Source organism: Litorilituus lipolyticus (assembly GCF_006439335.1).
In the GTDB taxonomy this organism is placed as follows: domain Bacteria; phylum Pseudomonadota; class Gammaproteobacteria; order Enterobacterales; family Alteromonadaceae; genus Colwellia; species Colwellia lipolytica.
The window spans coordinates 231040-330165 of the sequence record NZ_SAWY01000036.1 but is presented as its reverse complement, the minus strand read 5'-3'; the positions used below and the strand labels follow the sequence as shown (position 1 = coordinate 330165).

The following is a 99126-nucleotide window of genomic DNA, read 5'->3' as shown; positions in this document are numbered from 1 at the left end:
AAGGCTTTGGTTGCAGCCAAAGCTTGGGCCTCACTTTACCTAAACTGGTTTAAAAAAGAATAAAAAAGGTGGGTGTATTATCCATACAAGCGCTATTAACTTAGTAGCGCTTGTCCTGTCTTAATTATTTCTTGAGAAAGGGACTTATTCACCCCTTTTACCAGTACCCAACTATGCCAATACATAGTTCTGATCAATTGCTTATCTGGACATAAATCAATCAATGCACCTGATGCCAGCTCTTCTTCAATTTGTAGCTTTGGTAATAAACAATAAGCCACCCCAGCTTTCGCTAATCCAACAAATGCTTCTGAGGATTTTACCGTATGACAATAATACTCAGTTGCTGCTAATTTAAAGTGTTTAGCGATATAGGCGGTGTGCATATCATCTTTATGATCATAACTAATGGCAGGTGCCATTTTTAACGTTTGCTTTGTGACTCCTTTAGCAAAATATTTTCTTTTAAAGCTATTTGAAGACACTAAGCAATATTCCATTTTTCCCAACAAAAAAGAGCGATACCCTTTAAGCGGGCTTTCCACTGTGCTAACTGCACCTATTGCCTCACCGGAACGTAGCTTATCAATCGTTGTATTTTCATGCTCAATGATAATATTCAATTCAATTAATTCACGTGCAACAACAGGAGTAATCGCTTTAATAAACCAAGTTGCCAAGCTATCAGCATTAACAGCTATCGCTATATTTAAAGGCTTTAGTGGTTTTTCAGGTAATAAATTGGGTAAGAGCTCGCTTTCTAACTGCTGCACTTTTTTATAGTGACTTAATAATTTTTCGCCTGCTAAAGTAGGCATTATTGGTTGGCTTCGAATAACTATAGGCTGACCAACCGCTTCTTCTAAAGTCTTTATGCGTTGTGAAATGGCTGACTGACTAATAAACAACTTTTTCGCAGCAAGCTCAAAACTTTGGTTTTCAATAATCGCATTGAGCGCAGAAAGTAATTTGTAATCAAACATAGCAGCAACCCAGTATAAGTTTTACTTATGATGGTTAAGATTTATTAATTATATTTATATCACAAAAAGGTGCAAACTTCGCTCATCTTAAAAACAAATTCGGTGGAGAATTATGATGAGTTTACTTGTAATGACTAAAGGTTTTACCCTAGCTTTAAGCATGATAATACCCATTGGAAGTCAAAATTCTTTGCTGTTAAATCAAGGGATTAACCGTAATCATCATTTAATGACAGCAAGCCTTTTTGTACTTTACGATGTGCTATTAATGTCGCTTGGCATTTTCGGCGGTAGTTTGATCTTATCAAGTAGTGATTTGCTATTTACATTACTAACATGGGGAGGCATTGCCTTTTTGCTTTCGTATGGCTGGATGTCATTTAAATCTGCATATCTTAGCTCTACATCAAATGCAGTTTTCAGTTCAAAGCATAAGTCAGTTAAGGTCATTATCATGACCAGTTTGGTCGTCACTTTTTTAAACCCCCATGCCTATATTGATACGGTAATGGTTATCGGCAGTGTTGGAGGACAATACCAAGGAGATGCAAAGTTAGCTTTTTTAATGGGTACTATTTTGGCTTCAATGGTTTGGTTTAGCTGCCTAGCTATTGGCGCAGCCAAGTTTTCACATCAGTTAAGTCAACCAAAAGTCAAACGTGTAATAGACACGTTAATCGGCATTGTAATGTGGTCTATTGCCTGGTCACTATTAATGACATGGCTAGCAAGATAAACCCTGTCTAGGCTAAATGGTTTGGCAGTACTTAACATAAAGTACTGCCTAATACCGTTTTAGTTAAATATCATTTGGCCTGCCAGCATCTTCTTTGCGGTAATCACACACCCCTGATGCAAAAATAGTTTTTAATTCATCAAGGTGATCAGTAACGTTAATACTGCCATAAAAACCTTGTGCGATAGCTTGTGCCACCGAGATCAATTGACACTTAAAAATACTACCCTGCCAAGGGCCTTCAGCTTGAATTCGACTATTTGAAAAAATTGCATACGCTTTTGCGCATTCACCTTCTGCTCGTTGATTCCAATGACCATCCCACACGCTTTTTCCTTGGGCAATAATATTTCCCTGCTCATCAAAGCAAATATCCTGTAATTGCGCTGGCTTAGCTTGTGAAACAGAAAGTGTTGGCTCCTCTTTTAAGGTGAGCAACCAACTATCCATCATAGAGAAAGCAAGCTCACTCGGATCGTAATCTCGTTTAGCTACCCAAATCACTTGGTTATTGGCATGTCCATTGGCTTGTTGAAGCCTTAACCTAGCACTAAATGAAGCTGACATATGATGCATATCGAGTTTCTCTTCTAAATAGTGCCGAACATCAATAATGGGTAAGTCTAAGCGACCAATGAAAACTTGTCCCCCTCGATAGGCTGCCTTTATCGCTTCAAGCGCAGCACTACGCCTTGGAGCTACTTGGGTATCATGACTCACCTGTGTAATATTATCGCTACCCCATAACGATATCCATAAAGGCATTTTTCGACCAAAAGGCGTAATAATACTCTCTGCTTTCATTTCATGTTGAGGCTTCCAACTTCCTATATGTTTATTTATATGAATAAATTCACTTACAGTGATCTGCTTTTGTTTTAGCGCTCTTAAACCGTATTGAACACCTTCATTATCCCAAGTACTTTGCACTAGGCCATGTTCATCACGCTCAAATAGCCACGCCATATCTTCCCAGTAGTTCCAATTTGTTTGCTTCACTACAGCTTTACTAAAAAAGCTGCGTAAAAAACCTTGCCTTGGATTATGAATAAACGTAGATAAACCGAAATAACCATTTATGCATTCACTGTTACCTTCAGGAAAACTGGGCACCATACCCGCCATTAATTGCGCAACAGGCTGTAAAAAAGCGATCTTCTGAGGGAAATCATTCAGGGTATTCATTCCTTCGAGTAACTGCCTTTGATCCCATTGCTGCCATCGACTATTTTTTCTATCTCTGAAGGTAAAATAATTATTGAGCAAATCACAGTCTAAGGTATAAATTGTTTGGCTAAGCATATCTGGGTATGAGTATTGTGGAATTAGGCCATCTAAAATGCCTTGGCTATTTTGCCCGATAAGGTATTGCGCTAATCCACCGCCTGAACCTCCAATACCTACGGTATAAAGGGGTTCACCGAATAAACTCTTAAAGTGTAATTTAACTCGCCTTGCCGTATCTTCAGCAATAAGCATGTTATACGTGTAGCTTGTGCGATTACCACTAGAGCTAATTACTGCGTAACCTTGCTGGATTTGCGGCAATCGACGGCTAATTATTTTTGTCGCTTTTTGCCTACCTTGTCTAAAGCCAATACCAGAGCCACCATTGAATTGATAAATAAGCTTTTTATTCCAAACGCTGCTCTTTACTCTTTCGCCTAGTTCTTCAGGAGTTATTGCCATGGCGATGGTATATATAAAGCGGTTAATACTGCCTTGTTCTGCTCTAAAAAGGGCTAAAGGCTGCTTTGCATTCGGTAAGTTATGAACATAAGCAAACTGGTTTTTAGATAATTTAATAAGGTGGTTATCTTTACTTAGATAATAAAATTTTAAATGTGAAGGCACTAAGCAGTCTTTTGAGTACCCGATGATTTCATTTCTTTTACTCAAATCATCATATACAGGCACACCTAAACCTTGCTGATTATCGACTAAGGGCTGACCTATTTTAGAGTCTATAGTCATGCAATAAAAAGGGTATTGCTTAGGCCCAGAATATAGAGAATGACTCGGGCCAACTTCTCCTAATTTGATTGGGAATTGGAACGTTTCTTCAGGCCTGCTTGATAAACGAACATGAGGAATTATAGGTAAAAGATAATTGTCTTCAGCGCTTGCTACACCTACAACTTGCCTGTGTTCGTAAGGGTCTTCATATGGCAGCGATAGATACAGTAGTGCTATGATTGCTATACAGAAAGGAATGACTAAAGTTATTTTTTTCATAAGCTCACCACTTTATTAAGCTAACGAAATTAAAAATAAGTCCCTTTACGAGATAACTTGAGTATAGTAAATAGTACATTTTTCAATCAGATTGTTTTTTTATAAAAAGCCCTCTTTTTGTAAATGACTGCTGTGAGTTTGTAGTTATTGACTATTGTATGCCATTATTATGTTTATAAATCTGCCTATATAAACATAAATCACTATGTATATACTGCTGTTTAGTTGATATGTTTTAATTACAACTTCTTCATTAACAAGGAATCTAAATGAATCGAATACATCCACTTAAAAGTTTTGCAATAATACTTTGCGCATCATTAGCTATTGGTTGCTCATCCACTAATCCTAGTAATGCACCACAGGTTTCTGAAGATGGCTTAAACCTTAAGTTATCAACGCGATCAACTATTGCTTATAAAAAATCCGGGGTTGATTTTAGTACTTATAATCAAGTGCAAATTATGCCGAGCACTGTTGCTTTTAAACAGAACTGGATGCGTAACTATAACCGTAGCACCGCTTCAATCTCAACGCGTGTAAAAGACAGTGATGTTATTAGAATAAAACAATCGATGGCGACTATGCTTGATGAAATATTTATTGAAGAATTCAATAAAGGAACTGGATATTCCGTTGTGTCAGAGCCATCTGCCAACACCTTGCTGATCAAACCATCTATAATTGATTTAGACGTTAACGCCCCCGACCTTTCAACTGCATCAAGAACAAGAACCTATACCCAAGATTCAGGTGAGGCAACATTATTTTTAGAAATATATGACAGTGTCAGTGGTGAGATTCTAGCGCGAGTAATCGATGCCCAAGGTGGTAGAGACAATGGCTTTTACCAATGGTCGACACGCGTGTCTAATCGGGCTGATGCTAGACGTATTATCAGAGGTTGGGCCCAAAAGCTAAGAACAAAATTTGATGAAGCTCACACCAAGTAAACTATTGTCATGTGACGTTTTCTTAAGGTAAGAAACGTCACACATCATTCCATCAGATAGATATCTGTTATTTTAATTTACTAACAAAAGTTTGCCTAAATTTGGCAAGCTTTGGTGAAACAACAGCCTGACAATACTGATTTTCAGGGTTATTGTTAAAGTACTCTTGATGGTAATCTTCACCACGAAAAAATACACTCACTGGTGATACTTGAGTAACAATAACATCATCAAAACTCTGAGCAGCTGTTAGTTCATCAATAATATTGCTCGCAATTCTTTTCTGCTGTTCATCATAGGCAAAGATTTCTGAACGATACTGTGAACCAATATCATTCCCTTGGCGATTGAGTTGTGTGGGATTATGTAAGGTAAAAAAGATCTCTAAAATTTCCTGATAAGAAATAATATTCGCATCAAACTCCAGTTTTACCACCTCTGCATGGCCTGTATCCCCTTTACATACAGCTTCATAGCTTGGTACACCTTCTCCGCCCATATAACCAGAAGTAGCACTGATAATACCTTTTAAACTGTTATAGGCTGCTTCAATACACCAAAAACAACCGCCAGCTAGAACGGCTTGTTCAATATTTTTATTAGTCGCTTGTTCTGTCATATATTTATCTTCATTTCTTACGTATTTTCACCTTGATGGAAGAATACATTACGGACGTTTAGACGTCTATAGCTATTTTCCTGATCCTTATCAAATTAATGTTTTATCAATTACTTTGTTAGCAATCATTCAGGTAGTATGTGTTTATATTTGACCTAACTAAACAAAAATACTTTCATATATGCCGAAATTTATTAGTCGAGCCAATCAAATTCAAGCGATTATTGCCTTGCGCTCTATCGCTATTGCCATCCAACTTTTGCTTATCTTTTTCGTCAATCTAATACTGCAATATGAATTACCGTGGACACCACTTTTTAGTGTGATAGGCCTTGAGGTACTTTTTACTCTAGTTAGTAGTGTTTACTATAAAAAGCATCATTTAAGCGATGATAATGCTAGGCAAAAAGCAGTATTAATTCAAATTTGTGCTGATATTTTATTTCTATCCTTTTTACTCTTTTTTAGTGGCGGTGCGACTAATGCGTTTGTCTCACTGCTCCTTATACCCATTGCCATTGCTGCTGTAACCTTAACCCCGGTATTACTTACCATTGTGGCCTCGTTGGCCATCGCTTCATACAGCGCTTTGCTCTGGTTTTTACCCATGAGTGTAATGCACGGTAATATGGAAGGACACTTTATTGGCATGGGGATTAACTTTTTATTCTCCGCGTTAGTTGTTGCCCTAGTGGTGGGCAAAATGGCACGAAGTATCAATCAACAAGAACTCGCTATTGCAGCTTATCGAGAAGACTTGCTCAAACAAGAGCAAGTCACATCCCTTGGGGTTGCTTCTGCTCAAGTCACCCATCAACTGGCAACGCCCATTGCAACCGTTCAGTTACTTTCTGATGAACTATCAGAAGATTTTCCTGATAATCCTGTTATTCAAGATATGCAAATACAACTTGCTCGATGTAGAGATAGTCTTTCTGACTTTAGAGACATGGTCTTCTCCATTAAAGAACAAACCATTGCGCCACTTTACACGCAAGAATTACTGAAACAAATTAAAGAAAATATCGATGTTAACTACCCAGAAGTTAGCCTTGAATTGAACTGCCTTGAACAAGATAATGTACAAGTTAAAGCTGATGCGGCTTTATTACCGGCGATATTGAATTTAATTAACAATGCTATACGCGCTAGTAAGGCCAATAATAGCTTGGCCTTAACGATTAGTAGCCAACTTATTGATAACAATTGGCAGCTCATTATTAGAGATTATGGCAAAGGATTTACCTTAGAAAAGTTAACCGAATTAGGTGTCAAGCCCGTTGATAGTGAGCAAGGGCTTGGCATGGCAGTATTTCTTAGTCATGCAAGTTTAGAACGTCTCGGTGGTAAGTTGTCGTTAACTAACCACCAAAAGGGCGGCGCATTGGTCACTTTAAGTTTGCCAAATATACAACCACTATCGCTGTAATTTATTTGTGTTCAATAGGCCATTGAGGGAGAAATGAATTGAAATTACTAATTGTTGAAGATGACGAAATTTTTGCCAACACCTTGAAAAGGCGCCTTGAAAAGCATGGCTATGATTGTCTTCATGTTGATAATAATAATGATGCTTTACTTGCCTGTCATCGACACATGCCTGACTTTATCTTACTTGATATGAAATTAGCGCAAGAAACTACGCTTAATATCATTACCCCTTTAAGAAAATTAAGACCTAATAGCCGAATCATATTGCTAACAGGCTTCGCTAGTATCGCTACCGCAGTAGAGGCCATTAAACTTGGTGCAGACGACTACTTAGCAAAACCTGTAGATACGCAAACGTTATTAGCTACCCTCAGTGACAGTAAGGCCGGAGCTATAGAATTAGCGGATGACAATGAGCAAACCTTATCTGCAGAGCAGGTTGAATGGCAACATATTCAACAAGTGTTAAAAGCAAATCAGGGCAATATATCGGCCACGGCGAGACAGCTTTCTATGCACAGAAGAACCTTGCAACGTAAACTTCAGAAAAAACCGCCAAATAGTTAATTCACTAAATGGCGGAGTAAGTTAGAAGTTATAAGCAATGTGTTGATGAAACCTCACTAAGACTTCATCTTTACTTGCTGATATATGTAGCGCCTCTGACACTTCTTTCATGGCTTGTTCAATTTGATTAAGAAAACGACCAAATCCGTGCTCTGTACTGTTTTCCTTTGTTGCAACAAAAATTAAATGTACTGTGTCTGTTAACTCGTTTGCATCCCATTTACTGACTATGCCACAAGGCAATTGCTCAGGATTATAACCTAGCATTTGCAGCTCTCCCACGCGTGATACTATTTCATGGATGCTATAGCGAACAATGGGCACCAAGCCATTAGCAATTAAGGCCGCATTATTGAGGTTATAGTGCTGAGCCGCTTGAGTAAAAATGTTCGTGATGTGTGCATATAAAGGATTGTAGGGATCCCTAGCACTCTGATCTATCTCTACTAACTGCATTAGTTCATTACTCACATTTAAACTAACTACTGCGTAATTCATTGCACTATGATGTATAGGTATACTGACTTCTTGGCTTTGATAACGCTTTTCAATATGTCGCAATTTATGAGTTTGTGTATTATGACATCCTTTGTTTTTAGCAAATAAATCATAAGTTAAGTGCTGGTGATCTCTTAATCGAACCTCAGCAATATCAAGATTAATTTGTTTACATAACTTAGCTACAACTTGTGCTACTTTTTGATGGAAATAAGCTGCATTTAAGCGAATATCACTACCTGTCGCTAAAAACAATAAACTAATTTTTTTAGCTCGCTTAGTTGCATCAAAAAAAGCTTTGTTTAATTGGTGATGCTCTGGGTTGTAATAAAACAAAATTTGTTGATTGGTTTGCCATTGATGCATTTCTTGACTGAACCTTACTCTTGCTAATTTATCATTGGCGATAAATTGGCAGTTTTTTAATTCAAGCTCTTCTGTTATATCAAAGAATAATTTAGATAGTTTTTGGTAAGTTGCATAATAAGGCTGAGGTGATGACTCCGATATCACTGGTGATAGCGCCAACAACAACTCATCAGACAATTTAAACTCCGCCAAAATATACTGATTGTCCCTAAGGTTATTGGGCAAATAAGCTTTATGAGCTGCACTACGTTTTCTAATGATCGACATAATAATTCCATTACGTTTTAGTCTAATTAATGTGCGCCATTTTAATGGGGCTTAATGACGCTTTTGTGACTTATTAATGTCAGTAAAATGACAAGATTAGCTTACTGGTTTATGTTAAATTTATGATGTTATTTTTATAAAATTTTGGAGATTAAAGCTTGCAAGAAGAGCAAAAAACATTAGTGGAAGCAATTAACCAAACCATGCCTTTTGGTAAGTATGCTGGACGTAAACTATTGCAATTACCTGAGCCTTACTTAGTATGGTTTCATTCAAATGGCTTTCCTGAAGGTAAATTAGGAAGTCAACTTGCCTTGATTTACGAAATAAAATTAAATGGTTTAGAGAGCATGTTAAAACCATTACTACGAGGTGATTAAATCTGTATTTTATTACGCCCAAAACACTCTATCTTATAAATCAATTTTTTCTATAAATAAGATTTTTTATTGAAAATCAATATATATAGTTTTACTAAAAACCTGTTTTAACAACGTAATTTTTTTTCGCTTTTTTCCCCCTCAATTTGAAGCTTAAAATTTCATTTTTTCAAGTAAGAAATGAAAACTTTTTTGCTTGCATCGACTGGCAAAATCTTCTTAAATGAATCGTCTATTTTCTAAGCATTTCACATTTTGAAATATGGATTTTTCTTAGAAACACTCAGAAAATAAGAGGACTATTTTCTTTTTAAAATGAAGGAATATTTTGTCCACACACTACGTAGTCATTTATTAATAAATAAAATTTTCAAAGAGTTACGGGGTATTTTTATGAGGAGTAAAGAATGAAAAGGCAAAAAAGGGATAAATTAGGAAGAGCGCATTCTAACGGATATCAAGCAGGGCTTTGTGGCAAAGCAAAGGAGCAATGTCCGTATCAAAATATTGAAGCAAAATCGCAATGGTTAGGTGGTTGGCGAGAAGCGGTGGCTGATAGAAATATGGGCTTATTTAGGTAATCTAACTTAACATTTTTCCAGTTTCAAAACTTTGGCGAACCACATTGAATTAAATTGATGCCTACCATCATTACTTGCATACTGAAGCACAGAGGTAACCAATTTACATTCAAGGTGTTTCGCCTTATTACTTTACCTGAAATGAAATTAACTAGATAACGCGTGAAAAACGTTGTTGGTTAACGTGCTTCTTCATATATGCATCAAAGCTCATACAAATAATACGAATTAATAAACGTGCTTTTTGGTCAACCGCAATGGCTTTTTCGCTATTATCAACTAGACCATCATCAATGAAGGTATCCAACAAAGGTAAGTCTTCAGCAAAATATTCATCAAAAACAATATTGTACTTTTTGTTAATCTTTTCTTTATCTAAGTAAAGATTACACATTAGTTCTCGAATAACTTCACCGCGAATAATGTCATCTTCCGTTAGGCTCACTCCAACCACCTGTGCATGTTGCTGCTCTGTAATGGCTTTGTAGTATTCTTTTAAATCTTTCAAGTTTTGGCTAAAACTATTACCAATAGCACTGATAGATGAAACACCTAAGCCCAACAAGTCACACTCACCACGCGTGGTATACCCTTGGAAATTACGATGTAAAGAACCATCACTTTGTGCAACAGATAACTCATCATTTGGCTTAGCAAAGTGATCCATACCAATAAAGTCGTAGCCATATTCACATAACGTTTCAATGGCCAGTTTCATTAGCGCAAATTTTTCTTGGGTATTTGGTAACCATTCATCACGTAATTTGCGTTGTGCAGCGAAACGACTTGGTAAATGAGCATAACTGAACAGAGAAATTCTATCTACGTCCCATTCATGGGCTTTATCTAAGGTTTTACGGAAGTTTTCTGGGGTTTGATGAGGCAAACCATAAATTAAATCAATATTTATTGATTGGAACCCAACCGTTTTTGCGTGCTGAATAAAGTTACCAATAAACTCTGTTGATTGAACACGGTTAATGGCTTCTTGTACTTTTAAATCTAAATCTTGGACGCCTAAGCTTAATCGGTTAAAACCTAACGAAAATAGATGCTCAGCTAAGTCCATTTCGATTTCACGTGGATCAATTTCGATACTCATTTCTAAGTCATCAGAAAAGTTAAATTTTTCTTTTAGCAGCGAAACTAAAGTAGTAATTTGCTCATGGGTTAAAAAGCTTGGTGTACCACCACCCCAATGCAGCTGCTTAACACTATATTCTTTAAATAATGGTGCTTGCAGGGCTATTTCTTTTGCCAAATACTCTAAATAGGTATCGGCTTTATCGCGGTGACGAGTGATTACTTTATTACAGCCACAGTAATAACAAAGCGTGTGACAAAAAGGAATATGCACATATAGCGACAAGTCGCGATTGTTAGAGTTTTCAATTGCCTTGATAAAATCATCATGCTTAAAGTCATCATGAAACTCTAATGCCGTAGGGTATGAGGTATACCTTGGCCCACTCGTGTTGTATTTACTGAGTAACTGATTATCGAAAAATTGACTTACTTGCATGTTATGTACCGATGATTTAAAAACGTTGCTAATTATACACAATAGTTTCTTTAGGGTCTTGATCAAGCGCAAAAGAGAGAGGAGCAAATCATAGCTCGGTAAGTTTCACTAGCTGCAAAAGTTAATTCATTCTTTATTGCGCACATTGAATACAGGTTAGCGCTGCAGGTTGTACCGCAAGTCGCTGCTCGGCTATTTCATCTCCGCATTGCTGACAAATGCCATAATGGCCGTTGTCTATGCGCATTATGGCATTAGATAACTGTTGAATTTCTACTTTGGCTTCTGACTCTAAAGCATTTAAGACCTCATCGTTCTCACGCTCGCCTGCTTGCTCTGCCCAATCGGCATCGCGCCCACCTGCGAAGTCTTTATGTATAGAATCAATGCGTTGCTGTAGTTCAATAATACGTTGGGTGAATTGACGCTTTAGTTGCTCAGACATAGATACCACCTTTCGCTGTAAGTGACAGAGAGTAGTCAAAAACCATGAAAGCCATTTTCCTGCCTGTTTAATACATCCTTATAAAGAAAACGAGGTAATCTGCTCAGAAGCGAATTGATGAACCGACTTTATCTCAACAGCAATTTGATCACGTAACTTAGCCTCTGCCGTTATGCGTTGATAATCTTCTTTCATACGCTGCTTTTTAGCTAATTGCTTTCGATCTTCGAGAATAGATAACTCTTTTATCTCGTTGTATAACTCAAATATAGCAGGAAACTTTTGATTTAGCTCAGAGCTCAGCTTTAGTGAATCTAACAACACTGATAACCGCCAGCACCCCTCACTAAAGTCGCATTGTTCTTCTTCCATTGCTCGGGCAATAATAATCACACTATCAAATATTTTTTTATCGTGAGTTTGATGAGCTTGAAGCTTGGCCGCAATTGCTTCTTGTTCAAGTGCATTTTGTCGTGCCAGTTGTTTAAGTAAACTGCCAGCATAAAAAGCTAAGGGCACAATAACGACTAACGCTAAAACAAGCGCAATGATCCAATTGTTATCCATGACACTTACTCTTTATCAAAATCCGAAAAATCATGACTATCGAGTTTATCCCAAAGTGATTCTTCATCGATAGATTTTGACGACTGCTCAAGCGCTTCTTCATCTACACCTAACTCATCAGTTAAGGCTTGATGGCGTTCCATCATGTCATTGTAATAATCCACTTCAGCTTCAGTTAGCTCGAGATCATCTTCTTGTTTAGTGATAATAAGTTGCAGTTTTTCATCTTGCTCAATGGCAAGCAGCATTTGCTGAGCAGTTTGCTCTTGCGAAATAGAGACTGGACGAACTGCTGCTAGCGGCACAGGCTTTTTAACTGGTTTCTGGGCTTTTTCAGCTTTTGTGGCAAGTTTTCCAAGCTCAATAGGCTTTTTACTACCTAAACGAGGGTCTTTTTGACTCTGTTGGTTAGTAGTATTTTTACTATCAACTTTCGCTTCTTGCTGGCGATTACCCGCTTGCTTACCCGTTTTCTTTCGAACGCGCTTTTCAACATTGGCTAATTCAGCTTTACTTAATTTAGGCTTAGCAATGGGAGCTGATGCTGGTTTTCTGGATTTTTTCTTACGCGACATGTGAATATACTAATTAATTAACTATGCCTCCATTTTACGCGAATAACGGACAACTGCATAATAAATTAATAGATTTGCCCATAATTATCGTTAAAGTTAGCATCATTCTTGTCTATTTATCAAAATACGCATAATGAGTTGAAATAAAGCAGTGCCTTCAAAGGTCTTTTCAATACCTTTATCTATATGAATTAAGCTCAAATGAAACAGTATTTCAGTCATCTCATTCTAATTATTATTGCCCTATCAACTTCTAGTTTAGCTGTATCAATGGTGTTAATGGGCCATCATAGTCATATTGCTCTCATTACCGACTTTTACGGTATTAGTCAGCACATTCCACAATATGTCAGTAACTTAATAGCCGTTATAGCATTTGCTCTTGCAGCATGTTTGGCTTTTATGGCGCTAAAACAGCATAAACATAGAGAAAAATTAGGCTATTTACTCATTATTATGGCTGTTATCCCTCTCATGTCATTACTAGGTCATTCAATGTGGATAGCATCATTAGGTGGCTTTCCTGCAATCGGCTCAGGCCAAGGTATTATTAAATATGCCGCACTACTCACTATAGGTATTTTATTCACTTACCCGAGGCTTTCTTTACATACTAAAAAGTGGTTAAGTTTAATGCCTGTTATGCTTGTTTTGCTATGGATAGGTGGCATGAAGTTTACTTTACTAGAAGCGAAAGGTATTGAAGATTTAGTCGCAAGTTCTCCATTTATGTCATGGATGTATACGTTTTGGGATGTACAAACCACATCAAATATTATCGGTGTTTACGATTTATTCGTGGTAGCTTTACTGATTGCAGCTATTTATAACAAGCGCTTAGTAAACATAGCTATTGCTATGTCTGGTATTGTCTTTGTTATGACACAAAGCTTTTTCTTTTCTTGGGATGCGGCCACCTCAGCTGAAACCCTATTAACAACAGGTGGGCACTTTTTAATTAAAGATCTCTGGTTTATTGTTAACTTAATTATGTTTTGGCAGCTATCGCAACATGCGCCTAATACTGCTCAGCAACACTAGATATCTTTTATTTTATGCCATAAAAAAAGCTGCTTCACTTAGGAAGCAGCTTTTCAAGGTACATCTATTTACGTATTAATATTATTAGTAAACCAAGAGTACTTATTCTTCACACCTTAGCTTGATATTTGGTGCGGTATTTATTTCTCCAGATTTACTAATAGTAGCAACGTTTTCATTACAAACTAATACTGCAAGATTTTGATTATTCACATCTCTTACAAAGGCGAGCTTATAACCAAACTGAGTTAAGCTACTGGCAGCAAATTTCTGAGCTAAGGTTAACTCATCCCATAAACTGTCATCACCTGCAATCGTTTGTGACTCACGCCTCTCTTGTGCTACTTCTGCTGCTTGCATGTGTTATCCCTTAAAGATTTCATTCAAGTCCCTTAAATAAAAATCATACACCTAAGTTTAGATTAACTTACAATTAACATTTCAGGCTAAAATTTAACCCATTTTGCTTTGGACATCAATAGCGATTAGAATTCACTGTAAACTGGTCATACCTAACGTATAACATATTATTCAGATCATTAATTTATAGGTACTAGAAATGAGCGCTGTGTTAGATGAATTACTCGCCTTACTTAAGTTAGAAGTAATTGAGCAAGGAATTTACCGAGGTCAAAGCCAAGATCTTGGTTTTAAAGCACTATTTGGCGGACAAGTTATGGGACAAGCATTATCAGCCGCACAAGAAACCGTGACAGACGATAGGTTTGTTCATTCACTGCATAGTTATTTTTTACGTCCTGGCGATGCCAGTAAACCTGTTGTCTATGATGTAGAATGTATTCGCGATGGTGCGAGTTTTAGTACGCGTCGTGTGCAAGCCATTCAAAATGGTAAGGCCATTTTTTACATGACAGCTTCTTTTCAGCACATTGAAAGTGGCTTTGAACACCAAGATACTATGCCCGTTGTCCCCCCACCTGCGCAGGTAAGTTCTTATAGTGATTACATTCATGAAATTCAGCATATTTTACCTGAGCCGATGAAGCAAAAATTCCTAGCTGAAAAGCCTATTGATTTGCGCCCTGTACAGAAGTATGACTGGCTCAAACCAGAAAAAGCAGATTCTGCATGTCAAATGTGGATTAAAGCTAATGGTGATTTACCTGATGATTTACGCATTCATACATATATGCTGGCTTATACCTCAGATTTCCATTTTTTACCAACAGCACTTTATCCTCATGGCGTAAGTCATTGGCAGCCAAACTTTCAAATCGCCACAATTGATCATGCTATGTGGTTTCATAAACCTTTTAGGTTCGATGACTGGTTACTTTACTGTATGGACAGCCCATCAGCGAGCAACGGCAGAGGATTAGTTAAAGGGCAAGTGTATAATCGTCAAGGCGAGTTAGTTGCCTCAACCATGCAAGAAGGGGTTATTCGCCAACGATAACCACATCTAAGTTAACTGGGTTTTGGTTGGCTAGCGTTGCCAATCAAAACCACTTGGGTGTTGAAATACGCGTAAATCAAATTGCGGCGCGATAGCAAAGAGATGGTCGAAAATATCCGCTTGAATACCTTCATACTTTGCCCAATCAGAGGTATTGGCAAAGCAATATACCTCTAACGGCAAACCGCTCGCAGTTGCAGGCAGTTGCCGAACCATGCAGGTTAGGTCATCACGAATATTACTATTTTGTTTTAAATACAATTCAACATAGGCGCGAAAAGTACCAATATTTGTTAATTGTCGTCTATTAATTTTATCTAATGCTTCAGAGGTTTTTACTTCCCCTTCGATCAAGTTGATTTGCGCCTTTTTCTCAGTTAGGTAAGTTTTTAATAATGAAGCATTCGTTAAGAAATCAATTTTATCTAAGCTATAAAAATCTATGCTCGCAATATCAATGATCAGGGTACGTTTTATTCTTCTAGCTCCAGTATGATACATATTGCGCCAGTTTTTGAATGAATCACTGATCAAGGCATAAGTTGGAATGGTGGTAATGGTTTTATCAAAATTTTCAACTTTAACAGTACTTAAACCAATTTCAATAACATCACCATCCGCGCCATATTTGGGCAATTCAATCCAATCTCCCGCAACAACCATTTTATTGGCAGATATTTGAATACTCGCAACAAGTCCTTTGATAGTATCTTGAAATATTAACAAAAGCACTGCCGTTAATGCGCCTAAACCACTTAACAAATATACCGGCGAACGGTTGATAATTAATGCAACAATAACAATAGTCGCAACTAGATACAGCGCTAGTTTTATTACTTGAATAATCGCATTAAGTGGCACATATTTTTGTTTAGCCGTTTCATGGTAAATGCTACGACTCACATTTAATAAAGCACTTAGGCTACGTGCAACTTGAAAGGTCAACATGACTTTAGCAAAGAGTACCAACATAGTACTGGCTTTGCTTTCAGCATCGAGGATTAGTGGCGTAAGAAACAGAATAATAACTAAAGGGATTAATGAGGTCATTCTGTTTAACACTTGGTGCTCAATTAGCGCATCATCCCAAGTGTTTCGACTTTTCTTAATAAGGTGTTTAACAACATTCAATAATTGGTATTTGGAAAAATAAAAGCTAATACTTGCTAAAACAACAATAATAGCTAAACCTGTGCCAAGTGTTGTGACCTCAAGATGGCGTTCACTGACTCCTTGGCTTGATAACCAAATACTAATTATTTCATTCATTCACTATCCTTGCTCTGGTTATGGGTTAATATCATCCGCTCAAGTCTTTCATCTTTCTCATGCCAGAATTGAGTCAACCACTTTTGAAATGATATTTTATAAGCACGGTCATTAAAATAATCACCATTTAACTCTTGCGCTATTTCCCGAGTATGTATTTCAATATGAACAGTTTTTACCCGACCAAACAAAAAGTCAACAAAGTTCGGTACGCCATCAGGGTAATATATTGTCGCATCAATAATCGTGGTTAAATGCTCATTCATAGCATCAAGCACAAAGGCAATACCACCTGCTTTTGGTTTTAACAAATGTTTGAATGGTGACTTTTGTTTTTGGTATTTTTCTTGGGTAAAGCGGGTGCCTTCAATAAAGCTCATGATACTTACAGGTTTATGTTTAAACTTACTGCACGCTTTTCGAGTAGTTTCTAAATCTTTGCCACGCAAATGTGGATTCTTCTTCAAAAATGCTTGGCTATATCTCTTCATAAAAGGAAAATCGAGAGCCCACCACGCTAACCCCAAAATAGGCACATATATCAGCTCTTTTTTAAGGAAAAATTTTAAAAAAGGAATATTGCCATGTAATGCTCGTTGTAAAGCAATAATATCAACCCAAGACTGATGATTGGCTAACACTAAATACCAATCTTTTTTATTCAGCTCTTCTAAGCCAGTCACTTGAATGTCGAATTGCGTAAATATCTTTTGATTTACACTATTACACGCCACCCAACTGCTCGCCGACAAATCAAGTAAATAACTAAATATTTTTTGAGTAAAAGCAAAAGGAAACAAGGCCTTAAGCAATGCAAAAAGTAAAATTGGTAACAACCAAAATACAGTATTTAATAGATATAGAGATAATGACAAAAAGGCGATAATTGGCCCAGGTAAAAAATTTAGCATGTTTTGTTATAAAGCGTGTTATTAAAGCATTAAAGTCTTGGTTGGCATATTTAACCATGAATTGGCAATAAATTGTATTGTTTATTGGTGACTTATATCACCAAACACTGAGAACCTAACCTCTCAAGGTAACTTTTCTACTTGTTGCATAAATCATCACCTGAAAATTTTGCACGAGTAATTCACTACAAAATCCCTTTTAAAATCATTAAAAAGTAGCTTTGAGCCATCACTAGCTAGATAAGCTATTAAAAAGTCTATTTTCATCTATTGAATTAGTCGCTTTAGCCCTTTGTTGTATTGAATGAATACTCGCTTTCTTGCATACTGAATTTAGCGACATTATAGGAGAAACAATGAATTTTAAAAGAGCAGTGATAAAAGTAGGTAGCGCACTAATTGCACCTACCAGTGATGGCTGTAGCGGTAAGTACGCACTTGCTATCGCACAATTTATCACTAATTGCCAACATCAAGGTAAAGAAATTATCTTAGTCTCGTCAGGTGGTGTAGCCGCCGGACGTAGTTTAATCCATCATGGCTCCCCTAAATTATCGGTTGCCACTAAAAAAGCAATGGCTTCTGTTGGGCAAATGCAAATGATGGCTAACTGGCAACGCTTTTTTGATAACCCCTGTAGTCAAATCTTAATAACACAGAGTGATTTAGCCGACCGAGAACGTTTTATTAGCATTAAGCAAACGATTAATATTCAGTTAGCGAATGGCGTTTTACCTATTGTGAATGAAAATGACACTGTGACTACGGACGATTTAACCGTAGGTGATAATGACAATTTAGCAGCACTGGTCGCACAGGTATGTGAAGCAGATAGTCTATTTATTCTAAGCGATATTGATGGTGTATTTACCAAAGATCCAAAAGTAAATGACGATGCACAACTTATCCCAGAAATTAATGAAATTACTGATGAAATATACGCCATGGCAGGAACGAGTCGTAATCATCTTGCTACCGGAGGCATGAAAACAAAAATCCAAGCGGCTGAAAAGGCTGTTGAGCACGGTATTAATACTTACATCGTCAACGGTACCAAAAGCCAAGTATTCGCTTCATTATTAAATAAAGTCAATCCTGGTACCCGCTTTGCTGCTGACAAAGACATTATCACAGCGAAAAAGCATTGGTTAAAGCATACATTAAAGAGTCGTGGTCAAATTATTCTGGATGCTGGCGCGGTTAATGCGCTGATCAATAAAGGTGCATCATTACTGCCTTCTGGCATCCAAGAAGTGGCGAATAACTTTAAAGCCGGCGACACCATTGAATTAATCGATGGGCAAAGTAAGCGTATTATTGCCAAAGGTATTAGCTTGTACAGTTACCATGATCTTAAACGTATCATGGGCAAGCACAGCGATGAAATCGATGGCATTTTAGGCCATGACTTAGGTGATGTTGTAGTACATCGTGACGATATGGTGTTAATAAGCAATGAACGCAACAACACAAAGACTTAAATAAAAGCTCAAGAGACAAATAAATGACTTCATTTTCTATGGATAACATGGCCAAAGGCAGCAAAATTGCCAGCCGAGTTGCCGCACAATTAACAACAATAGAGAAAAATGCGCTGTTAAATGCGATGGCTGATGCCATTGAAGCACAAGCAGATATAATCATTAATGAGAACAGCAAAGATATTGCGGCAGGTGAAGCTAAAGGTTTATCAGCAGCCATGCTAGATAGATTATTATTAACGCCCGAGCGCGTGAGTGATATCAGCAATGCCATCAGGGAAATAACGAGCCTTAGCGACCCTGTTGGCGATATCGCTAACTTATCGCTTCGCCCTAATGGTATGCAAGTTGGAAAAATGCGTATTCCACTAGGTGTTATTGCCATGATTTATGAAGCAAGACCGAATGTTACTGCAGAGGCTGCGGCTTTATGTATCAAATCAGGCAATGCCGTCATTCTACGTGGCGGTTCAGAAGCTATTCATAGTAATTTAGCCCTTGCTCAATGTTTACATGATGTGCTCGATAGCCAAGACATTGATAAGAATATTGTCTCTGTAATCCCTGATACTAGCCGTGAAGTTATTGAGTTATTACTTAAGCAGCGCGACTCTATTGATCTGGTTATTCCACGTGGTGGCGAAGGACTTATCCGCTATGTTACAGAAAATAGTCAAATACCAGTAATTCAGCATTTCAAAGGGGTATGTCACTTATTTATCGATAAATATGCTGCATTAAACAAAGCTATCGATATTCTTATTAATGGCAAAACCCAAAGACCAAGTGCCTGTAATGCGATTGAAACCTTATTAGTACATCAAGATATTGCAAATGAGTTTTTGCCACTTGCGGCAAAAGCACTAGCTGATGCTGCGCAGGTTAAAATACACGCTTGCGACAACAGCATTAAGTTTTTCAAAAATGCAGAACAAGCGAGCATAGAAGATTACCATGCAGAGTACCTAGCCCAAGAAATTGCTATTAAAGTCGTTAGTTCATTTGATGATGCGATTAAACACATTAATGAATATACTTCTGATCATACTGAAGTAATTGTCAGTCAAGATACTTCCAGAGCGCAGAAGTTTATCCGCCAAATCAATTCATCAGTAGTTATGGTTAATGCCTCTTCAAGGTTTTCTGATGGCGGTCAATTAGGTTTAGGTTCAGAAATTGGTATATCTACCAGCAAGTTACATGCATATGGACCTATGGGACTTGCTTCTTTAACCACTGAAAAATTCGTGGTACTTGGTGACGGACAAGTAAGGCCGTAAACACTATAAGTTATATTTTACTTTTTCTGAGAAGGTCTAACGTTAGGTTAGGCCTTTTTTCTTTTTATACCAGTAATCAGCAAATACCCCATTTATAAGCCACTTCACGGCGCCAAATAAAAAATACACCCACCAAAAACAGTATACAATATACCTAATTTCTAATATTCTCTCGACAACGGCCCTTGTATAAACATAATGAGATTTTCCATGAAGTTAGCCAGAACCATAATACTATTTACCACAGTTACTTTACTTGCTTGCTTAACTAGCCCCATTATACAAGCGGCTAAAGCAGAAATACCTAGCGTAGCCAAGCTCATTACTACTGAAAGTGGTTTGCAGTATGGCGTAATCAAGTCAGGACAAGGTGCTGCTGTTGAATTAAACAAAGAAGTCGCCTTTCATTGGACTGGCTTTTTACAATCAACGGGTGAATCATTTGGAAGCTCACGAGACACAGAGCCTTTTTATTTCATCACAGGGAAACGACAAGTCATTGCTGGAGCTGAAGAAGCACTGTTAAAAATGCGCGTTGGTGATCGTTATAAACTCATCGTACCGCCCAATTTAGCCTATGGCGACAAAGGTATTGAAAACTCTATACCACCCAATGCAACACTCATCTTTGATTATGAAGTCATGTCAGTTGGTGAGCCTAAACAAGATATCACCATTGTTTTGGACGAAGCCATAAAAACAAAAGGCTTAGCCGCAGCTAAAAATCAATACCATCACTTAAAAGCAACAGCTTTTGAGCAATACAGTTTTCGCGAAAATGTTTTGAACGGTTATGGTTACACCCTATTAAAAAGAGGCTTATTAAACGAGGCGGTTGCCGTATTTGAAATAAATAGCTTAGCCTATCCCAACTCATGGAACGTATGGGATTCATTAGCTGATGGTTATTATCAAAACAATCAAAAAGAACAATCTTTAAAAGCTTTTCAACAATCTGTTAAATTAAATCCACAAAGTGAATTCGGCCTTTCAATGATTGAAAAAATCAAAAAAGAAATAGCCAGCAATAAACATTAACTTGAAACTAGCCCCAAAAAAAAGCCTATTAATTTACTAATAGGCTTTTTAATATTTATCTCATATTGATTTACACAGGTTTTACCAACATGGTATTGCCCGATACTGCCACTATTTGACATTGCTGCGCTGAGGGAATGACATCAACACTCGCATCATCAGCTAATCGGGCGTTCCAATTAATACCTGAATAGCGAATGTTGCCTGAGGTTGCAGTAATATCTGTTGTTATCGGTACCTTTAAACCAATCATATCGCTTGAAGTATCAGTCTTACTTCGTGAATTTTGCAGGTTCTTTAAAGGCTTCCATAAAACTAACGCGGTCAGTGCAGAAACTATACCCACCGAAAGGATTTCCATTTGCCAACTAGTTAACACGCCTGCTGTTACTAAAATACCGGTAATAACACTGGCGATAGCAAAGAACAGTAGTGGGCCGCTTAACCCCATAATACTTAGCTCTATAATGAAACTAATGCCCGCAATTAAAAACCATAAATGATGATGATTTTCTAAAAAATATTCCATAGATGCTCCGAAACCTCCAAATAGCGAGGACTAATTAGGTAACTTTAAGCTACTAGACACGGCAATGGCTTGAGCAACCGTATTAGCAACATTTTCACCGGTTTTCCCATCAGTGAGTACCACAGTACTTTCATTGGCAATGGCTTGATGTGCGGTAATAGCGTCTTGCGCAAGTGTCAGGGTTACCGCAGATTTGCCTTCAGAAGTGCTGGCTGATTTACCAATAACATCAAGTGCAGATGCATCAGCTTCGGCAACTAAGCGAATAGCCTCTGCCTTACCTGTCGCCTCAAGTATTTGAGATTCTTTGGTCGCCTCAGCTGCTAAGACTTGTTCAGCTTTAGCAGCTTCCGCATCAAGTACTCGCGCTCTCTTTTGACCTTCGGCCTCAGTAATTGCAGCCGTTTTAACACCCTCTGCCGTTAAGATAACAGAACGTTTTTCACGCTCTGCGGTCATTTGCTTTTCCATATCTTCGCGAATACTTTGCGGCGGTGTTATATCCTTAATTTCGTAACGCGTCACCATGACACCCCACGGCTCTGTCGCTTCTGTCATCGCTGACAGAATTTGTGCATTTATTCCATCACGGTTTTGAAAACACTCATCTAATTCCATAGAACCTATAGCATTACGCATTGTTGTCATAGCAAGCTGCGTAACCGAGACTTTGTAATCAGTGATATTGTTTGTTGCAGCCGCTGCATCAGTAACTTTCATAAACAAAATACCATCAATTTCTAAGGTGATATTATCTTTGGTGATAGCAGGCTGTGAAGTAATTTCCAACGATTGCTCTTTTAAGTTTCTATCGGCAGCAATCGACTGCACATAAGGTATGATGAAATTAAGACCTGCTGATAATGTCTTGCTGTATTTACCAAGAGTGTAAACCACATAGCCGCGATTTTGCGGAACAAAATAGATACCTTTTTTTAAGGTATATAAAATGACTATGGTCAACCAAAGTGTTGGGTTTGTAACTAATTCTTCGAGTAAGGGCATTGATACTATTCCTTTATTATTATGTAATCCTCTGCGTTAGCCCATCAATCTACCCTTATCGTCATGCAACTGCAAGTGACACTCTAGCTATAACGTCGTTAATGCCGCCAACTGTGTTGAAAAAGCATCTGTTAAAAAAATCAGCGCAGGAAAGATATAAAAGTAAGCTCGCATCAACTTTTTAATGGTGTCATTGGCATGAGCTAACTCCATAAAGTTATCAATTATACGACGACCTTTATAGGCAATTGAAAAGCAGATAATAGCCGTTATCACTAAATGAGGTTCAGCTGTTTCTGCCACCAAAGCATTAGCCATTGTAATCGTCAGTAAAATAAGCCAAGTAATATCTAATTTATCTAATGTCATCATCGACTCCTAACGTAAAACATACAGCAATGGAAATATAATCACCCACGCTAAATCAACCATGTGCCAATAACAGGCAATAGCCGTTAAGCCGACATGGCGCTGCTGAGTGTAGTTACCAACTTTAATTTGTGAAATTGCCCACAGCAAACTCAAAGTTGCCCACGACACATGAATTAAATGGTTGAAGGTCATGTAGTAATACATACTGAAAAAGCTATTAGTATCAGCATGAATGCCATGGTCGACATTCCAGTGGTATTCCCAAAACTTGATCAGTAAATATAGCGCGCCGCAGCACACCGCATAGCTTAAACAACGTATACTTTTTTGTGGATCATTGACGCGAATAGCTGCTAACGACTTAGCTACAAAGTAACTGCTGGTAATTAAGGCAAAGGTGTTTAACGTTCCCGCTAACGTATTCAAGGCAAGTGGCCCTTGTTCAAACTCAATGGGGTTATGCGCCTTGGCAATAAAATAAGCGATAAAGAAAACAGCAAACTCTGATAGCTCGGCAAAAATACCTACCCAAACAGCCTTATTACCCGGTATTTTCTTTAAGGTTTCAGGCTCGGTAGTGACACTGCCACTACCGTTTAGATAAAAGGTTTCTTCTGCCTGCCCAACAAATTGCTCACTGGCAACATTTGAAACGGTCATGAATTGACTTCCTCAGAAATTTGACTCGTTAATCTCGAAAAAAAACAGTTTCTTTAACAAGCATAGTTTCAGGCTGTTCTACCGCCTGCACCACAAAACGAATATCTGTCATCTTCTTAGTCAAATTATAGCCGTCTGTCGCCAAAGTGACCGGAATTTGTAGCATTTTTCCTGCACCAATGAGAACACTATCAGGTATATTAACGCTAACATCGTCAAGCCCTTGCACATTAATGCTGTAATGGAATGCTTGTTGATTTTTATTCAGGATCTTTAGGGTATAAATATTCTCTACGTGACCTTCATAGTTAACCCGATACAGTACATTTCTATCTCGAAGTACTGAGACTTCTAACGGAATGCGACTATACAGCCAAAAGGCCATAAGTGCCGTTATTAATAAGGTAAAAGAAGCATAGCCAAATAATTTATAACTGAATTTTGGTGAAGTTTTGCCGGTAAGTTGTTGTTCACTGGTGTATGAAATCAGGCCTTGCTCATAACCAAATTTGTCCATGGTTTGGTCACAAGCATCAACACATAGTGCACAATTGATGCATTCATATTGTAAGCCGTTACGAATATCAATACCTACTGGGCAAACTTCAACGCACAAATTACAATCGACACAATCACCTAACCCTAGCTCTTTTGGATCATCCTTACGCTTTCTTCTTCCTCGGTTTTCACCGCGAGTAGGATCATAAGCCACTATAAGAGTATCTTTATCAAACATCGCTGATTGAAAGCGCGCGTACGGACACATATGCGTACACACTTTTTCGCGTAAGAATCCAGCATTACCATAAGTGCATAAGGCAAAGAAAAATACCCAGAATGTCACTAAACCGCTCCATTCAAATGAGAGCATATTGCTATATAACTCGACCACAGGAACAAAGTAAGAAACAAAAGTCGTGGCAGTAACAAAAGACATGAAAAACCAAATAATATGCTTTTGCGCTTTTTTATTAATTTTTTCTAACGTCCAAGGTTTTTTATTTAAGGCAATTCGTTTATTACGATTACCTTCAATACGGTGCTCTACCCAGACATAAGCCAATGTCCATATGGTTTGTGGACAAGTGTACCCACACCAGACGCGGCCAAGCCATGCGGTAACAAAAAACAAAGCAAAAGCTGCCACCATAAATATTCCTGCCAGAAAGATGAAATCTTGCGGCCAAAAGGTAATAGCAAAAATCCTAAATTGCTGTTCGCTTATATCAAGTAATACTGCTTGTTGACCGTTATAAGGTATAAAAGGTACAAGCATAAAAATAATCATCAACAGCCAGCTCAGCTTTCGACGAAGTCCTTGATAACGACCTTTTTGTTCTCTAACTTGGATGGTGCCTTCATTTTCATAAGGCTTAATGATGAGTTGCTCTTCTTTAATATCAAACTTCATATTCTGACTTCAGGACAGTAGGTATTTGTTACCTAACATCAATAATCGAGCCAGTTTTGATACTTTATAAGTTATTGTATTTTATGTTTAAATTATATTTCCCAACCAGCAAAAAACACGATATATCGCGCTGCCACGCTATATCGTGCTTTTTATGGTCTGTCTATCTTTAATTTTTTCATTTTTGAACGTAAGGTACTATCAGGTAACCCTAAAGTTTTTGCTGCGCCTTGAGCACCTCCAATCCGCCATTTACATTCATGCAATGTAGCAATAATATGCTCTTTTTCTGCCTCTGCCAGTGTTTTACGTTCAGATATTACTGGTTGCAAAATATCCTTGAAACTTTGCTTAACATCTAGCACTCTCGAAGTGGTTAAAATTACTTCACGTTCTAAAATGTTTTGCAGTTCTCTGATATTTCCAGGCCAAGAATATTGACTCAGCTTAAGCAAGCTACGCTTATTAATGCCGGTTACATGTTTTTTTAGTTTATTGTTTAGCTGTTTTAAAATGCTATCACACAAAATTGGAATATCTTCGATACGCTGACGCAATGATGGTACTTCTATTGGAAAAACATTCAATCGATAGTATAAATCCATTCTAAATTTTCCCTCGGCGACCATCTCAAGCAAGTTTCTATTGGTCGCTGTAATGATTCGAATGTCGACGCGAATAGTTTTACTGCCACCCACTCTTTCAAATTCACGCTCTTGCAATACTCTTAGCAATTTACTCTGTGCTTCTAAAGACAACTCCCCTATCTCATCAAGAAATAGTGTGCCCTGATGAGCTTGTTCAAAACGACCTTTTCGTCGCTCATTTGCACCAGTGAAAGCTCCCTTTTCATGACCGAACAATTCAGATTCAAGTAAACTCGCGGTAAAGGCTGCGCAATTCACTTTCATCATAGGAGAGTTGCAGCGTTCACTTAACTGATGAAGGTTTCTCGCGACCACTTCTTTACCAGTACCATTTTCACCAAGTATTAATACTGTGCTATCGGTTTGCCCAACTAGCTTAATCTGCTCAAGCATTTGTTTAAATGGCTGACTAACTCCCTCTAAGCCAGATCCTGACCAAGCTGAATTGATCTCATCTTGTAAATAAGTATTTTCAGCTTGCAGCTTTTCTGTTAATTCTTGCACTTGTTGTAGTGCTTTTCGCAAATTATCATCGGCTAAGCGCTGTTGACTCACATCACGAAATACCGCTACAGCACCAATACGCTTATTATCTTTATAAACAGGTGTAGAAGTGTATTCAACAGGAAAGCAACTACCATCTTTTCGCCAAAACACTTCATTAGTGACTCTTCGCTCAATGCCATCATGCATGGTATTGTATATTTTGCACTCCTCAACAGGGTATTCATCACCATTTTCATGACTATGATGGTGATATTGATGAATATTTTTGCCTAATAATTCACTGGACTTCCAGCCTGTCATTTGTTCTGCCGCAGGATTGATAAAAACAGCTTTACCTTCTAAATCAAAACCATAAACACCTTCACCTACGGCATTTAGCAATAATTCAGAATCTGCAAGAAATTGCTTTAATGTGTTTTTCATAATCAACCTTTAAGAGCGCGATATTTCGTGCCCTAGATTTTGACTGACTTTACCTGAAATATAAAGCATTTTTTACATACAAATCCCATCAAAATTAATCACTTATTTCAAACTGTAAAAAAGTAGCTAAGTGGCCTAAAAATATAGACAAATGCTATTTTTAATCTATAGTTTTAAGTTAGCGAAACAATTTAATTTACCTCGCACTAGATAAACAGCAAACAAGAAATTTATCCTTTCAACAGGCTGAGTGTTAGGTGACGCTATAAAATAACGAGATGGGAACTGCAATGGAACACTCTTTCAATACTATAGGAAAAATCGGCCTTGAAGGCTTAATGGATAGGGCGAACATTGCTTTTACCAGCGGCTATCGTTTCCAAGGCAACATAAACGTAATGCTTTTACAGCAAAGTATTGAAACCGTTTGTCAGTGTATAGATAAATTTTCATTTCAAGTTAACTTTATTAGTCAAGACAATTACTCTTGGCAACAAACTGAAACTCCCATTTTTTCATTACATACCCTGCAATCTAACAGCCTTGAAGAGGCTTTTACTCAAGTCTGCCAACATAGCCATAAAACATTCGAGGCACAAAACTATGTACCCATGTTTTTTACGTTAATTTTAGGAACTAACCCTAGTGAAGAGAATGAATTTATCATTGCGCAAACCAGTTGCCATACCCATGTTGATGCTCGAAGCTCTGAGGTAATATTTAACAATATTATCAATTTCTATAATGCTTTATACGAGCAAAATAGCACTGAAAAAGAGAAAATTATTGCCGTAACTCAACAATTGAAAACGGTTGATTCTGATATCATAGTTAAGCAACGATTTGAGATGAATTCATCAGCAAACCATGAAAAAAATATTGAAGGTATCACTGCATACTCTATAGGAGATCTTGGTCATCATGCTATACCAATGGCAGCGCTTGATGAACTATTACCCAAATATAAACAAACCGAACGCTCTCCAATAACACAATACTTTAATGTTCAAGAGTTAATTACAACCATTCGTCATGAATACAGCAATGTCACTAAAAACAGCGTTGCCTGCGCCTGCATAGTAAAAGCCTTATACCACATCAATGTGCAACAAAAAGGCTTAGCAGTTGACCATCAAATCAGTTTTAAAATGTTATCCGATATATTAACGCCTGCAATGCGCCTACAATACACAGGAAATTACATCGCTTTTGTACCTGTTACCGTTAATGCTGGAAATTCTATCGCCGAAATAGCCAATGAAATAAATGATCGTATCATCGAGTTTAAGGCCAATAACATTGATGTTTCTGTATTTGCCTTAACTGAAGATGCAATAGATCAAGGGTTAGTCGGTACTGCTGACGAGCCACTGTCTTTTGTCGTCACTAATTGGAACAATTTTACTTTCAATAACCAGCCAGACTATTTAGCTGACTGTACATCTATTCGGCATCAAAGTGGTGTTAACATTGAACCGAAAGATAACCTCGGAGCTGCCTTAGTAAACCGCCCTGTTTTTGTAGTTAATTTCTCACCTAACGATGAATTATGTATATCACAATTTCCTTCTTTAGATTCTGCGAAAGTTAATCAAAACATAGCAATTCAGCTTGATCATGTTTTTTTAAATGCTGGATAATAGTTTATGTTATTAAATGCTGGTTACGAAGCAAACGAAGAGTTATTCAATAATGATGCGACTGTCATTTATCGTGGTGTTCGAGCTATCGATCAAAAAAATGTCATTATTAAAACTTTAAATAAAAGCTACCCTTCCAGCAAAGAAATTCTGAGAGTTAAACGCGAATATGAGCTTTCCAAATACCTACTTAATATCGACGGAGTTAGGCAAGTTTATGAACTAATTGAAAATAATAATTCGCTGATGCTAGTTTCGGAAGATATTGGTGGAAAAACACTTAAGAAGACTTTTTTACAACCGACAGTCACAGTAAGCGAAATAAATATTGAAGAACGACTAGCCATAGCGATCAAAATAGCGAATGCACTCAGTCATATTCATCATCACGGCATTATTCATAAAGACATTAGCCCAGATAATATTGTTTATAACCCTGCAACTGAACAAGTAAAAATTATAGATTTTGGTATTTCTTCTCTTTCATCTGTTGAGCAACATAGTTTTCAAAACCATAATGAGTTAGAAGGGAAAGCTGAATATATTTCTCCTGAACAGACCGGCCGTATTAATCGAGTTATCGATTATCGCTCAGATCTCTATTCCCTCGGAGTTACTCTATATCAATTATTTACATCGGAACTTCCTTTTAAAGAGCATCATAGAATAGAGCTGATCCATGCGCATATTGCCAAAGTTCCACGTTCACCAGATGAAATTAATGCTCGATTACCTTTGTCTCTTGTAAAAATCATTAATCGATTATTGTGTAAATCTGCAGACGAACGCTACCAAACCGCTAGTGGCTTGAGTCATGACTTATCATTGTGCTTACAACAATTAAAAAGAAAACCGGCTTCTGATTTTGTCTTAGGTGAACTAGACAAATCACCAAAATTGCAATTGAAACAAAAATTATATGGCAGAGAAGTTGAAATTGGCTTATTACTCAAATCGTTTGATCGTGTTAGTCAAGGCGCAGCTGAGATAATTCTAGTATCAGGTTTATCTGGTGTCGGTAAAAGTGCTTTAGTTAATGAAGTACACAAACCCCTTACCGAAAAACAAGGACTGTTCATTTCAGGAAAATTTGAAAAAAACCGTCGTAGCACTCCATTTTATGCATGGCGTCAGGCACTAACCGCATTAGCTGATTACATCTTAAAAGAAGATGAAGCTTCACTAATTGCTTGGCGTAACTTAATAAAAAATGCTGTGGGTGATAATGGCCAAGTTATCATTGATGCTATTCCCACATTTGAACTCATTTTAGGTAAACAACCTACCGCTTCACCTTTAACAGGTATGCAGGCACAACATAGACTCAGTTATGTTTTTAACCAGTTCATCTCTGCAATAGCATTAAAAGAGCATCCTTTAGTCATTTTCATTGATGATTGGCAATGGGCAGATACTGCTTCGATCAAGCTATTAAAGTCATTAGTAAAAGGCAAAGCAAAACATTACTTCCTCTTTATTGCGGCCTATAGAGATAATGAAATAACCACAACTCACCCCTTCTCATTATCTTTATCAACGATAGAGAAGTCACCACTCAATGTGGAGCATTTTCATCTTGAAAATTTAACTGAATCAGCAACCCATGAGCTTATTTCAGATGCGTTACAAACGTCTGAAAATACAAAGGAATTATCACGACTGGTTTATGAAAAGACACTTGGAAACGCCTTCTTTTTAGTGCAATTTTTAGAAATGTTAGAAAAGAAAGAATTATTGTCTTTTGATTTGCAACAGAACCACTGGGTTTGGGAATTAACCGAGCTGAATAAATTAAGCATTACCCGTAATGTCGTTGATTTAATGGTTGATAAAATAAAGCAATTACCCGCACCGTCGCAGAAAGCATTAAAATATGCTGCCTGCCTTGGTAATAAATTCCAATTAACTGAGCTCGCCAATATTCTTGATGAATCTCTAGAGCAAACAGCTAGCCTGATCAACATCCCTGTAAAAGAGGGAATATTAAGATACGCTAAAGAAGTTTATCAATTTGTTCATGATCGTGTTCAACAAGCCGCCTACAGTATTTTTGATGAAAAAACTAAACGAAAAGTTCATTATTCTATAGCAAAAGCTTTACTAAACACCTTGTCTGATGAGGAACAAAGCAAACAATTATTTGATATTGTTAGGCACTTAAATGTAGCGAAACCCGTCATCAAGGAAAATCAAGAAAAGCAGCTTTTATCATCACTTAACTTGCTCGCAGGGCAACGCGCAAAGCAAGTTACTGCTTATGATGCCGCTTTAAAGCACTTTACCAGTGCTATTTCAGCATTAGCAGAAGGTTGTTGGCAAAATGACAATCATAAAAGCACTATTCAGCTATACCTTGATGCTGCTGAAGTAGCTTACTTTCTTAATTTATTCGATCAAATGGAATCATGGTTAGCCTTAGTATTAGAAAAAGCTAAGACTCCCATTGAACGTGCTCAAGTTGCGGTAATTCACTTACAAGCATATACCGCTCAAAACAGATTATCTGAAGCCGTTGATGCCTCTTTGCATGCTTTAGCATTGCTAGAAGTTAACATCCCTAAAAGACCTAACGACTTGCAAGTTATTTTCAACTTATTAAAAACAAAGAAAACCTTAAAAGGACACTCTCCGCAAGAGCTACTCTCTTTAAATCAAATGACTGATCCTCAGCAATTACTCATCATGGATATATTAGGTTTAACCGTTCCTGCTGCCTATTGGACATCTCCCAACTTGGTCGCCATGATCATTTTTAAAATGACGCAAAATTCCGTTACGCAAGGTTACGCGCCAATATCTGGGTATGCTTTTTCATGGTGGGGTATTACGGAATGCGCAATGCTAGGTAATATCGAAACTGGCTATAGTTATGGTGATTTAGGCATAAAGTTAGCCGAAACGCACAATTTATATTTACAGCAACCGGTATTTTTTTCAGGTTGGATGATTAACAATTACAAACATCCGTTAGCAGAGTCGTTAGCAATACTAGATAGAGCCTATTCTCTATCCCTTGAAAAGGGTGACTATGAATATGCCTCTTACGCACTAAACAATAGTATTCAGCATAAATTACATTGTGGTGAGGTACTTACAACACTCTTACCAAGTATGGAAGATGCCCATCAAACTCTTAAAACATTTAACATGGCATCTTCTCAATTTTGGCATGACATCTGTTGGCAACTTGCCCAAAACTTATCATCACTAAACACTGCACCAAAACTATTATCAGGCTCTGCTTACGATGAAGCTGAGTACTTAGCGCAACATCTAAAAGAAAATGATGCCAGTACGTTATTTTTTCTTTATTTTGCAAAATTAATGCAAAGCTACTTGCTCAATGATATTGAGCAAGCACAGGTGAACAGACAAAAGATTAAGCCATATTTAAAAGCAGGTATGGGTACCTACCAACATAGATTGTTCTACTTTTATGATTCACTCACCTTGTTAGCCAATCAAGACATTTCGTTATTCAATAAGTACCTTTACCAAAAGCAGGTTCTGTTAAATCAACGTAAACTGAAGAAATGGGCTAAATTTTCACCAAAGAATCATTTGCATCAATGGCATCTAGTACAAGCTGAATACTTTCGGGTCACAAATAAACCTAATCAAGCATTAAAACACTATAACTTAGCCACTCAACAAGCTAATGAAAGTGGCTTTATTCACGAAGAAGCTCTGTGTTACGAATTGCTTACTAAGTTTCATATAAATAACCAACAAAAACGCTATGCTGTTCACGACTTAATTCAAAGTCATTATCTTTATAGCCAATGGGGAGCTGCAGGCAAAGCAATGCAACTTCAGCAACATTATGCTCATACTTTTCCACAAATATTGAATTATGATGATATTACCAACCAAGAGGAAACGTTATTAGAACCAGATTATAATCAGCGCAGTTTAACGGTATCTACCTCTCATCATCAATCCAATCAACTTGACTTAGAAACAGTCATTAAATCATCACAATTAATTGCGGGTGAAATTGTTTTCGCAGATTTAATTAAAACATTATCTAGCTTTATTCTAGAGAATGCGGGCGCACAACGCTTTTTACTATTAAAAGTTAATAGTGAAGGTAGCTCCATAGAATTTGAGAGTGTGCTCGATAACGATGTTATTACGTCAAAACTACCTGATTGTGAGGGCAGTGAGCATGCTCAATATGCTTTTCCTACCTCCTTAATCTCATATGTTCAACGTACTCTACAAAGTGTTGCTTTAGAAAACGCCTTAACTCATGATGATTTTTGCCAAGATACTTACTTTCAAACACATAAAGTGAAGTCTGCTTTCTGTAGCCCAATGCTGCATCAAGGACAATTAACAGGCATCATTTACCTTGAAAACAGATTGATACCCGGCGTATTTACACCTGAGCGTATTGAATTAATCCAACTATTGTCATCACAAGCGGCTATATCAATTGAAAACTCTAAACTTTATAGTAACTTAGAAAATAAAGTGCTTGAAAGAACACAACAATTAGAAGTAGCAAATGAACAATTACAACTATTAGCCACTACTGACAACCTAACGAACTTATCCAATAGACGTCAGTTTAATGATCAAATTAAGTTAGAGTTAGGACGAGCTAAACGTAATCAACAAGTTATTTCATTGTTGCTGTGCGATGTTGATAATTTTAAAAAATTTAATGATTGTTATGGTCATATTGATGGCGATGAATGTTTACGAAAAATAGGCGTGGTTTTTCAAGCACTATTTAATAGAGCATCTGATTTAGCGGCCAGGTATGGCGGTGAAGAATTTGCTGTGATTTTAACTTCAATAGATAGAGACTCGGCATTAGAGATGGCAAATAAACTCTGCAAGAATGTGCAAGAGTTACATATACCCCACAAGATGAATGGTAAACATGACATGGTAACGATCAGTGTCGGCTGCCATTCCATTATTCCTTCATTAGAGCAAGATATTGATAGCCAAATCGATAACTTACTACGCCAAACGGACAAGGCGCTATATCTAGCTAAAGAAAAGGGACGAAACTGTGCTGCAACGCTACTTCCAAATGAAATGTAGAGAGATATCATTCATTTACTCTCTCTTTGGCGTATTTTTCATCTTGATATCATTATGCGGTACCACTTATGCCAATCCAACAAAACACATTAGATACATTGAATCTGAAAAATACCCGGATCCCAAACAAAGTTATTTCGTTGATTTGTTAACGCTTATCTTAAATGCCAGTAGGGATGAATTTGGAGATTATGTTTTAAAACCTGTTGCCTATGAAATGTCGCAAGCAAGAACATCAGCTTCTTTGAAAAGGAATGAATTTATAGATATTCACTGGCGCATGACTTCTCAAGAGCTCGAACAAGAACTACAGGCTATTTATATCCCAATCTTAAAAGGTTTAATGGGTTATAGAATCTTTATTATCAGAAAAGGTGAACAAAAACAGTTTACCCGTGAAACTTCGTTAGACCAGTTAAAAATGCGGCCGCTTGGACAAGGCTACAATTGGCCTGATACAGATATTCTTGAAAGCAATAATTTCAATGTTATCAAGGGGTATGATATATATTTACTCTCTATGCTTAAAAAGAAGCGTTTTGACTATTTCCCCAGAGCATTACATGAGCCCTGGTTTGAAATCGCAACTGAACCAACTTTGGTTGTTGAAGATAACTTTCTACTTAAATACCCAGCACCAATGTTCTTCTTCATTAATAAAAACAATGAAACACTAAAAAAGCGTTTAAATCTTGGGTTCGAAAAAATTATTAAGTCAGGTGCTTTTGAGCGTTTTTTCCAAACTCACCCAGTAACAGCCAACATCCTTACTAAAGCCGATATTGCTCAAAGAATTAGTTTCACCCTAACCAACCCGTCATTATCACCAAAAACTAAAGCATTAATAAACGACAAACGATTGTGGATCACGACTGAAAATAAAGACGAGTTAATACCTGAATAAAAATTTTAATCATCATATAAAAAAGCAGTTTCTTAGTAGCTCTATATTACTAAGAAACTGCAACACTGCGGGGTAGTGGAGTAAAGTTTATTTAACTTGCTGTTCAAAGTCTTCAATAGCGACTTCCATATTATCTTCTAGCTCATCTTCAAGCTGCACTTGTAGTTCTGCTTCAATATCAAAGTGAAGAGACTCTAATTTATACTCAACAGCTTGCTCTAATCTTTCAGCAAAAACAGGGTTTTCTAGTAAGTTATCTTTTTCATTGGCCAAAACACTAAAAGACAACATGGTAATAACGATTGTTGTAAGACCTATGATAGTTTTCATGGCAACTCTCCTTTGTAGATAATGTGCTTGTTTAATGACTTATTGATTTGATGCTTCATAAGATAACAACTTCAGGATTAAATACTGTAACCTTTGATGAGAAAGATGTTTTGAAGTGTTACTTTAGGTAAATTTATGGATAGTGCATCCATAATAATGAAAATTTTAATTAGTTATGTGCAAATTGATTCGGTAAAGGTTATAACTATTAACTATTTCTTAACATTAGAATCTTTGCTATGAAACACTCTATTCAATTTCTAATCCCCCTAACAATTTTTTCACTTTTACCTATTTATGCTCATGCGCATAAGCCAGCAGATGAACAGCAATTAACTTCTGAAGCTAAAAAAATAGTAAAAAGCTTTGGTGGCACTTTAAAGCCTAAGTTAAAACAAGCAATACAGTCTGGTGGATTAGTACATGCCATCGACGTTTGTGCAATTGAAGCACCCAAAATCGCCAAAAAATTAAGTCAAAAAACGCAATGGGATGTCAGTAGAGTCAGCTTAAAAACTCGCAACGCTAAGAATGCAACGGCTAATAACTATGAGCAAAAAATCTTACAACAATTTGCACAACAAAAAGAGCAAGCTAACACCAAACAAACGGCTAACTCTCTAGAGCATGCTGAAATAGTTAACAACGAATTTCGTTTTATGAAAGCGCAGCTTATTGAAGGCGTTTGCTTAAATTGCCATGGTAATACCATAGCACCTGAAGTCAAACAAGCGTTGCAGAAACATTACCCTAACGATATGGCGACAGGTTATAGTTTAGGCGATGTTCGCGGTGCATTTAGTTTAGTGAAGAAATTATAGCGTGCTATTGAAAAGCGTAAAAAAGAACAATGTTATGCGTACTTATATAATCATTTTTTTACTCTCGATAGCATTCAATGTGGCAGCCGACGAACTAAAGCCGTTTACATCAGACGGCTGTAGCGCATTTCCTGATGGTACTTTTGAGCAATCTCAACTTTGGCTTTCTTGCTGTACAGCTCACGACTTAGCCTATTGGCAAGGTGGCACATCTAATGAGAGGCTAGTCGCTGATGAAGCGCTTCAACAATGCGTTGCAAAAGTGGGAGAGCCTGAAATTGCTCAACTGATGCTTGCCGGTGTTCGTGTAGGTGGTACACCCTACTTACCAACACCTTTTAGGTGGGGCTATGGTTGGTCATATCCTAGAGGCTATAAGGCATTAACCATGGATGAAAAACAACAAGTCACTAAACTGAAAGCGAGTAGCCCTTTACTCAACAAGTCTTTATTGAACGAAAAAGGAACCAGCAAGTAACTTGAGCTAGAAAAAAATCAAATATAACCCATTGTATTTAAATAGTTAATCCATTCTTTAAACTGAGTTCAGCTTCAGCTGTTCCTATGTAAGTAGCGCGGCTACGCTGGCAATAATCGTCATTATTAACACCATAATTTTTAACGTACTTGCTTTGACGTTAACTGCAAACTGAACGGCCACTTTTGCACCAACTATACTGCCAACACCCAATAATAATCCTGGCAGCCAAGCAACTTGATCTCGAAAAACAAAGATGAGTAATGCAATACTAGTAAAAATAACTGTTGCAACCACTTTCATCGCATTAGCTCTTAATAAATCGTAATCTAGCATGCCAACAAAAGCCGCGATTAAAACAAAGCCAACCCCTGCTTGCACAAAGCCACCATAAAAACCCGCGCCAAATATTGCTAATAAGCTACCAATTGAGGCATAACAACTTTTGGGTTCACGCTTTTGCTCAGCATCAGTATCACTTTTTAAAACCACCCATAAAGAAACAGCAATCATGGTGCCTAAAAGTAAGGGCTTGAGTAATGTAACCTCAAGGTACGACGCGGTTAATGCACCACATAATCCGCCAAACAGTAGCGGCCAAAAAGTGTTTTTGATTGAGTTTACTTCTAATTTTTTATGATGGTAGAAACCCTTTGTTGCAGTAATTGATTGTAATAAGACACCTACTCTATTCGTCGCATTAGCCACATCAGCAGGTAAACCACACATCATTAGTGCAGGTAAAGATAAATTAGAACCCCCGCCAGCTAAGGTATTAATAACACCCGCAATTAAGCCTATCGCGATAAGCAAAACAGCTTGCATTATATCAAGAGTATTTAACATCATTGGCTTATCTCATTTATACACTGTTTGGCTAAAATTATGGCAAAAAAAACGGCCTGTCCTTGTTAAGTGACATGCCGCCTTATATTTGTTTACCTTTTACTTAGATAAACATTCAGTATTAGCTATTCGCTTCAACAATCTTTTTCATATCAGTCATGTAGCCACGAAGCTCTTTACCTACAATTTCAACACCGTGGTTGCGAATTTCTTCATTCACTTCGATTAATCGTACGTTATCTACACCGTTTGAACCAGTAATACCGTCACCTAATTCTTCAAGTGTTAAACGAGAAGCATATTCTTCAAGTAATGGTACTGCAGCATGACTAAATAAATAGTTACCGTATTCAGCAGTATCAGAAATAACAACATTCATCTCATATAACTTGTTACGTGCGATACAGTTAGCAATTAATGGCGTTTCATGTAGAGATTCATAGTAAGCAGATTCTTCAATAATGCCTGAATCAACCATCGCTTCAAACGCTAACTCAACACCCGCTTTAACCATAGCTACTACGAAAATACCTTTGTCATAGTACTCTTGCTCAGTAATTTCAGAATCACAATCTGGTGCTTGCTCAAATGAAGTTTCCGCTGTTGCTGCACGCCACTTAAGTAAGTTAGCATCGTCGTTTTTCCAATCTTCCATCATGGTTGCAGAGAAACGTCCTTCGATAATATCATCCATATGCTTTTGGAAAAGCGGACGTAAAATCTCTTTTAACTCTAGCGACATATCAAATGCTTTAATTTTCGCAGGGTTTGATAAGCGATCCATCATATTTGTGATGCCGCCGTGTTTTAAACCTTCAGTTGTTGTTTCGATGCCATATTGTAATAACTTACGTGCATAACCTGCATCCATACCTTGTGCCACTAACTGTTTGTGACCCAATACTGCAGCTGTTTGTAACATACCACAAAGGATTGTTTGTTCACCCATCAAGTCAGACTTCACTTCGGCAATGAATGATGATTCTAGTACGCCGGCTCTGTCACCACCTGTTGCAGATGCATAGGCTTTAGCAATGGCTAAACCATTACCTTGCGGATCATTTTCAGGGTGAACAGCAATTAAGGTTGGTACACCAAAGCCACGCTTATATTCTTCACGAACTTCAGTACCTGGACACTTAGGCGCTACCATCACAACCGTGATATCTGGGCGAATTTGCATGCCTTCTTCAACAATGTTGAAACCGTGAGAATATGAAAGTGTTGCACCTTGCTTCATTAACGGCATTACCGCATTTACAGCAGAAGTATGTTGCTTATCTGGCGTTAAGTTTAACACTAAGTCAGCTTGAGGAATTAATTCCTCGTAATTACCTACCGTAAAGCCATTCTCAGTGGCCCACTGCCATGATTGACGTTTTTCACTAATAGCTGCATCACGCAAAGCATAAGAAATATTTAAACCTGAATCGCGCATATTTAAACCTTGGTTTAAGCCTTGTGCACCACAACCGACAATAACAATGTTCCAATCTTTAATGAAGTTACAGCCATCGCTGAATTCTTCACGCTTCATAAAGCGACATTTGCCTAATTGTTCAAGCTTCTCACGTAAACTTAACGTGTTAAAATAATTACTCATGGCCTTTCCTCGGTATAACAATAACTGATATTGGTACCTGCATTAGACGCTAATGACGTGTACCGAATTTTGATAGTTGCAGCATAGCGCACAAAACATGTTGCGAAAAATGATATATTTGCATCGCAGTGTTGCGTTTTTTGCAATATACTAATAATTAACTGCCACAAATGACAACATAAGTCTGATTATGGATCAAAAAGCACTGGCGATATTTCAACACTTAGCTACCACTTTGCACTTCGGCAAAACTGCACAAGCGCATCACATGAGCCCTTCAACCTTGAGTAGAGCCATACAACGTTTAGAGCAAGAGCTAGCTTGTGAGTTACTACATCGAGATAATCGCACGGTAGTGCTAACCGAAGAAGGTAGGAAGTTTAAACTTTTTGCCGAGCAGCAGTTAGAGCAATGGCAGTCTTTCAAAAACTCTATCGCTCAAGAACAGCAAGCATTAACGGGTAAGCTTCATATTTATTGCTCAGTAACCGCGGCTTATAGCCATTTGCCCCCTTTGTTAGATAGGTTTAGAGCAGCTCATCCTTTGGTAGAAATTATGCTAACCACAGGTGATGCTGCCGATGCCCTTGAGCAACTTCAAAGCCAATCAGTCGACTTTGCCATAGCCGCTAATCCAGAGAACTTACCTCGAAGTGTTTTTTTTCATCATTTGGCTACGGTACCACTTTCAGTTATCGCGCCAACAATGCATTGCAAAGTACAACAACAGCTGCAACAAGCCAGCGCATCCGCTCAAGGAATAACCTGGTCTCAAATGCCGATTATCTTGCCTGAACATGGTCCTGCTAGAAAACGGTTTGAGCATTGGTATCGCAAAAAACAGCAAGGAAAAGCCAATATTTATGCCACGGTTTCAGGCCATGAAGCCTTAGTGAGTATGGTTGCTTTGGGCTGTGGTGTTGGCATAGTTCCTCAGGTTGTAGTGGAAAATAGTCCCGTCAAAGACAGGGTACAATATTTGAGTGATGTCGGTGAAATTGACCCCTTTGAATTAGGTATTTGCTGCTTGAATCAAACGCGCTCTCAGCCACTGATCCAAGCATTTTTCCAATCCATTCAATAGAGAAGCTGATCTTATCATCACACTGCAACGGCACTAGTTAAATGCCGTAATAGCCTATCCATTGCTCGATAAGATAGCGCCTCAACGATATGATCATGTGAGATATGTTCAATTCGTTCCATATCTGCCAACGTTCGCGCGATCTTTAATATTTTATGATGGGCACGTGTCGATAACCCTAATTTCTCAACGGCAAGTTCAAGAAATTCATTATCTTGAGCGGATAATTGGCAATGAAGTTTTAACTCACTGGCTTCAAGGTGAGCATTTGCCTTACTTTGTCTGGCTGTTTGCTTAGCGCGGCAAGCTTCAACACGTTCTCTGACAGTAAAACTAGATTCATTGCCCGTGCTATCTTGTGCCCAAGTGCCTTTAGGCAATCGAGCAACTTCAATTTGGATATCAATACGATCGAGAAATGGCCCTGATAAACGGTTTAAATAGCGCAGAACTTGTTCAGGGGTACTACGATTATCGTTATAAAAGCCTGTTGGACTCGGGTTCATTGCTGCAATCAGCTGAAATCGTGCCGGAAAACATTGTTTTTGCAAAGCTCTCGATATGGTGACTTCACCAGACTCCATTGGCTCACGTAGCACATCAAGCACTTTACGCTCAAATTCAGGTAGCTCATCAAGAAACAACACACCGTTATGGGCTAAGGAAATCTCACCTGGTTTCGGTTGGCTCCCACCCCCCACCAAAGCAGCTGATGATGCTGTGTGATGAGGTGCTCTAAAAGGCCTTCTAAACCATGATTGTTGATCTATCACTTGGTGACTAATTGACTGCACTGCCGCTATTTCAAGGGCTTCTTGCTCTGTCATTTTCGGCAAAATACCTGCCAAGCGACTAGCTAACATAGTTTTTCCTGTACCTGGCGGGCCAATTAATAGCAAATTATGAGCACCACTAGCAGCAATCTCTAGTGCTCGTTTTGCAAACGGCTGACCGATTACATCACTCATATCCAATAAGTTTTGCAATGGCTGCTCTTTTATCTCTCTTTCTGTTACAAAGGGTAAAGTTTTTTGCTTTGAAAAGTGTGGATAAAGTTCCGTTAAATGCCTAAGGCCATGTACTTTAGCTTTTTTAACCCAACTCGCTTGTTCAGTATTTTGCTCAGGTATAATCAAAGTTCTACCACTTTCACAACTAGCTATCGTCATTGGGATTTCACCAATAATTGCTCTAAGTTCACCTGATAGCGCCAATTCACCTGCAAATTCATAGTGAGTAAGATCTATTTCAGGTATCTGTTCTGAAGCTGCTAAAATACCAACAGCAATGGGTAAATCAAATCGACCGCCTTCTTTGGGTAGATCTGCTGGCGCAAGATTTATGGTTATTCGCTTGGCAGGAAATTCATAACCACAATTGATTATAGCGCTGCGCACTCTATCTTTAGATTCTTTAACTGAGGTTTCTGGGAGGCCGACGATATTGAATGCCGGTAGGCCATTGGCTAAGTGAACTTCTACGGTAACCAGCGGAGCAGTTAGCCCCACACGAGCACGACTATAAACACAGGCAAGTGACATATAAAATCCTTTTAATATTATCCTTCAATTTGAGTGTAGCTCAGTTTTTATAAATCAGGGAGCGGTTACCTTTTGATGTCTATGTTTTCTAACTAACCTCAGCTCGAGATAAGAAATTAGCTAGTTATTTGAAATGTATGTAAATCTAGATTTATCATTATTCTAGCTTGGCGATTTTTCTTAATACAAGGCAAATTAGTACGCCAATAGCTAGCCTATTGCAAACTAATATAACGCTGTACTAAGGAAAATAGACTGCTAGAAAGCAAGTTGTTATCCCCAACTATGGTTAACTAGTTATTACGATTGTTCAAGCTTTGCACAAAAAAGCTATAACAAAACTTCTTGCTATCTGCCTTATTGCTATGGTACTAATTTAATAAGGCTGTGAACTGAAAGGTTTTCAGCTTAATTAAATAGCTAATAAAAACAAAAATAAAAAGCTTAGAAAAACTAAGAGAAACTATGAAAAACTTTAACTCAATTATTATTAACATTCTCGTCGTAGTGATTATTAAATCACCTCGAGGGTTTTCGTTGAGCTAAAGAAAAGCAAAATACTGAATAACAAACCCTCGCTTCGAAAGAACCGAGGGTTTTCTTTTTTTTAAACAATATTTTTGGAATCAACATGAGCAGCAGCAAACCTTTAACAGGTGGCGGATTATTATTTGAAGTATTAGAGCAACATGGTGTAGAGCATGTTTTTGGTTACCCTGGTGGTGCAATCATGCCTATTTACGATGCGCTTTACGATAGCAGTGTGAAACACTTTCTTTGCCGTCACGAACAGGGTGCCGCATTCTCAGCTGTTGGCTATGCTCGTGCTGCTGGTAAAGTTGGTGTGTGCATGGCAACCTCAGGACCAGGGGCAACTAACCTGATCACTGGTCTTGCCGATGCCTTAGCTGACTCAATACCTGTTGTCGCCATTACTGGCCAAGTAGCAACGTCTGCTATGGGTAGTGATGCTTTCCAAGAAATTGACATTTTCGGATTATCACTCGCTTGTACAAAGCATTCATTTCAAGTGAGCAATATTGATGATTTAGAAGACGTGCTTCACCAAGCTTTTGAAATTGCGTTAGAAGGTCGACAAGGTCCAGTACTTGTTGATATTCCTAAAGATATTCAACAAGCTGAAGTAACAAGCCGTTTAGAAGAGTTTTCACATTTAACCAATAAAGTGCAATTGCCTTTAGCAGATATCAGCAATGCTATCGATATACTAACCCATGCTAAACAGCCAATTCTTTATGTGGGTGGTGGTGTTGGTATGGCCAATGCTATTGATGAAGTCCGTGATTTCGCCAACCAAACAGGTATGCCAAGTGTTTCAACGTTAAAAGGCTTAGGCGCCATTAATGCTGATAATGAAAATTATCTTGGTATGTTAGGTATGCATGGTACCAAAGCCTCTAATTTAGCGGTTCAAGAATGCGATTTATTGGTCGTGGTTGGTGCTCGTTTTGATGACCGTGTAACAGGAAAACTGAATGAATTTGCACCAAATGCTAAGGTCATTCATTTTGATATTGATACTGCTGAAATTAATAAAAGACGCTTTGCTGATGCTGCGATTTTAGGTGATTTAAAGGCCAATTTACCGCTATTGTCTATGTCATTAAATATCAGTGGTTGGCAAGAAAAAGTTCAACAAATGAAAGCTGATTTTGGCTGGCGATACGACCACCCTGGCAGCAAAATTTTTGCACCCGCAGTGCTCAAAGAAATGAGTGATTTAATGCCAAAAAACACCTGTATTACCACCGATGTTGGACAACATCAAATGTGGTCTGCACAGCATATCAGCGTTGATGATCCATGTAACTTTTTAACCAGTGGTGGCATGGGTACTATGGGCTTTGGTTTACCTGCAGCTATAGGTGCGCAAATTAGCCGACCACACGACACCGTTATTGCTGTTTCAGGTGACGGTTCTATCATGATGAACGTGCAAGAATTAGCAACAATAAAGCGTTATCAAATACCGGTAAAAATCTTACTTATCGACAATGCAAAACTAGGCATGGTTCGTCAATGGCAAGATTTATTCTTTGATGGTCGCTTAAGCGAAACAGATTTAGCAGATAACCCAGATTTTTGTCAGCTAGCCCGCTCATTTGAAATCAAAGCACAAACGATTACTGAAAAGAGCCAAGTCACTGAAGCGCTTGAAGAAATGATAGATCATCAAGGCCCTTATTTATTACATGTGAAAATTGATGCAAAAGACAACGTTTGGCCATTAGTGCCGCCTAATACTGCCAACGATAAAATGATGGAGAGCGTGTAACATGAACAATTACAAATTAATTATCATGACTGATGACAGACAAGTTGTCTTAGAAAGAATACTACAGGTCACACGTTACCGTGGTTTTTTAATCAATGGTATCAATGCGCAAGTTAATACGGGTAATCAAATAGCAACTATTGAGTTATACGTCAGTAGTGAACGACCAATTGAACTTTTAATCGATCAAATCAATAAACTGATCGACATAAAGGGTGTCAAGGTAGACAATAAGGCCGACAATAAAGGCGCGCAACAACATAGCGCCTAACAAATTATTACAGCACCCATAAAAAGACTGTTTTAGCTAAAATTTATCCTTAAAAGTTAATCAGTTAGAAATACATTATTAGGAAAAAGAACATGGCAAAAGTAAACGCAGAATATATTTGGTTTAACGGTGAACTCATGCCTTGGCAAAATGCCACGGTTCACGTAATGAGTCACGCACTTCATTATGGTTCATCAGTTTTTGAAGGTATTCGCGCCTATAACACTCACAAAGGTACGTGTATCTTCCGCTTGCAAGAGCATATTGATCGTTTATTCGATTCAGCAAAAATTTACCGAATGACGATTCCTTACACGAATGCAGAAGTTGTACAAGCGTGTAAAGACTCTGTTGTAAAAAACGATCTTAAAGCAGCATATTTACGTCCGTTAGCCTTTTTAGGCGATGTAGGCATGGGGCTTCGTCCACCTGCAGATGCAGAAGCTGATTTAATGATCGCCGCTTTTAGCTGGGAAGCTTACTTAGGCGCTGATGCCATTGAAAATGGCGTAGAAGTTGGTGTTTCAAGTTGGAACCGCTTAGCACCAAACACTATGCCTACCGCTGCAAAAGCTGGTGGTAATTACCTATCTTCACAGCTAATTTCTATGGAAGCTGGCCGTCATGGTTACACTGAAGGTATTGCAATGGACGTTAACAACCAAATCAGTGAAGGCGCAGGTCAAAACTTATTCTTAGTACGTAAAGGCGTTATTTACACACCTCCAGGTAGTGCTTCAATTTTATCAGGTTTAACGCGTGATGCCGTAATGGTGCTAGCGAAAGACTTAGGTTATGAAGTGCGTGAAGAAACTATCGCGCGTGATGCATTGTACCTTGCTGATGAATTCTTTATGACAGGCACAGCAACAGAAATCGTTCCAGTTAAGTCAGTAGATGGCTTACCTGTTGGTGACGGTTCTCGCGGTCCAGTAACTAAAGCGCTACAAGAAGCTTTCTTTGGTATCTTTGATGGTACTACAGAAGACAAATGGGGCTGGTTAGAACCTGTTGAATAATCATTAGGTCAGCTCGCTAAGCTAAACGTTAATGCCATTAGCGTTTAGCTTTCTTTCCTCAAGTATCATTTTATCAATCGGTTTTTATAGCCCATTGCTCAAATTATATTTCTTTTAAACGTATTCTGAATGATTAACAGGTAGTAAGACCATGGCAAAATTAAGATCAGCAACTTCAACTCAAGGTCGTAATATGGCTGGTGCTCGCGCATTATGGCGAGCAACAGGTATGAAAGATAATGACTTTGGAAAACCTATTATTGCCGTGGTTAATTCTTTCACCCAATTTGTACCCGGCCACGTACATTTAAAAGATATGGGACAATTAGTTGCCGGCGCAATTGAAGAAGCTGGTGGTGTTGCCAAAGAATTTAACACTATTGCCGTTGATGATGGTATTGCCATGGGCCATAGCGGTATGCTTTACAGCTTACCATCAAGAGATCTCATTGCTGATTCTGTCGAGTACATGGTAAATGCACACTGTGCTGATGCCATGGTGTGTATCTCAAACTGCGACAAAATTACTCCAGGTATGTTAATGGCAGCGATGCGTTTAAATATCCCGGTTATTTTCGTTTCAGGCGGCCCAATGGAAGCAGGTAAAACCAAGCTTTCTGATCAAATAATCAAACTTGATTTAGTTGATGCCATGATTCAAGGCGCTGACCCAACAGTATCTGATGAACAAAGTGATGAAGTTGAGCGCTCTGCTTGCCCTACATGTGGTTCTTGTTCAGGCATGTTTACGGCCAACTCAATGAACTGTTTAGCTGAAGCACTAGGTTTAGCATTACCAGGCAATGGTTCCATGCTAGCAACCCACGCTGATCGTAAACAGTTATTCTTAAAAGCAGGTAAAGAAATTGTTGAATTAACTAAACGTTATTATCAAAACGATGATGAAAGTGCCCTGCCGCGTAATATTGCCAATAAAGAGGCGATTCATAACGCAATGTGTTTAGACATTGCCATGGGTGGTTCAACTAATACTATTTTACATTTGCTTGCAACGGCTCAAGAAGCAGAAATAGATTACACCATGGAAGACATGGATAAATTGTCTCGTATTGTTCCACAGCTTTGTAAAGTTGCGCCTTCAACACCTGACTACCATATGGAAGATGTTCATCGTGCTGGCGGTGTGGTTGCTATCTTAGGTGAGTTAGCTCGTGCTAACTTATTAAACACCGATGTCCCTAATGTCTTAGGTACAACCTTAGCTGATGTCATCAAACAATATGATATTAAAGTCACCGATAATGAAGAGGTTAAGGAGTTTTATCGTGCGGGCCCTGCGGGTATTCGTACTACACAAGCCTTTAGCCAAGATTGTCGTTGGGACACCTTAGATGATGACCGAGAAAACGGTTGTATTCGCTCAATTGACAACGCTTTTTCCACTGAAGGTGGCTTAGCAGTACTTTCAGGTAATATCGCCCTTGACGGCTGTGTGGTAAAAACAGCAGGTGTCAGTGATGATAACCTAACCTTTACTGGCCCTGCACATGTTTTTGAAAGCCAAGATGATGCCGTAAATGGCATTTTAAATGGTGATGTCGTTGCCGGTGAAGTCGTGGTTATACGCTACGAAGGACCAAAAGGTGGCCCTGGTATGCAAGAAATGCTTTATCCAACCACCTACTTAAAATCGATGGGCTTAGGTAAAGCGTGTGCCTTATTAACTGATGGTCGTTTCTCTGGTGGTACATCAGGCTTATCCATCGGCCATGTTTCGCCTGAAGCAGCAAGTGGCGGCACCATCGCTTTAGTTGAGCAGGGCGACATTATTCACATCGACATTCCAAATCGTGCAATCACTTTAAATGTCAGTGAAGAAGTATTAGCTCAGCGTAAAGCGAATATGGATGTTAAAGGTAAAAATGCTTGGAAACCAGCAGATCGTATTCGTCCAATCAGCTATGCGTTAAAGAACTATGCGATGTTAGCAACCAGTGCCGATAAAGGCGCGGTACGTAACAGAGACTTACTTGACGGCTTAACTGATAAGTAAGCAATAATTACACTCTAATGTAAGCACCCATTATGACTGAAGAACAAAGCCAAGAGTTGTTAGCTCAGCAAGCACAAGAATTAGATTATTTGCGTCGCATATTGCTCGCACCTATCTATGATGTTGTCGTTGAAACTGATTTAACTCCTTTAACGAAACTTTCTGCTCGATTTGGTAATCAAATCTACTTAAAGCGTGAAGATCAGCAGCCTGTGCATTCATTCAAACTCAGAGGGGCTTATAACAAGCTGTCGAGTTTAACTGAAGCGCAATGTATTCACGGTGTTATCGCTGCATCAGCGGGTAATCATGCTCAAGGCTTAGCCTTAGCGGCGAATAAACTTGGTATCAAAGCTACCATCGTCATGCCAAAAACCACACCAGATATCAAAGTAGACAATGTGCGTCGCTTTGGTGGTGAAGTTCGCTTGGTTGGTAATAGCTTTAACGAAGCACAGGCCGCTTCAATTGAGTTTGCTGAACAAGAGCAGAAAACCCTAATCCACCCTTTTGATGATATAGAAGTTATTGCCGGACAAGGCACCGTCGCCAAAGAGTTATTACAACAGTTACCTCAAGCAGACGTAGTTTTTGTGCCTGTAGGTGGCGGTGGCTTACTGGCAGGTATGGCTGTTTACTTAAAGCAACTCAGTCCAGAAACTAAAATCATAGGGGTGGAAGCGCAAGATTCCGCCTGCTTGAAAGCCGCATTAGATGCAGGCCATCCCGTAGATTTAGAGCAAGTCGGCTTATTTGCTGATGGCGTAGCAGTAAAGCGTATAGGCGAGCATACTTTTGATTTAATCAATCGCTATTGTGATGAAGTGATCACTGTTACCACTGATGAAATTTGTGCTTCAATCAAAGATATTTTTGAGCAAACACGGGTTATCGCAGAACCAGCGGGTGCTCTATCCTTAGCAGGGTTACAAAAATATTGTCAATTACAACAAGCCAATAATGAAACGGGTGGAAAATCCCTAGCGGCTGTTCTTTCAGGCGCTAACATGAATTTTCATAGTTTGCGCTATGTATCAGAGCGTTGTGAGTTAGGAGAGAAAAAAGAGGCCGTACTTGCGGTTACTATTCCTGAAGAAAAAGGCAGCTTCAAGCGCTTTTGTAAAGCCATAGGAAACCGCGCAATTACTGAGTTTAATTACCGTTATTCAGGCAAACCTAGCGCTGAGATTTTTGTTGGCATTCGCTTGGGTGGTAGTGTTCAAGAAAGGCAGGAATTATTACAAAGCTTAACCAATGCTAATTATCTTGTAAGAGACTTTACTGATAATGAGTTAGCTAAACTGCATATCCGTTATATGATTGGTGGCAAAAATAACGACACCAGTAGTCAAAAGGAAGAGCGTTTATTTAGTTTTGAATTTCCAGAACACCCTGGTGCACTAGAGAAGTTTTTAGCCGCTATGGGCGAATTATGGAATATTACCTTGTTCCACTACCGAAACCATGGCGCTGCCTTTGGACAAGTGCTGGCAGGTTTTGAAATCAGCCCTGAAAAAGAAAAAGAGTTTTTTCAACACCTTGACGCCCTTGGTTACCAGTGGCAAGAGGAAACTGACAACCTCGCTTATCAAACTTTTTTAAGTTAACTCCTTAAGTAAAACTCCCCTTTACAGCAAAGCAAATGCAATGACCAACTTGACATAATATGTCAAGTTGGTCATATTATGTCATGGAAACAATAAAACAATTATAAAAATAGCAAAGGAGTCATTATGCTAAACAAAGGACTAACCAAAAACACCGCAAATGTTGATACCGCACAAGCAGGCAAACATCTAGGAAAAGCTGCCATCGCTATAATCAGCGGTATCGTTTTATGGCAAGTATTTTACACTATTGATGAAGGTCATGTTGGCATCGTCAAACGTTTTGGTGAAGCAACAACCCAAGTCAACCCTGGTTTGCATACCAAAGTGCCTTTTGCCGATGGTATTGAAGAACTTGAAATACGTACTCGTAAAAATACTGAAAACCTTAAGGCTTCTACTTTTGAACAAATGCCTGTCCAAGCTGAAGTTTCTGTTAACTGGACAGTTATTCGCGCTGAAGCATTTGAACTTTACAAGGGCTATGGCGGTTTAGATCAATTTGAAAACCGAATATTAGATCCTCGCTTACGTTCAGCAACAAAAGATGCCTTAGCACGCTTTAAAGCCGAGCAAATCATCCAAAACCGTGGACAAGTCATTCAGAAAATTGAAGAAACTTTATTATCAGCCATGGCTGAGTTTCCGGTAAAACTTGATAGTGTACAAATTGAAAATTTAATTCTGCCAAAAAAATACTTACAAAGTATCGAAACAAAACAGACAGAGAAAAACTTAGCCGCTGCTGAAAAGCACCGCTTAGAGCGTCAAAAGCTAGAAGCGCAACGTGAAGTTAACACTGCAGAAGCAAAGCGTGACGCAGAAAAAGCCCGAGCAGATGGTTCAGCATATGCCATTACCATAGAAGCCAAAGCAGAAGCAGAAGCCATCAAAGTAAAAGGTTTAGCCGAAGCAGAAGCAATTAAGAAAAAGGCTGAAGCAATTCAAACCAGCCAAGTCTTGGTTGATTACGTAAAAGCACAGCAATGGGATGGCAAATTACCTACCACGGTAATGGGTAGTGGTCAGGATATTCTGTGGAATATGAAAGAAAAATAATGCATTAATCTAAAATGGATGCTGCTCTTTTATTAACTAAAAGAGCAGTAGGATTATTTTGTATCATACAAAAGTTAGGAATGACGATGAATTACTTCATATTTTCAGCAAAAACCGTAGCACTTTCTATCCTATATCCCTTTTTGTTTATGTTGTTACTACCAATTTTTCATAAGGTTATACCTCCCTTATTACCCAAGGTAGAAGGTAATGATCTCGCCTATCTCATGGTTATTGGTATTCCTCATAATGTCAGCCTTTTTATTAGTGCATTCATATGCGCTTTATTAATAAAAAAGTTTTATAACTCAAACACTGTCATTATTAGTTTAATTATAGCTTTGCCATTATCTTTATTCTCTATGCCTTATAGTATGGAGCCTGTATTAATTGAAGCCGCCCAATATCAGCGCATAATTCACACTAAAGATTGGCTATTAATGATTTTTTTACCACTTATTGCTGAGCGAATGTTTTCACTGCTAACCAAAGCCAATATCGGTCGCAAAACACAAAACTCACAGCATTAAAATTTTTGGATGAACTTAATATGAATTGGAATGAACTTTCAAAAACTCAGCAGTGGCTTTTTATCTTGCTAATGGCCGCTGTAGTACCTTTTGCGCCTGAGTTTATTTTTCTGGCAGACTTAGGTGGAATCGAGCTGGTTTTTGGTTTCCTATTTCTCTACTACAAGCCTTATTTTACTTGGTTTATTAATAAAGTGACTTGGTTAAAAAAACAGTTAAATTTCATCGGTATAACATTTCAGCAAAGTGCATTGATGCAGCCGAAAATTTTTCTAACTCAGGGGGCTTTCTATACTGTGGCATTGCTATTAACTAGTTCAGTGCTATTTGCCAGTATTTTCTGGTTACCTGCAATGCTAATTAATACGACCTTAACCTAAGCGAACTCAGTATTTACCCCGTAGTAAAACTGGTTAAGTGTGCTAATTCATCGCTAGCTAACTCAGTCACAGCAACCTGTTTTACCTCAGATTTTTCTGAACCAATATGTAGCCAATCGATTAAGGTCTGTAATTGTACTTTATCGCCATAAGCCAATACTTCAACATCACCATTAGTTAAATTTATTGCGTGACCGACTACCTTTAGTTCCTGCGCTTTCTTTTGTGTATTGGCACGAAACCAAACCTTTTGTACTTTGCCACTCACGATGGCTTTGATGCTATTGCTAGTCATGATTTTTTTCCACTTTATTTTTATTCATTAAAACAATCACTTGATTAACTTTGTTCAAGATAGCACTTGATCTTAGCAGAAATCAAACTATAATCACGTTCGAATACCATTCGAACAAAGTTACAATACAGAGGTGTATAATGGCTCCAGCCCCCAAGCATAGCCCTGCTGAGCAAGAAAAGTTAATTTTAAATGCTGCTATCGAAGTGATAGAGCAAACCAATTTACTTGATTTTTCAATGTCAGCGATTGCTAAGTTAGCTGGCCTTTCGATGGGATCTGTTTATAAATTCGTGCAATGCAAAGAAGATGTATTAATTGCACTTGCAACGAATATGTACCAGCAGCGTCATAGCACTTATAAACAAGTATTGTCATTACCCTTAAGCACACCTCAGCGTATTATTGCAATGAGTTTACTGAGTTGTGCAAAAGTTCAGATGTATTCATTTGATGATCAACTTGAAAGCATTGTAAATACTAACGCCATGATGAAAAGATGCTCACCGAGGTGGGTTGATCATATGGTTAACTGTGGAAAAGTGTGTGAGAGCACTTTCAAAAGTTTTATAAAACAAGCGGCTGACTCTGGTGAATTAGTCTCTATTGATCATGACATTGACGAGATTGATATTTCGACTTGGTCAATGATGATAGGTTATTTTCAGGTAGTGCGTATTCATGAAAATTGGCAAATAAACCAATTACCTGCAGAAGGTGAAAGTTGTGGTGCATTATCACCTGATCACATACATATACGAAACATGCAACGATTACTTAATACCTTTGATTGGCGAGAAAAGCTTACAAAAGAAAGCATTTTAGTAACCTGCCAATGCCTAGAAGAATCAGGTTTAAGGTAATCAAATAGATTAACTATTCTTAATGAAAGATGCCGCTAATGAAAGCGCTCTTATTATTGAACAAGCAATTCGTTGGTTTTAACTACAGCCAATGAGAACAAGGAAACAACATGAAATTTATCCGCTGGATTATCGTTATCAGCATATTGGCAGGCCTTATTTTTGGCTTACATAGCTACAAAACCTCATTACAAGCTACGGCTAGTGCCCAAGCGGCTAGCATGCCAGAGCCTTCAGCAACGGTAAATGCAATTGAGGCAAAATCTACAAACTTCCAAAAGCAGGTGCAAGTCAGCGGTGAAGTTCAAGCTTTCAAATATTTAGAACTAAACAATGAGTTAGCGGGTGTTATAACCCAATTAAATGCCCATTCAGGTAGTATTGTTGATGAAGGGCAAGTATTACTTGAGTTAGATCACCGTGATGAAAATGCTAGGTTAATTGCTGCAAAAGCAACTCTTGCACTAAATGAGCAAACACATGCTCGCTATATTGAACTGCAGAAAAACAAAGAAATTAGTGAAGAACAAGTCGATAAAGCACAAGCTGCCGTCGATATTGCGAAATCAGATATTGCCGTGTTAACAACTGCCATTTCAAAGAAGCAACTTATCGCACCATTTAAAGGTCGAATAGCAATTCATACTTTAGAAATTGGGCAATATCTCGATAACAATAGTAAGGTGTTTTCTATCGTTGGTATTAATGACTACACTTGGATTGATTTTTATCTACCACAGCTTTATCAAGAGCTCACTGTCGGTTCTAAAATCCAAGTAACACCTATGAATCAAGCACAATCTTACACTGCTGAAATTATTGCCGTTGACCCACAACTATCTAAGCAATCTCGTCATTTAAAATATCGTGCTCAGATTTCATCGAAAGAATTGTTATTAAAACCAAATACGCTAGTGACTGTACATGCACCTATTGCAAAACAGCAAACATTAACATCAGTACCAGACCTTGCGATCAAGCGTGACTCTCTAGGGAATTATGTCTTTTTATTGGCTAAAGATGACAACGGTGACTATCGCGCACAGCAAACCAAGGTTGAACTGGGTGAACGTCAAGGTGATACGGTTATGATTACCAATGGCTTAAAGCCTGGACAATTAATTGCGAGTAAAGGTGCTTTTAAGTTATTTCCGGGCATGAAAGTCTATATCGTCAATGAAAACGCGGCGCAATAGGGAGTATCATGAACGATTCTAAACCTTCAGTAATGGATATCTTTGTCCGTCGCCCTGTCGTCGCCATTGTACTATCCATCATTATCTGTATTGCTGGTATTTGGTCAGCAAGTAAAATTCCTGTGTTGCAATTTCCTAAAATTGAAAGTGCCTCTTTAGTCATTGACACTTATTACATTGGTGCATCTGCTGATGTTGTTCAGGGCTTTATCACTGAGCCCATAGAACGCGTGGCGGCTACCGTGCCTGGTGTTGAGTATGTTGATTCCACCAGCACCTCAGGCAGCAGTAAAGTTACGGCTTGGTTAAAGCTTAACGAAAATAGTACATTAGCCTTAGCTGAGTTAACCGCACGTTTAGGTCAAATTCGCTATGAATTACCCTCTGGATCTCAAGATCCTGTAGTTTCTGTTAGCCGTGCTGACCGACCTTTCGCTGTTTTCTACCTCAATGTCCATGCCAATGGCAATGACTTATCGCGTATTACTGACTACTTAACCCGACAAGTTAACCCGATACTCAACTCAATTGAAGGTGTGCAACGTGTTGGCATAGAAGGCGCGAGAACGCCAGCTATGCGTGTCTGGTTAAACGCTCAAGCGCTCACGACCTTTAATTTAAGTGCTAGCGATGTTTATCAAGCACTGCAATCAAATAACACTATTGCCACTATGGGGTATGTTGAAAACAATCGTCAGAAAATTGATATTGTAGCTAACACCCAACTGCGTAACGTCGCAGAGTTTGAGCAACTCGTTGTAGCAGAAATTGATGGTGCGAACATCTATTTAAAAGATATCGCAACCATTGAGCTTGCGGCAGAAGACAGCAACGTAACAGCTAGACTTAACGAAAATGATGCTGTTTATATTTCTGTATGGCCACTACCTGGCGCCAATGAAATAGCCATAGGTGATCGTTTATATAAAAAAGTAGCTGAGCTAAATAAAACGTTGCCTCAAGGGCTTTCCATAGATTTTGCCTATGATGGCACCTTATACATGCGTGATGCCTTAAAAGAAATTTTTACCACGCTCATTGAAACGGTCATTTTAGTTGGCCTAGTTGTTTTACTATTAATGGGTTCATTTAGAAGTGCCATTGTGCCGTTAATTACTATTCCTATCTCAATACTGGGTGCAATTGCAGCCATGGCGATGATGGGCTTTTCGCTCAACTTACTTACCGTACTAGCCATTGTATTATCGGTGGGCTTAGTGGTTGATGATGCCATTGTTGTTGTTGAAAATGTCGCCAGACTCATGCGTGAAGGCATGTCGAAAGTTGATGCGGCGTTAATCAGCTCAAGACAGCTCTTAGTACCTATTATCTCCATGACCTTAACCCTCGCCGCAGTTTATGCACCTATCGGCTTTTTATCAGGGTTAACGGGTGTATTATTTAAAGAGTTCGCCTTTACTTTGGCTATTGCTGTCATTATTTCAGGCATTGTTGCCATCACATTATCGCCTATCATGAGTGCCTATGTATCACCAAAAGGTGGCCAAGAAGGATGGTTAACTCAAAAAGTGAATCACCTTTTTGATAAGGTTCAAAACGCTTATGGAAAGTTATTAACTCATATCTTTAACTGGAAAGGGCAAGTGTTTCTTATTGCTTTTGTCGTTTCATTATTAGCCGTGCCTTTCTACCTGTTTTCACAAAAAGAGCTCGCACCCGTAGAAGATCAAGCTGGTGTTATGTTTGTTATTCAATCACCACCCGATTCATCATTAACTTACAATGTAGGTCAAATGGGACCTGTGGTTGATAGTTTACAAGAGATTGAAGGCGGTAAACAAATTTGGCAAATTATTTTTGGCTCAGGCGGCTTTGGCGGTTTAGAACTAGTTAATGCTGATGAACGTGACTTTAGTGCTCAATCAATTTTGCCACAGATTTACGGTAAATTAGCCCAAATTCCAGGATTAAACATGCTACCTATCCTACCGGCTTCATTACCGAGTTCAGGACAATTTGAAATAGAAATGGTTGTTAAATCTTCAGCACCTTTTAGTGAAATGAAGCAATATGCCGATCAGCTAGTAGGTGCTGCCTTTGGCAGCGGGCAGTTTATTTACGCCGATACAGATTTAAAGATAGATTTACCGCAAGTTGAGCTGAATATAAACCGACAAAAAGTCGCTGATTTAGGCATAAGCATTGCTGAAGTTAGCCAACAATTAGGTATTTTGCTTTCTAATAATTTCGTCAACCGCTTTGATGATAACGGTAAAGCTTATCGTGTTATTCCTATTGTTAGTGACGATGTTCGTACAAAAACTGAGGCCATTCTTTCTTTAAATATTAAATTACCAACGGGCGAGCTCATGCCTATTTCTGCTGTTGCCGATTTAGAATGGAAAACTGTCCCTAGACAACTAGGCACTTTTGCTCAGCAAAATGCTTTCAGAGTTTATGGTGCTGTCGCGCCAGGCTCGAGTAAAGAAGCGGCATTAAGTACATTAGAGAAAACCGCCAGCGAGATATTACCGTTAGGTTACTCTATTGATTATGCGGGTGAATCTCGACAACTTCGCCAAGAAGGGAATACCCTGATCATGGTATTAGCCATTTCATTGCTCATAGTTTTCCTAGTACTGGCAATTCAATTTAATAGCTTTAGAGATCCGCTAGTAGTGCTATTAGGTTGTGTACCTTTAGCCTTGTCCGGTGCATTACTTATTCCTTATGTTGAGCTGACAACTATCAACATTTACTCGCAAATTGGTTTAATTACCTTGATTGGCCTCATTGCGAAAAACGGGATTTTAATTGTTGAATTTGCAAACCACGCTCAAGAGCAAGGCGCAAACAAACTGGCAGCAGTTACGGAAGCCGCAACAACAAGGTTGCGTCCAATATTAATGACAACGGCCGCCACTATTTTAGGTCACTTCCCATTAGTGTTAGTAACCGGAGCGGGTGCTGAAGCAAGAAATAGTATTGGTATTATATTAGTTGCCGGTATGTTTATTGGCACACTATTTACGCTGTTTATTTTACCAAGCTTTTACTTATTGCTAGCCGAGAAAAGAGCAAAAGTGGCGTAAAAGACTAGCAAGAGTTCTCAAGTTGAAACTAAAGCCTGATAATAATTTATCAGGCTTTTTTTATGCCCTGCTAAAAGTAAATGATCTGTATTTGTTTATAAAAAAATACCCTTAAAAAGCAACATGCGTTAGTCTTATTATTCTTTATCATTAACCATTTTGTGGTCATGATTAACTCAATGTAATGGAATTGTAGGAGTCAACTTTGGATATTGCAGGCTTATTTGTTGCAAGTGTTAGTGCTTTAGGTAGCTTAATTCAAGCATTTTATACGGCACGTGACAGCAACAAAAAAATTGATAATCACAAAGTACGTTTACTGCAAAAAAGGGCAAAGAAACCATTAAAGATTGGCATAAAAACAATTGATGCCATTATTGATGACAAATTACTTGCCGCACTGTCAAATGATATTGAAAAGCACAACCTTATCCTTATTGATGCTTTTTCTAATAGTCAACTAAATGAGGCAGAAAAGGCTGTTAAAGTCGAAGCAGCGCGGCAACAAATTTGCAAAACCCTAACAGAAATTAAAAAATTTAATAATGATCAATTACCGACCAAACGATTAGAAAAACTATGGTTGTCAAACAGATGTTAAATCAAAATCATAACACTCCGCCATGCTAGTTTTTACATTGATAGAACCAATCTAATACGACACATCAATATTTTAACTTATTGATATATAATCAATGTCAGGTTGTGTCGTGAGTTTGTCAGGTTAATTAACTAGTCGTTTTCCTCATGAGATTGTTAAATTTTCCTCGTTGTTGGTAATCCGTTAAGGAGAAAAGTTTGTTTCTTTCAACAAATAAATTAAAAACGTTACGTAACGAAAATGGTTGGTCACAAGAGGTTCTTGCAAAAGTTTCAGGCTTATCTGTGAGAACCATTCAGCGCATCGAGGCTGATGGTAAAGCTTCTGCAGAGTCAACATTGGCAATAGCATCCGTTTTCAATTTATCTCCTAAAGCATTGCAAGCAACGTCAAACGAAATAGAAGTCAGTTGGACGAGGGAAATGATCATGAAAAATTTAATCGCACTCATTATTATATCAAGTGCTATCGCTATGCTAATTTATCTAGGCGCTGGAACACACCTTTATTTAGACGCGGCATCAGCGCTATATATAGTCTTATTTGTTTACGCAGCCACCATTATTACTTACGGCACGGAAGGCTTTTTTAAGTCGATTACCAGTTTAAAATATTTATTTACCGATGAAATAGTGGGTGGCTCACAAGCCAAGTATTTAGCGGCATTATATCAAAGCCAAGTCACTTACCTTTATGGCGGCGCATTTCTTGGATTACTTATTGGTGCCATTGCCATATTAGGTAACATTGACACCTATGAAAATTTTGTCTTTCTACGCGCTTCTGCGGTTAACCTAATCGTATTATTTTATGCGGCACTACTTAGCGAAGCTATAATACGCCCTCTAAGTATTAAATTTAAGACTTGCGATATAAAACAATAACTAAACCTTTTTTATTAATGCTAAAAAGTAGGGGCTAAATCAATATAGTTTTTATGGTTATTTGTTAAATTCGATTTTCTTTTAGTAATATTGAATCCTAAATACTCTATATTTGACCCCTTATGAAATTTGAAGAGCATGGTATATTTGAAGTTAAAGTAGAGGGACGGTTATTGCTTGTTGAGGCAACCGGACCTTTTAATGAAGAATTAATTAACCAGTACCAAAGCGCACTTAAATCTTGCATAAACACACTACAAGGTTCAAGTTGGAATCAAGTCATAACACTACATGATATGAGCTTGTTTACGCCTGAAGCCGAACAAGCACTAACCCATTCACTAATTGAAAGACATAATAAAGGGCTTGAATCATGCGGTGTTGTGATTGGTGATGTAAACTGTAAAGCATTAGTTTCGGCACAAATGAGTCGCTGTTATCAAAAAGCCAACGTTAAACATAAGTACTTTACTACTCTCGAAGAGGCCAAAGCTTGGCTTGGTTAATGAAAAACTTTACTTACTAATATTCATACAATTCATCGTTAGATTATAAAATAGATGTTATTATTAATGATAATGATTTGCTTAAACTCACTTTAGTATTTAATCGTCATTATGTTTTTGATAACTCACCTTAAAAAATCTCTCCAGATACTGCAACAGAGCAGCTCAGCCTTCACTGGAATTTTTTTTAATGTTTACTGCTATATATTCACGCTTATTTTATGCTTTAACTCCGTAGTACAAGCTAAGCAAATCGAGTTAGGTGAATTTAGAAGCGGAACCGTAGGAAAATACATTGAATATTTTCAAGAAACAGACCAAAAGCTCACTTTAGAACAAGCAAAGATTCACTTTGCCAAGCCCAACAAAGTTAAACAAGGTAATAACAACTCAATTTCCTTAGGTATTGGCGTAAAACCTGTCTGGATGAAATTTAGCGTTTCGAATAGTGATGACGTGCAATCACCATATCGACTCGCTATAGAAACACCTTGGCTTGATTACATTGATACCTGGCTAGTAAATGATCATAAGATAAGTAGACATATTATTGGTGGAGATGGCATTGCATTTGAGCAACGGCCCATGCCTTATCGATTCTATGCGTTTGAGCATCAATTTCCAATTGGCGTTACTGATGTCTATATTCGTATAGAAAGCAAAGGTCCACTTGCCGTGCCTATTCACTTTAGCAATAAAGAAGAAGCAATAAAAAGGGATATTTCAGCAGCTTATGAATACGGTATCTTATATGGTATTTTATTTGCCTTAGCACTTTATAATTTGGTGCTTTTTATATTTATAAAACAAAAAGAGTATGGCTTATACAGCTTATATTTATTTGGTTTCGCCTTAAATAGCTTATCTTATACTGGGCAACTTCATACCATATTCACCTACAATATCGGCCCTTTATTTCAAGATTGGTTAGATATATTCTTAATGATTACCTATAGCATAGCCGGCCTACACTTTGCTAGAGCATTACTAAAGACTCAACAAGATGCACCGAAATTAGACAAATTTGTCACTAAAATTACTCTCATAGTTCCACTAGCGATGTTAGCTGGATTATTGTTTCAACAGCTCATCTTTTCAATGGCACTATCTTTCTTGCTAAATACAAGTTTTGTCATTTTATTTATTGCGATGGGGGTTTGTGCCTTAAATGCGAATAGACCATTTGCTAAGATATTTTTATTCTCTTCCGTTACTGCCGCAGTTTGTATCACCATATCTACGTTGGCTGTCGCGGGTATTTTAATCCCGTACAATGACTTTACTTTTAAGGCCATTGAAATAGGCATGACCTTCGAGGCATTTCTATTAGCCGTCATTTTAGCAAAACAGTTTAGAATGGCAAAAATGGATAAACTAGTTGCTGAAAGTTATGCTAGAACTGACGCTTTAACAGGCATCAATAACCGTCGTGGATTTCAAGAAGCAACCTATTCAGCTTGGCATAGCATAGCAAGAACTGGTCGTGATGCATCCATAGTGCTAATAGACTTAGATAGCTTCAAACAAGTTAACGACAAGTTTGGTCATGATGCGGGCGATACAATTTTACGCACCGTAGCAACTTGTATAGCAACAACTATCCGCAAAGCCGATATTACCGCAAGATGGGGAGGCGAAGAGTTTATTATATTCTTACCTGAAACACCTCAAGACCAAGCAGCCGTGCAAGCTGAACGAGTAAGAGTGGCGATAGAAAAGCTGCAGACTTATATAAATAGTACCCCATTAACTGTTACCGCAAGTTTTGGTGTTGCTGGCAGTGAACATAACCGCTTCAACAATACTGAGTTATCTGTAAATGCCTTTGAACAAATGGTAAAAGCTGCCGATGAAGCTCTTTACCTCGCCAAAAATAATGGTAAGAATAGAATTATTATAAGCCAAGCAGATGGCCAACTTACACAGCATCTACCAAAAACTCATTAGCTTAAACGCTGTAAATATTTAAGATGATAAGCAAATTATTTCTCCGTTATTAATCCTACTTTTAGCGTCAAATACAATGATTTGTACTACACTTGAGCTATTCATACTCAATTATTAAGTCAATGAAGCTTAAATATAAAATTCTCATTGTCCTCTTACTATGTGGTTTTTTTCCTTTAGCCATCTCTTTTATTTTCGCTATTTGGCAAAGCTCAAACACAACCAATGAAGTCGTATTAGATAACGTAAAAACCAGTCTCAATGTTTCTTCAGCGCAACTTGACGGTTTTTTTAAATCAAGACTCGCTGAAATTGAATTGTTAGCAATCCAACCAGCAATAACAAGCATGAATTTCACTCAAATGAAACCCGTGCTCATGGATGCACTTGCTATTAAAAAAACATATTATGAAAAGTTTATCGTAGGTCGACCCGACGGTTCTTTTCATAATACCTCTGGTGGAAATCCAGATGTCATGATGTTGAGAACGACCGATGATACTTCACCTACAGCGCAACCGAAAAGCATTAGAAATAGAGATTATTGGCAACACACCGTTTTAAACAACACTGAAAATATTCCGACAATCTATGTTTCAAATCCTATGATTTCATTTACAACAGGTGTGAAACAAGTGGTGGTCGCCTCAAGCATTATTGATGATCAGGGGCAGGTGTCAGGTTTACTTGGTGCAGCCTTACCATGGCAAAATATCAAAACGTTAATGAACAACATGCAAGATAAACTCTCAGCTGAATTTTCAGGTTTAGCAAATCTTGCTTTAATTAGTAAAGACGGCACCTATTGGTATCATTGGCAGGCAGATCACGTTATTCAATTAGCAAAAGATGAAGACAATAATGTCATTAAAAATACCGATGGTGAAAATACGACTAAAAGCACCAATATCGCGCAACTTATGCCAGATCACGCCGATAAAATTGCCGAAGTAACTAATCAATCTGGTATGTATCACTTTACTAATCTACAAGACGGTCAAAAACTCCATCACTTATTTTATTCAATCCCGTCAACAGGATATTTATTGCAGCTAACGGTTAGTGATCAAATACTGGTAGCGAAAACCCATGAGCTTATCTATTTTTTAAGCATTGCTTTCATCCTATCAACTGTGGTTGCCTTCATTTGGCTTATGTATTTCTCCAGTAAAATTTTACTTCCACTGCAACAATTTACTGAAAAAATTCGTCACATCAACAAAAACGAACTCAAAGAAATTCCTCACCACAGTAGCACAGAAGAATTTAGTCAATTATTCGATGAATTCAATAAAATGCTAACAACTGTCGCCGAAAATAAAAAAGTACTATTTAACAGTGAACAACGCTTTGCATTAGCCATGAAAGGGGCCAATGATGGCCTCTGGGATTGGGACATAATAAATAACACTATTTTCTTTTCTGCCCGTTGGCTTGAAATGCTTGGTTATAACGAGCACGAACTCCCTGCAGAGATTGGCACCTGGGAAAGCCTCATCTATGAAGATGACAAAACCAAAGTCCAATCCATTTTAGCGGATTATTTAGCGGGTAAAACACCCTTTTATAAAACCGAATTTCGCATGAAACATAAACAAGGACACTTAGTAAATATTTTAACCCGAGGTTTTGTACTTCGAGATCCTGAGAGTAACGAGCCAATTCGCATGGTGGGCACGCACATTGATATTACTGAGCAAAAGAAACACGAAGAGCAACTTAAAAACATTAATACTACCTTGGAAAAAAGAGTCTTAAGAAGAACCCAAGAATTAGCTAACACCAATAAAAAATTGATCGAAAAAACTGCGGCAGCAGAAGATGCCAACAAAGCAAAAAGTTTATTTTTAGCCAATATGAGTCATGAAATTAGAACACCAATGAATGGCATTATAGGTTTAACTGAACTCATGTTTAAAACACATATTAATGATGAGCAACAAAACTACTTAGAGCAGTTAAAGCAATCATCAGATCATTTAATGCATATTCTCAACGATATTTTAGATATTTCAAAAATCGAAGCCGGAAAGTTAGATATAGAGTCAGCGACCTTTGATCTGAAAAAAACGATATTTTCTGTTATTGATGTCTATCAACATCAAGCAGAAAAAAAGTTACTCGCACTAGATATTCATATGGACGATGACTTGTTTACCTTAGTAAGAGGTGATTCTGTTAGATGCTCCCAAGTATTAGGTAACTTATTATCAAATGCTATAAAATTCACCGACAAAGGCAGTATTACCTTAAGCTTAACCCGTGAAAAAAACTCTGATTATGTTGATTTTACCGTTACAGATACTGGCATTGGCATTTCAGCAACACAACAGCAAAAACTCTTTTCGACGTTTGTGCAAGCCGATGATTCAACCACACGAAACTATGGCGGCTCGGGCTTAGGCTTAGCTATTTGCAAAAACCTAATTGATTTAATGGGCGGTAGCATTCAACTCACGAGTGAAGAAAATAAAGGTAGTCATTTTCACTTTACAATATATCTCCCCATCGTATCTATAGAGTCTACTGAAGAGTCAAGCGACACTGAAATAACACCAGAAAATCAAATAGTCAACTCAGAACAACTCAAAGCAAAGCTGTTCAATAAAAGTGTATTATTGGTAGAAGACAACAGAATAAACCAAGTCATCGCCAGTAAAATGCTAACAGAATTTGGCATGAAAATTACCTTAGCTAAAAATGGATTAGAAGCTGTTGAATTAGCCAAGCAATCGCTTTTTGATATTATTTTGATGGATATACAAATGCCTGTGATGAATGGTTATGAAGCCACTCATGGCATCAGAAAATTACCACAATATGAAACCATTCCAATTATTGCCATTACAGCCAATGCGATGAGTGATGACAAAGAAACCAGTATTCAAGCAGGTATGAACGGACACATTACCAAACCCATTAATTCAGTAAAGCTACTTGTTACGCTAGCCAATTATTTTACTATCTAGCGTGCTGCTCTTCGGCTGGCAAATATAACGAAATCAAGCCAGCAATTGCGATAAAGCATGATGACATTAATAAGCATGCTTCTATGCCGTATTGTTGAAATATCCAACCCGATAACACTGTACCTAGTAATCTACCCATTGCATTGGCCATGTAGTAAAAACCAACATCGAGCGACACACCATCTGCACTGGCCAAACTAACAATTAAATAACTGTGCAAAGATGAATTTATGGCAAAAAGAAAACCAAAAGCTAACAACCCAAAAATTAAAATATGCAATGGATACCAACTGCTATAGATAGCCAGAGCAATTATTATAGGAATAAACACTATGGCAAACGCCCAATATACCGCCATACGAGCGGTTATCTCTTTTTTCTCACTTTTTAGTATCTTAGGTGCGATTGTTTGCACAATACCATAGCCAATTACCCATGATGCAAGAAAGCCGCCCACCCACCAATGATCCCAATTAAAAGCTTGAGATAAAAAGACAGGCAGTGCTACAACAAACCAAACATCTCTGGCAGCAAAAAGAAATAACCGTGCTGCCGATAAGGTATTTATAGCGGCACTCTTTGAAAAAATATCAGTAAACTTAGGCTTATTTTTCGCTCGACCTAACTCTCCTTGTAAAGCATATAAGCTATATAACCAAACCATTAGTAATACACTAGCCATAAGGAGCATTGCCCCTTTAAAACCAACGGTCGTTAGTAAGATGCCTCCTAAGAAAAAGCCAATGCCTTTTAGAGTGTTTTTAGAGCCAGTTAACATAGCGACCCACTTAAACAGCGTGCCCTCTTCTCCTTGCGCCACCAGAGACTTAATCGCACTTTTGGCGCTCATTTTGTTTAAATCTTTTGCTATGCCTGAAAGAGCTTGAGCTAGCATAACGTACATCACAGATAACCATTCACTTGGCATAGCCAACATAATTAAAGCGACTATTTGAATACCTAAACCTATATTCATAGTACGATTTAACCCTAGCCGAGCTCCTAACCAGCCACCGATTAAATTTGTTACTACACCAAAAAATTCATAAAACAAAAATAACATGGCAATACTTAACGGGCTGTATCCAAGTTGATGGAAATATAGCACCACTAGCATGCGTAAGGCACCATCAGTTAAGGTAAAAGCCCAGTAATTACCCGTCACAATTAAGTACTGCTTAATTTCATGAGATAAATGGCTAAATAAAGTCATAGGTCAAAATCACCTAACAAATAGAGCGGGCAACTTTTAAAGTTAGTTCGGCTGTTCTGTTTGCATAGCCCCATTCATTGTCATACCACACATAGAGCTTAACTTGGGTACCATTAACCACCATGGTTGATAATGCATCAACAATACTAGAGCGAGGATCTGTTTTATAGTCTATCGACACTAATGGTTTTTCCTCATAACCTAAAATATCTTTTAACTCACCCTCAGCTGCAGTTTTCATCAACGTATTAATCTCAGCTTCAGTCGTTGCTTTCTCTAATTCAAACACGCAATCTGTGATAGAGGCATTCGCTAAAGGTATACGTATCGCATGGCCATTTAATTTACCTTTTAAATCAGGAAAGATATGAGTAATTGCCGTTGCAGAACCCGTTGTCGTTGGAATAAGGCTCATGCCACATGCTCTAGCGCGTCGAAGGTCTTTATGAGGAGCATCAAGAATAGTTTGCGTATTAGTAATATCATGAATTGTTGTCATTGAACCATGCTTAATACCAATCCCCTCTTGCAGAACTTTTACTACAGGCGCTAAACAGTTAGTAGTACATGACGCAGCTGTAACAATATCATGCTGGTCAACTTGGTATAAATCATCATTAACGCCCATAACAATATTTAGCACACCTTCTTCTTTAACGGGTGCGGTAACCACAACTTTTTTCACGCCTTGATCTAAATACTGTTGAAGAACAGATTTCTTTTTCATTTTACCTGATGCTTCAATGACAACATCACAGCCTGACCAGTCAGTTTCCGCAATACTAGTGTTTTGTGTCACTTTAATGGCGTGATTATTAATGATGATATGGTTTTCATCATGATTAACTTCATTTGCCCATATGCCATGGACAGAATCATATTTAAGCAAATGAGCTAATGTTTCTGCGTTTCCTGCTGGATCATTAATTTGTACAAACTCTATATCTGACCATTCAAAAGCTGCACGTAGTGTTAAACGCCCCATGCGGCCAAAGCCATTAATTCCTACTTTAATTGTCATTTCTTTTACCTTAAATATGTATTAATTATTGTGAATTTCTTGTCATTATTAGTTGTTTAAAGCGACTGGTTTTGCTTGAACCAATGTTGAGTTTTGTTGGCAAACGCAACCAGTGACAACATAACGGGTACCTCAACCAATACACCTACCACAGTTGCCAATGCTGCACCTGAATGTAAACCAAATAAGGAAATTGCTACAGCAACCGCCAATTCAAAAAAGTTAGAGGTGCCAATTAAACAAGCTGGCGCAGCAATATTAAATTTTAGTTTTAGCTTTAATGCAGCAAAGTAACTAATAAAGAAAATACCGTAAGTTTGAATTACCAAAGGGATAGCGATCAAAACAATATCTTTTGGCTCGGCTAATATTGTCTTAGCTTGAAAACCAAATAACAGCACAACCGTTGCTAATAGGCCCATGATTGAAAAAGGCTTCACTTTTGCTAAAAAGTCACTAATTGCTCCTTCATCTTTTGATGATTTATTTAACAGGTTACGCACTATTGCACCAACAACCAGCGGTAATACCACATAAAGTACAACCGATAAAAATAGCGTATTCCAAGGAACATGAATATCAGTCACACCAAGTAAAAAGCCTGCAATCGGTGCAAAGGCAAATATCATGATGACATCATTAACAGAGACCTGAACTAAGGTATAATTCGCATCACCTCGAGTAAGTTGTGACCAAACAAAGACCATTGCAGTACACGGAGCAACACCCAATAAAATCATACCTGCAATGTATTCTTGTGCAGTATCTGCAGAAACATAATCAGCAAATATTCCTTCAAAAAACAGCCAGCCCAGTAAAGCCATAGAAAAAGGCTTAATTAACCAATTAATGATGAGAGTTAACACTAATCCTTTCGGATTATTACCTACTTCTTTGATAGCTGAGAAATCTATCTGCACCATCATTGGAAAAATCATTACCCAAATAAATACCGCCACTACAACATTGACATGAGCAATTTCTAACGAGGCGATTAAAGCAAATGCCTCAGGGAAGATGCTCCCTAATATCACACCAGCAACTATACAAAGCCCAACCCAAACTGATAAGTAACGCTCAAAAATTCCCATACCTAATTCCTTAATATCAATGACACTAATTGCAAAAACTAGCTATGCGGTTCGGACGTTCACCCATCGCATTTAATCGCGCTAATTCTTTCTGAATGAAAATTGGCTCATTTACCACCGTAGAAGTGATAATAGTTTTCATCCATGTGGGTAGAGTTGGATTCAAAAAGTAATAAACCCACTGTTGGTTTTTTCGTACAGCCAGTAACCCTGATTTTCTTAGCTGAGCCAAATGACGTGATACTTTCGGTTGGCTTTCTTCGCCGAGTGCAGCCATGAGTTCACAAACACAAAGTTCTTTTTCAACCACAATAAGTAGCAAGGTTTTCAAACGAATATCATCTGCTAATGCTTTATAGAAGTTCGTTGGTGTTAACGACGCTGAAGAAATATCCTGATATTCATGCATAAAGTTTTTTATACGTTCATTGATTTCTTGTAACGTTTTTTCGAAAGGGTTTATATCTTTTCTTGTGCGTGGTTCAGGAAAACTCCATGCAAGGCAATTAGTTCCGTCAATTCTGTTTTCACATTCTAGTACTGCTTGATCACATAAGGTAATCACATAATCAAAATGTTGGTCTACATACTCATCTACACTCTGTGACTGCAAACCATCAACAGATAAACCAAAGTGTTCAATCGCTTTTAAAGCATTCTCATCAACAGCCGTAGGGCTAGCACCCGCACTAAATACCTGAAACTTATCTTTGCCATGATGCCTTAATAAAGCTTCCGCCATAATTGAGCGAGCCGAATTTTCTGTACATAAAAAAAGAACTTTCATAGTTAATACCTTGTATAGCATGGCCGCCATTGTATATAACAAATTTGTTATATACAAGACGATCAGTAAATTTAACCAATGGCATTAAGCATGAAAGGTAAAAGATCAGGTGAAATCGGAATACCGTGATATTAAAGAAATAGTAACAAAACGTATCAAAACCTAGTCTTTAACTCGCATTAAATAACTTTTGATCTACACTGAGGCTTGTACGATATTTAACCTCAACTCGGGATAAGAAATTAGCTAGCTATTTTAAATGTATGTAAATTTAAATTTTTCATTGCTCTAGCTTGGAGATTTTTTTTATTACAAGGCAAATAAACTACTAGAAAGCAAGTTGTTATCCCGAGTTGAGATTAGTTATACAAACAAAGAAAATTACACTAAAGGAATAAAGAAATGGAATTCAACACACCACAAGCAATTCGAAAAATTAAACTCTCTAAACAAGACAATTTACTGATAAATGGAAAAAAGCAATGTAAGTTGCAAGCAATGACTTTTGCGCTTAACTATCACAGGATAGATGTGACTGATACGCCATATGGATTGAAAATTAGAGGTACCGTGCCTGTTGGCATGTGATGATGTATAAATCTTAAATGGTGATTAGCAAGGTTAAACTGTTGGGCCAATTCATCTCTTTTGAATACATAGTAAAGAGAATAGAGCTTTATCTCCCACTCTCCACTTTCTTTGCTAATCACAAAATATTATTAATATCACGGCTTTAAAAGTGAATATTCAGGTAGTTTTTTGCTAATGCCTTCATCTCTTCGTCAGTATCAAATTGCACGATGGTTTCTGCATTGTTGTCTTTAATTTTTATCTGATTTTGTAATAGTGTAATAACACCATTTTCAGTATGTAATGCCGCAACATAAGCTTGTGTAAAAATAGAACCCTTACTAGTGGAAGTGTAATGGTTGCCGTATTCTATATCCCCTATACAAACATGTTCAAAATCAAAACTATATAAATTAGACCACTCATCATCCAACCACAGCTGTAGCATAGTGCCAAACTGCGAATCGGCAATAAACCGAAATATTTGTTTATCACAATGAATCTCTTCATCATAAATCAATTTTAATGGCGCTCTAGGAGAGTTAGAGCCAAAGCCAACATCAACAAGCCATTGTTCTGACCCTATCATCACTAAAGAAACTTGATGACCACGGCCTGTTGTAACTCCTGCGACATGAACTCTAGCTAATAGCGCTCTAGCATCGAAACCAAACGATTGCATAGCAGATAATAAAAGGCTGTTTAACTCGAAACAATAACCACCTCTAAAATTATTCACTAACTTATTAAAAACAATCTCAGGATTTAAATCGATTAAGCCATTTAACATGACATCGAAATTTTCAAATGGAATAGTGAATAACTGCGCATTATGTAGTTTGTATAAACTGGTAATATCGACATGAATATCGTCTGTTATACCGAGCCGTTGTAGATACTTCTTTTCATTAAAAACACTCAAGAGCGACTCCCTAGTAAAACAAAAACGCAATAAATTAATTCATACCTTTGTTAGTCATGATATTTTCAGATCAATTTTGAATATTTTCTCAGGCTTCATCTTACCGCCAAAATTAGACGTTTCACCGACTTCACTTACTAATAGACCATGTTGTTTGGCAGCTGAATATATGGCAGCTTTCGACGCATTATTTTCTTTGGTTATGGTAGTGAAAATTTTGCGATATTGCTGTGTTTTAGCTGACAAGATAAAAGCGGAAACTAGTTTTTTTCCAATTCCGCTCCCTTGATATGCTTTACTTACCGCAAATTGCCAAAGTAATACGCTGTCATGACTGTTTCTACCAAACAGATAACCCACAACTAGATTATTTTTCAACGCGACAAAAAACAACCCGGGATCAAAATATGCCGCCTGCCAAAGCGTATAGTCAGTGTGATGGTCCACTTCAGGTGTACTATGCATCAACTCAAGTACAGAGTTTGCATACTCTTCTTTAAACAAAACAATTTCAATCTGGCTCATTAAATCAACACTTCCTGCTTGCACATTTACGTCACTCTCAATCAATACAAAATGACGCCTAAATAAGGGGTTTCCACAGATATGAAGAACTAAGGCCTTATGACTCTTCTTTATCAAACAATTCCATTAAGCCCAGCAATGCCGCAAAAAGCACAGCGCCTACTGGCCAAACAATCCACGTAACACCCCAATCCATGGTCCATAAACTCCAACCAAGAAAAACTGCCGTTAATAATGGCCAATAAAACGCTGCCAACTTCTCAGCCCTTTTGGTGCGTTTACTTTTTTCAGAATCACTATGGTCTTTTAGGATATTATTATAAGCATCAAATCTAGCTGAAACAGGTAGCAAAATAAAAATCCCAATTGAGATAATGAGCATAAGTACTATTAGCATCATTAATACAGTGTCCGAGCCGCCCGAAAACACGCTAACAAACATCAAAGGGACAAAGCTGATAATAAATAAGAAAATACTAATAGATAATCTAAGATTATAAGTGGCTCTAAATTTTTCTAATTTTTCAGTAAAAACACTGTGAACACCATAAGCCAATTCAAACTGTTCATTATCTATTAGCGCAATTTCACTATCAAATTGGTTAGTCTTTATAAAAAAGCTTACTGCAATTGAAACTAAGATCAAAACACCTAACACGCCCATTGCCGCAGCAATATCACCCGTTATCCCCATTCGAGTAGTTTCTGCCATTGCCAAAAAGAAAAATAATGGCACAACTGAGCAAAGGCATAAGATCACACCTTTAGTGACTAAGTACGAGATTGCCACTTTGCTTTCTACGTATTTTAAAGATTGCTCCAAAGTAACTTGCATTGCACTAGGGGTATTGTTTTCACCCACACTTTTTGAAACTTCATATTCATCCTTTAATAGAAAGTCTGTTGAAACATCAAATATTTCTGCAAGCTTAATAATTTTATTCAAATCAGGAATGCTATTAGTGCTTTCCCATTTTGAAACTGACTGTCTAGAAATACCCATTTTTTCCGCTAATTCTTCTTGCGACCAACCTAGCTTCTTTCTTAATTGGATAATTTTTTCTGCTAATATCATAGTGTTCTCTTTTTCATTCAATGTTGAGTGTTCAGCATAGAAAAACGGTCAGTTGCAAACCAGCAAGCCAAGTTGTTAATTTGTCAACCAGCGGTTGCGAATTGAATTTTATTAGTAAATTTAAAGGTTTATTTAGGTGCGAGCAAGAAAGTTTTGCTCTTTACAACACGTGATATGCTTATTGAAATGATGAGTAACCAGCTAGCCTTTTGAAGACTAGCTGGTTAAAACTTTACGCATAAAAACAAAATGACAGCATGATATCTAGCCTTGATATTTATAAATCTTCCCCAAGTGCCGCCAATCAGCATTTTTACAATGAATGTTGGAATAGGTAACTACTCTTCATTCATTAAACAAGTTCAGATTCGGCTTGTTTAACCAATTTTTGATACCAAAATGACGCAGCTAGAATAAATACGCCTATGCCCATAAAGAGCATAACTTTCTGCCATAGTAATGCATTAGCCGCATCGACCAATGCAAGTTTAGTGATACCTAACAAAATCAGAGCAAAACTGTATTTAACAGTAAAGACTCGCCTGTCTTTCAAAAAGAGAATGATTGCTCCATGAACCGCTAATGCAGGAGCAACTAATAAATCCAAACGATAATCAACCAATGATGTAAACAGCGTGATATAGGTAATGGCAGCAATAGTATGAAGAAATAAGTCGCCATGTTGTCCAACTAAGCGGCCTAAGCGCGTATCAATAAATAAAGCGTGTTTTTGATAAAGGGCGCCTATTAAAAACATTACCGGTATACATGCGTACATGGCGTTGAAATAAGTTAACCACCAGGCCACAATAACTAACATAATATTGATAATAGCTATGGTGAGCTCGTTTCGTTTAACATGTTCTGAAAGGTTCAGCATAGTCATATAGGCAACCCAAAGCATCGCCATAAAAATAAGACCTATTAATAAGCTATTAGTTTGAAATCCTATTATGCTTGGTAGTGCAAAACCTAGAGATATAAGCCCACAGCTACAGATGAACTGGCAAAGTTCTGATTGAGAAACTTTTTTATCAAAGTAGAAAGCCGCACTATAAAAAATCATAAACCCTATTAACGCAACGAGGCCATATATCAGCGTTAATTGCCCTACCAACAAGATCAAAGCAAGGCTCGCTAACAAAGTAAGTACTTTGACTTCTTTCACCAATAATTGATGCTTAACTTTTTGAGCAAAGAACAATGCGATTAGCGGTGACATCCAAATTACCATTAATGCATTTTCATCAAACCTACGTATAACGGAGCCGACCCAGCATACTGGGAGCAACATATAAAATAGTATTCTGGCCGATTCTGCAATTTCTTTTATTGCACTATCTGGCTGATACTTCCGATAAAATGCAGACCATAACCATAATTGCACAAACGCCGAGATAACAGCCACTTTGGCAAAAAGAGGCAACATCATGAAACGATAACTATCAACCATTAATACACCGTTATAAGCGTAAAATAGCGGCACTAATATCAATGCCGAAGCAAAGATTTCAATAGAGACTTGCTTACATTGCTTAGCCCTAAATAACAGCAGCAACTGCAATAAAATAACCATAGCGCCAGTCCAGTCACCTAGCCATAAATTTAAACTCGCAATAACTAATACAGACAGCCAAATCACTTCAACTAGCTGTAAAAAAGGCTTGATTTTGTTCTGGGTTACTTTATCAAAAATGTTTGAATTACTTATTAATCTTTGCCACGTGCCAAGAACAACAATAATCACAATCGATAATAACCAACCATCAGCAGACTTTAACGCTGGCAGTGGAAAATACCTCAGTAGTGCCGACCAACAATATATTAATGCTAAAGAAGTTAAAACCTGTCCCTGATTTATTACCGTGGTCATTGCATACTTGCGACCAATAAAAAGTAATAGCATGCCTTCAACAGCCCAAGCAATACCCCAGTATGCATTACTAATTGAACTAACAACCGCTAAAACAGCCCACAAAGCAGAGAGTAAAATAAGAACATGAGTTAAGTTGTGCCTGATTCTATAAAATAATGTGCTAGTAAAAGCTGAAATAGCAGCATTTAGCGCAAAACATGCAGTCATTTGTGTTGAAAATAGCGTACCCGCTTGAAAGAAAAGTAATATTGTTGCTCCAACTAATGCGGCCAATAAAACTAAGACTCTATAGTTTGAGTCTGTAGCTTTAATTAATGTCATTGTGATATAGGTAAAAAATAACAAGTAAAACAGATTTACTAGCCAAGCTGAAACACTTACCGTTTCAACGCCTATGGTCCACTCTAACGCTACAATACAAAAGGCTAAACTTACATTAGCAAGCCACGAAGCACTTATTCTGTAAGCTAAAATCAAGCTACTGGTCGTAACAAATGCTAAAGACATCAAGTAATAAAAGGGCTCTACTTGAATGGTATTTGACAGTATAGGCATAGTAGCTATCCCTATAATACCAAGGCTAGCCACTATTTTAGTATCAAGCCAAAGAGCTAAAAAATGACAAATTAAGGCTATTAACAAGTATAAAAATAACACAGCAATATTAGGGATTATTTCGTAAACACTACCTGAAAAGTAAATGGTGCTATATGACAATAAAATACCCAGGGTTACAATGGCAGTAGCAAACTCTGAAAATTTCGTTTTAAGTTTTAATGCGATGCCCACACCCATTACAAATACCGCGGCAACGCACATTAATAGGGACTTAGATCCAGCCCCGAGTTGATCTATTAATAACTGCATCAAGTAACCAAAGCCCGCTAAAGTTAAGGCTATTCCAACAATAGTTAGAATAAAAATACCTAGCATGCCGCGATCTTTGTATGTCTGATAAATCTTTGTAACGGGTGAGAACCAATCGAAGAATGAAGATAGAATGGTTTGAAAAAAAAGTGTGATAAAGGACGGTTCAGCAGGTACAGAAGCTTTCACTTGGCTGTTCAGTGCTAAATATTCAGCTGCTGTTTCGGGGAGTAATGATTCTGTTTCCTGAATCTCACGTTGTACTTCTGTGATAGTGCTTTGTTCAAGGCTACTGGCAGAAGGGTTTTCTTGCTCAAGTAGCTCATTTAATCGCGCCTCTACAGCACTCACTCGTTCACTAAACTGAAGCTTTAATAACGCTAGTTCAGATCTAAGCGCTTTAACTTCTTGATTCATCATTACATCCTGTAACATTATAATTTAATACAGCATATTATGCGTCAAAGTAACTTGCAATGATGAAATTCATTCAAGATATAAGCTTCATCCATGAAGCCGTTTCATGCACTAATTAACAAATGCAGGTAGTACCCTTTCTGATGCTATCTGCATTGTCTTGTCATCTCTTTCATGGGCTGTGAAAACCATGAGTAAATCCAGTTCTTCAATCATAATAATATATTGACCGCCACCGCCTTGTGCTGATTGACTGTAGTAGTTTTTATTACCAACCTTCATATCTGCTTGCCAAAAGTAATAGCCATATCCTGGATTAGAAACCTTATCACTCACAAAGAACACATCCCCAGCATCAGGATGAACAAGCCTATTGGTAGCTTTCTTGATAAATGATTCGGAGATCAATTGCTCGCCATTCCACTTGCCATTATTCATGACCAGCGTTCCCCACTTGATCATATTCCTCGGTGTCATACTTGAACCATAAGGCCCCATCGGCAAGCCACTAGCGTCCTTTCGCCATTTATAGTTAGTAATGCCCATTTTATTAAGCAATTCTTTTTGAATAAAATCTTTCGCTGTACCAGGCACTACGACTTCAAGTACTTGCATTACCAATCGAGGATCTGCACCTTGGTAGTGAAATGTTTGTGATGCTGAAGTAATAATCGGGCTGTGCTCAAGATACGTTTGAATTTGACCTTGCCCTTTTAATTGCTTTGGATCTTTAGCAAATTCCTTTAACTGATCTCGCGTAATATGCATACCCGAGCGCATACTCATCGCTTTATGCAAAGTGATCTTATCTGCTCCTTCAACAGCTCGAGACAAATCTAGATCTTTAAGAAAGCCCACCAAAGGTTTATCTAAATCGGCCATGGTCAAGTAACCCAGTTGAATGGCACGGCCAATAGCTAAACTGAGGTAAGACTTTGTTGATGATGCTTGCATATGAGGTAAATCGACACGTCCTCTTCCATAATATGATTCAAACACCAACTTGCCTTGATGACTTATAAGCAGGCTATCGATGAGTCCATGTTGTTTATTCGCAATCTCCTTTGCCAACTTAACAATCATTTCTTTGTTACCATTATTGGCATCAAGTTCACCTACACCAAGCTTTCCTACAGGAATAGCATCTTTTCTTTGACTCGGTGAAGTATCTATATAAGCATTTTCTAGATAAGGCATATCCCAAAATGACAGCTTCGCATCAGCATCAGAAACCATCGGGGCAGCAATGTCTTTCTCTGAATCTTTGTTACTATCAGCTACTGCAAATGTATTTACACCCGTTAATAATGCGATTGCAATCAGTCGTGTACATTTTTTCTGAACGTGTTGTTTATTAATCATTGATTGTCTCCATATGACATCGTTTATTTTTATATTCTCAACCTTGATTGGGTTCATGTAACAATGGAACCAACGAAAATAGGTCTCAAAAATGAACTCATTAAGCCGGATATAAATTATTTCGTTCCTCACTAATAAAGCGCGAAATTACTTACTGTATTCAGCTTAAAGCTCAAGAAGGTATGTAAGTTATAGAAAGAAAAACTAAAATACCTGACGTTCAGCTGATTTTTGGATGACGTCATACTGATAAAAATAACTTTACTATTTATCAATTGGTTACAAAGTCATGTGTAGCAACCATCAGACACTATGCTACTATGCATTTCTTAGTTTATTTGTGAACTTCAATTTTTTTCATGGAAAAAACAAACATGACAGAACAATATTGGGTTGGTGATTTTTTTGTCGATGTAACTCGAAACCAAATTACTAAGAAAGCGCAATCTCAGAAAATTCCACCAAAGGCTTTAGCTGTTTTAACCTGCCTTGCAAAAAATGCCAATAAAGTGGTGAGCCATGATGACTTATTGTCAGAGGTATGGTCTGAAACCATAGTGACACCCAATACTTTACAAAGAAGTATTGCCCAGTTAAGAAAAGCATTAGGTGAAGATAGTCAGTTTTATATAAAGACCCATGCCAAACAAGGGTATAGTTTGGAGGTAGAAGTCAGATGGCAAGATAAGCCAGGCGAAACTATCGAGACAGCGACAACTGTCGAAACAAACACCACGATAGCAACTGACGAAACAACACCAAAGATAGCTCCCTCTGAAAGAGTATCGAAAAAAGCGTTAAGCCTGATAACTGCTCTTATCGCAATGATTATTCTTGTTTTTTTCGGCTTTAATGCTCTGACACCAGCTAATTCATTAAAACTAGACATTGCTGAATTTAACTCATTAACGGCTACTGATCATAAAGAATATAGCGGCATTTATAGCCCAGACGGTCAATATGTTGTGTTTCAACGTTACTCAGATAAGGTTTGCCGAAACAATAATATTTGGGCAAAAAACATAAAGACTCAACAGGAAATTCAACTGACAAAAAGTATGGGCGCTTATGGCAGTCATAGTTTTTCAAAGGATGGAAACTCTTTGGTATTCATTGAATCTGATAACTGCGATAAACCTATTACCCAAAAACGCTGTTATAAATTAATGACTCTAGATTTTCATCAAGCCCTAACAGAGCCACAATCGCCAACGGTATTAGTCGAATGTAAAAACTCAAGAATAGCCAGAGCCAAATGGTTAAATAATAATAACATTGCACTATTACAAGGATTTTCAAACAGGTGGAAATTAACCAGTTTCTCTATTGAAGAAAATAACAGCACCGTTATTTATGAATTAGAAGAGGGGAACGTCATCGACTATGACTATTCAACTGAAGATGACCTTATTGCATTGACTCGTATTCATAGTGATGGTCAACAATATATTGATATACTCAAATCAGATGGCCAAAAATTATCCAGCAATAAAATTGAATTCCCCAAAGAAGTACCAGCCAACAGGTTTATATACCCTAATTTCACTCCTTACACTAACCAACTGATCTTTAGTACAGGAAGGCAGCTATTTACCCTATCTTATGAAGGCAAAGTAGCAAACATTAGCTTACCGCTTCACGAGCCTATCAGTTCTCCCATCTTTCATATAAATGGTAAAAGAATGTTAGTGATTAAAGGACATTACGATAGTGATATCGCCTTGATACCTCTGGAAAAAATAGCTCATAACGATCACGATTTAAGCCAAAACACTACCATTATAGAACGTTCAACAAAGGGAGAGGATCACGCAAAATTCCAGCCTAATGGTAAGTTGATAGCTTATACCTCTAATCGTTCAGGTAGAAACCAGCTATGGATAACAGATGGCAAAAGTCCGAAACAGCTCTCACACTTTCCGATTGATAGCTTTTTATATGAATTGAATTGGGCAGCAGATGGCAAGAGCATTTTAATCAATGCCAACCAAAAACTGACACAAATCTATCTAAACTCACGTACTGCAACAATTGATTTTGCTCATCCTATACAGAAACTTTTCCAATGGAATAGTGAAAGTAACACCGCTTTAGTCATTGCACGTATCAAAGGCATATTAAAGTTTGCAGAGCTCGATTTAAATAACGGCACCCATAGAGTCATTAATGACAAAAAGGTCCATTGGGCAGTTAAAAGTGAAGATGGCCAATTAATTTACCTCGATAACATGGACCAATTCTGGCAATCAGGTCCCGTTGAAGACCAACGTATAGCATCATTAATTGACCAAGGGAGCGACAATGGTTTCATCATAAAAAATAATACTATTTATGGTATCAATGAAAAATTTCAATTGTGGTCTTATACCCTTAACGATGAAGCTTTTAACATCATAGGTAATGTTCCCCAAAGGTTAGATTATATAACCGACATTAACCAAACCGAGATATTATTTACATTGCGTATAGCTGCTAAGAAAGAAGTAGCAGAAATTATTCTTGCAGATTAACCTGCTTGTATATTGCTGAAATCATTCTAATTATATAAAAAGGAACAAACTATTTATAGCCTTTGACTTACATAATATCCTTACTATCAGATAAAAATCACATAAATGTCATAACAACGTCAGGTGTTTAATACAGCATTTGCTTAACATAACCTCTCACTCACTCTTTGTGAATTTTAAAAACATTCTTGACCTCAAAGTAAGGAGCAATTGTGAAGCATTGCAATATTATAATAACGGCTTGGGTATTAGCTTTCTGTAACCCGAGTTATAGTCAAACTGAATTTCCTGTCCTTAAAGGACCCTATTTAGGCCAAAAGCCACCTGGCTTAATTCCACAACTTTTCGCTCCTGGTATCGTTTCAATCAATGGAAGGTATGACTTTGGCATTTCGTTTTCTCCTAACTTAGATGAAATATACTTTTCGGCACAACCCAAAGAAGGTACGGCAAGCATTTATTTTTCAAAAATTGAAAGCAAAAAATGGACAACGGTTCAAAAAGCCAACTTTACCCAAGGAGTAAAAGCTGGAGAAATGGAACCATTCGTCAGAGCTGACGGCAAAAGAATTTATTTTACGGGCTATAGTGCTGACTTTTCAAATGAAGAAATTTGGTATGTAGATCGTATAGATAATGGCTGGAGCGTTGCAACAAAGCTTGATTCTCCTATCAATGACGATGCTGTAATGAATTTAACTCAAGCGAAAAACGGCGACGTTTTTTATGATAATCGTTCAAAACGAAAAATGTACTCTTCAGTAAATAAAATGGGGGAATTCCCCAAAGTACATGAAGTAGACGTTAACACTGGCTCTCATCCATTCATTGCCGCATCCCAAGATTATTTATTGGTGCAAGCACAAAACAAGGAAGATGAAAAAAGTCATAGTGATATTTACGTCTATTTTAAAGAAAAAGATGGCACATGGACAAATCCGATTAACCTTGGCAAAGCCGTAAATACTGACTTCCACGAAAGAGTTCCTGGCGTCACACCAGACGGAAAATATTTATTTTTTAGCCGATATAACGAAGAAGGCGGCATAGCTAATTTATATTGGGTCAGCACAGAAGTCATTGAGAAAGTTAGACCAAAAACTTAACGCTTTTAGGGTCCAGCAAACCCTGAGTGCATTAGCAATTTTCAGGGTTGGTGTAAGCGAGCATCTATAGCATCCAACCCTTTTCTATCGCACTAAAATTTTGCATTGGTTAGTCTGAATTAAATGCCATTATCATTCAAATTTTTTAAGCTTCACGTTAATGGCGGCACTTACCTAGATGAATTAAACTAGCATGATGTTTGATTTGCAGTGTGATTATTGCCAAATTTTGTTTAGTTTTTTTCTCTATTCTCTGTCAGGATTATTTACACTAATTATTTCATTATCAACATTACTTTTCGTTACATATTTAAAACGGTTTTTATTCATATCATTAAAGTTTACGAATTTAAAATGGTGCGATTAATGCCTGTAGTAACTTGGATAAGAATGCTTTAACTAGCTTTCTATCTTCCAATAGCTTTTTAATCACTTATTCAAAAGCTATTGGGTACTTGCAACAATAAAGTAAAAGGAGTTTATGATGAAGATACTCACCTTAACATTAGCAATGGTGCTCACATTAACATCACTTAATGCTAATGCAACTCAATACAAATTTATTGCAGCAGACCGCAGTATTGAAACAAAAATGTGCGTGTATGCAGGTAATAACAACACTGTTAAATTAAAACGTGCCATACAATATCACGCCATGGGTTCTACGATTAATACTAAACGCTTCGCAGTAAATAATATTACTTGTAATGATCTGGTAATGGCACATTTTGCCCATAAGTACGATGCGTCAGATACCTTTAAATTTTTAAATCGTTTTACCGCACAAAAAAATAAAATTCCAACGACAAGTGTTGAAATTAAAGACGTTGCCGCAGTGTTAAATTCCACAAATGAAGAAACTCAAATCATTTATGTTAGTTCTACTAAGTAAAGTAAATTTTAAAACTCAACGCCAAACTCTTATCATTTACTACAAAAGTTTGGCGTTTCTCTCGAAAAGTAAATTGTTTCTATAAACCTGTAGTTCTTCGAAAGTATTAATAAGGGCTACTGGCAAACTCATTTTACCGTCAGATAAGGACACATTTAGATACTGATTAAAGTTAAGCGTGAGCGTTAATTAGTTCTCATTCGAAATATCTTCTTGCTTATCTGGCTCAGCCAACATTTTTAAACCCAGCCATAAAAACCATACAATTTGGCTTATACCAAAAATTTCTGTCAGCACGTCAGCAGGATAAACAGTGATAATGCCAATAGTGCCAACGAAAATCCCGAAATAATTAAGCTTGTTAGAAAACTCATTACTTTTTAGAGCAGCAAAGCTGAGTAATAGAACCCATACTCCCCCAACGACTTCGTTTCCACCACCTAAACCTTCAACTACCGCGTAAATAGCCTGCCAAACTGTCATTGCATGGTCTGGATCTGCAATTGATAACTGCAATACCGTTGACAACCCTATATTTGCAATCATTCCGCTAGCAATAACCAAGCCCACCCAAACAACACCAAATATAGCGGCAATTTGTGAAAGCGCAGGAGTAATATTTTTAAGACGCTCATTAATCGCCAACACTAGCACAGCCAAAAATATTCCAAAAAGTACATACATAATCAGATTTACAATAGACAGAGTGATCTGATTTTCTGCTAGAAAAGCAAATTTCTGCACCGAATCAGCATCAGTAGGGTAATTCCAGAATGCACCAAAGAATACAAACGCAGACACATAAATTGTGGCCTCTAAAAGTGCTGCAATACCACCAAATTTTTGAAGATTATTCACAAACGATTATCCTATATTTTATGGGCTTTCATGATCACAAGTCCCATCTATAACTTATTTTATGCATCGGTGATCACCTTTCAAATTTATATTGCTATGTCGATGCAGCTATCCAACGACTATGTCTGATATTCCATGTTTTTGGCGCTTAAGTCGTCCGAGACTATAAGGGCGGACACTTTTTAGTGTTTTAATCACATCAGAAACAGTACAATTATCTTGCCTTATCACACGAATAAAGAATTGAGGAAAAGCAATTTTGGAAGATCTTGTAGTACTTGCAATTTCCATGATAACACTTGGGCAAATTGGCTTTTGTCTTCCTCAGCTTCTATCGCGCGCATTTAATACCCACACTTATTTCCCTCTGGCTGTTTTCTTTTTCGCCAATGGTATCATCGCATCTGGGCCTGCTGTATTTTTATTAATGCCAGCATGGAGTACCCTTTATATCGCGGCAATATTTCCAGCTTGTCTCCTGCTTGGGCCTGCATTATGGCTATACGTCGAAGGACTAACATCAGCCAGATATTGGCACATGCAACCTAAACACGCTGTTCAATTCATTCCTTTTATCTTGGGGCTAATTGTTAGCGGGTTAATCATGGGTTTGCCGAAGGAAGTGCACCAGAGTATCTTTAATGATGGTGCGAATATTGATGCCGGATTTCCACTTGTCGTGGTTGTATGCATATTTCTAACAATGCTACTTTGGGCCGTACAGTCTGGTTACTATGTTATCCGTATAATTATCCGCTTATCTAAATACAGAAAGCAACTTAAGAACCTATTTGCAAGTAATGAACAGCGTGAACTAGGCTGGTTAGGATGGGTACTTACCATAATCGCAGGCTCTTGGCTCCTTTTCTTTGCCAGCTTAATGTCAACATTAGTACAAGACAACTCACTGTTTGGCTACAGAGCAGGAACAACACTATTGTTAATTTTGGTGTGGACCATGGCTTATTGGGGTCTACGACAAAAGCCTGGCTTCGAAGGACGATATACAGATGATAAGCCTGAAATATCTCCACCTGAAATCTTAGATTCAGAAAAAAACAAAAAGTATCAGCGCAGTGCTCTTAGTAAAGAGCAAGCGTTACGTATTGCAGACAAAATTAACGCTGCAATGGAGCTCGAAAATTTGCATTTAGACCCAAGCTTGTCTTTACATAAACTTGCTCAGCATGTTGCAATTCCCCCCAATTATATTTCCCAAACATTAAACGAAACAATGGAGACAAACTTTTTCGATTTTGTAAATAAATGGCGAATAAAAACAGCTAAACCCAAAATAATCGCTAATAAAGAAACGGTACTGCACATTGCTCTTGAAGTGGGATTTAACGCGAGATCGTCCTTTTATAAAGTATTCAAAAAGGAAACAGGTAAAACACCTAGTGAGTTTCGCAAGTCACATCATGCTCAAACAAAAACGTTCGAAGACTAATAGTCGCAAAAACACAACTACCGAGATACATCAACAACAAAAAATCGCCTCAAAGGACGGCTTAGTACCAAGAGCGGATAATAGTATCGTCAACTTGATTACCTTATTATAAATACTAACCTCGGAGTTGAGATGTTATAGAGTCTTGGATTGATTTTTCAAATTCATCATCACTAACCAAATCGAGACATAAGTCTTTCGTGCAATAAGAAACAAATTTTATTGGCTTATTGTCTGAGTTTTTAGCTGTTAGCTCATAAAGAGTATAAGACTTAAATTGGCTTTCATTGACCACAACATCAGTAGAGTTTTGCTTAAAATCAGCAACCAAATCAACATTGTTCAATCGAAAATTATAAAAATACATTACATTTTGTGAGTCTTTGCAAGCATAGATAATAGAAAACTCTTTAGACTGCACGTCTGCTCTTGCTACACAACTTTTAGATAGAACTAATTTATCAGGAAGAATATGCACAACAACCCCATCTTGGCTATATGCAGACACTTGAAATGTAATAAATAGAGCTAATATGCTTAGAATTTTCATTGAACCGTCCTTTGTCTTTATAACAACTTATTAGCGAGATCTTGCAAGGTAGAAATTTAAGTAAACAAGATTTTGCTTTTTAAAAATAAAATTCATAATAAATCAGATAATAAGATAAATAAACTGATTGTATGTGAACTCACAGCTCAAAGCCGAAGTTCGCTAAAGTGCTAGAATCTGTCGCTTAAAAATGAAGTAACTCAAAAATATATGTCATTGGTAGCTCTCTTTACCTTACCAACCCATTACGCTTCAATCCTCGCCTGACATTTTTGCACAATTTACCAAGTCGAGATATTTCACCAAGTTTTGGTGTAATGTTTTCGTCAAGCTTTACTTCCCATTCGCAAAGCTCAGTATCGACAATTTCGAGTAGCTTTTTAGGGCAACCAACACATGATATGCCGCATATATTTGCATCAGGTACGTTGAACGGAAAATCATCGCGAACCTCTTTTATAAGGTTTCGCATAGCGCTTGTACAGTCAGGCTTTCTACTCATATATTTCACCTACAACTCTTATTGATGAGCATTATATCTTGTTGCGAAATAAGCTATCAACATACGCCATAGCAAACCTACTTTGCCTTTATCGCAAAGATAAACTAAAGTTTGCTCTAGTTCAAATGAGTAAGGCACTATCTATGGCTACTTTAACTAGACTTCATTATTTCAATCGAGTTGTTGAAACAGGAAGCATTTCACAGACAAGCCGTTTACTTGATGTTCAGCCGTCATCAGTATCAAGACAGTTAACTGCTTTGGAAAAAGAGTTAGGCGTACGCTTGATCAACAGAACAAGCCGAAAATTGGGGCTAACGGAAGCAGGAAAAACGTACTATCAATATTCAAGGCGAATAACCGCTGAGTTTGATGAAGCTGCACGTATAGTAAATGACCTCCAACAAAAGCCTAAAGGAATCTTAAAAATCAGCATGACTGTTGGCTTTGGTGAGTTCTGTATTTTGCCGCTTATCCCTGCATTTTCTAAGCAATACCCCGAAATTAAGTTAGAGCTGGAAATGACAGGCCGTGTTGTTGATCTAGTCGAAGAGAATGTTGATATTGCAATTCGAACAGGTCAATTACGAGACTCTAACTTAATTGCGCTTAAATTAACGGACAACAACTTTACCTTATGTGCTAGCCCTCAATTCTTGAGGGAAAACGGCATGCCAAAATCACTGCACGATTTAAATAATTTTAATTGTATTAGCTACGAATATGCTGGTTGGCGTGATTGGTATCTAATGAAGGAGAAGCCAAACAAACTGAATATAAAAAGTGAACTAACCATCCGTTCGATAAATGGTCAAAAACAATTGGCCCTCCATCATGCTGGGCTCGCTTTACTACCTATTTGGGCGGTTAAAGAAGAGCTTGCCAATGGCAGTCTAGTAAAACTACTTAATCAACATGTTATTAGCCCCTACGAAAGCCTAAGCTCTACTTACGCTATATACTTAAACAGAGAGCTGGTCGCGCCAAAAGTAAGGGTCTTTTTAGACTTTATCAAAAAGAATATTGATTTTAATTAGATGTTTTTAATCGTAGCAGCCTTTAATAGGTTGAGAATTTAGCTGGCAAGCGCAAACAAATTAACACTGCATTTCAGTTCAAGTGATGCCAAGTTTTATCGACACAGCTAGCCGTTTGAATTTTGAAAATGAGAAGCTATGAAGTCTAAAAAAACTCTCGTTTTAGGCGCTGTTAATTCACGTTTCAAATAGATGGCATATGTTGAACTTAATGTTTCATAAGGGCTTAATACGTATTGAGGGAGTACCTGAACTAAGGTGCCATCATTCAGCTCTTCTTTAACCGCCCATAATGGAATAAGAGCAAGTCCGGCATGACTCAATAATAGTTGCTTTTGCCCGTTTACAGAATTGATTGATAGCCCCTTACCAATTGATAGCTTCGAGGGCGTCTCATTTATGATAAACCACTCTCGCCAACCTCTATAGCTGTACTTGATGCAACTATGCCTGTCCAACTCATTTGGGGTTAATGGTTCACCATACTTTGCTAAATAACTAGGGCTTGCACAAACGACAAAGTTATTAGGCATTAAGTGCTTAGAAATCAATGTAGAATCAGATAGTCGCCCACTCCTAATGGCAATATCAATGTTTTCATCTATCAAATCGACAACTCGTTCCGTGAGTTCAAGCTCAACATCAATATTTGGATATTGCTCTCTAAATAATGGAATAAGTGGGAGTATCACACATTCACCAAACCCTACTGTCATACTGAGCCTTAAGGTACCTGTCGGGTTACCTTGCAGTTCATTTATGGCTCGCTTTGCTTCTTCAAGCTCCGCAACAACTCTTTGTGAATACTCATAATACTTATGACCAGCCTCCGTTAAGCCTACATTTCTTGTCGTTCTATTGAGCAATCGAACGCCTAGCTCTTCCTCTAGCGCAACTAGTTGCCTAGAAATCGAAGAAGGCTGTACATCCAAGTGTTTGCTTGCTTCTGAAATACTCCCCTTTTCTACAACACAATTAAAATAGGTTAACCGATTAATAGTGCTCATTTTGTTCTCTTATTATCTACGATCAATTAACCATAATTTACTTTTGCTTAAAGAGCAAAAGTAAATTGCCTGTTAATGCATGGATTGCTCAAGTGGCAATCATTAAACTGTGCTCTCGTAAAGTTAAGAGGAAGTAAAATGAAAGCGATGGTAATTAAAGAGCTTGGTGATAGTAGTGTCTTTCATCAAGAAGAAGTAACAACTCCAGTTGTTAAAGCAGGTCACATGGTTATTGCAGTAAAGGCAACAAGTGTTAATCCACTTGATACTATGCTTCGTTCAACTGAAACACCTTGGTCTGAAAACCTCCCAGAAATATTACATGGTGATGTAGCAGGCATCGTAAGCGAAGTTGGCGATGAAGTGAGTGATTTCAATGTTGGCGACGAAGTATATGGCTGTGCTGGCGGTATTGCAGGTATGAATGGCGCCCTTACAGAGTACATGTTAGTTGATGCCAGTTTAATGGCGAAAAAGCCCAAAACATTATCAATGAAAGAAGCTGCTGCTTTGCCGCTCGTATCCATTACAGCCTGGGAAGCACTGCACGACAAGGTTAAAATAAAATCTGGTAACAAGGTGCTTATTCATGGTGCAACAGGCGGAGTTGGTCATGTTGCAATTCAGCTTGCCAAACACTTTGGTGCAAGCGTATTCGCCACGGCAACACCTCGCAATATTGAAATAGCAAGCACTATAGGCGCAGACAAGATCATCAATATTGAAGAGCAAACAGTTGCCGACTATGTGCAAGAGTTAACGGGTGGCATCGGCTTCGACGCTGTGTTCGACACAATTGCAGGTGATAATATTCAGCTTAGCTTTGAAGCGGTTCGCTTTAATGGTGATGTAGCGACTACCCTACCTGTTACAGATACCTTACAAGTTGCCCTAAAAAGCTTGAGTTTTCATGGTGTGTTAATGCTGCTTCCTTTAGTACATGGCATTAACCGCCCATCTCATGGACAGATACTAACTAACATAGCAAAATTAGTAGATAATGGCGTTATTAAACCCCTTATTGATAAGAGTGATTTTTCTATTTGGGAAGTTGCTAAAGCTCATGATTACTATCACTCAGGTAAAGCTGTAGGAAAAATTGCATTAACAATGAGGTAATAACCCCAGATAGTATTGAGTGATTTATGTATTTGATTACTTAAGCACTCAATATTACTCTTCTGTTCAAATTTCTGTTGCAACTTAGATCGTCACTAATTTTTAAGGCGCCTATTGGTAAGATAAGCCAACTAAAAGAGTGTTCAGCCTCATTTGGTTCGATGTTTATAAGCTCAACTAGGGATAACACCAAGTAGATGTCCAAATAAAGAGTTTTAGCCATTAATACGTATAGAGAAATAGCCGACCTACTATAGTAACTATCCTAGTCAGTCCGTTTTTCGCACGAATCGGGCTAATTGAATGGCAGCTTTTAGCTTACAGTACTCTTAACTCAAGCATTATAAATAGCCAAACAAGTACCAAAGCTGACGAATTTATAACGTGAGTCAAGCTAAATAACGTATTGCAAAGCATCACATTTCAGACTTAAGATAGGCACATGAATTGTAAAAATTGTCATTCAAAACTAATTAAAGGTGGTCACTATTGCATCCACTGTGGACAAAATTCAACAAGCTTAAATAGGCCTTTTGGATCTGTGAGCAAAGAATTCCTGCATGAGTTGTTAGATATTGACGGCAGGCTATCGCTTACTCTAATTACCATGGTAAAAAAACCAGGGCAACTTACACATGAGTTTAATCAAGGTAAGCGAGTAAAATACACACCACCATTACGCTTATATCTCGCGATTAGCATCCTGTTTTTTATTATTTTTTCTAGTATATATCAAGTTTACGCTCCCGAGCGCCCATTAACTGATTCGATGATTAGTTATTACTCAAAAGCGATGTTTCTGCTGTTTCCCATTTTTGCTCTTATTGTTCAGCTTTTTTTTCGACAGAGTTTCTATATAGGTAATTTAGTGTTCTCTATGCACTTACATAGCATTGTATATATAATATTAATGTTTATTGCACCTTTAGAGGCTTTGGAGCAAGAACATCAGATATTTCTATTACTTCAACTCCCCCTTACCTTATATTTAGTCTGGTATATATTTAAGGCTTTCAAAACCGTATATCAAGATAGCTGGTTGAAAACTATAGTAAAAGCTTCTGTAATCTATATGGTATATATGTCTATCTTAGGATTGGTATTTGATGTGCTAATGAAAAACTTCTTTTAATTTAGTGTACTTCTCGTTCCGCTTATATCATTCATGAGGAACAAGTTTTTAATAGCGCTGTCATTGACATTCAGTAACCTAAAATAAATGCTATTAAAAGTGAAACACTCCTTACAAGTAAGGCCATATATTTCCTATTATTATGAAAAACCTATTATCCATTCGTTCCTATAGTACAAAACCAGCACGTCACTCACATGACTTTAATCAATTGGTTTTACCTTTACGCGGTGTGATCAATATATGTGTTGGTAATTTTAATGGTAAAGTTGCACCGAGTGAATGTGTTGTTGTTAAAGCCAATGAAGAGCACTTGTTCACTGCTGATACTGAAGCTAGATTTGTAGTTGTAGATATGGAAAACCTACCCCTAAATATTTCATCTTCACACTGTATTGTTTTTGCAATTAACGCATCTCTTAGAAATTACTTAACTTTTATCGAAAGCCAACTAGAAAACCAAGTTAATGCTCAACTAGAACAAGCTATGTTTGAAATGTTTAGTTTACTGCTTGCAGTGCAACCTTTATTACCAAAAATAGATAATCGTATTGGTACAGCAATATCCTTCATAGAGCAAAATATTGCACAGCAGCTCCAAATTAAACATTTAGCTGAGTCAGCCTTTCTAAGTGATACCCAGTTTAAGAAACTATTTAAACAACAAACAGGTATGACTGTGATGAAGTACGTAACAAAAATTCGGATGGAAAAAGCTCAAGCTTTACTAACGCACACAGATTATCCGTTACCAATTATTGGTGAAAAAGTAGGTTATAAGGAACCCTCAGCCTTTAGCCGAAAGTTTTCACAATATTTTGGTCTATCACCGACTAAATTCAAAAAGTAAACGTAGTCTGAATTGTTAACGATTGCGTCTTAATTGTTAAAAACGCCTTTCATAATTAGCATACTATTTCTGTATTGAAGTTATCATTTATAGGTTTCATTATGGAAAATTATAAGGGCGTTATTGCTATTATTATTGCGAGTATTTTGTGGGGAACAACAGGAACCGCAGCAAACTACTCACCTAATGTAAGCTCTTTGGCAATTGGTGCATTTTCTATGGGGATAGGCGGAATCTTACTTGTCATCACAGCTCGAAGAAAGTTACTTGTAGATTATATGATAATACTCGCACAGCCTAAGCTATTAATATTAGGTGCTGCGTCTGTCGCGATTTATCCTTTAGCATTTTACACCTCAATGCGCCTATCTGGAGTTGCCATCGGTACTGTAGTCTCTATAGCTACTGCTCCTTTTTTTGAAGCAATCCTTGAACATCTAATTAGTAAAAAAAACATATCACTTCAATGGATTTTAAGCTTTGTCGTTGGTGCGATAGGTATTGCTCTGTTAACTTTAGGCAGAGAACAGAGTAATAATACTGCTAGCAGTATTAATCAACAAAGTTTGGGAATTCTTCTGGGTTGTATTGCTGGGTTAACTTATGCTGGTTATTCATGGGCAGCAAAGCGTTTAATTGAAAGTGGCGTTCATTCAAAATCGTCCATGTCTGGCTTGTTCGGTTGTGCTGCACTATTTTTACTCCCTTCATTATGGTTTACAGGTGATAACTTATTTTCAAGTTCTACTAATGCGTTGGTATCTTTGTATATGGCAATAATTCCAATGTTTTTAGGGTACCTACTATTTAGTTTTGGCTTGATTTATATAAATGCAAGTAAAGCGACACTATTAACTCTAATAGAACCATTGGTTGCAACTTTATTAGCTGTTTTTATTATTGGTGAACGATTTAAAGTCATTGGTTGGATAGGTGTGGCTTTCGTCTCATTATGTCTATTGATGCAAACCATCAAACCTCAAGAACAACTATGATTAGCCACATGTTTAACACCATACTCATTATTTATAACACCTTCATTCACACATCTGTGGATCTTCGAAAGTTTCAAGAATGGTTGTTCAGGGCTGATAAGCTCTATAGACAGGCAAGTGAAGTTATTTCTGATCTTTCGTGTCAAACTTAATGAGAAAATACCCTAAAGCGGCCTCTTGATTATTATAATTATCATGCGGTTTAAAATAACTTATACAGACTAGATTCATATTGAATATTTCTGTATGACCACAAGTTATCATCTTTGTTAACTCCTGCAAGTATTGCTTTGTTCGGCAGTTCATGTTGTGAAAGAACAAAATTTCTTAAATCAAACTTTTGAACGTAATGAGTATTTTTACTTTTCACGCTGGCATATAGAAATTTTTTACTAACGAAAAGGTCATCGTATTCATCATTAATTAAATTGTGAATGACTTTTCTTTTTCCATCAGGGGTTTGTTTAATTAATACTTGATCATTTTGCACAAAATAAAGGTTGTTGTTGCTTTCTAATACTGCACAGCTAGCAGTGGAGTCACTTAAATTTTCAATGGTGTGATCCTTGATGTTTAAAACTGCAGGATAAGGCTTACCGCCAATAAGTTGATTCACTAATAATTTGGGTTCATTGCGAAACCATCCTCTTATATACAAGGAGTTTTCAAGTGTTATCTTTTTACTTTCTCCTTTCTCATCTTTTATGGTTATTTCATTATTAATTGCAAAGGCTATTTTCTGACCGTCATGTGACCAAGCGTAACCATTAATGTTCTCACCCTTTCTAGCTTGAGATATTACAACGTCATTTTTATCTTCTTTTAAATAAAGCGTTTGAAGACCATTATGATCAGATTGAAACAATAGCTTTGAATTTTTGAAATTATTCTTCGGAAAAAGGTTTGCTCCTGAATAACTTATATCTGATAGAAAAACATCTCCCTCAATATCTTCACTTTTAACAAGAGATACATTTAAATAATTATGCTCTAGATAAATGGTTCTTCCATCGAGTGCGAATATAGCTGAACTTAACTTTCTGTCAGTGGCATAATTGATGTCACTTGTTGAACCATCGAAATTGAGCAGAATTAACTTGTTAGATTTAGTTAGTAACAAACTTGGATCTTGAGGGTGCCATTCTATGGAGTTGTACTCTCCATAATTATTATACAATTTTTTGAGTGATAAGTTGTCAAGGTGAAGAGTTACGACTTGATGGTTTAACTGCCCTTTATCAAGAAGAATTGCTATTTTATTAACTACTTTAGAAAATGAAATGTCCTTTATCGTTTTTATGTCAGTAAAAATATGAAGTATTCGCTTTGTATTAGTTTTAGTGTTGAACTCGTAAATAGTATTTTTAGATGCAAAATATATTGTTGATTCATTAGCAATAGGAGCAGAAGTAAGTTCGGTGTTCTTTTCAAATATAATTTGACCTTTATCTTGCCCAATTAATTGCATAAATGAAATTGAATTTTGCTCATTGTATTGAGTAAAAGCAGGTGAATTTCCTATCCAGAAGGTATGCAATATTTTGTGTTTACTGGTATATATTTTTTGTTCTTTGTCAGGTGATTTTTTCCATAACTCATAGTTTTCAGCTTCCTTCCTAATAAATAATAATTCGCCTGATGAAGAGTTTTGACTTATAGAATAATCATTTGAGTGCTGCTTTGTTATTGATGATAGTGAAGTATAAGTCTGAAAAGAACTTTCGTATGATACAAACTGATAAAATAACATAAATGCTGTTGCCACCACCAAAACCAATAAAACTTTAAAAATATTTGAAGCGGTTGGCGGGCTTATCCTAGAGGAAACGTTCTGTGGCGTTAAGCAGTAACCTTGTTTAGGGTAGGTGATTAAAAATTTAGCACTTGAGGCATCTTCGTTTAACGCCTTGCGAATTAACGTTATTGCCCTTTGTATCAAACTTTGACTGTAAACTCTTCCTTGCCATACTTTTTCAAATATCTCTTTTTGGCTAATTACTTCACCTTGGCATTCATACAAAACAGATAATACTTTCATTACTTTAGGTTCTAATTCAGTTATAGATGAGCCTATATGAACTTCACACTTTGAAAAATCAAAACTGAATTGGGCATATTTTACAATTTTACTAGTAGACATTTTTATTATTTATCAATGATTAAGGTTTTCTAAAGGAAAACTAAAGGCTTATTGCCTTGCTAATATTAATGAACCGAATAAATATCGGCCTTACTTTTTATAACATGGAAAATTTAATGAAAAAGCATATTTATCTTTTTATTTTTTTACTTACTTTATTATTACCTTTAACTACCCATGCGAAAATACAGTCGCTGTTCCTTGAATCAACAATCTATAATAAAAAACAAGCATTTGATATAAGCTTGCCTAAAAGCTATCTCTCTTCGCCCAATAGGTATTATCCAGTCATTTATGTGTTACATGGTCAATGGGACATGCCATTAGTTACTTCTATTCTAGACGTTATGTCAGGAGAAGTGCCTGAGTTCATTGTGATAGGTATTCACGGTAAAGGTAAGCAACTACAACCGATTACAGAAAAAAATAAAGAGAAAGGAAGTACATTTAGAGCTTTTTTACAAGATGAGCTAATACCATATGTGGATAAACATTACCGTATAGCTAGTTACAATATTCTAGTTGGGCATTCAAATTCTGGTCGCTTTGCTATGGAGCAGTTTTTAACAAAAAATAAATTATTTCAAGATTACTTTGTATTTAGCCCTTCATTAGAAGATGGCTATTTAACAAAATTAGCTGATAACTCCTCTGATTTAAAAGGGGATCTGTTTATATCTGTTGCTGATGAAGGTGAACACATGGAAACGCCCTTTAATGAGATAGTTTCAACGCTTAATCTTCAAAAAGGTTTAACGGTTAGCCCCAAAAAGTACGGTAACTATAGTCACCAAAGTAGTAAAATAGTTGCTTTAGTTGATGCCTTACAATTAAGGTTTTCAAATTGGCAGCCTAGCTATAACACCAAAATTGCAGGCTTTGAAAAGCTGATGGAACACTATGCTTCCTTAAAACAAGAATATGGCTTTGAAGTGCTTCCAAACAAAGATGATATAGTGAGACTAATAGCCTATTTTGCAATTGAAAATAATATAAGAGAAATTAAAAAATTCAGTCAACTTTTAACTGAAAGATACTCTGATGGTGATAAGTCGCTTAAAGAAATAAAAGATTATTTGGTTCAAGAGGGGTACGATAAAGCAGCAAAGAATATTGAAATATAAACACTTGCCTAGGTTTTTCTTTTAACCTTTTTTGTCAGAGAAGAGTTTGATTTATTTAGTGTGCCTCGTTAACGTTCATTATAAGTATTACAAAAGGCAGTGATGAACTTAATTCTGCTACTAACTGAGGCATGCGCAATCATCAAACTCTTATTTTTTGACACCATTCTCATTATTTATGTCACCTCCACACATGCATCAAATACTGCAACTTGATTCAGATCAACAAAAATAGAGTAACTACTTTAAAATAACTTTACATCTATAGAGTTCTTACTCTATAATTGCCTTGTTCTTAAGCGAACACTTATTGTAATAATTTTTTATATTCTAGCTTCCCCCATAGCTAATACGCCGATATCCTTCTTTTATAAGATAATGTTATCGGCTTTTTTATGCCTGAAAGAAAAGCCATTCACTTGAAAATATTACAATATTAACAAGTGAACTTATGTATTGGGGTCATTTATTTGAAATGCTTTTGACTAATTTGTTTGAAGAAAACAAATATTAACGAGTCATTTGAAGGCTTTATTCTTGAGCTTGCTCTACTTCTTGTTCACTTTCATCTTCCGCGGCAAACCAATTACAAATAACATTATTCGCTTGCTCTGCTCCAGTACGCTTTAGCGATGAAAAAGCTTGTACCTTAATATCGGCATTTAATTGCGCTAATGTTTTCTTGATTTTTAAAACTTCAGCGCTGCGTTTACCTTGCGACAGCTTATCTGCTTTTGTTAATAAACATAATACAGGTAAATCACTCTCAGCCGCCCATTCAATTAAGTCTAGATCAAGGTCTTTTAACGGATGTCTTATGTCCATTAACACTACCAAACCTTTTAAACTCTCTCGTTTTTCCAAATATTCGCCTAATGCTTTTTGCCATTTTTTCTTCATTTCTAACGGCACTTTAGCAAAGCCGTAACCTGGTAAATCAACCAAACGTTTATTTTCAGCGATTTCAAACACATTAATTAATTGTGTACGCCCTGGCGTTTTACTCGTTCTCGCTAAACTTTTTTGGTTAGTAAGGGTATTAAGCGCACTTGATTTTCCAGCATTTGAGCGACCGGCAAAAGCCACTTCTATACCTGAGTCTTCAGGCAAACGACGAATGTCTGGGGCACTAATGGTAAATGTAGCTTTGCTTAAATGAATCGCTGAAGAAGACAAAGGGCTTTCTCGAATAAAAGTAAAAAACGTATTATAACTTTTTTAAGGCATTTTTCTTAATTTTTCTTTAACAACAGCTTTTATTGAAATAATTATGTCTTTTTTGACAGATTTTTTTACTGCTACTGTTACACATTGACCAGATTAGTGTAAAATGCCGTCAGGTTTGAACTACTTTTTTATCATTTTTTAATTAGATAGCGATATTATTGTCCACACGCTATGTAATTATTGACAAGCAGAGAGCAACTCAATGAAAAAAATTATCTTTTCGCTTATTTTAGCATTCGGTCTAATGAATGCTGCTCAAGCAGCACAAGGCGATGCCGCCGCAGGTAAAACGAAAGCAGCGGCTTGTGGCGCCTGTCATGGTGCAGCAGGTATCAGTGCTATGGGCATTTACCCAAATATCGCTGGTCAAAAAGATGCTTATATTATTAAGCAATTGAATGATTTTAAATCAGGTGCTCGTACAGATATGATGATGGCGCCTATGGCAGCTAACTTATCTGAGCAAGATATGGCGGATTTAGCTGCTTATTATGCATCATTACCAATGACAGCCGAAGAAGCACCTGCAGCAGCGGCAGCATCGTCTGATGCTCCAACAGCAACCGCGTCAACAGGCACTGCTGAAGTAGTAACCTCTTCTCCAGCTGCAGCAATTTATAATGGTGACATTAAAGCAGGTCAATCAAAATCAGGTATGTGTGTTGCTTGTCACGGTGTTGACGGTAACAGTGCTGTTCCAATGTACCCTAGCATTGCTGGTCAAAGCGCAAGCTACATTACTAAACAATTAGCTGATTTCAAATCAGGTTTACGTGTTGACCCAGTAATGGCTGGTATGGTTGCCGCTTTAACTGAAGAAGACATGAGAGATTTAGGCGCATACTTTGCTGTACAAGCAGCTAAAGCAGGTTCAGGCGAAACTAATGCTGAAGGCCATAAGTTATACTTCGGTGGTGATTCTGCTAAAGGCATTACAGCTTGTATTGCTTGTCATGGTGTAAAAGGTAAAGGCATGCAACAAGCAGCTTTCCCTGCTGTTGCAGCTCAAAGTAAAGACTACTTGAAAAAACAATTAACAAGCTTCCGTGACGGTAGCCGTGCTAACGATAACAGCAAAATTATGCGAAATATCGCTATCAAGTTATCTGATGCACAAATTGATGCATTAGCTCAATACATGTCAGGTCTTAAATAAGTTCAACTGACAGCAAATATTAAAAGCAGCGTTCATCGCTGCTTTTTTTTACTCTTTTTTCGCCCAACGGGGTCTTTTCTTACAGTATTAATACAAATTGCCTATTGTGCTAACCTATAAAGCGTGTAGGCTAGCAAGCATGAATCATGGTGTTATTTTGCAATGAATAATTTACCCAAAACTCAACAAGTCGTTGCTTGTCATCTGTGTGATGCCATCTTTGATAAGCCACAATTAAAGCAAGGTCAAAGTGCTAAATGCCAGCGTTGTGGCAGTACTTTGGTTGAGCGTAAAGTTGATTCAATAAATCGCAGTTATTATTGGTCTATTGCCGGTATTATTCTACTTGCCCCAGCTATTTTATTACCCATTATGGGGGTTACTTTAGCAAAGCAATATCACAACGCTTCGCTACTTGATTGTATTCTTGTGTTAATAGATCGCGGCTTTTTTATGATAGCCACCCTCGTTTTTCTTTTTGCCATTGCCGTGCCCATCGTACGCTTATTCGGTGCTTTTTATATAGCCATTAGCTTCAAGTATCGGCGATTAAAACCATCAATGCTCAATTTCTTTCGTGCCTATCATCATTTAGATAATTGGGCCATGCTTAATGTTTTTATGTTGGGTATTATCGTCTCTATGTATAAGTTAATTGACGATACTGAATTATCAGTCAACTTGGGCTTACTTTCGTTAGTTTTATGGCTAATTTGTACAACGATGGCATCACTTACCCTAGACCAAGATTATATTTGGGAAACCTTAGAACAAGAGTTTGCTGATGAAGACAGCTAGAGAGCTAGGCTTAGGCTTATGCCCGAAATGCCATAAAGTTAACACAATGCAAACAGAGCCTATGCAATGTGTACGCTGCCATGGTTTGTTTTATCAGCGTAACCGGAATAGTTTGCAATATACCTTGGCTTGGAACATCGCTGCATTGCTGGCCTTTATCCCCGCGAACCTTTACCCCATCATGATCATTTATTCATTAGGTATTGGTGATGAATCCACTATTTTGTCGGGTATCGGCCAATTTGTTGATCAGGGGTTGTACCCTATTGCAGTTATCATTTTTACAGCCAGCATAATTGTGCCGCTAATTAAAATTATTGGCCTTTTTGTGTTAGTTTATAAAGTGCATACAGGTGTTCGCTTAAAGCCTGATAAACACAGTAAAATTTACCATATATTAGAGTTCTTAGGCCCTTGGTCTATGCTTGATGTATTCGTGGTTGCATTACTTGTCGCTGTGGTAGAGTTAGGATTTGTAACATCTGTTGCTGCTGGCCCTGCAATAAATTATTTCACGATGACAGTTATATTCACCATGATTGCCGCCAATAGTTTTGATCCTAGACTGCTATGGGATAAAAAATTAATAGAGCAAAATGGCCATATCGAAAACGAAGGAAGATAATGACAAGCGAAAATTCTCGACAGTCTGACAAAATAGCATTCGATTCTGCGGAGGTTGTACCTCGACAGGGTATTTCTATTGTATGGTTTGTACCATTTATCGCCCTAATTTTTGGTGGCTGGCTAGCTTTTAAAGTTATTTCTGAGCAAGGAACCTTTATTACTATTGAGTTTGAAAATGGCTCAGGTATTGTCCCTAAAAAAACGGAAGTGCGTTACAAAGGTCTTGTAACAGGCATGGTAACTAAAGTTATTCCATCTGACGATTTACAGTATGTAATTGCAGAAGTTGAAATGTCAGAGAAGTTCTCTGACTACCTGACTGAAAACACATTGTTCTGGCTAGTCAGCGCAGATATCTCGCTACAAGGGGTATCAGGATTAGATACCCTGATTTCTGGTAGTTATATCAATATTTTGCCTGATACGGGCGAAGAAGCAGATAGCCAAGATCACTTTATAGCCTTACATGAAGCGCCAGCACTTGATATGTCGACTCCAGGGTTACATTTAACCTTACAAACTGACGTACTTGGTTCAATTAGTGAAAACTCACCAATTACCTTTAAACAGTTACCTATTGGCTATGTTACGGGTTATCGTTACGACGAACAGGCAAAAAAAATCAATGTTAATGTTTTCATCGAGCAAGAGCATGCACATTTAGTTAAAGAGAATTCTCTCTTTTGGAATACCAGTGGTGTGCAGGTTACCGCCTCTTTGAGTGCAGGTTTGAAAATTAATACCGACTCTATCGCATCCATAATTGCTGGTGGCATAGCCGTTGATACCTTGAGCTATCAAGAAGAAGGTGAACCCGCAATAAATGGTGAGGTTTTTACCTTACATCCTGATTTTCAGTCTGCTGAAATGGGCCATGAAATTGAGCTGACCTTAGCTTGGAATTCTGGCATAGATCATAACGCTGCAATTATGTATCAAGGCTTCACCATAGGTGCAATAGAGTCGATTGCCAAAATTGACCCTGTTGAACGTAAAATTATTGCCAAAGCCAAGGTAAACCCGCGAGTAGTGCCATATTTAACCGACAACTCACAATTTTATTTAGTTTCTTCACAAGTCAGCTTAACGGGCATTTCTAATGCCAAAACATTTCTTACTGGTGCCTACATTGGCATTAGGCCGTCACTTGCAGGCAGCCCACAAAATAAATTTACCGTGCATAACAGCAAGCCGCCTTATAAATTCAACGAGCCCGGTTTACACATTATGCTAGAAGCGAACAGTAGAAGCTCGCTACAGGTGGGCAGCAATATATTTTACAAGCAACAAATTGTAGGTAATGTTCAGGCAGTAAAAACCATAGGTGCTGAACAGCATAATATTTACCTACATATCCAACCTGAATTTGAACACTATGTTACGCCTAATAGCCGCTTTTTTAACAATAGTGGTATAAAAATATCGGCAAGTTTACAAGGCGTTGAAGTTGCCGCTGAATCCTTGCAGAGTATCCTTACTGGCGGTATTTCATTTATCAACGAAGAAAACAGTGTCGATTCCGAGCAAGAAAAAAGTCAAAACGGAGATACTTTCCCCCTTTATAACGATGTTAAAATGGCAAAGCAAGTCACCCAATTTACTTTAATCACCAGTATTGAAAACACTGTTTCAACTGGAACGCGCTTGCTTTATCGCGGCGAAGAAATAGGTACCGTACAATCTGTTGATATTAAAGATAATGTTAAGCATTTGCAGCTAGGTTTATTGCCTGACTTTCAGCATATTCTCAAGGCAGAATCACAATTTTGGTTGGTCGAAGCTAATTTAAGTTTATCTGGTGCTACCGATACCCAAGCTTTATTTTCGGGTAAATATATCACTTTCAATATAGGTGAGGGCGAAGAGCAAAATAACTTTGCATTACTTGCTAAACCACCCGCCAAACATCCTAGTGCAAAAGGATTACAACTTACCTTACTGACTGATTCAGCCAATGTTGCTACACCAGGTAGTGCTATTAGCTACCGAGGCGTAGTCGTCGGCCAAGTTGATAATGTTGAATTGAATAAAGCAGCTGACAATATTCAAGTTAACATCACAATTGATGATGAACATACTGATCTTATTACCGCCAATACACGTTTTTATAATGCCAGTGGCATTACTTTGAGCGGTGGTTTAGGTGACTTTGTTATTAAAACTGAATCACTTGATGCCATTTTGCGTGGCGGAATTAGCTTTTATAATCCTGATGTAGCGTTAAACCCTAATGTTGAAGTGAACGAGCTCGATAGTTTTTCTTTGTTTGAACACTATGAACAAGCTCAGAATGCGGGACTAGCCATTAAAATTCACTTTGATGATGTTACTGGTTTAAAACAAAACACTAAGGTTATTTATCAAGAGCAAGAGATTGGCTTCATTGAACGTTTAGTTTTTAGCCCTGATACGGTAGGCGTTGAGGCGCTAGTATTACTGAATGATATGGGTAGCCAATACGCCAAACAAGGTGCGAATTTTTGGAAAGTTGAACCTGAAATTGGTCTAGTTGGCTCGAAAAATGTCGGTAACTTACTTGATGGTGCTTTTATTGCACTGCTCCCTGCCCCCAAAAGTTCATCCAGTATTGCTGAGCTTAACTTTACAGCTTTGGCCTTGCCTCCAACAGTGACAGAGCTACCTTATGGCTTAAATATTAAACTCAATACACATCGTTTAGGCTCGGTACGTGTTGGTAACCCTGTACTTTATCGTCAAGTGCAGGTTGGTAAGGTCATAGGTATCGATTTATCTGAAAATGCCAATACCGTTAATGTGTTTATTAATATCGCACAACGTTACGCACCTTTGGTGAAAGCCAATAGTCAATTTTGGAACACCAGTGGTATTAGTATTGAAGCAGGCATATTCTCAGGTATTAATATTGATTCAGAATCTGTCGAGACACTGATTGCTGGAGGCATTGCTTTTGCCACACCTGAACAAAACGATTCAGCACAGCAAGCCGCATTGCCACAACAGTTCACCTTGCACCAAGAAGTTGAAAGTGAATGGTTAGAATGGCAAGCTGATATTTCCTTAAACCCTTAAAAGCATTGTGCTTAAGGGCTCATACTTCAATTTCAGCAAAATTAATAAAGGGGCTTAGTGCCCCTTTATTAATTGATTGATAGATATCCATTGAAAGGTATTTTGATATCGGCTTATTTCTAACGCTTAAATAGCTTACGCTCTAGTACAAAACCCATAATGCCACTGGCAAAAAGTAACACACCAATAATTTGTAGCCATGCATTTATTGGGCGAGGGACTTGACTACCTCCATGTCCATCTATGTAAAAAAGTCTTCTTCCACCTGTCACTTCGGTTTCAAAATCTCCGCCTCGATCTTCACTAGTTAAAATGCGTTTAATATCCGTACGTTTAGCCATAATCACTTTTTGTTTCTGCATTTGTTCCCTGTGTTCTCTAGGTTCAGAACTATCAATTAAGTCTCGCCAATTTTCAAATATATTGATTGGCTCGTCTGCTAAGACTATTCCTTCGGATACATATTCATAGCGTGTCTCGTTGAATAGTAGTTTACTAAAGCCGGTGTAAAATAAGGTTGTAGCAATCACAATGAGTAAACTCGATAAATAAAGCATATACCGTTGCTTTGCGATACTTTGCTCATTTTGTTGTTGATACAAGTGCTCTACATCAGCAATTGTCATTAAATTATCTTTAATATATTGCTGCTCTAATGGTTGAAGTAATTGTACTAACGTCACTGAAAAAGCATTGAGTAATTTTCTCAATACCTCATTAGAAGGCAGCGATTTATCGTTTTCTAATTTTGATAA

The 99126-nt window shown here is 37.6% G+C and carries 86 protein-coding genes (1 of these 86 only partly in view); 48 read left to right on the top strand and 38 right to left on the bottom strand.

The features are described from left to right. Nucleotides 1–95 precede the first annotated feature (95 nt). The gene (locus tag EPA86_RS14950; protein ID WP_140605025.1) at nucleotides 96–983 is read right to left on the bottom strand and encodes a LysR family transcriptional regulator ArgP; all 888 of its coding nucleotides are present in this window, start codon (nucleotides 981–983) and stop codon (nucleotides 96–98) included. A 112-nt stretch (nucleotides 984–1095) separates the two neighbouring features. Here EPA86_RS14950 and EPA86_RS14945 point away from each other — a divergent pair, with 112 nt between their 5' ends. Then, entirely contained in the window at nucleotides 1096–1719 is a 624-nt protein-coding gene (locus tag EPA86_RS14945) for a LysE/ArgO family amino acid transporter (protein ID WP_342777400.1), read from the top strand. A 63-nt stretch (nucleotides 1720–1782) separates the two neighbouring features. On the opposite strand, the gene EPA86_RS14940 is transcribed toward EPA86_RS14945, so the two are convergent. Continuing rightward, on the bottom strand, nucleotides 1783–3954 hold the full coding sequence (locus EPA86_RS14940) for a DUF6351 family protein (RefSeq protein WP_140605023.1): 2172 nt from the start codon (nucleotides 3952–3954) through the stop codon (nucleotides 1783–1785). A gap of 269 nt (nucleotides 3955–4223) precedes the next feature. On the opposite strand from EPA86_RS14940, the gene EPA86_RS14935 reads away from it, so the two are divergent. After that, nucleotides 4224–4907 carry a DUF3313 family protein gene (locus EPA86_RS14935; RefSeq protein WP_140605021.1) on the top strand — a complete coding sequence of 228 codons (684 nt, stop codon included), beginning with the start codon at nucleotides 4224–4226 and terminating at the stop codon, nucleotides 4905–4907. 67 nt (nucleotides 4908–4974) lie between these two features. Here the strand turns inward: EPA86_RS14935 and msrA are convergent, their stop codons facing one another. Next, nucleotides 4975–5526, bottom strand: a complete 552-nt coding sequence (msrA, locus tag EPA86_RS14930; RefSeq protein WP_140605019.1) for a peptide-methionine (S)-S-oxide reductase MsrA — start codon at nucleotides 5524–5526, stop codon at nucleotides 4975–4977. A gap of 181 nt (nucleotides 5527–5707) precedes the next feature. Between msrA and EPA86_RS14925 the strand changes: the two genes are divergently transcribed. Together EPA86_RS14925 and EPA86_RS14920 are read left to right on the top strand one after the other, a co-directional pair. Next, entirely contained in the window at nucleotides 5708–6955 is a 1248-nt protein-coding gene (locus EPA86_RS14925) for a sensor histidine kinase (RefSeq protein ID WP_140605017.1), read from the top strand. A gap of 38 nt (nucleotides 6956–6993) precedes the next feature. Further along, nucleotides 6994–7524, top strand: a complete 531-nt coding sequence (locus EPA86_RS14920; RefSeq protein WP_140605015.1) for a response regulator transcription factor — start codon at nucleotides 6994–6996, stop codon at nucleotides 7522–7524. A gap of 21 nt (nucleotides 7525–7545) precedes the next feature. On the opposite strand, the gene EPA86_RS14915 is transcribed toward EPA86_RS14920, so the two are convergent. Next, nucleotides 7546–8658 (bottom strand): DUF3083 family protein, encoded by a 1113-nt coding sequence (locus tag EPA86_RS14915; RefSeq protein WP_140605013.1) that lies wholly within the window; start codon nucleotides 8656–8658, stop codon nucleotides 7546–7548. 158 nt (nucleotides 8659–8816) lie between these two features. Here EPA86_RS14915 and EPA86_RS14910 point away from each other — a divergent pair, with 158 nt between their 5' ends. Continuing rightward, complete coding sequence (locus EPA86_RS14910; RefSeq protein ID WP_140605011.1) at nucleotides 8817–9038, top strand: DUF3820 family protein; 222 nt, start codon at nucleotides 8817–8819, stop codon at nucleotides 9036–9038. 407 nt (nucleotides 9039–9445) lie between these two features. Beyond that, nucleotides 9446–9619 carry a ribosome modulation factor gene (rmf, locus tag EPA86_RS14905; protein ID WP_140605009.1) on the top strand — a complete coding sequence of 58 codons (174 nt, stop codon included), beginning with the start codon at nucleotides 9446–9448 and terminating at the stop codon, nucleotides 9617–9619. 151 nt (nucleotides 9620–9770) lie between these two features. On the opposite strand, the gene hemN is transcribed toward rmf, so the two are convergent. The 4 genes from hemN to yihI all read right to left on the bottom strand — a co-directional run bounded on the left by hemN (nucleotide 9771) and on the right by yihI (nucleotide 12728). Beyond that, on the bottom strand, nucleotides 9771–11141 hold the full coding sequence (gene hemN / locus EPA86_RS14900) for an oxygen-independent coproporphyrinogen III oxidase (RefSeq protein WP_140605007.1): 1371 nt from the start codon (nucleotides 11139–11141) through the stop codon (nucleotides 9771–9773). A gap of 133 nt (nucleotides 11142–11274) precedes the next feature. Beyond that, nucleotides 11275–11586 (bottom strand): TraR/DksA family transcriptional regulator, encoded by a 312-nt coding sequence (locus EPA86_RS14895; RefSeq protein ID WP_140605005.1) that lies wholly within the window; start codon nucleotides 11584–11586, stop codon nucleotides 11275–11277. Between the two features lie 78 nt (nucleotides 11587–11664). Then, on the bottom strand, nucleotides 11665–12153 hold the full coding sequence (locus EPA86_RS14890; protein ID WP_140605003.1) for a DUF2489 domain-containing protein: 489 nt from the start codon (nucleotides 12151–12153) through the stop codon (nucleotides 11665–11667). A 5-nt stretch (nucleotides 12154–12158) separates the two neighbouring features. Further along, nucleotides 12159–12728 (bottom strand): Der GTPase-activating protein YihI, encoded by a 570-nt coding sequence (gene yihI / locus EPA86_RS14885; protein ID WP_140605001.1) that lies wholly within the window; start codon nucleotides 12726–12728, stop codon nucleotides 12159–12161. Nucleotides 12729–12929: 201 nt separating this feature from the next. On the opposite strand from yihI, the gene EPA86_RS14880 reads away from it, so the two are divergent. Further along, the gene (locus EPA86_RS14880; protein WP_246058413.1) at nucleotides 12930–13769 is read left to right on the top strand and encodes a DUF417 family protein; all 840 of its coding nucleotides are present in this window, start codon (nucleotides 12930–12932) and stop codon (nucleotides 13767–13769) included. A 102-nt stretch (nucleotides 13770–13871) separates the two neighbouring features. Here EPA86_RS14880 and EPA86_RS14875 read toward each other — a convergent pair whose 3' ends face one another. Further along, the gene (locus tag EPA86_RS14875) at nucleotides 13872–14129 is read right to left on the bottom strand and encodes a hypothetical protein (RefSeq protein ID WP_140604999.1); all 258 of its coding nucleotides are present in this window, start codon (nucleotides 14127–14129) and stop codon (nucleotides 13872–13874) included. Nucleotides 14130–14328: 199 nt separating this feature from the next. Between EPA86_RS14875 and tesB the strand changes: the two genes are divergently transcribed. Then, entirely contained in the window at nucleotides 14329–15186 is an 858-nt protein-coding gene (gene tesB, locus EPA86_RS14870) for an acyl-CoA thioesterase II (RefSeq protein ID WP_140604997.1), read from the top strand. A gap of 30 nt (nucleotides 15187–15216) precedes the next feature. On the opposite strand, the gene EPA86_RS14865 is transcribed toward tesB, so the two are convergent. After that, nucleotides 15217–16455 carry a mechanosensitive ion channel family protein gene (locus tag EPA86_RS14865; RefSeq protein ID WP_140604995.1) on the bottom strand — a complete coding sequence of 413 codons (1239 nt, stop codon included), beginning with the start codon at nucleotides 16453–16455 and terminating at the stop codon, nucleotides 15217–15219. Further along, entirely contained in the window at nucleotides 16452–17366 is a 915-nt protein-coding gene (locus EPA86_RS14860) for an acyltransferase (protein ID WP_140604993.1), read from the bottom strand. The genes EPA86_RS14865 and EPA86_RS14860 overlap by 4 nt, the downstream gene beginning before the upstream one ends. Nucleotides 17367–17722: 356 nt before the next feature. On the opposite strand from EPA86_RS14860, the gene proB reads away from it, so the two are divergent. The 3 genes from proB (at nucleotide 17723) to EPA86_RS14845 (ending at nucleotide 21165) form a co-directional block, all read left to right on the top strand. Continuing rightward, on the top strand, nucleotides 17723–18847 hold the full coding sequence (gene proB / locus EPA86_RS14855; protein WP_140604991.1) for a glutamate 5-kinase: 1125 nt from the start codon (nucleotides 17723–17725) through the stop codon (nucleotides 18845–18847). 23 nt (nucleotides 18848–18870) lie between these two features. After that, complete coding sequence (locus EPA86_RS14850) at nucleotides 18871–20127, top strand: glutamate-5-semialdehyde dehydrogenase (protein WP_140604989.1); 1257 nt, start codon at nucleotides 18871–18873, stop codon at nucleotides 20125–20127. A 210-nt stretch (nucleotides 20128–20337) separates the two neighbouring features. Further along, entirely contained in the window at nucleotides 20338–21165 is an 828-nt protein-coding gene (locus tag EPA86_RS14845) for an FKBP-type peptidyl-prolyl cis-trans isomerase (protein WP_170309673.1), read from the top strand. A gap of 70 nt (nucleotides 21166–21235) precedes the next feature. On the opposite strand, the gene EPA86_RS14840 is transcribed toward EPA86_RS14845, so the two are convergent. The 6 genes from EPA86_RS14840 to EPA86_RS14815 all read right to left on the bottom strand — a co-directional run bounded on the left by EPA86_RS14840 (nucleotide 21236) and on the right by EPA86_RS14815 (nucleotide 26719). Further along, nucleotides 21236–21694, bottom strand: coding sequence for an NfeD family protein (locus EPA86_RS14840; RefSeq protein WP_140604985.1), 459 nt, complete (start codon nucleotides 21692–21694; stop codon nucleotides 21236–21238). A gap of 30 nt (nucleotides 21695–21724) precedes the next feature. Continuing rightward, complete coding sequence (locus EPA86_RS14835) at nucleotides 21725–22699, bottom strand: SPFH domain-containing protein (RefSeq protein WP_140604983.1); 975 nt, start codon at nucleotides 22697–22699, stop codon at nucleotides 21725–21727. 87 nt (nucleotides 22700–22786) lie between these two features. Beyond that, nucleotides 22787–23068, bottom strand: coding sequence for a cytochrome C oxidase subunit IV family protein (locus EPA86_RS14830; RefSeq protein ID WP_140604981.1), 282 nt, complete (start codon nucleotides 23066–23068; stop codon nucleotides 22787–22789). Between the two features lie 9 nt (nucleotides 23069–23077). Then, entirely contained in the window at nucleotides 23078–23731 is a 654-nt protein-coding gene (locus EPA86_RS14825; protein WP_140604979.1) for a cytochrome c oxidase subunit 3 family protein, read from the bottom strand. 28 nt (nucleotides 23732–23759) lie between these two features. Continuing rightward, on the bottom strand, nucleotides 23760–25142 hold the full coding sequence (gene ccoG, locus EPA86_RS14820) for a cytochrome c oxidase accessory protein CcoG (protein WP_140604977.1): 1383 nt from the start codon (nucleotides 25140–25142) through the stop codon (nucleotides 23760–23762). A gap of 152 nt (nucleotides 25143–25294) precedes the next feature. Then, a complete protein-coding gene (locus EPA86_RS14815) occupies nucleotides 25295–26719 on the bottom strand; it encodes a sigma-54 interaction domain-containing protein (RefSeq protein ID WP_140604975.1) in 1425 nt (474 codons plus the stop codon). Nucleotides 26720–27009: 290 nt separating this feature from the next. Here EPA86_RS14815 and EPA86_RS14810 point away from each other — a divergent pair, with 290 nt between their 5' ends. From EPA86_RS14810 to EPA86_RS14800, 3 genes are read left to right on the top strand one after another with little or no spacing between them, the layout of a single operon-like run. Then, nucleotides 27010–28359, top strand: a complete 1350-nt coding sequence (locus EPA86_RS14810) for a hypothetical protein (protein ID WP_140604973.1) — start codon at nucleotides 27010–27012, stop codon at nucleotides 28357–28359. Nucleotides 28360–28365: 6 nt separating this feature from the next. Beyond that, nucleotides 28366–33417, top strand: coding sequence for a diguanylate cyclase (locus EPA86_RS14805; RefSeq protein ID WP_140604971.1), 5052 nt, complete (start codon nucleotides 28366–28368; stop codon nucleotides 33415–33417). A gap of 43 nt (nucleotides 33418–33460) precedes the next feature. Continuing rightward, entirely contained in the window at nucleotides 33461–34321 is an 861-nt protein-coding gene (locus EPA86_RS14800; RefSeq protein WP_140604967.1) for an ABC transporter substrate-binding protein, read from the top strand. Nucleotides 34322–34408: 87 nt separating this feature from the next. Here EPA86_RS14800 and EPA86_RS14795 read toward each other — a convergent pair whose 3' ends face one another. Further along, the gene (locus tag EPA86_RS14795) at nucleotides 34409–34651 is read right to left on the bottom strand and encodes a hypothetical protein (RefSeq protein WP_140604965.1); all 243 of its coding nucleotides are present in this window, start codon (nucleotides 34649–34651) and stop codon (nucleotides 34409–34411) included. A gap of 239 nt (nucleotides 34652–34890) precedes the next feature. Between EPA86_RS14795 and EPA86_RS14790 the strand changes: the two genes are divergently transcribed. Together EPA86_RS14790 and EPA86_RS14785 are read left to right on the top strand one after the other, a co-directional pair. After that, nucleotides 34891–35472 (top strand): Tll0287-like domain-containing protein, encoded by a 582-nt coding sequence (locus tag EPA86_RS14790; protein ID WP_140604963.1) that lies wholly within the window; start codon nucleotides 34891–34893, stop codon nucleotides 35470–35472. Between the two features lie 34 nt (nucleotides 35473–35506). Then, on the top strand, nucleotides 35507–35950 hold the full coding sequence (locus EPA86_RS14785) for a hypothetical protein (protein WP_140604961.1): 444 nt from the start codon (nucleotides 35507–35509) through the stop codon (nucleotides 35948–35950). 84 nt (nucleotides 35951–36034) lie between these two features. On the opposite strand, the gene EPA86_RS14780 is transcribed toward EPA86_RS14785, so the two are convergent. Both EPA86_RS14780 and ilvC read right to left on the bottom strand, forming a co-directional pair. Continuing rightward, complete coding sequence (locus EPA86_RS14780) at nucleotides 36035–36799, bottom strand: sulfite exporter TauE/SafE family protein (RefSeq protein ID WP_246058412.1); 765 nt, start codon at nucleotides 36797–36799, stop codon at nucleotides 36035–36037. Between the two features lie 118 nt (nucleotides 36800–36917). Then, nucleotides 36918–38399 (bottom strand): ketol-acid reductoisomerase, encoded by a 1482-nt coding sequence (gene ilvC / locus EPA86_RS14775; protein WP_140604959.1) that lies wholly within the window; start codon nucleotides 38397–38399, stop codon nucleotides 36918–36920. Between the two features lie 190 nt (nucleotides 38400–38589). Here ilvC and ilvY point away from each other — a divergent pair, with 190 nt between their 5' ends. Beyond that, entirely contained in the window at nucleotides 38590–39483 is an 894-nt protein-coding gene (gene ilvY, locus EPA86_RS14770) for an HTH-type transcriptional activator IlvY (protein WP_140604957.1), read from the top strand. Nucleotides 39484–39500: 17 nt separating this feature from the next. Here ilvY and EPA86_RS14765 read toward each other — a convergent pair whose 3' ends face one another. Next, on the bottom strand, nucleotides 39501–41024 hold the full coding sequence (locus tag EPA86_RS14765; protein WP_140604955.1) for a YifB family Mg chelatase-like AAA ATPase: 1524 nt from the start codon (nucleotides 41022–41024) through the stop codon (nucleotides 39501–39503). A 631-nt stretch (nucleotides 41025–41655) separates the two neighbouring features. Between EPA86_RS14765 and ilvG the strand changes: the two genes are divergently transcribed. The 8 genes from ilvG to EPA86_RS14725 all read left to right on the top strand — a co-directional run bounded on the left by ilvG (nucleotide 41656) and on the right by EPA86_RS14725 (nucleotide 50200). Then, the gene (gene ilvG / locus EPA86_RS14760) at nucleotides 41656–43320 is read left to right on the top strand and encodes an acetolactate synthase 2 catalytic subunit (RefSeq protein ID WP_140604953.1); all 1665 of its coding nucleotides are present in this window, start codon (nucleotides 41656–41658) and stop codon (nucleotides 43318–43320) included. A gap of 1 nt (nucleotide 43321) precedes the next feature. Next, entirely contained in the window at nucleotides 43322–43591 is a 270-nt protein-coding gene (ilvM, locus tag EPA86_RS14755; protein WP_140604951.1) for an acetolactate synthase 2 small subunit, read from the top strand. Between the two features lie 92 nt (nucleotides 43592–43683). Then, the gene (locus tag EPA86_RS14750) at nucleotides 43684–44610 is read left to right on the top strand and encodes a branched-chain amino acid transaminase (RefSeq protein WP_140604949.1); all 927 of its coding nucleotides are present in this window, start codon (nucleotides 43684–43686) and stop codon (nucleotides 44608–44610) included. 151 nt (nucleotides 44611–44761) lie between these two features. Next, nucleotides 44762–46624, top strand: a complete 1863-nt coding sequence (ilvD, locus tag EPA86_RS14745) for a dihydroxy-acid dehydratase (protein WP_140604947.1) — start codon at nucleotides 44762–44764, stop codon at nucleotides 46622–46624. Nucleotides 46625–46656: 32 nt separating this feature from the next. Then, complete coding sequence (gene ilvA / locus EPA86_RS14740) at nucleotides 46657–48231, top strand: threonine ammonia-lyase, biosynthetic (protein ID WP_140604945.1); 1575 nt, start codon at nucleotides 46657–46659, stop codon at nucleotides 48229–48231. A 126-nt stretch (nucleotides 48232–48357) separates the two neighbouring features. Continuing rightward, a complete protein-coding gene (locus EPA86_RS14735) occupies nucleotides 48358–49290 on the top strand; it encodes a prohibitin family protein (RefSeq protein WP_140604943.1) in 933 nt (310 codons plus the stop codon). Nucleotides 49291–49376: 86 nt separating this feature from the next. Beyond that, nucleotides 49377–49820, top strand: a complete 444-nt coding sequence (locus EPA86_RS14730) for a hypothetical protein (RefSeq protein ID WP_140604941.1) — start codon at nucleotides 49377–49379, stop codon at nucleotides 49818–49820. A 20-nt stretch (nucleotides 49821–49840) separates the two neighbouring features. Beyond that, nucleotides 49841–50200 (top strand): hypothetical protein, encoded by a 360-nt coding sequence (locus EPA86_RS14725; RefSeq protein WP_140604939.1) that lies wholly within the window; start codon nucleotides 49841–49843, stop codon nucleotides 50198–50200. Between the two features lie 13 nt (nucleotides 50201–50213). Here the strand turns inward: EPA86_RS14725 and EPA86_RS14720 are convergent, their stop codons facing one another. Beyond that, entirely contained in the window at nucleotides 50214–50495 is a 282-nt protein-coding gene (locus EPA86_RS14720) for an acylphosphatase (protein ID WP_140604937.1), read from the bottom strand. Nucleotides 50496–50635: 140 nt separating this feature from the next. Between EPA86_RS14720 and EPA86_RS14715 the strand changes: the two genes are divergently transcribed. The 8 genes from EPA86_RS14715 to EPA86_RS14680 all read left to right on the top strand — a co-directional run bounded on the left by EPA86_RS14715 (nucleotide 50636) and on the right by EPA86_RS14680 (nucleotide 62514). Then, nucleotides 50636–51358, top strand: coding sequence for a TetR/AcrR family transcriptional regulator (locus EPA86_RS14715; RefSeq protein WP_140604935.1), 723 nt, complete (start codon nucleotides 50636–50638; stop codon nucleotides 51356–51358). 110 nt (nucleotides 51359–51468) lie between these two features. Beyond that, entirely contained in the window at nucleotides 51469–52554 is a 1086-nt protein-coding gene (locus tag EPA86_RS14710) for an efflux RND transporter periplasmic adaptor subunit (protein WP_140604933.1), read from the top strand. An 8-nt stretch (nucleotides 52555–52562) separates the two neighbouring features. Continuing rightward, complete coding sequence (locus EPA86_RS14705; RefSeq protein WP_140604930.1) at nucleotides 52563–55607, top strand: efflux RND transporter permease subunit; 3045 nt, start codon at nucleotides 52563–52565, stop codon at nucleotides 55605–55607. A 205-nt stretch (nucleotides 55608–55812) separates the two neighbouring features. Next, the gene (locus EPA86_RS14700; RefSeq protein WP_140604928.1) at nucleotides 55813–56208 is read left to right on the top strand and encodes a hypothetical protein; all 396 of its coding nucleotides are present in this window, start codon (nucleotides 55813–55815) and stop codon (nucleotides 56206–56208) included. Nucleotides 56209–56405: 197 nt separating this feature from the next. After that, nucleotides 56406–57092, top strand: a complete 687-nt coding sequence (locus EPA86_RS14695) for a helix-turn-helix domain-containing protein (protein WP_140604926.1) — start codon at nucleotides 56406–56408, stop codon at nucleotides 57090–57092. 122 nt (nucleotides 57093–57214) lie between these two features. Beyond that, nucleotides 57215–57598: a hypothetical protein gene (locus EPA86_RS14690; protein ID WP_140604924.1), complete on the top strand. Its 384-nt coding sequence runs from the start codon at nucleotides 57215–57217 to the stop codon at nucleotides 57596–57598. 111 nt (nucleotides 57599–57709) lie between these two features. Then, nucleotides 57710–59545 carry a sensor domain-containing diguanylate cyclase gene (locus EPA86_RS14685; protein ID WP_140604922.1) on the top strand — a complete coding sequence of 612 codons (1836 nt, stop codon included), beginning with the start codon at nucleotides 57710–57712 and terminating at the stop codon, nucleotides 59543–59545. Nucleotides 59546–59667: 122 nt separating this feature from the next. Then, nucleotides 59668–62514, top strand: a complete 2847-nt coding sequence (locus tag EPA86_RS14680) for an ATP-binding protein (RefSeq protein ID WP_140604920.1) — start codon at nucleotides 59668–59670, stop codon at nucleotides 62512–62514. On the opposite strand, the gene arsJ is transcribed toward EPA86_RS14680, so the two are convergent. The 4 genes from arsJ to EPA86_RS14660 are packed head-to-tail and all read right to left on the bottom strand — an operon-like array spanning nucleotide 62507 to nucleotide 66626. Further along, a complete protein-coding gene (arsJ, locus tag EPA86_RS14675) occupies nucleotides 62507–63727 on the bottom strand; it encodes an organoarsenical effux MFS transporter ArsJ (protein ID WP_140604918.1) in 1221 nt (406 codons plus the stop codon). The two genes, EPA86_RS14680 and arsJ, sit on opposite strands and share 8 nt — an antisense overlap. Nucleotides 63728–63740: 13 nt before the next feature. Then, nucleotides 63741–64748, bottom strand: a complete 1008-nt coding sequence (locus EPA86_RS14670) for an ArsJ-associated glyceraldehyde-3-phosphate dehydrogenase (RefSeq protein ID WP_140604916.1) — start codon at nucleotides 64746–64748, stop codon at nucleotides 63741–63743. Between the two features lie 56 nt (nucleotides 64749–64804). Continuing rightward, nucleotides 64805–65839, bottom strand: coding sequence for an ACR3 family arsenite efflux transporter (gene arsB, locus EPA86_RS14665; protein ID WP_140604915.1), 1035 nt, complete (start codon nucleotides 65837–65839; stop codon nucleotides 64805–64807). A 25-nt stretch (nucleotides 65840–65864) separates the two neighbouring features. Further along, entirely contained in the window at nucleotides 65865–66626 is a 762-nt protein-coding gene (locus tag EPA86_RS14660; protein ID WP_140604913.1) for a metalloregulator ArsR/SmtB family transcription factor, read from the bottom strand. A 402-nt stretch (nucleotides 66627–67028) separates the two neighbouring features. Here EPA86_RS14660 and EPA86_RS14655 point away from each other — a divergent pair, with 402 nt between their 5' ends. Continuing rightward, nucleotides 67029–67214: a hypothetical protein gene (locus EPA86_RS14655; RefSeq protein WP_140604911.1), complete on the top strand. Its 186-nt coding sequence runs from the start codon at nucleotides 67029–67031 to the stop codon at nucleotides 67212–67214. Nucleotides 67215–67359: 145 nt separating this feature from the next. Here the strand turns inward: EPA86_RS14655 and EPA86_RS14650 are convergent, their stop codons facing one another. The 5 genes from EPA86_RS14650 to EPA86_RS14630 form a co-directional block, all read right to left on the bottom strand. Beyond that, the gene (locus EPA86_RS14650) at nucleotides 67360–68118 is read right to left on the bottom strand and encodes an arylamine N-acetyltransferase family protein (protein ID WP_170309672.1); all 759 of its coding nucleotides are present in this window, start codon (nucleotides 68116–68118) and stop codon (nucleotides 67360–67362) included. Nucleotides 68119–68172: 54 nt separating this feature from the next. Beyond that, nucleotides 68173–68688: a GNAT family N-acetyltransferase gene (locus EPA86_RS14645; RefSeq protein ID WP_140604907.1), complete on the bottom strand. Its 516-nt coding sequence runs from the start codon at nucleotides 68686–68688 to the stop codon at nucleotides 68173–68175. Between the two features lie 52 nt (nucleotides 68689–68740). After that, on the bottom strand, nucleotides 68741–69718 hold the full coding sequence (locus tag EPA86_RS14640; RefSeq protein ID WP_140604905.1) for a helix-turn-helix domain-containing protein: 978 nt from the start codon (nucleotides 69716–69718) through the stop codon (nucleotides 68741–68743). Between the two features lie 352 nt (nucleotides 69719–70070). Continuing rightward, nucleotides 70071–72878, bottom strand: coding sequence for a DUF2339 domain-containing protein (locus EPA86_RS14635; RefSeq protein ID WP_170309671.1), 2808 nt, complete (start codon nucleotides 72876–72878; stop codon nucleotides 70071–70073). A gap of 111 nt (nucleotides 72879–72989) precedes the next feature. Next, nucleotides 72990–74240: a serine hydrolase domain-containing protein gene (locus EPA86_RS14630; RefSeq protein ID WP_140604901.1), complete on the bottom strand. Its 1251-nt coding sequence runs from the start codon at nucleotides 74238–74240 to the stop codon at nucleotides 72990–72992. Nucleotides 74241–74614: 374 nt separating this feature from the next. On the opposite strand from EPA86_RS14630, the gene EPA86_RS14625 reads away from it, so the two are divergent. The 3 genes from EPA86_RS14625 to EPA86_RS14615 all read left to right on the top strand — a co-directional run bounded on the left by EPA86_RS14625 (nucleotide 74615) and on the right by EPA86_RS14615 (nucleotide 78748). Beyond that, nucleotides 74615–76750: a winged helix-turn-helix domain-containing protein gene (locus tag EPA86_RS14625; RefSeq protein WP_140604899.1), complete on the top strand. Its 2136-nt coding sequence runs from the start codon at nucleotides 74615–74617 to the stop codon at nucleotides 76748–76750. 212 nt (nucleotides 76751–76962) lie between these two features. After that, nucleotides 76963–77856 (top strand): TolB-like translocation protein, encoded by an 894-nt coding sequence (locus EPA86_RS14620; protein WP_140604897.1) that lies wholly within the window; start codon nucleotides 76963–76965, stop codon nucleotides 77854–77856. A 481-nt stretch (nucleotides 77857–78337) separates the two neighbouring features. After that, nucleotides 78338–78748 carry a DUF3718 domain-containing protein gene (locus EPA86_RS14615; protein ID WP_140604895.1) on the top strand — a complete coding sequence of 137 codons (411 nt, stop codon included), beginning with the start codon at nucleotides 78338–78340 and terminating at the stop codon, nucleotides 78746–78748. A gap of 189 nt (nucleotides 78749–78937) precedes the next feature. On the opposite strand, the gene EPA86_RS14610 is transcribed toward EPA86_RS14615, so the two are convergent. Continuing rightward, nucleotides 78938–79606: a DUF4386 family protein gene (locus tag EPA86_RS14610; RefSeq protein ID WP_140604893.1), complete on the bottom strand. Its 669-nt coding sequence runs from the start codon at nucleotides 79604–79606 to the stop codon at nucleotides 78938–78940. A 259-nt stretch (nucleotides 79607–79865) separates the two neighbouring features. Between EPA86_RS14610 and EPA86_RS14605 the strand changes: the two genes are divergently transcribed. Further along, nucleotides 79866–81056, top strand: a complete 1191-nt coding sequence (locus tag EPA86_RS14605) for a helix-turn-helix domain-containing protein (protein ID WP_140604891.1) — start codon at nucleotides 79866–79868, stop codon at nucleotides 81054–81056. Between the two features lie 115 nt (nucleotides 81057–81171). Here the strand turns inward: EPA86_RS14605 and EPA86_RS14600 are convergent, their stop codons facing one another. After that, entirely contained in the window at nucleotides 81172–81606 is a 435-nt protein-coding gene (locus tag EPA86_RS14600; protein ID WP_140604889.1) for a hypothetical protein, read from the bottom strand. A 229-nt stretch (nucleotides 81607–81835) separates the two neighbouring features. Beyond that, nucleotides 81836–82108 (bottom strand): hypothetical protein, encoded by a 273-nt coding sequence (locus tag EPA86_RS14595; RefSeq protein WP_140604887.1) that lies wholly within the window; start codon nucleotides 82106–82108, stop codon nucleotides 81836–81838. A 143-nt stretch (nucleotides 82109–82251) separates the two neighbouring features. On the opposite strand from EPA86_RS14595, the gene EPA86_RS14590 reads away from it, so the two are divergent. Beyond that, nucleotides 82252–83145, top strand: coding sequence for a LysR family transcriptional regulator (locus EPA86_RS14590; RefSeq protein ID WP_140604885.1), 894 nt, complete (start codon nucleotides 82252–82254; stop codon nucleotides 83143–83145). 107 nt (nucleotides 83146–83252) lie between these two features. Here the strand turns inward: EPA86_RS14590 and EPA86_RS14585 are convergent, their stop codons facing one another. Beyond that, nucleotides 83253–84152, bottom strand: a complete 900-nt coding sequence (locus EPA86_RS14585; protein ID WP_140604883.1) for a LysR family transcriptional regulator — start codon at nucleotides 84150–84152, stop codon at nucleotides 83253–83255. A gap of 138 nt (nucleotides 84153–84290) precedes the next feature. Here EPA86_RS14585 and EPA86_RS14580 point away from each other — a divergent pair, with 138 nt between their 5' ends. The 4 genes from EPA86_RS14580 to EPA86_RS14565 all read left to right on the top strand — a co-directional run bounded on the left by EPA86_RS14580 (nucleotide 84291) and on the right by EPA86_RS14565 (nucleotide 88248). Next, complete coding sequence (locus EPA86_RS14580; RefSeq protein ID WP_140604881.1) at nucleotides 84291–85271, top strand: zinc-dependent alcohol dehydrogenase family protein; 981 nt, start codon at nucleotides 84291–84293, stop codon at nucleotides 85269–85271. Between the two features lie 541 nt (nucleotides 85272–85812). After that, nucleotides 85813–86403, top strand: a complete 591-nt coding sequence (locus tag EPA86_RS14575; RefSeq protein ID WP_246058411.1) for a DUF3667 domain-containing protein — start codon at nucleotides 85813–85815, stop codon at nucleotides 86401–86403. A 142-nt stretch (nucleotides 86404–86545) separates the two neighbouring features. Beyond that, the gene (locus tag EPA86_RS14570; RefSeq protein ID WP_140604877.1) at nucleotides 86546–87253 is read left to right on the top strand and encodes an AraC family transcriptional regulator; all 708 of its coding nucleotides are present in this window, start codon (nucleotides 86546–86548) and stop codon (nucleotides 87251–87253) included. A 101-nt stretch (nucleotides 87254–87354) separates the two neighbouring features. Further along, nucleotides 87355–88248 (top strand): DMT family transporter, encoded by an 894-nt coding sequence (locus EPA86_RS14565; protein WP_140604875.1) that lies wholly within the window; start codon nucleotides 87355–87357, stop codon nucleotides 88246–88248. 202 nt (nucleotides 88249–88450) lie between these two features. Here EPA86_RS14565 and EPA86_RS14560 read toward each other — a convergent pair whose 3' ends face one another. Beyond that, nucleotides 88451–90388: a winged helix-turn-helix domain-containing protein gene (locus EPA86_RS14560; protein WP_140604873.1), complete on the bottom strand. Its 1938-nt coding sequence runs from the start codon at nucleotides 90386–90388 to the stop codon at nucleotides 88451–88453. A gap of 116 nt (nucleotides 90389–90504) precedes the next feature. Between EPA86_RS14560 and EPA86_RS14555 the strand changes: the two genes are divergently transcribed. Further along, nucleotides 90505–91512 carry an alpha/beta hydrolase gene (locus tag EPA86_RS14555; protein WP_170309670.1) on the top strand — a complete coding sequence of 336 codons (1008 nt, stop codon included), beginning with the start codon at nucleotides 90505–90507 and terminating at the stop codon, nucleotides 91510–91512. 531 nt (nucleotides 91513–92043) lie between these two features. Here the strand turns inward: EPA86_RS14555 and yihA are convergent. Then, a complete protein-coding gene (gene yihA / locus EPA86_RS14550; RefSeq protein ID WP_140604869.1) occupies nucleotides 92044–92688 on the bottom strand; it encodes a ribosome biogenesis GTP-binding protein YihA/YsxC in 645 nt (214 codons plus the stop codon). Between the two features lie 253 nt (nucleotides 92689–92941). Here yihA and EPA86_RS14545 point away from each other — a divergent pair, with 253 nt between their 5' ends. The 4 genes from EPA86_RS14545 to EPA86_RS14530 all read left to right on the top strand — a co-directional run bounded on the left by EPA86_RS14545 (nucleotide 92942) and on the right by EPA86_RS14530 (nucleotide 98371). Further along, nucleotides 92942–93895 carry a c-type cytochrome gene (locus EPA86_RS14545; RefSeq protein WP_140604867.1) on the top strand — a complete coding sequence of 318 codons (954 nt, stop codon included), beginning with the start codon at nucleotides 92942–92944 and terminating at the stop codon, nucleotides 93893–93895. A 162-nt stretch (nucleotides 93896–94057) separates the two neighbouring features. Next, nucleotides 94058–94693, top strand: coding sequence for a paraquat-inducible protein A (locus tag EPA86_RS14540; RefSeq protein ID WP_140604865.1), 636 nt, complete (start codon nucleotides 94058–94060; stop codon nucleotides 94691–94693). Next, on the top strand, nucleotides 94680–95318 hold the full coding sequence (locus tag EPA86_RS14535; protein WP_140604863.1) for a paraquat-inducible protein A: 639 nt from the start codon (nucleotides 94680–94682) through the stop codon (nucleotides 95316–95318). Before EPA86_RS14540 ends, EPA86_RS14535 begins: the two co-directional genes overlap by 14 nt. After that, on the top strand, nucleotides 95318–98371 hold the full coding sequence (locus EPA86_RS14530) for a PqiB family protein (protein ID WP_140604861.1): 3054 nt from the start codon (nucleotides 95318–95320) through the stop codon (nucleotides 98369–98371). Before EPA86_RS14535 ends, EPA86_RS14530 begins: the two co-directional genes overlap by 1 nt. A gap of 119 nt (nucleotides 98372–98490) precedes the next feature. Here EPA86_RS14530 and EPA86_RS14525 read toward each other — a convergent pair whose 3' ends face one another. After that, on the bottom strand, nucleotides 98491–99126 hold the 3' portion of the coding sequence (locus tag EPA86_RS14525) for a helix-turn-helix domain-containing protein (RefSeq protein WP_140604859.1). 93 nt of this gene lie beyond the right edge of the window; the window shows 636 of its 729 coding nt (coding positions 94–729); its start codon lies beyond the right edge, outside the window — the gene reads right to left on this strand; it ends in the stop codon at nucleotides 98491–98493.

Bases quoted from the DNA above. Each gene is read 5' to 3' on its own strand.
- EPA86_RS14590 (WP_140604885.1), top strand. From the start codon at position 82,252: ATGGCTACTTTAACTAGACTTCATTATTTCAATCGAGTTGTTGAAACA.
- EPA86_RS14580 (WP_140604881.1), top strand. From the start codon at position 84,291: ATGAAAGCGATGGTAATTAAAGAGCTTGGTGATAGTAGTGTCTTTCAT.
- EPA86_RS14585 (WP_140604883.1), bottom strand. From the start codon at position 84,152: ATGAGCACTATTAATCGGTTAACCTATTTTAATTGTGTTGTAGAAAAG.
- EPA86_RS14715 (WP_140604935.1), top strand. From the start codon at position 50,636: ATGGCTCCAGCCCCCAAGCATAGCCCTGCTGAGCAAGAAAAGTTAATT.
- arsJ (WP_140604918.1), bottom strand. From the start codon at position 63,727: ATGACTTTATTTAGCCATTTATCTCATGAAATTAAGCAGTACTTAATT.
- EPA86_RS14660 (WP_140604913.1), bottom strand. From the start codon at position 66,626: ATGAAAGTTCTTTTTTTATGTACAGAAAATTCGGCTCGCTCAATTATG.
- ilvG (WP_140604953.1), top strand. From the start codon at position 41,656: ATGAGCAGCAGCAAACCTTTAACAGGTGGCGGATTATTATTTGAAGTA.
- rmf (WP_140605009.1), top strand. From the start codon at position 9,446: ATGAAAAGGCAAAAAAGGGATAAATTAGGAAGAGCGCATTCTAACGGA.
- EPA86_RS14765 (WP_140604955.1), bottom strand. From the start codon at position 41,024: ATGTCACTTGCCTGTGTTTATAGTCGTGCTCGTGTGGGGCTAACTGCT.
- EPA86_RS14835 (WP_140604983.1), bottom strand. From the start codon at position 22,699: ATGCCCTTACTCGAAGAATTAGTTACAAACCCAACACTTTGGTTGACC.
- EPA86_RS14540 (WP_140604865.1), top strand. From the start codon at position 94,058: ATGAATAATTTACCCAAAACTCAACAAGTCGTTGCTTGTCATCTGTGT.
- EPA86_RS14805 (WP_140604971.1), top strand. From the start codon at position 28,366: ATGTTATTAAATGCTGGTTACGAAGCAAACGAAGAGTTATTCAATAAT.
- ilvC (WP_140604959.1), bottom strand. From the start codon at position 38,399: ATGAGTAATTATTTTAACACGTTAAGTTTACGTGAGAAGCTTGAACAA.
- EPA86_RS14705 (WP_140604930.1), top strand. From the start codon at position 52,563: ATGAACGATTCTAAACCTTCAGTAATGGATATCTTTGTCCGTCGCCCT.
- EPA86_RS14685 (WP_140604922.1), top strand. From the start codon at position 57,710: ATGTTTTTGATAACTCACCTTAAAAAATCTCTCCAGATACTGCAACAG.
- EPA86_RS14555 (WP_170309670.1), top strand. From the start codon at position 90,505: ATGAAAAAGCATATTTATCTTTTTATTTTTTTACTTACTTTATTATTA.
- EPA86_RS14795 (WP_140604965.1), bottom strand. From the start codon at position 34,651: ATGAAAACTATCATAGGTCTTACAACAATCGTTATTACCATGTTGTCT.
- EPA86_RS14940 (WP_140605023.1), bottom strand. From the start codon at position 3,954: ATGAAAAAAATAACTTTAGTCATTCCTTTCTGTATAGCAATCATAGCA.
- ilvA (WP_140604945.1), top strand. From the start codon at position 46,657: ATGACTGAAGAACAAAGCCAAGAGTTGTTAGCTCAGCAAGCACAAGAA.
- tesB (WP_140604997.1), top strand. From the start codon at position 14,329: ATGAGCGCTGTGTTAGATGAATTACTCGCCTTACTTAAGTTAGAAGTA.
- EPA86_RS14680 (WP_140604920.1), top strand. From the start codon at position 59,668: ATGAAGCTTAAATATAAAATTCTCATTGTCCTCTTACTATGTGGTTTT.
- EPA86_RS14850 (WP_140604989.1), top strand. From the start codon at position 18,871: ATGACTTCATTTTCTATGGATAACATGGCCAAAGGCAGCAAAATTGCC.
- EPA86_RS14865 (WP_140604995.1), bottom strand. From the start codon at position 16,455: ATGAATGAAATAATTAGTATTTGGTTATCAAGCCAAGGAGTCAGTGAA.
- EPA86_RS14615 (WP_140604895.1), top strand. From the start codon at position 78,338: ATGATGAAGATACTCACCTTAACATTAGCAATGGTGCTCACATTAACA.
- EPA86_RS14945 (WP_342777400.1), top strand. From the start codon at position 1,096: ATGATGAGTTTACTTGTAATGACTAAAGGTTTTACCCTAGCTTTAAGC.
- EPA86_RS14670 (WP_140604916.1), bottom strand. From the start codon at position 64,748: ATGACAATTAAAGTAGGAATTAATGGCTTTGGCCGCATGGGGCGTTTA.
- proB (WP_140604991.1), top strand. From the start codon at position 17,723: ATGAATTTTAAAAGAGCAGTGATAAAAGTAGGTAGCGCACTAATTGCA.
- EPA86_RS14720 (WP_140604937.1), bottom strand. From the start codon at position 50,495: ATGACTAGCAATAGCATCAAAGCCATCGTGAGTGGCAAAGTACAAAAG.
- EPA86_RS14565 (WP_140604875.1), top strand. From the start codon at position 87,355: ATGGAAAATTATAAGGGCGTTATTGCTATTATTATTGCGAGTATTTTG.
- EPA86_RS14595 (WP_140604887.1), bottom strand. From the start codon at position 82,108: ATGAGTAGAAAGCCTGACTGTACAAGCGCTATGCGAAACCTTATAAAA.
- EPA86_RS14625 (WP_140604899.1), top strand. From the start codon at position 74,615: ATGACAGAACAATATTGGGTTGGTGATTTTTTTGTCGATGTAACTCGA.
- EPA86_RS14600 (WP_140604889.1), bottom strand. From the start codon at position 81,606: ATGAAAATTCTAAGCATATTAGCTCTATTTATTACATTTCAAGTGTCT.
- EPA86_RS14535 (WP_140604863.1), top strand. From the start codon at position 94,680: ATGAAGACAGCTAGAGAGCTAGGCTTAGGCTTATGCCCGAAATGCCAT.
- ccoG (WP_140604977.1), bottom strand. From the start codon at position 25,142: ATGAAGTTTGATATTAAAGAAGAGCAACTCATCATTAAGCCTTATGAA.
- EPA86_RS14630 (WP_140604901.1), bottom strand. From the start codon at position 74,240: ATGATTAATAAACAACACGTTCAGAAAAAATGTACACGACTGATTGCA.
- EPA86_RS14815 (WP_140604975.1), bottom strand. From the start codon at position 26,719: ATGAAAAACACATTAAAGCAATTTCTTGCAGATTCTGAATTATTGCTA.
- EPA86_RS14950 (WP_140605025.1), bottom strand. From the start codon at position 983: ATGTTTGATTACAAATTACTTTCTGCGCTCAATGCGATTATTGAAAAC.
- EPA86_RS14785 (WP_140604961.1), top strand. From the start codon at position 35,507: ATGCGTACTTATATAATCATTTTTTTACTCTCGATAGCATTCAATGTG.
- EPA86_RS14530 (WP_140604861.1), top strand. From the start codon at position 95,318: ATGACAAGCGAAAATTCTCGACAGTCTGACAAAATAGCATTCGATTCT.
- ilvD (WP_140604947.1), top strand. From the start codon at position 44,762: ATGGCAAAATTAAGATCAGCAACTTCAACTCAAGGTCGTAATATGGCT.
- EPA86_RS14690 (WP_140604924.1), top strand. From the start codon at position 57,215: ATGAAATTTGAAGAGCATGGTATATTTGAAGTTAAAGTAGAGGGACGG.
- EPA86_RS14830 (WP_140604981.1), bottom strand. From the start codon at position 23,068: ATGACATTAGATAAATTAGATATTACTTGGCTTATTTTACTGACGATT.
- EPA86_RS14845 (WP_170309673.1), top strand. From the start codon at position 20,338: ATGAAGTTAGCCAGAACCATAATACTATTTACCACAGTTACTTTACTT.
- EPA86_RS14710 (WP_140604933.1), top strand. From the start codon at position 51,469: ATGAAATTTATCCGCTGGATTATCGTTATCAGCATATTGGCAGGCCTT.
- ilvY (WP_140604957.1), top strand. From the start codon at position 38,590: ATGGATCAAAAAGCACTGGCGATATTTCAACACTTAGCTACCACTTTG.
- EPA86_RS14750 (WP_140604949.1), top strand. From the start codon at position 43,684: ATGGCAAAAGTAAACGCAGAATATATTTGGTTTAACGGTGAACTCATG.
- arsB (WP_140604915.1), bottom strand. From the start codon at position 65,839: ATGGGAATTTTTGAGCGTTACTTATCAGTTTGGGTTGGGCTTTGTATA.
- EPA86_RS14840 (WP_140604985.1), bottom strand. From the start codon at position 21,694: ATGGAATATTTTTTAGAAAATCATCATCATTTATGGTTTTTAATTGCG.
- EPA86_RS14810 (WP_140604973.1), top strand. From the start codon at position 27,010: ATGGAACACTCTTTCAATACTATAGGAAAAATCGGCCTTGAAGGCTTA.
- EPA86_RS14790 (WP_140604963.1), top strand. From the start codon at position 34,891: ATGAAACACTCTATTCAATTTCTAATCCCCCTAACAATTTTTTCACTT.
- EPA86_RS14925 (WP_140605017.1), top strand. From the start codon at position 5,708: ATGCCGAAATTTATTAGTCGAGCCAATCAAATTCAAGCGATTATTGCC.
- EPA86_RS14570 (WP_140604877.1), top strand. From the start codon at position 86,546: ATGAAAAACCTATTATCCATTCGTTCCTATAGTACAAAACCAGCACGT.
- EPA86_RS14735 (WP_140604943.1), top strand. From the start codon at position 48,358: ATGCTAAACAAAGGACTAACCAAAAACACCGCAAATGTTGATACCGCA.
- EPA86_RS14935 (WP_140605021.1), top strand. From the start codon at position 4,224: ATGAATCGAATACATCCACTTAAAAGTTTTGCAATAATACTTTGCGCA.
- EPA86_RS14640 (WP_140604905.1), bottom strand. From the start codon at position 69,718: ATGATATTAGCAGAAAAAATTATCCAATTAAGAAAGAAGCTAGGTTGG.
- msrA (WP_140605019.1), bottom strand. From the start codon at position 5,526: ATGACAGAACAAGCGACTAATAAAAATATTGAACAAGCCGTTCTAGCT.
- yihI (WP_140605001.1), bottom strand. From the start codon at position 12,728: ATGTCGCGTAAGAAAAAATCCAGAAAACCAGCATCAGCTCCCATTGCT.
- EPA86_RS14825 (WP_140604979.1), bottom strand. From the start codon at position 23,731: ATGACCGTTTCAAATGTTGCCAGTGAGCAATTTGTTGGGCAGGCAGAA.
- EPA86_RS14560 (WP_140604873.1), bottom strand. From the start codon at position 90,388: ATGTCTACTAGTAAAATTGTAAAATATGCCCAATTCAGTTTTGATTTT.
- EPA86_RS14890 (WP_140605003.1), bottom strand. From the start codon at position 12,153: ATGGATAACAATTGGATCATTGCGCTTGTTTTAGCGTTAGTCGTTATT.
- EPA86_RS14725 (WP_140604939.1), top strand. From the start codon at position 49,841: ATGAATTGGAATGAACTTTCAAAAACTCAGCAGTGGCTTTTTATCTTG.
- EPA86_RS14880 (WP_246058413.1), top strand. From the start codon at position 12,930: ATGAAACAGTATTTCAGTCATCTCATTCTAATTATTATTGCCCTATCA.
- EPA86_RS14730 (WP_140604941.1), top strand. From the start codon at position 49,377: ATGAATTACTTCATATTTTCAGCAAAAACCGTAGCACTTTCTATCCTA.
- EPA86_RS14915 (WP_140605013.1), bottom strand. From the start codon at position 8,658: ATGTCGATCATTAGAAAACGTAGTGCAGCTCATAAAGCTTATTTGCCC.
- ilvM (WP_140604951.1), top strand. From the start codon at position 43,322: ATGAACAATTACAAATTAATTATCATGACTGATGACAGACAAGTTGTC.
- EPA86_RS14860 (WP_140604993.1), bottom strand. From the start codon at position 17,366: ATGCTAAATTTTTTACCTGGGCCAATTATCGCCTTTTTGTCATTATCT.
- EPA86_RS14545 (WP_140604867.1), top strand. From the start codon at position 92,942: ATGAAAAAAATTATCTTTTCGCTTATTTTAGCATTCGGTCTAATGAAT.
- EPA86_RS14780 (WP_246058412.1), bottom strand. From the start codon at position 36,799: ATGATGTTAAATACTCTTGATATAATGCAAGCTGTTTTGCTTATCGCG.
- EPA86_RS14875 (WP_140604999.1), bottom strand. From the start codon at position 14,129: ATGCAAGCAGCAGAAGTAGCACAAGAGAGGCGTGAGTCACAAACGATT.
- EPA86_RS14635 (WP_170309671.1), bottom strand. From the start codon at position 72,878: ATGAATCAAGAAGTTAAAGCGCTTAGATCTGAACTAGCGTTATTAAAG.
- hemN (WP_140605007.1), bottom strand. From the start codon at position 11,141: ATGCAAGTAAGTCAATTTTTCGATAATCAGTTACTCAGTAAATACAAC.
- EPA86_RS14895 (WP_140605005.1), bottom strand. From the start codon at position 11,586: ATGTCTGAGCAACTAAAGCGTCAATTCACCCAACGTATTATTGAACTA.
- EPA86_RS14655 (WP_140604911.1), top strand. From the start codon at position 67,029: ATGGAATTCAACACACCACAAGCAATTCGAAAAATTAAACTCTCTAAA.